Consider the following 114379-nt stretch of genomic DNA (forward strand, 5'->3'; position numbering starts at 1 on the left):
AGAACGTGAGCGTGTTCAGGACAAGAAAGAAAGTGCTTGCAAAGAATCCCATTTCAAAAAGTGAAAGGATAAAACCGATCGTGACCCCGCTGAAGTAAGTGCCGTTAGGCATTTTAAGGGGCATCATTTCAAAGACGATGACCATGACGGCGATAGGCAGCAAAATTTTCGGATCGTAAGCGTTTTGCGCGATAAAAGCCGTTGCGGTGATCAGGGTGAAGATTCCGAAAGCCGACAGCAGGGAAGTAAACGGGTTATGGTCCTTCATTCTTCCTCCTCTTCACCGAATTTCCGAGCATAAACCGGATGAGTCCGGCTCCGATCCCTATATCGCCGATGCTGATTACTCTTCGTACAAGCGGAATCCAATCGCCCATCCACCAGAAGGCGGACGCGGCCATGAGCTGATGGCGGGGTTCATTCTCCGGCAGGGACGCAAGTCCCGCCCATGCCAGCGCCGTATCGGATACGGGCATCAGTCCTCCGTGTATGACAAGAGCCGTCCAGTTCCAGAGAGCGCCCAGGAAAATAAGGGGGATGCCGGGAACTTTCCGGTTCAGCCACAAAAACAGAAGCACAGCCAAAATGGCCGCTTCCGTCCAATAGGAGTACGTCCGGTTTGTCCGGACCGTTACGGCGAAAATCACGATCTGGGCGGCAAAACTTCCGAGCAGGAGATACGGTAATTTGAAGTTCACTTTCTCTACCAGGGAGAGCGGGTTCCGTCCCGAAAGAAGGGTAATGACGACAGCCAGAACGATGAAGTAGATCATATTAACCTCCAAATAAAAAAAAGAACCAGGCTCAGCCCAGTTCCTCTAAGTGGCTCACGGACCCCAAGGAAAAGCCAGTCCGGATGAGTAAACCAATGCCGCAACCGTAAGAATAGCAAAAACCCAGCGTTTCATCGCGTTTACCTCCAATCCTTCAAAATATTAGGTACTAATTTCCATTATGTAATCTCATTATAGCTTCCGGGCTTTATTTGTACAAGGTATCCCATTTCGACAAAAATAGACACATTTGCGTTTGTTTTTTGTCGGCGCTATCCGGGATATCCGGTCTCTTGACGAACGCCGGATGCGTGGCTTATGGTGGAAGGAACCTTTATCTGGAACAGGATGAGACTTATGACCGTACTTGTGTGGCTTTTGCCTGCGGCAGCCTGCGCGTATCTCTTCTTGATCGTACCGACCATGTGGCTCAAAGTGGAGCGCGTGAGGGTACCGGCCGGGCTTGGCATTAAGATTTTGCAGATCAGCGATCTTCACGTCGAAAAGCTGAGGGTCCGTCCCGGCAGGCTTACTCGGCTGATTGACGCGGAAAAGCCGGATTATATCGCGCTAACCGGCGACTTCACCCGCAGAAGCAAGTATTTGCCGAAAGTTGAAAAGGTGCTGAAGGCGGTCGCTTCCCGCGGAATTCCGGCGTTTGCCGTTCTCGGCAATCACGATCACCGCCTGGATCCGGCCGGGATGAGGAAGCTGAACGCGATTCTGGACGAAGCGGGCGTTGCTCTGCTGAACAACCGGTCGGCCGATCTCGGGGCCTTCCAGTTCGTCGGCGTGGATGATCTTGGCACCGGACACAGCCGGATCGGAAAAGCGTTCCGGCATACCGCGGCGCACAAACCGGTCGTGGTGCTGACCCACGATCCGAACCTCGTCCTCCGTTTAAAGCGCCCGTTTACTTACTTGATGGCGGGGCATTTTCACGGCATGCAGTTTCATGTTCCGTTTCTGTTCCGTTTTATCCGGAAGGGGGAGCTCGCGGCGAGGGGAATTACGAAGGGCCTTCATGAAACCTCATACGGACCGTATTACATTTCCAAAGGGATCGGCCAGGCGGGTCCTAACGCCCGGTTTATGATCCGCAGCGAAGTTACCGTCCACGAGCTGTGACGGCGGGAGGAATGTTCGGCTGCCGGATGCGAACCCGTCACGCGGCCGGCAAATACCGAGCACCGGGAGCAGCGCCAGAGCAGTGGCAATTCTCGGCGGGACAGGGAACGAAGACGCCTGGATTTAAGACACGACAACGGAGGTACAACTAATGCAGGAGAAAAGCAGCTGCAAAATCCGGCGTTCCGGTCTCGTGCGAGAGCTGGACGGACCGTCGGCGGTTCTGGAGATCGAGGGCAGGACGGTACGTGTGCCCGCCGGTAAAATCACGGCCGGAACGGCCGCGGGAACGCCGGTGCAGTGGAATGGAACCTTGTGGATTCCGTTCAAGTGAATCCGCGTCCTCGTGTACACTGCCGTGACTCTTGCGGCTCCGATGACTTTCATGACTGCGACACGCCTATGGGTCTCCATGGAATCGCTTCTGTGACTTCCTATATACAAATATAAAAAGCCCGGCTATAGAAGCCGGGCTTTTGCATATGGAGCAACAGAAGTAGCGCTTATTTCGCGGAAACCGTCTCAAGGTCGCGTACTCCCTGATAGATCAGGTCGAAAAGCTCCTCGATGTTTTCTTCGTCGATACAGGAGAAAGCGACGCGAAGATCCGTTTCGCTGAGGGCGATCGTTCCGACGCCGTAAACTTCCAGCAGGCGCTGGCGGAGCGCTTCCGCATCGACGGTTTTCAGCTTCAGGCACATGAAGTAGCCGGAGTTGAACGGATAGTAATCCCAGGAGTCTCCGTACTTGCCGCTGTCGAGCAGAGCTTTCACTTTGTTCGCGCGGCCCTTCATGATTTCGAACTTCTCCTGCTTCTGAGCGTTGAATTCCGGAGAGTTCAAGGCGTGCAGGACAAACGTCTGCGAAGGATGCGAGCACGAGGAGATCGTGGCCCGGATAATCCCGAGCGTTTTCTGTTCCAGCGCACTGAGCAGCGCTTCATTCTTGCCGGCGTAAGTGATAAAACCTACGCGGAAGCCCCACACATACTCTTCTTTCGTAGCGCCGTCCACTTTAACCGCCAGTACGCGGTCGTGAAGTTCGGCAAGCTGGCCGAAAAGAGATTCCTGCAGGGAATCCTCGAAGAAGAGGGCGAAGTACGCATCGTCGGTAACGGCCACGACATTGATGCCCGCTTCCGCGGCTTCGCGGATTACGGAAACGATCTGGCGTCCTTCTTCCGGTCCCGGTGTATACCCCGTCGGATTGTTCGGGAAATTCAGAACGACGAACGCTTTGCCTTTGTCTTTCTGGGCAAGGAGCTGTTCGCGGAGTCCCGCGGAATTAAACGTGTTGTTTTCGTTGTAAAGCGGATACGTAACGATTTCGGCGCCCCGGCGGATTCCGAAGGTGAGCTCGTAGTTTTCCCAGTTTTTATCCGGAATAATGACGCGGTCCCCCGCTTCTACGAACAGGTCGGCCGCAATGCTCAGGCCGTGTGTAAGGGCGTTGGTCACGATCGGATTGCCGAACGTTTTGTTGCTTAAGGACGGATTCTCCTCCAGCATTTTTTTACGCCAGGCGGTGCGCAGACCGGGCTTGCCCGCAGGAGGCGCGTATTCGTAAAGATCTTTCGGATCATAGGCGGACAGCGTATCCTGAATGACCTTCAGGTGCATAGGCTGACCCTTCTCGATGGCAGTACCGATCGTGGCATTATATTTACCGGCTTTGGTTTTCGCCTCGGCCGATTGGCTCAAAATGCCGACTTTCGGGAAATAGATTTGCTTGCCCAACGACGATAACATCTCATACACATAGGCGTTTTCTTTTTCGATGGTTTCATTCAACTGCTTAGCAAGGGGGTTCATTCCGCTCCATCCTTCCGGGGTTATGGAAATTCATTTTAGCCATTATTATAGCACTTCTTACCGGAATGCGTCACTGCGTTACCTAAAAAAAACGGCTCCCGGTATCCGGAAGCCGTTTGAACCCGCAAGAACCGGTGATAAAGCTCCGGAAAAACGTGCGGAAAGCGCAAGAGAAACGTCGAGTGTATTGCCGAAGGAATAAGAAACCCGGGCAGAGAACAAGCGAATTTGCAGCTAGAGAGTAAGGAGACGCAGAGAGAGGAACGCTATCAAGTCCGGTATGCTAAGCTTCCATCCCGGCGTCGTACAGCAAAAGGATTTTGCGGATATGAGCGGCCAGCGATTCCCGCGGACAGACCAGATTCGTCTCATAGTATTCCATTTCGACAAGCTCGGGGTGCTCGAGCACGCGCTCGAACTGGATTTCACGGAACCCGATTCCCTGATTCGTTTCGCTCTCCAAGGCGGAGGCGACGGCTTGAAGCGCCGGGGGATCCAGGGCGTCTTCTTCCATATTCAAAATCATATAATGCCAGATATCATCGGCGTCGCTATCGACGGGGCGGTGAATCTGGGCCAGATGCCGCAGCAGCTCTATGTTGGCTTCCATGGTTGTCCTCCTTTCCGGACGTTCCGCATATCGCCTTTTTTCTTAGCGGCGGTACATGAGCCCGTGTACTTACGACAATGCGGTAAAATTTAGTCCTGATCCGCAGAAAGCCGGCGGAACGACACCGTCTGGCGGTGATTGTAAGGGAAATGGTCGATAATTTCCGTCAGATTGCCTTCGGCATCGGGGAGGACTCTTCCCTGAACTCCGATGATTTTTCCGTCGGGCCCAACCACTTCTTCTCTGAATGTGTATGCTTGAAGGCGGCCGCGATGGTCATTCTGCGATTGCAGCCGATTATGAAGAATAGCCTTGTTCAGCGCATCTTCCCCTAAACGATCGATCTCCGAATCGTTGTAGTGTTTGGGATAAAACGTTTTGCCGTATGTCAGGGAAGTGAACGTTTCCCCGGTAAGGGGGTCCGTTCCCTGCCGTCTGATGACGGCTCTGCGGATTCCGTTCTCCGGCAGTTCCTCGGTTCTCACCACGGTGAGTCGGTCCCGGCGGACGGCGTCGATCAAGCCGTTCCAGTTATGCAGCCCCCTGATCGTCCACCCGCCTCCATAGCGGGTTCCGGCAGGCAAATACGCCTGCTTCCCTTGGTGGACGGTCTGCCGCGTGCGCTCCGTTGTGAAACGGTGTCTGCGTTCCGGGACGGTTTCGGAACGCGCCGCGCCAGCCGCGCTGGCCGTATCGTCAGCGCCGAAGCCGGCGTCCGCCGCGCTTTCCCCGGCAGACAGGGCTTCGGCGGACTGGGCCGCACAAGGCTGTTCCTGCGCGCCGGAGGAAGCCTCGGGCGGCGCGCTTGGCGCGGAAGGCTTCTTCCCGGCTTCGAGACCCGCCAGGAGGTCGAGAAGCCGCCGCAGGCCGGCGGCCGCCGCCATACGCGGAGTGAACGCGCCGAACAGCGGCAAAATCTCTCCGGGCTGAAGCCGCCCGGCGTGTTTGCGGCGGGCTTTGAAGTCGCCCGCCAGCGTATCGCTTACCGCGCCCCACAGCGGGAAGAAAGAAGTGAAGAGAAAGGCGGTGCCGAGCAGGAGCACACCTTTCGCGGCCGCACTCTGCCCGCTCCACCAAGCCGCGGTGGGGGCGTACAGGCAGGAGACGCAGGCGCTGCCGCCAGGGCTTGATCCTGCGGCGGCTGCAAGTCCGCCGGTCCAGCCGGCGGCGCTCAGCAGAAGGAACCCCGCCGCAAGCAGGACGGGGACAGCCGCCTTGTTCAGCATCTTCATCTCATCCTGGAGATTTCCGAGGCTGCGCTTGGCGTCTTTTTTGCCGTACAGCAGGGTGAAGGCCAGGCGGCGCCGGATTCTGTAGAAACGGAGAAGGCTGACGTAGCGTTTGGCGCCTTCCGGCAGCATGCTCAAAGAACGGTAGAGCTCGCGGAACGGTTCGATCAAGTTTTCGGAGCGGAACAATGTCAGCCCCTTCCGCATGCGGTTCAGGTCGGCGTAGTCGTATGCGACCGCACCGATCAGCAGAACGATAAACAACGCCTTGGTATAAGCGCCGCCGCCTAGCGTCATATGAAACCCGTTCAGCCAGGTCGCCTGTGTCCCGTTATGCACCGCGTGATCCGCGGCGACCCAGACAAGCAGAAAGACGGGCAGCGCGTAAGCGGCTTTCCCGATGACCCGGCGCAGGCGGATGGCGATTCCGAGGCCGAGGGCGCAGAGGGCGGTGGCCGCCGTGTGCCCGGCCCAGGGCGAGGCGAGACCCTGCTCAAGGGACGGCAGGAAGTGAAACAGGTTCCAGCTCATCGCGCTATCCGGCGAAACCGCCGCGGAACCGGCCGGCTCCAGACTGGCATGCAGCCGCATCCAGTATTCCTCCAGGAACTGGAGTCCGGCTCCGGTAGCGCCGCCGATCAGGGCGAAGTCGGCCAGACTAAGCGAGGTCGCTTTGCGCGAGCCCCACAAAAACAGGAGCAGGGGAGCCAGCTTCATCAGTTCCTCCGTCAGCGGAGAAACGAGCGACGCATTCCAGACGGCATAAACCGCCGGATCAAACGGCAGGAAGACCAGCTGAATGAACAGCGTATTGAGCGGAGCTACGATCCAGGTGCCGATGATAAAAAAAGCGGCGTACGCGGACCAGCCGACGGTTTTGGAACGGCAGACGATCCACAATTGCCAGAGTACGTAAAAAGAGGCCAAAGCCTGCACCAGCAAAGTGCGGCTGTCTTTCATAAAAGGCAGGGACAGGCATAAGAAGGCCAGGCCGAGCCAAGATAAAATCGAATAGAAGGCGAACAAACGCGGAGCCTGCAAGGCTCTTTTTTTCCAATGGGTACGAAACCGGTCGAGAGCGGTCCGGATGGTTAAACGCAAACCAGGCAAAATCATATCATTTTCCTTTCTGTGCGCCGAAGGCAGACAACAAGCGTCTGTCCTGTTACCGGAGCTGCGGGTGGAGACGGGCAAAGAACCCATGCTTCGCTCCGCTGCCGGAAACAGCCCCCTTAAACAGGGCGGCGGCTTCAAATATTGCCTAAACGGAACAGGTGAAACGGCTTATAGAGCTTCCTTGATAGGGGATCAGGAAGTTCCTCAAGCTTGCTTCTCCCTTCACAAAAGTTCGTAGAGACCGCCTGAAATGGGACTCAGGTGAGCGGGGGCCGGAGTCGGCTGCAGCGCTGTTGATTTTGAACACGTCTCTGTGAGATGGTAAGAAGATAGAAACGATCAGACGGCTTTTTATTTTCACCGGAATTCGGCGGAGGTTTATGTGAAGATTTTAATCCCTTTTAATCACTATGCACAACTGTTTCCCCATAAAAATACCGCCCTCTACCGAGCGCTGCGGGAAAGTATAGTAGAAGGAAGACTGGAATCGGGCTCCAAACTCCCTTCCAGCCGGGAGCTGGCGGAGGTATACGGAATCTCCCGGGGACTCGTTACGCAAGTGTACGAGATGCTGATGTCCGAAGGATACATAGAAGGCAAACCGGGAAAAGGAACGTTCGTTGCCTACCGGAGCGATCAGACGGCGGGAACCGGCTCCTCTTCGGATGAACCCCTCCTTTTGTCAGCATGGGGACGCCTTTTGATGGAACCGGGAGGCGGCGCAGGCAGGCGGGGAGAAGGGAGGGGCGCCTCGGCAGGAAATAAGGACGATATCCGGGAGCAGGAGTACGGCGGAACAGAGCGGAGGCCGGACGGCGCAAACGCAGGTTATGCCGAAGCGAGAGGCGCAGAGCTGGCAGAGGCGAACGGGTTGAAAGCCGCGGATGCAGAGACTGCGGGGCAAGGGCAGGCAGACGGCATGAAGCAGGCAGGGATTGCCGGGCGAACCGCGGCCCTTGCAAGCCCGCCCGCGCGGGCGGACGAAACGCACTGCCGCAGTGCGGCCTCCTGGAGCGAACCGCAAACACCCGCGGGTCCGGGTTCCGTCGTCTTCGAGCTGTCCGGCACCGACAGCTCGGCCTTCCCGCGGCAGGCCTGGAACCGCTGCCTGCACGAGCAGGTGCGCAGCGCCGCCTTCCTTGAGAGTCCGCTTCGCGACCCTCAAGGCGACTATTCGCTGCGCTCGGCTATCGCGCTGCATCTGCGGCGCTCGCGAAGCATCGATGCGGACCCCGATTGCGTCGCAATCGTGAACGGGTCGATGCAGGCGATCGCGCTGACGATGCAGCTGCTGGTAGGTCCGGGCGACGAGGTAGTCGTCGAGTCGCCCGGTTACAGCGGCGCCGTGCGCGCTGCGGCCGCCGCAGGCGGCGTGCCCGTCGATGCGCCTGTCGACGGGCAGGGCATCATCCCGCAGCCATGGAATGCGCGGCTGCTGTTCGTCACCCCCGGACGGCAGTTTCCGACCGGGGCGGTTCTTCCGCTGAAGCGGAGGCAGGAGCTGCTCCGCTGGGCGAAGGAACGCGGCGCCGTCATCATCGAGGACGATTACGACACCGAGTTCCGCTACGCGGGCCGGCCCCTGGAGCCGCTTAAGGCGCTGGACCGCGAAGGCCGCGTCCTGTTCGTCGGCACGTTCTCGCGGACGATGTACGCGGGCCTGCGCCTCGGCTATGCGGTGCTGCCGCCGTCTCTCGTCGAACCTTTCCGGCGCGCCAAGCAGCATTACGAGCCTCTGACGACGGGGATGATGGAGCAGCGGGCCCTGGCGGCCTTTATGAACAGCGGCGCCTACGAGCGTCATCTGCGCAGGATGCAGCGGGTGTACGGGGAAAAATCCGCCTTGCTGCATTCGGGGCTGACCGCGCTGGATCCCGCATTTGAATGGATGCCGAGCGAAGCGGGACTCCATATTTTCGGCTGGTGGAAAGGCGGCGCGGAAGAGTACAGGCGATTTGCCGCCGAATGCGCCGAGCGGGGTGTCTTCTGGCGGGACGCCGGGCAGCATGTCCGCTGCGGAGGAAGACCCGCGGCATGTTTCGGCTTCGGACATCTGTCCCGGGAGGAGATCGGCCGCGGCATCGCCGTGATGACGGAAGTCCTGAGGGAAACTTTTTTGTAAGCATACAGGAATCTCCAAAAGGTTTGTGCTATGATGTGAATGAAGGACGAGCCCGGTTTGACTCGCCGAGGCTTTTCCGTACTAGAAATACCGTAGGAGTGATTGGATATGGCCGGATTTACCGGAGGTACAAGTATTATTTTGCGGCTTGAGATGATGAAAGAACGCACGAATTTCGGGCAGATCGCGACTACGATCGGCGACGCCGGCGGCGATGTCGTGGCAATTGACGTCAACCGTTCAACGAAAACCGTTACCGTCCGGGACATTACCGTCAAAGTCAGCGATCAGAATCAGACGGATGCCATCGTGAAGGCTCTAAACGAGCTGGATGGCGTAAAAGTCATTAACGTGTCTGACCAGACGTTCCTGCTTCACTTGGGCGGTAAAATCGAAACGACGGCGAAAATACCGATCAAGAACCGTGATGATTTGTCCCGCGTGTACACACCCGGGGTGGCAAACGTTTGTATGGCCATTCATGAAGATCCTTCGAAAGCGTTCTCATTGACGATTAAACGCAATACCGTCGCCGTTGTATCGGACGGTACGGCCGTTCTGGGGCTGGGCGATATCGGTCCGGAAGCGGCGATGCCAGTTATGGAAGGTAAAGCGATGCTGTTCAAGCAGTTTGCCGGCGTAGATGCTTTCCCGATCTGCCTCAATACACAGGACCCTGAAGAAATCATATCGATCGTAAAAGCGATTTCCCCGGCTTTCGGCGGAATCAACTTGGAAGATATTTCGTCCCCGCGCTGTTTTGAAATCGAGAACCGGCTTATCGAAGAGCTGGATATTCCCGTTTTCCACGATGACCAGCACGGCACGGCGGTCGTTCTGCTTGCCGGCATGCTGAATGCGGTCAAGGTTGCGGGCAAGAAGCTTGAAGACTGCAAGGTTATCGTCTGCGGCATCGGAGCTGCCGGTATCGCATGCACCAAGATTCTGCTTGCGGCAGGCGTTAAGAACGTAATCGGAGTCGACCGTCAGGGCGCTCTGGTCCGCGGCGAATCGTATCCGTACGATTCGTGGCAGTGGTATGCGGAGAATACGAATCCGAATGAGGAAAAAGGGCGTCTCTCCGACGTGATCGAGGGAGCCGATATTTTTGTCGGTCTGTCCGGACCGGGCGTGCTTAAAGTGGAGGACGTCAAGAAAATGGCGGCTGATCCGATTGTATTCGCCATGGCGAATCCGACACCGGAAATCTCGCCGGAAGAAGCGGAGCCTTACGTGCGCGTGATGGCGACGGGCCGTTCCGACTATCCGAACCAGATCAACAACGTCCTGTGCTTCCCGGGCCTGTTCCGCGGTCTTCTGGACTGCCGCGCTACGCGGGTCAACGAGCAGATGAAGCTGGCAGCCGCCAAAGCTATCGCGTCCGTCGTGACGGAAGAAGAGCTCAACGAGCTTTACATTATACCGAGCGTGTTCAACAAGCAGGTCGTGAAGAAAGTCCGCGAGGCCGTGATTGCGGCCGCTTATGAAACCGGCGTAGCCAGACGGAAAAGTGCGGATATCCGCAGTGACGAAGCCGCCCAGTCCGCAGACGGCGCGGGTATGCTATAATAAATTCCTGGTTACAGTTTTACTGGGAAAGCAGGCGATAACATGTTTCATACGGAAACTTACGGAGGAACCCGTGAAGAGCAGTACACCCTCGTCATTGCCCAGTTGAAGGCGCTGATTGAAGGGGAGACAAGCCGGATTGCCAATCTGGCGAACGCTTCGGCTCTGCTCGGCCAGTTTCTCCGGGATATAAATTGGGTCGGTTTTTACTTGCTCGAAGGAGAGCAGCTGGTGCTCGGGCCTTTCCAGGGGCTTCCGGCTTGCGTGCGCATTCCGCTCGGACGCGGAGTATGCGGTACCGCTGCGCAGAAGCGCGAGACGCTGGTTGTTGAGGATGTGGAGCAGTTTCCCGGGCATATTGCCTGCGACGCGGCCTCCCGCTCGGAGATCGTCGTACCGCTTGTTAAAGACGGCGAGCTGCTGGGCGTCCTGGATATCGACAGTCCGAACCTGGCCCGTTTTGACGAAACCGACCGCGTTATGCTGGAGCGTTTCGTGACGGAGCTGGCGGCTCAGCTGTAAACTCCCGATCGGGATACCCTATGCACGACGTGAATTTGTTTATGCAATGAACGGTTCTTAGCTTTGAGAAGCCCTCGTACCAGCCGGTGCGGGGGCTTTTTTAGCAGGCTCGCAAAACATTTTGTAATTTTGTATTTATTTTCCAAGATAGATTCGTTAGAGTAGAAGAAGAGAACACATTGGCGCTTTAGGCCGGAGGACGAAATATAGAGGATAAAGCTTGCTTGTAAAAAGAAACGCTCATTGCCGAGGAGGAGAGCTTATGAAGACGATTGAAATACGAAATCCGCTGCTGCCTCTGCTGGCCGGGTCGGTATTCAGCGCTTTTATGTTTGCCACGCTGATGATACAAAGTTGGGAACAGTCCGCCTTTCTTAAGCCGCTGACGGTTCTCGGCCTGCTTTTTGCGCTTTTTACCGCCGGATATGTCCTGTTCGATATGTTCGAATCCCGTCACATTGAATTTGAAGGCCGGGTAACGGACTATAACAACGGCAGGCTGTCGCTGAAGACGCGGGAGGGCAAGGTAAAGCACTACAAGCTGCCCTCCAGGGAAATACCGCCGGGGGAAAGCGGAGAGCTTCTGGAGCCGGGGAATCAGGTGAAGGCTACCGTGACGAAAAGAACCGGTCAGCTGCTGACCTTGGAGATCTTGTCCGGCTAACCGGGCGGACTTCCCGCAAGCGATAAACATCGCCGGAAGCAGGGACTGCGTTCCGAGGAGTTCCGATTCCGATATAGGCGGGAAAAGCTGAATCGGGCCTTATCGGGGCTCTTGATCCGGCTCTTTTTTCGGCCTGTCGGCCAAATTTTTCGGCCTGTCGGCCAAATATAGAATCAGATAAAAAAACGTCATGACCAGAGCCAAAACGGCGCAGGGGAAGCCTTTCGAAAACAAGTTCTCAAAGTGCTCCGCGTTTCCCAGAGGCCCGGTCCGCTGCTTGTAAACTTCCGGCATGCCACTGATAAATTGGACGGTGTATACGACCATCATTAGCAGGGACATACCTCCATAGAACAAATAAATCGGTCTTGTGCGCATGGTTTTCACCCCTTTCCCTTCCTTCCATTTTACGGCTTCCGTGTCTATAAAGTTGCGATAAATGGCCGATTCATTGACAGGCTCTGCCGTGACTCCTAAGATATGGGTACAATGAAATGTGCTTATGCGGGTATGAAGTTAAGCTGCCCGACAAAGAAAGCCCCGGCGAACGGGGAGAAAGAGGGCGAGAAAACGCATGCTGACAATTACGGAAAGCAACCTGCGAGTCGACCGGGAACCGCTGCTTCATCCTTTCGGATTTAAGGGAGGACAATTAACGGAGCTGTGGCAGCCGATTGTTACGCTAACTAGTGAAAGCGGTCACAAGGGTACGGGAGTGGGCGTCCAGAGTCCATTGTGGTCGGATGCGAATCTGATGGCGTCTCTCGGGGAACAGGGAGCTAACGAGCTCATGTACAAATTTGCGGAGGAGACCGTAAAGTCCCTGTCGGGAACCTCCTTCGGGCATCCGATGGAGCTGTTCGAAGAATTGTATGCGCGGCCTTCGCAGCCCTGGTTCGCCCGTCAGGGGCATCCGGATGTCCGGCCGACTTATGTTCTGAACGCGCTGGCGGCGGTCGATTTCGCGACCTGGGTCCTCTACGCGCGGGAGCGGGAGATTTACCGCTTCTCGGATCTGCTGCCGGGTGAATACCGCAGCCTAGGCGAGCAGAAGACGGAGGCGGTTGCAGCCGTTCCTGCTATCGCGTACGGTACGGACGACGGAGAAATCACCGGCTTGCTGGAGCAGGGCTGTACCGTGCTCAAAGTCAAGCTAGGATCCAGCGGCGACGATATGATCGACTGGGACAGCAGGCGCCTGCGGCATATTCATGAGCTGACCCAAGCTTATTTGCAGACCCGTCCGGCCCCGGCAGCGGTGTCTTATTATCTCGACCTGAACGGCCGTTACGCGGCAAAAGACGACCTCCTGCGGCTGCTGGAGGATGCGGACCGCAGCGGATCGCTGCCTTCTGTCATTCTGGTGGAAGAGCCGTTCCTAGACGGGCGTGAAATCTCCGTCGAGGATGTACCGGCCCGTATTGCCGGGGATGAGAGCATTCAGTCCGAAAGCGATGCCCGCTACTATATGGATCTCGGCTATGGAGCCCTTGCCCTTAAACCGGCGGCGAAGTCGATGAGCCTGAGCCTGAAAGTGGCCGCTCTGGCCGCCGAGCGGGGAGTGCCGTGCTTCTGCGCCGACCTTACGGCCAATCCACTGCTGGTGGAGTGGACCCGCGTGCTGGCCGCTCACCTCCGTCCTCTGCCCGGGATGGCTTACGGCCTGATCGAGTCCAACGGCGGGCAAAATTACCGCGGCTGGGACCGTCTCGTAAGCTATCATCCGGCGGCGGGAGCGGGCTGGACCCGCACGCGCGGCGGGTTGTTCGAGCTGGACGAGGCTTTCTACGCGGAAAGCGGCGGCGTATTCCGGCCGAGTTCCTACTACGAGAACCGCTAGGTATTGCCGCGGGCTGTATACCCGCGTCAGCGCCCTACGGCTTCGAGGCTGAGAATATCTTTCAAATAGCCCGGAAGGGCGTCGAGGTGGTTGCCGAGGAACGCGTCGCTTTCCCTGCCGACCCGCTGGGCGGCGGGCACCATGGAAAGCTGGGCCGCGAACACCGTTTTGCGGGGATGGTCTTCGATGGCATGGAACAGTCCTCTGGAAACCGCTTCGATATAATCGTTCTTCTTGCCCTGCATGACAAGCTGGAACGTATTTTCAAGAAGGACCGACTCCACCTGAATCTCCTGGCCGGCTGCGGCCGCAAACTTATGGAGCTGTTCCATCGTGCCTTCGACAGTCGAAGGATTGGTGAAAACGAGAACCGAAGGCCGGTTCAGCTGCAGGATTTTATGAAACAAAGGATCGTCGATCTTAATAATCGGCACCGGGCAGGAGAAATTTTCAGGCAGATGAGCCGTAAAATACGTACAGGTAATCAAAATGGCATCCACATGACAGCTGGCTAACCAGTCGAGTGTGGATTTTATTTTGTTCAGGGCCAGTTCCTCCGTAAAATCGCTGTCGTTCTTAATCCGGTCCAGACCGGGATCGACGAAATGCACCAGCTCGATGTCATAAGAGCCGAGGGCTTTCTCGATATGTTCGATATTGGAGTAGTGGGCATGATAGCAGCCAAGTTTTCTTTTCATTCGATAGACACCCCGTCCGAAGTTTTCTATGAAGTATAGCAAGGTTAACAATATTTGGCAATGGGAACACGGGGCCGAGCGGGTAAAAAAATGTCTTCTCACCCTGCGCCGGGAGTCGGCTGAACCGAATAACGAACCGGATGACTAGGAACCGGCGAACCGCATCAGCTCCCGGTTGAATTTGCCCATCTCACAGTAAAACAAGCCATGTCCGCTGTACGCGAACGGCACGAGCTCCGAGTCCTTGATGCCCGCTTGTGTCGCCTGGGCTAGCGGATAGGGACAGATCAGGTCCTGCGCCCCCTGGAAAATCACTGTGGGCACCGAGATTTTGGGCAGATCGGGACGCAGATCCTCGTCTCTCAAAAGAGCCGCTCCCATGGCGGTCGCGTGCCCGGAGGACGACAGGGCGATCCCGTGAAACCAGTTTTGAAGAGGGGCCGACACATACCGGGCAAAGAAACGGCCGCCGAGATCTTCGAGCATTTTAGGGCGGTCGGTATAGGTTCCTTCTATGAGATGGTTCAGTTCTTCGATTGAATTGCCGTACGGGAAGTCCGGACGTTTGGTAAATAGGGGAGCCGCCGGAGCGAACAGAGCCAGCCTGGAAACGCCAAACCCGCCGTGTCTGGCCATATACCGGATCGCGATGGCTCCTCCCATGGAAAATCCGGCCAGTATAATGCCTTCGAGCCTAAGCGTCTCGATCACACGGCGGATATCGTCCGCCATCCGGTCGTAGGAATAGCCTCCCCAAGGGCGGTCGGATTTGCCGAACCCTCTCAAATCGACGCCGATACAGCGGTATCCGGCTTTGGGAAGCTGATCGAACTGGTACTCGAACATCGTGTGGTTAAGCGGCCAGCCGTGAATGAACAGAATCGTTTTGCCGCCGCCCCCGGGGTTCAAATCCTCGACATAAAGGTTAACTCCCTGCTCTACGGGGATGTAGATGCCCATGCTGCGCCTCCTTTGGATGAAAAAATAAATAAGGGCGGTGACCGGGGATTGATTGCATGAAAGAGATCGCAATTCCTATGAACCAAACACCGGTCGGTATTGAAGAATATCCGCTTTTTCTAGTGTATGTGTGAAGGTTTGGACGATATTTCTACCCGCTTGAGTGATTGTGAAGGGAACGGACGTAGTTACATAGTGACAGAATAAAACGGATTTAGGGATGGGACATACGGGGGGCGCTATATGGAAAAATCGGAGGAGTGGCTGGCACGCGGGATGTCCGAACAGGATCCTGCCGCACTGGAAGCGCTTATGGATTTATACGCTTCGAATATATACGGTCTGGTGCATCGTATCCTTCAAGGAGCGGTATCGCGTGAGGATATCGAGGAATGTGTCAGCGATGTTTTTGCCGCCGCCTGGAACAGGACCGTAGAATATGAGCCTCGACGGGGGACTTATAAAACTTGGCTGCTTATTCTCGCCAAATACAAAGCGCTGGATTACCGCCGGCGATTGAGACCGGAAAACCGATTGGGTAAAATGCTCACGGAGACGGAACTCACGGCCGAAACGGATACCGAGCAGATCGTTCTTGACCGGGAAATGCAGGAAGAATTTTTAGCCTTGATCGACAGGCTGGAAGACAAAGACCGGATTATTTTCTATCGGCGATATTACTATTACGAGTCCGTGGAGGAGATTGCGGCTGCTGTGGGGTTGACGGCCAAGGCGGTTGAAAATCGGTTGTACCGAGCCAGGAAAAAGCTCAAGGAGCAGATGAAAACAGTTCGTAAGGAGGGGATCTCATGAAAAAACGCGAAGAAGAACTGGAATGGTTTGGGCTTCTGGATGAAATAACGGCCGACTTGGCAGAAAATCACATCCCTGACTTGGATACAGCGGAATTTCCATGGGAGAAAGACCCCGGCAGGCTGACAGCAATTAAGCAGCGGACTTTTGAGAAAATAGCCGTGATATCCCCTGGCACAAAGACAAAGACCGCGATTTGCCCTTCATCCGGCGGAGAGCTTGCACCGGCTGTTTCTCCGGTTAGGCGAACGGGAACAAATCGACCGAAGCTCCTGCGCAGATATGCTCTCCTGGCCGCGTTAGCGGCTTTGCTGCTTACCGGCGGGGTGCTTGCGGGCGCTCAGCCGGAAGTGGCTGCCCAAATGCGGCGTGTGCTTCAATACCTGCCTGGCTTTGCCGGAGTTGCCGATTCGGAGAAGACGGAGCAGCGGGTGGAGTACGTGCAGCCACTGCCGACTACTCATAAAATCGGAAAAGGGCAGCTTGAAATCAGAGGACTTTCCATCGGTGAGAAAAACTCGTCCGTTACGCTGGTCGGCACCGGCTTGCCCCGGGCCTCGGAGGTGACCCTGCGGAACGGCCTGGGAGAGAAGTACGTTTTCCGCCGGGCTACGCTGACGGGGGCGGAAGGAGGATGGACCGGGTTTTACGGCTACGAAGGCCGGATCAAGGTTACCGGCGATACGACCCTGATTGTGGAGGGGCAGCAGCTCCCTTTGAAGCTTGTCACTCCCCGGGAAGTGGAGCAAGTAGCGGATCTCGGTCCTACGGCTGAACATAGCGGGATCCGGTTGACCGCCGTGAGTGCGGCGGTGGATGAAGGGAAGATGAAACTAACGATTCTTCCTCAACTGCCGGGTGAAGTGAAAATCAATTCATACGGGTTTAATTCTTTTTATAAGGAAGTTCCGTCCGCTAAGCTCTTTAATCCCGGCACGGGTAAAGAAATTCCCTACACGCAGGACGAGACGTTCCCTAATCCGAGTGAAATTTACTGGGAGCGCGGCAACGAGAGGGAGGGCGGAGTCAAGCTGGTCATCCCCGCGATTGATCTGACGAGAAGCTATGACCAGCCGGCCGTCATCCGTCTCCCTGTTCCCGATAAGGGGAGTGTGGAAATTAACCGGACGTTTGACTTGTTCGGTTTTCCGGTCAAGGTGAGCCGGGTGGAGAGAATTCTCAAGGGGGAGAAAATTGACGGAGAAGGCGAAGCCGGGGAAGACAGCATCCGCATCTGGTTCGAGCTTCATAACGACGAGCAGGCGGCCGAGATCTTGTACGAATTTCCCCCAAGTCTGTTAAATGGCGGCGCGGTCTGGCACCGTAACGAGCAAACCAACAGGCTGGAATGGATGCTTCTGTCGGTTCAACCCGGTCAGAAGGAGTACGAGTTGAAGGTGTCATCCCTTCATACGCTGGTAAGAGGTCCGTGGGAATTTTCGGTGGATCAACCTTAGTCGAGGTCGTCACTGCAGCCTGATGAAGGAGGTAGAGAATGAAAAAAGTGCTGCTGGGTATAGCCAAAATAGCGGGAGCTGCCGCAGCCATTGCGATAGGAGCCTTTTATCTTTTGACGCTGGCGGCTTTCGTGATCTTGGCTTTAAACGAATGGATGGGTTGAAGGGTGAAACGTCGGCTGAGAAATGACCGCTTATAAAACAGTTACGGACAAGACCTAAAAAAACCGGTATTCCCCGCGGGGAATACCGGTTTGGCTTATGTTTATACTTCTGCGGACCATTCACGCAGCTTGCGGTCTGACGGAAGAAAGAGCGTCAAGATGCCGAGAATCGGCAGAAGACTGGACAGCTTCATGATGAGGCTGATCCCGTGCGCGTCGATCAGGTTGCCCAGAACGAGCGCTCCTATCCCGCCCATGCCGAACGCGAAGCCCGTAATCAGGCCGGATACCATGCCGACTTTCCCCGGAATCAGCGTCTGCGCATACACGACAGTGACGGAGAAGCTGGAGAACACGATGAATCCGGTCAGCACGAGCAGCACGGTTGCCCATCCCAGACCGACGTAGGGGATGAGGGCGGCCAGCGGAGCCGCGCCGCACATCGAGACGAAGATGACGGTTCTCTGTCCGAACCGGTCGGCGAGAGGTCCGCCGAAGAACGTTCCGAGCGCGCCTGCGGCCAGGAACAGGAAAATATAGATTTGCGCCTGGTCGATGGTCGTGCCGACGACATCGCGCAAATAGAAGGCGTAATAGCTCGTCATGGCCGCCGAGTACCACGAGCGGATAAAGACCAGGAACACCAGCACGACGATCGCGGTGGCGATCTTATTCCGCTTGGTGGGGTCCATCGCGCGCTGCACGGTCTTCTTCGCCGTCACGGCTCCGGCCTCGATCACACCCTTATACCAGCGGGCGATAAAGGTTTGCACAAGCATGGCGGCGCCCGCCACGAGGGTGAACCAGATCGAGCCGAACTGGCCCAGCGGGATGAAGATCCATTTCGTCAGCAGCGGAGCCAGCGATTGCCCCGCGTTGCCGCCGACCTGGAAGATCGACTGGGCGAGTCCCTTGCGGGAGCCTGCGGCCAGGTGGGCGACCTTCGAGCCCTGCGGATGGAAGGCCGCCGATCCCAGGCCCACCAGCGATACGGCCAGCAGCACGAACGCGTACGAAGGCGCGAACGCGAGCAGGAGCATGCCGAGGAAGGTGGAGGCCATGCCGAGCGGCAGCATGTAGGGCTTGGGCTTCCGGTCGGTATACATACCGATGACCGGCTGCATGATGGAAGCGGTCAGATTGAAGTAGAACGAGATCCATCCGATCTGGGCGTACGAAAGCGTCATGCTGTCTTTTAAAATCGGATAGATAGCCGGGATAACCGACTGAATCGAGTCATTGAACAGATGCACGAGACTGATGGCAAGGAGTACCTTATAGACCGTCGGTTTCGACGTAGGGATTCCTGCTGAGGGTCGTGCTGTGCCGGCATTGACTGTCGCCTGCGACGCCATAGGGCACGCACTCCTTTCGTGAAGCTAGTGTGTAGATTGCTTAAGCGTACCGATCCGTTCGCCCATGCGGACTTTGCTGCCCACCTGGAGATCGGAGCGCGGCGTCAGGATGCCGTTCTCAGTGACGAGCACAACGGTCGAGCCGAATTCGAAATAAGCGAGGTCGTCGCCCGCCTGCAGGTGAGACGGAAGGCCTTCCACATACTGAATGGAGCTGACGTTGAGCGCGCCGACTTTGACGACGGCAATCTCCCCGGCTTCATGTTCCATCACGGTGATGAGACGCTCGTTGCGGCTGAGCACGCGTGTCATGTGGCGCAGGCCGAATTCGTTCACGGGATAAACCTTACCCGGAACATGTTCTTTCTCCAATATCTCGCCGGTAACCGGAGAGTGGATACGGTGATAGTCCGTCGGGCTTAAATAAAGCACCATAAAAAAGCCCTTCTCGTAATTGATCGTACGCGGGGAGCGGTTGAGCAGCTCCTCGACGGTGTAATCCTGCCCCTTGACGCTGAGCATGCGGCCCGCCTCTACGGGACCGTAGCCGGTAATAACGGCGTCCACCGGGCTGACAAGCGCGGCCGGGTCCGTATCGACCGGACGGAGTCCGGGCTTCAGGCGGCGGGTGAAGAACTCGTTGAGTGTGGCGTATTCCCCGATTGCCTTCTCCGCTTCTTCTACCGGAATGCCGTAAGACTTGGCAAACCACGGAATAAGGGAGCGGCTGAGCGGAGATTTGGAAAACGAACCGGTCATCCGGGAAATCCATTTGCGGGATGAGAGTTCCGTCATAAGTCGAAACAATGGTTTCATGCTTAGTTCAATGCTCCTATCTGTACGTTGACTATAGTCTTCGTTTTATCTTGCCATAGAATGAACGTTTTGACAATTGCCGCGACCCAGCGTTTTCGGGCGCTCAACAGCCCCAAACGCGGCTTTTCGCCGGGACCGTGCCATTATCCTCGGGCAGACAGGTATGATTCTCATCAAGGCTGCGTAAGCTGGTTAAAAAAGGAGGATAACCTATGTCCGGTTTGGTGTGGGGAACGGTTGTTGTCGTTCCGTGGCTGCTCGTTTGGCTTCAAAATAAAGTGGTTGGGGCCAAATTTATTATAGATGCCTTGGCTTACGCGGCACTTGTGCTTTTTTCCGGCATTGCGGGGATAACCGTGGCGGAGATTCTCGTAAACAACACGGTTTTTATGACAAGCGTGCATAAGGTATTCCTGAATCCCCTCTTTCTGGGCAGCGGCGGGTGGCTCGGCCTGTATGCGCTTCAGCTGCTTATAGTAGAAGGAATTTTTTCAGGGAGAATAAAGAAGCGCTGAACCGGGGGAGCTAGCGAAAAAAATAACCGGTACAAAATGTAAAGGTTATCTGCAATAAGGTTGGATTTAATGAAAGCGCTTAACGATCACCAGAAAACAAATTTAGGAGGAGGAAGCTAATGAAAAAGCGAGCCAAGGAGCCCAATTACACGGAAATTGCGCAGTCCAGTCAGTTCCAAACTTTATTGAAACGAAAAAGACAATTCATTTTACCGCTTTCCCTGTTCTTCTTTGCCTTTTATTTTACGCTCCCGATTCTCACCTCTTACACCACCGTGCTTAATACACCTGCATTCGGTTCCGTCTCCTGGGCGTGGGTATTCGCCTTTGCGCAGTTTATCATGACCTGGGTGCTGTGCATTCTTTACTCGCGCCGGGCCGCTAAATTCGATGTGATGGTGCAGCAAATCCGGCAGCAAATGAAAGGCTGATCTCATTTCTCATAATTGGAGGGAAGTCAAGTGAATTTGACGGCATTCTGGTTATTTCTGGGCATCGTGGCGATCACGCTTCTGATTACCTATTTTGCGGCCAAAAAAACCAACTCCACCGATGAGTTCTATACGGCGGGCGGAGGCTTGACAGGCTGGCAGAACGGGCTGGCCATCGCCGGAGATTACATGTCCGCCGCTTCTTTCCTCGGAATCGCGGGCATGATCGCGCTGGCCGGCTTTGACGGGTTCTTTTACAGCATCGGGTTTCTGGTCGCGTATCTGGTCGTTCTCTACCTCGTAGCGGAGCCTCTCCGCAATCTCGGGAAATATACGGTGGCGGATATGATTGCGGCCCGTTTCAACGAAAAGAAAATCCGCGGTGTGGCGGCCTTGAATACGATCACGATCTCCACCTTCTATATGATCGCCCAGCTCGTGGGCGCGGGGGCGCTCATCAAGCTGCTGCTGGGACTCGATTTCACGACGTCCGTGCTGATTGTGGGCCTGCTGATGACCGTTTACGTCGTATTCGGCGGGATGACCGCCACTTCGTGGGTGCAGATCGTCAAAGCCGTGCTGCTGATGGGCGGAACTTTTATTCTTTCGATTGTCGTGTTCTCGAAGTTTAACTTCAGCGTCACCGAAATGTTCGATCAGCTGAAAGCCGTTACTCCTCTCAAAGAGAAGTTCCTGGACCCCGGCAATAAGTATAAAATTCCGCTCGACACGCTCTCGCTTAACCTGGCGCTTGTGCTGGGTACGGCCGGTCTGCCGCACATTCTGATCCGCTTCTTCACGGTGAAGGACGCTCCGACCGCGCGCAGCTCCGTCGTGTACGCAACCTGGATCATCGGCATTTTCTACGTGCTGACGCTGTTCCTGGGCTTCGGTGCGGCCGCGTTTGTCGGATACGACAACATCATCGCGGAAGACAAGGGCGGCAACATGGCGGCGCCTCTCCTGGCCCGGGCGCTAGGCGGCGATTTCTTCTTCGCCTTTATCGCGGCCGTCGCGTTCGCGACGATTCTGGCCGTGGTCACCGGTCTGGTTCTCTCCGCCGCTTCCGCGTTCGCGCATGACTTCTACAGCCACATCGTGCGCAAGGGAAAAGCTACGGAATCCGAGCAGATGAAGGTAGCCCGCTGGGCGTCCGTCGGCGTCTCCATCCTGTCGATCATCTTGTCGCTGGCCGCATCCAAGCTGAACGTCGCGTTCCTCGTGTCCGTCGCCTTCGCGATCGCGGCCAGCTCCAATCTGCCGGTCATTCTGTTCACCGTCTTCTGGCGGCGCTTCAACACGGCGGGTGCGGTAACGGGCATGCTCGTCGGCCTGATCTCTTCCCTGGTGCTTGTGGCCCTGAGCCCGAGCGTATGGAGTCCGGAAGCGGGCAAAGCCATCTTCGTGGGCACGCCGTTGTTCCCGCTGACGAACCCGGGCATCATCTCCATTCCCCTCGGATTCCTGGGCGCAATCCTCGGAACGGTCCTGTCGAAGAAAAAATCGTCCGACGCCAAATTCGACGAGATTGTCGTTAAAGCCAACGTCGGCAATATCAACATGTAAGCGGGCGACGAAATGCCTGACACAACAAAGAACCTCCCGGTCCTTAACGGACGGGGAGGTTCTTTGGCTATGCGCGCCGCCGCGCTTAATCGTCGAAACGGCATTCTTCGAGGCGGAGGACTTTCGTTTTCTTCTTGACTTTATAAGCGATCCAGACGATCAGGAAAAGCGGAATCCCGATGTAGGAGGCGGTCAGGCCGGCCCAGTCGACGCCGCTCTCCGAGATCGCCGAGTAGTTTTGGCCGAGGATCACGACGATACAGACGATCAGGGCGAAGATGGGGCCGAACGGGAACCATTTCGCCAGGTACGGCAGATCGCGCAGGTCGCGGCCTTGCGCCTTATAGGCGCGCCGGAAGCGGTAGTGGCTGACGGCGATGCCGAGCCAGGCGATGAACCCGCACATGCCGGAGGCGTTGAGCAGCCAGATGTACACGACCCCGTCGCCGAACATGGAGGCGAGGAAAGCGAACATGCCCACGGCTGCCGTCGCGATCAGAGCGACCACCGGCACGCCGCGCTTGTCGAGCCTCCCGAGGAAGCGCGGCGCTTTGCCTTCGCGGGCAAGCGTCCAGATCATCCGCGTGGACGCGTACATGCCGGAGTTGCCGGCGGACAGAACGGACGTCAGGATGACGGCGTTCATGACGGAGGCGGCGAACGCCAGACCGGCTTTCTCGAACACGAGGGTGAACGGGCTGATCGCGATATTTTCGACGTCGCCGCTGATCAGGTTGCCGCTCGTGTAAGGAATGAGCAGGCCGATGATGAAGATGGCGAGAATATAGAACAGCAGGATGCGCCAGAAAATGGTGCGGATCGCTTTGGGCACGTTCTCGCGCGGGTTCTCGCTTTCGCCGGCCGCCACGCCGACAAGCTCTGTCCCTTGGAACGAGAAGCCTGCGGCCATGAACACGCCGAGTACGGCCATAAATCCGCCGCTGACGGGAGCGTCTCCCAGCGTAAAGTTGCTGAACCCGACGGACTCGCCGCCGATAATGCCGAAAATCATCAGAATCCCGACGATGATGAATACGATGACGGTCACGATTTTGATCAGGGCGAACCAGTATTCGGACTCCCCGTATCCGCGGACAGACAAGTAATTCAGGGAGAACATCAGCACCAGGAACAGCAGACTCCATAGAATGGAGGGACTGTCGGGCAGCCAGAATTTCATAATGAGCGTGGCCGCGGAAAGCTCGGCGGCAATCGTAATGGCCCAGTTGAACCAGTAGTTCCAGCCGAGCGCGAATCCCAGCGCCGGATCGACGAAACGGGAAGCGTAAGTGGAGAAGGAGCCGGATACCGGCATGTAGGCCGACAGCTCCCCGAGACTGGTCATGAGAAAGTAAACCATGATGCCGATGGCCGCGTAAGCGATTAAAGCGCCGCCGGGACCTGCGGAATGAATCGCTCCGCCGCTGGCCAGGAAGAGTCCGGTTCCGATGGAACCGCCAAGCGAAATCATGGTTAAATGTCTGGCTTTAAGGCCGCGCTTAAGTTCCGTTGTCTCGGAACCGGAGTTCGGTTGTTTCATAAGGAACACCTCTGTGAATAAATTTGTTTCTTGCCGCTGCGCTAACCACCGGTTAATGTAAGAGGAAAACACAAAAAGCCCCGAAAAGGAGTTTTCGCGGCTGCTGCTTCTATCTTGCCTTTCCATGAAGATAGCGCAACACCGCTGCTTGGAAGGGCAGCAGTGACAGTTCCGCCCCTGTTCGGGAACGGACCCAATCCGGACGCAAGAGAATCGGCCCGAATTTCGGCGGCTGCTCCTTTCTCCCGGCTTCGCTGACGTCTCTCTCGTCTCCCCCGGCATACTCCTAGCACCCGCAACCTCTACCTCATCGAGAATGGATGAGGAACTTGCTATTAAGTTTTTGTAAAATGGTACATCGTTCAGTATAGATAAAAAGAGGAATAGTGGCAATAGGAGAAACTGGAAACGGATACAAATAAATTTCCAATGATTTTACAAGGGAAAAACATGCCGTTAATACTGGCGAAACAGGGCGGGGCTACGATAAAGGGGACGGAAGAAAGAAGGGTGACTATGGATAAGGGAATCGGCAATCTGGGACCGAGACGCATCATCGCGGCCGTCCGGCATTCGGAGGATTTGAAACTGGCGTGCGCAAGCGACCTGCCGGTTGTTTTTCTGCTGGTCGGTGATTTGTTCACCGTTCAGGATTATGTGAAGCAGGTGATCGACAGCGGCAAAAAGGTGTTTTTGCACGTCGATTTTATAGCCGGGCTCGGAAGCGATCCCATCATTATTAAATATTTGGCCGAGAAAGTCAGGCCGACCGGTATTATTTCCACGAAAACGCATCTGATCAAGCACGCGAAAAAGAATGGCCTGGCGGCCGTTCAGCGCTTGTTCCTGATCGATTCGGCGGCTCTGGAGAACGGTATCGCCAACGTCCAGCAGAGCGGACCCGACGCCGTGGAGATTATGCCGGGGCTGATACCGCGCGTTATTACGGAAGTCAGCGAAAGGCTGAGCGTGCCGGTCATAGCGGGAGGATTGATCCACCACCATGAAGAGATTGAAACGGCTTTACAGGCGGGGGCTGCGGCGGTTTCCATGGGCAGCCGGGCTCTGTGGGTGAAGGAAACGAAGCGGTCGCGTACGGATGAGGCGGTTGTCCGGTAAATCCGCAGGGGGCTCTGCAAGCCTTGCGGACGGCGTCCATTATCTTTACAAATCTTTAAAATCGCGTTCATACAGAGCTAACACTTCGCGGATAAAGTAGAAATAAAGAGAGAACCAACTGAATCGGTAAGGGTTGAGATGAGGAGAAAACCCTTTATGCAATATTCGCCGCAGGGCATGGCACGACGGAAGTTCCGTTAATTAACGGGCTCCGGTTGTGCGGTTGTTTCCTGTTCCGGGTGCGTATTGGATGAAGGGTTTTTTGGGTTGTCTTCTTCCCGGCCGGTGAGGTGTTCAAGGAGGAAAAACGCTTGCGGGGCCTGACAGAATGGAACGATGCAGAAGCTTATTTTTTTGATCTCGACGGGACGATCTTCCTCGGAGGACGCCTGCTTCCCGGAGCGGCGGAGCTGCTCCGCTCTCTGGAGGAAGCCGGCAAGACGGTCGGCTTCCTGACCAACACGACGACGCAGACGGCCGCGGACTGCGGCCGCCGCCTGCGGGGGCTGGGTCTTGCCGTCCGCGACGAGCAGGTCGTGACGGCAGCGGCGGCTGCCGCCGCCTACCTGGCGGAACAAGCCCCGCAGGCCCGGGTGCTCGCCGTCGGCGAGGAAGCGCTGATCGCGGAGCTGGACGCGCGGAACATCCGCGTCGTGCGGACGCCGCTGGAGGCGACGCACGTGGTCGTCGGCATGGACCGGCGCTTCGACTATGCGAAGCTTCACGCCGCGTCCAGGGCGCTCCGCTCCGGGGCGGAGCTCATCGGCTGCAACCCGGACACGTTCTGTCCGGTGGAAGGCGATGAGCTGCCCGACACCGGGGCCATGACCGCCGCGATTGAAGCGGCCTCGGGCGTCCGCGCGTCGGTCGTCGCGGGCAAGCCGTCGCTGCACTACGCGCAGGTCGCTCTCCGCAAGGCCGGCAAGACCGCAGACCGGTGCGTCATGGTCGGCGACCGTCTGGAGACGGACATCCGGCTCGGTCTTGCCAGCGGCATGCGCACCGCGCTCGTGCTGACGGGCGCGGCGACTTTGGAGGAGGTGAGAGCGGGGACGGTCATGCCGGACTGGATCGTACCGACACTGGAGGCGTTCACAAAGCCTTCCGACGAAGAAAGATTTAACATCCCCATTACATAACGTTAACGCAGCGGTGGAAATGGAGTGTTACATTGGGGACAAGCATGGCGAACTGCAAAAACCGAAATCATTTTATTTGGGGGAGACTATCCAATGCGGACAATCGCGAAAATGAGTGTGTTGACACTGCTTACGGCAAGTTTGATGGCGGGCTGCGCCAAGCCTCAAGCGGAAACGAGCGCAAGCACCACCCCGGGGGCGGGAACGGATAAGCCCAAAGAGAAAACCGAGCTGACGTTCTACTACCCGATCGCCGTAGGCGGCCCTCTGACGGCAACGATCGAAGCGATGGCGGCCGATTTTACAAAAGAAAACCCGGATATCACCGTGAAGCCGGTGTACACCGGAAGCTATGCGGATACGACCGTGAAAACACAGGCGGGCGTACAGGGTAAAACGCCTCCGGACGTAGCGGTTAACCTGTCGACGGAGCTTTACAGCCTGCTGGATATGAATGCGATCATTCCGCTGGACGAATTTATCGCGAAAGAAGACAAGAACTGGCTGTCGGATTTCTACCCGGCTTTCCTGGCCAACTCCCAGACGGGCGGCAAAACGTACAGCATCCCGTTCCAGCGCAGCACGATCGTGCTTTACTACAACAAGGACATGTTCAAGGAAGCGGGTCTCGATCCGAACAAGCCGCCGACAACATGGGAAGAGATGGCCGAATACGGCAAGAAGCTGAAGAAGGAAGGCCGCTGGGGGCTTGAAATTCCGGTATCGGGTTTCGCTTACTGGATGATGCAGACGTTCTCCCTGCAAAACGGCAAGAACCTGATGAGCGAAGACGGAAAGAAAGTCTTTTTCGATACAAAAGAAAATGCCGAAGGGCTTCAATTCTGGGCCGACATGGCCCGCAAGGACAAAATTATGCCGGAAGGCGTAACGGAGTGGGCAACGGTGCCGTCCGACTTTATCGCCGGTAAAACCGCAATGATGTACCACACGACAGGCAACCTGACGAATGTGAAGAAAAACGCGAAGTTCGATTTCGGCGTGACGTTCCTGCCGCAGAAGAAATCGTACGGCAGCCCGACGGGCGGCGGCAACTTCTACATTTTCAAAGACATTGACAAGAAGAAACAGGAAGCGGCTTGGAAGTTCGTCAAGTTTATGACGGAGCCTGAGCGTGCGGCCAAATGGAGCATCGAAACCGGCTACGTGGGCGTGCGCAAGTCCGCTTATGAAACCGACGTGATGAAAAAGTACGTAGCGGAGTTCCCGCCGGCGCTTGTCGCCCGCGATCAGCTCCAGTATGCGGCAGCCGAGCTGTCCACGCACAACAACGGTAAAGTGTCCAAGGCGCTGAGCGATCAGCTTCAGGCGGTGCTTACCGGTGCGGCGGAACCGGCGGCTGCGCTGAAAAAAGCTCAGGAAGAAGCGGACAAGGCGCTGGCGCCGTTCAACAAGTAAGCGGGCCGGAGCGGAAATGCGGTCGGCAGGGTCTCCTTGGCTCTGCCGATTCTTTATTCAACCGGCCGGAAACCGCAGGGAGGGAAGACAATGACCGGGAAAGTCGCGGTTTGGAAAGAAAACGGGTTTGCGTGGCTGCTTCTGCTGCCGTCGCTGGTGTTTCTTATTCTTTTTACGTTTTATCCGATGCTCAAGACGTTGATCTTAAGCTTCTATCAGGCTGATCTGGCTACGCCGCAGCCGATTTTCGCGGGTCTCGACAATTACAAGCACATGGCGGAAGATGCCGTCTTCTGGAAAGTACTCCGCAACAACGTCTGGTTTGCGCTGGGCACGGTGCCGACGGCCATTGCGCTCGCGCTGGTCATGGCGGCGTTCGCCAATAAAGCGCTCCGGGCGAAAGGTTTCGTCCGCACGGCTTTCTTTTACCCGAACATGATTCCGATGATCGCCATCGCCAATGTGTGGCTGTTCATTTATACGCCGCAGTACGGGCTGCTCAGCAGAGCGATGGGCTGGCTGGGGCAATCCCAGGCGGTCAATATTCTGGGAAGCCAGGACACGGTCATGTGGGCGATGATTGCGATGATCGTCTGGAAAGAAGCGGGATATCTGATGATTTTTTATCTCGCCGGCCTGCAGAATATTCCGAAGGACTTGTACGAATCCGCCGAAATGGACGGGGTCGGACGCTGGACCGTTTTTCGTAAAATTACGTTTCCGCTCCTTATGCCGACGACGCTGTTTGTCATGATCGTGGCTTTGACGAATTCGTTCAAGCTGGTCGATCACCTGTTCATCATGACCAAGGGCGGACCCGACAACGCAAGCAACCTTCTTCTTTTCTATATTTACGATACGGCTTTCAGCTTCTGGGATCAGGGGCTGGCCTCGGCTTTGACGATGGTGATGATCGTTCTGCTGATGGCGCTTGCGGCGCTCCAGTATTTCGGACTGGACAAGAACATTCATTACCGTTAATTTCGCGCTAAAAAAGGAGGGTGGAACTCATGACTTCCACAACCGCCGGGACAGCGGCACCCGAAGCTTCGCGCCGGGGCGGGGCGGCAAAGCCCGCATCCGCCAGACGCAGGCTGTTTGCACGCGGACCGCTGACCCTCGATTTCTGGCTGAATGCGCTTATGTTTCTCGTCGCGCTCGTCTGGATCGTACCACTGGTCTGGATGTTGTGGACCGCATTCCGGCCCAAAGATTCCGTGATCAATCCCACACTGTCGTGGGATTTTACGCTGGAGCATTTCCGGCATGTCTGGTCGGCCGCTCCGTTCGGGCTGTACTACGGCAACACGCTGCTCATTACCGGAGGCATTCTGGTCGTTCAACTGCTCACCGTTACGATGGCGGCCTTCGCGTTCGCCCGGCTGAATTTCAAAGGCAAAGAATTTGTATTCATGCTGTTTCTCGTGCAGATCATGATTCCGGCCGATGTGCTCGTTTTCCCGAACTATAACGTGCTCAAGGAGCTGAGCCTGCTCGATACGAAGCTGGGGATCATGCTTCCGTATTTCGCTTCGGCTTTCGGTATTTTTCTGCTGAGGCAGATGTTCAAGACGATACCTCCCGAGCTGGATGAAGCAGCCGTGATGGAGGGATGCTCGAAGTGGCAGATTCTGTGGCGCATCTATGTGCCGCTTGCCCGGCCGTCTTACGTGGCTTTTGCCCTGGTATCGGTCAGCTATCACTGGAACAACTTCCTCTGGCCGCTTATCGTGACGAACTCGGTAGAAAACCGTCCTCTGACGGTCGGTCTGGCTATTTTCGCCCAATCGTTCGAGACCGGAGCGCAGTGGGCCGAGGTGAGCGCGGCGACGCTGATCGTGATTGCGCCGCTTCTGGCCGGATTCCTGCTGTTCCAGCGCCAGTTTATGAACAGCTTTATGCAGTCGGGCATCAAGTAACCTCATGTGCGAGGAACCGGTATGTCAGCAAGGAACACGTCCGTTTCACCGGCATGCCGGTACGATCTTACGATAAAACAGGGCCGCTAACCCAATAGCGGCCCTGTTTTTTATTTCAGTTTTTGGCTGGCCGCAATCCAGCGTCCGTCGGTATCTTCGAAGACCGGCTCGCGGTTGTTGGAGTCCGTTACGGACAGAGGACGAACGATTTTGACGCCCAGCCCGCGAGCTCGGGTTCGATTTCTGACCTGCCGAACGATTTAAAAGATACCCTTCCCTCGGTTCGTACGGCCTATCGTTTGCAGGCGGACCCGGCTGCGGGTGTTTTTCTATTGGCAATTTACCCAACCAAGGCGAGTCCGGCCGTCATATCCTGTAGAAGGAGCGTTTTACAGCAGGTTTGAAGGTCTGGATGCCGTACCTAAGGAGGTCACAAGATGGCATATCGCATCGATATCAATACCTCGACATTCGTCCTGACGTTATCCGATGACGGCAATACCGTGAATACTTATCCGGTCGGTGTGGGGAAGGTGGGAACGAGTACTCCGGAAGGCACGTTCACCATCGTCAACAAGGAGCCGAATCCCGGCGGACCCTTCGGGGTTCTCTGGATGGGATTGTCGAAGAAGCATTACGGCATCCATGGAACCAACGATCCCTCTTCCATCGGCAAGCGTTCTTCCCACGGCTGTATAAGAATGCAAAACAAGGATGTGCAGGCGCTGTCCCGCGTCGTTCCGATAGGTACTGTCGTGCGGATTCACCCATAAGAGAGGAAGGTGAATGATGAACATCTCATCCATCGCTATTGTGTCGCCGGGATCGTTCGCTGTTCCTTCCGGTACCAGCAGTTCGGTCGAGCATGTGGTGGAGCGCCTGGCGGACCGGCTCAGTGAGGCGGCTCAGGTCACCGTATTGGGCAGAAGAACGAGACGCAGACCGGCAAGAGAGCAGATCGGAGGGGTCACTTATGTGCGGCCGAGCTACAAGAGCGGCCTTCCGTATATAGAGGCCGTTTACCGGAAGCTGAAACCGATGAACCCCGATCTTATTCAGGTGGAGAATCGTCCCCGGTTCGTTCGTTATTTACGGAAGCGGATGAAGCGGGCGACCATTTGCCTCGGGCTGCAGTCGATTACGTTCATATCGAAGCCTCACATCGGGCGCAAAGAGGTCGCCGAATGCCTCCGCTGCGCCGACCTTATTTTCGTCAACAGCGATTATTTGCGCCAGGAGGTTATCCGGCGCGCGCCTTCTGTTGCCAATAAGGTTGTGGTGAATCCGTTGGGAGCGGACCCGTCCATTTTCGCTCCCCGGATGTTTCACGAGGAAGCCCGGCAGGAAATGCTGGCGTCCCTGGGACTGTCGGGACGCAAAGTGATTGTCTTCGCCGGACGGCTTAAGCCGATGAAGGGCGTCGAGCAGCTTCTGCGCGCGATGCCCGCCGTGTTTGCCGCTCATCCGGATGCGGCGCTGCTCGTCATCGGCGGGGCGGGCTACGGCAGCACGAGACAGACCGCTTACGTCAGGAAGCTGAAAAGGCTGGCGGCCCCGTATCCGGACCGCATCCGCTTCATTCCTTACGTGTCGCACGATTCGATCCCGGCCTGGTTCCGTCTCGCCGATGTCGTCGCCGTTCCTTCGATGCGGATCGAAGCGTTCGGCCTCGTCAACGTGGAGGCCATGTCCTCGGGAGTTCCGGTTGTCGCCACGCGTGTCGGGGGGATTCCCGAAATTGTTGTTCACGAGGCGACGGGGCTGCTGGTGCCGCTTCAATCGGTGGAAGCGGAGCTGGCGCAGGCCATCTCCCGGCTTCTTGCCGACGACGAGCTGAGGCGGCAGATGGGCCAGCGCTGCCTGGAGCGGGTGGCTGAGCTTTACACGTGGGAGAAGATGGCGGAGAGACAGCGGGCTTTTTACGGCCTGCTGCCCTGAAAAAAAATAGGTGATCGGGGCCGGACCGCGTCCGCGCCCTTTTTTTTCATAAATAGGCATAAACACCGGAGCGGAACGCTGCATAGGATACAGGAGGGAGAAGAACCGGAAAGGGAGATGGGAATGAAAAAAAAGAAAAACCCGGCGGGAGGCGCGCAGCGTCCGGCCCCCAGTAAATACAATGCGAGCATGAATGAGTTGCGCTGGCTGGATGAGGAACCGAAGAAGAAGAAAGAGCGTGCCGATGCCGCCGTATCCAAGGCGGAAGCCGAAGCGGTCCGCAAAGCCGAGAGGCCGAAGCCTCAGGGCCTCCTCAGGGCGAAAGCCGAAGGAACTGCCGGCGGAGGAAAGCAGGCGGAATCGGACGGCAAAGGCTTGGTGAAGGAATCCGCATCCGCCGTTCGGGAAAAAAGCGAGATCAAGTCGGTTACCGCCGAGCTTGTGCAAGACGAGGATATCTATGCCGGCGAAGAAATGCCGGAGGATTTCGAAGAATCTTTGCTAGTGCACGATGAGGCCGAAGACCACTCGATAAATGAAGAGGACGACGATGAAGCAGTCGTGGCTTCCGATGTTCCGGAAGTTTTCGAAGCTCCGGCAGTCCCGGAAGCCCGAAAGGCTCCAGAAGTACCGAAAACTCCAGAAATACCAAAAGCTTCAGAAGCACAAAAAGCTCCGGATGATATCGGTAATTCAAACCGCCAAGCCCAGCCGGACACCGTCAAAACCGGCAAAAACGGTTCGCCGCTGCTGCTTTTGTCGGAGCGCAAAGAAGAACGCGGCAGCGAAGGTGTCGTGTATACCGACGATATTGTGGAAGCCGCCGTTACGGGTGAGAAAATCGCGAGCCGCGCCATCGACGAGTCGAAAATGAAGCCGAACAGTATCGGCACACGCTCCCTTCAGGACTTTTCGGTTGAGCGCTCGAAACTGGCCGACGGCAGTGTAACCAGCGAGAAACTCGCTCCCGGTGCCGTGCTCCGCGAGCATCTGGCTTATGGCATCGTGAACGGCGATCATATCCAGATCCGTTCGATCACCAGCGATAAGATCGCGGATAAAAGCATCACGGTCGAAAAGCTTGCCGACGGGACGATCGATGCGGCCAAGTTCGCTCCTTACTCGATCCAGTCTCATCATTTGGCTGAAGCCAGCATAACCCCCGAACTGCTTGAAGATCAGGCCGTGACTTCGGATAAAATCAAAAGCGGTGCCGTCCAGTCCCGCCATCTGGGCAACTATGTCATTAATTCGGCGAAGCTTGCCGAAGATGCGATAACTACCGAGAAGCTCCGGCATGAAGCGGTGACCGGGGAAAAAATAGCGCCGGCCAGCATTTCGGCATCCCATCTGGTGCCTGGAACGATATCGGGCGATAAACTTTCCACCGGAGCGGTGAATGGCGTCCACTTGGCGAAAGGTTCGGTGGGGGACCAACATATCGGAGCCGGTGTGATCGGGAGCGAGCATTTGAAACCGGGTTCCGTGACACGGGAAAAGCTGGCTCCTAGCGCCGTCGACTCCGCCCAGCTGGCGGAAGAAGCGGTGGGCTTCCGAGAGCTCGCGAGAAAATCGGTTCGTCCCGAACACTTGGCAGACGGTTCTGTTCTATCGGTTCATATCGCGGAGGGAGAAATCCGTTCCAGCCATATCGGTTCGGCTCAGATTACGGAGGAGCTGATTGAGAACGGAGCTGTAAAATCATTGAAAATCGGCCGGAGAGCTGTCGAAAGCCGTCATATCGACGAAAGTGCGGTTTTGACTACCCACTTGGCGAATCAGGCTGTCACCACATCCAAACTTGCAACGGAATCGGTATCTACGGATAAACTGACGGATTATGCGGTCAGTACAGCCAAACTGAACGACAGCAGTGTAACGAGCAAAAAGCTGGCCCGCGGAGCCGTAGAAAGCGAGCATATCCAACCGTTCAGCGTACAGTCCGTTCATATTGCGAACAACGCGATTACGGCGGCTAAAATAGCCGAGCAGAGCGTTAACGGAAGCCACTTGAAGGAAGGCGCGGTTAGCGGTATTCATCTCGCCTCAAGCGCTGTGGAAGGACGCCATCTGGCGGCGGGTTCTGTTAAGCAGCAGCATTTGGCGAAAGGCGTGGTGACGAGCGAGACGCTGGCGAGCGGAGCTGTGACGGGCGATGCATTGTCGGAGGGGGCTGTGACCAAGGAAACGCTGGCGGAAGGCGCCGTGACGACCGAAGCATTGGCGAGCGGAGCCGTGACGAGCAAGTCGCTGGCGAGCGGAGCCGTGACGAGTGAAGCACTTGCGAGTGGGGCGGTAACGAGGGAAGCGCTGGCGGCAGGTTCGGTGACGAACGAGAAACTGGCGGCAGACTCGGTGACAAGTAGAGCGCTGGCCGAAGGCGCTGTGACCAGCAAAGCGCTGGCGGCAGGCTCGGTGACGAGTGAGGCGCTGGCGGCAGGTTCGGTGACGAGCGAAGCGCTGACGACAGGCGCCGTAACGAGGGATGCTCTGGCGGAAGGTGCCGTGACGAGGGATGCTCTGGCGAGTGGCGCCGTGATGAGGGATGCGCTGGCTAATGGGTCGGTGACGAGCGAAGCGCTCGCGGAAGACGCCGTAACGAGCGAAACGCTGGCAAGCGGAGCCGTGACGAGTAAGGCCCTGGCGGAAGGCGCCGTAACGAGTGGAGCGCTAGGGAAAGGAGCGGTGACGAGTGAAGCGCTGGCGTACGGAGCGGTGACGAACGAAGCGCTGGCGTACGGAGCGGTGACAAGCGAAGCGCTCGCGGCAGGAGCGGTGACGAGCGAAGCGCTGGCGGAAGGTGCGGTGACAACCGAAGCGCTGGCAGAAGGTGCGGTGACAACCGAAGCGTTGGCGTACGGATCGGTGACAAGCGAAGTGCTGGCGTACAGAGCGGTGACGAGCGAAGCGCTGGCAGATGGTGCGGTGACAAGCGAAGCGTTGGCGGAAGGGTCGGTGACGAGCGAAGCGCTGGCGGACGGATCGGTGACGAGCGAAGCGTTGGCGTACGGATCGGTGACGAGCGAAGCGTTGGCGGAAGGTGCCGTGACCAGCGAAGCACTGGCGGCAGGCGCGGTGATGAGTGAAGCGCTGGCGGACGGATCGGTGACAAGCGAAGCGCTGGCGAGCGGATCGGTGACGAGTGAAGCGCTGGCGGACGGATCGGTGACAAGCGAAGCGTTGGCAGACGGATCGGTGACAAGCGAAGCGCTGGCGGACGGAGCTGTGACAAGCGAAGCGCTGGCGAGCGGATCGGTGACGAGTGAAGCGCTCGCGTATGGAGCGGTGACGAGTAAAGCGCTGGCGTACGGATCGGTGACGAGCAAAGGGCTGGCAAGCGGATCGGTGACGAGTAAAGCGCTGGCGAGCGGATCGGTGACGAGCGAAGCGCTGGCGAGCGGCGCGGTGACGAGCGAGGCGCTGGCGGAAGGCACGGTGACGAGCGAAGCGCTGGCGGCAGGCGCGGTGACAAGCGAAGCGCTGGCGAACGGGTCGGTGACCAGTGAAGCGCTGGCGTACGGAGCCGTGACGAGCGAAGCACTGGCGTACGGAGCCGTGACGAGCGGAGTACTGGCAAGTGGAGCCGTGACGAGTGAAGCGCTGGCGGACGGAGCCGTGACGAGCGAAGCACTGGCGGCAGGGTCGGTGACGAGCGGAGCGCTGGCGAACGGGTCGGTGACGAGCGAAGCGCTAGCGGAAGGCGCCGTGACGAGCGAAGCACTGGCGAACGGGTCGGTGACCAGTGAAGCGCTGGCGGTTGGCGCGGTGACGAGTGAGGCGCTGGCCGAAGGATCGGTGACGAACGAAGCGCTGGCGAACGGGTCGGTGACGAGCGAAGCACTGGTGGAAGGCGCGGTGACGAGCGAAGCGCTGGCGAACGGGTCGGTGACCAGTGAAGCGCTGGCGGTTGGCGCGGTGACGAGTGAGGCGCTGGCCGAAGGATCGGTGACGAACGAAGCGCTGGCGAACGGGTCGGTGACGAGCGAAGCACTGGCGGCAGGCGCGGTGACGAGCGAGACGCTGGCGAGCGGCGCCGTGACAAGCGAAGCGCTGGCGGAAGGTGCCGTGACGAGCGAAGCGTTAGCGGCAGGCGCGGTGACGAGTGAGGCGCTGGCGAAAGGAGCCGTGACGAGCGAAGCACTGGCGAGCGGCGCGGTGACGAATGAAGCGCTGGCGTACGGATCGGTGACGAGCAAAGCGCTGGTGTACGGATCGGTGACGAGTAAAGCGCTGGGGACCGGATCGGTGACGAGTAAAGCGCTGGCGTACGGATCGGTGACGAGCAAAGCGCTGGCGAGCGGATCGGTGACGAGCGAGGCGCTGGCGGCAGGCGCGGTGACGAGCGAGGCGTTAGCGGAAGGCTCTGTGACGAGTGAAGGGCTAGCGGCAGGAGCCGTAACGAGCGAAGCGCTGGCAAAAGGAGCCGTATCCGGCGATCACGTCCAACCGGGAACTATCACGCTGGCGCACCTTCATCCGGACGCGTTTTCGATCCCGGAGCTTGCCGATCAACACGGCGCCCACTTGGCTCCGAAGAGCATCACGGAAGATCACCTGGCGATGGGATCTGTGGCGAGCGGGCATTTGCAGGCTTCCTCGGTTCTGTCCCTCCTTATCGCGAACAGGGCGGTGACCGGTGAAAAGCTTGCGGACGAAGCGGTATCTTCCGCTAAACTGGCGCCATCGGCCGTGGGAAGCGTGCATTTGCAAGCCGATGTCGTGGACACGAATCATCTCGCAAACGGTTCTGTCACGGAAGACAAAATCGCTTCGGGTTCGATCGGGGCGGGGCATCTCCGGAGCCAATCCGTCGAGAACGGCCATTTGGCCGAGGGCAGCATTACTTTCAACAAAATTTCCACAGGCGCGGTCCAATCGATCCATCTGGCGGAAGCTTCCGTAACGGAAGCGAAGCTGGCCCCGGAATCGGTGCATGCCGAGCATCTGGCGGCAGGGGCCGTAGAAGAGAGCAAACTGGCCTTCCGGCCGGTGCAGGCTCCTTCGGGCAAAAAGGCCGTGCTTCAGCAGTTCGGTCTGGCGGACTTCCGTTTCCAGGAGCAGGACGACGTACTGGAAATCGGCATCTCCTTCGAGGAGCCTTTTGCGAATGCCTCTTACGTACTTGTGGCGACAGGCAGCCATCCGGCCTGCTATGCGGTATGCAAACAGAAAACGGTGAAGACGGCCGTCCTCTCGATTGTCCGGACGCAGCCGGGACTTGCGTTCGACGTTGTTCTAAACTGGATTGCGGTCGGCTCCAGGGGCTGATTGCGGCAGACGGAGCTTTTTAAATAGCGTCCATTGAAAACCTTCCTTTAACGGGAAGGTTTTTTCTTTTTCCACCGGGATAAATAGCCCCGTACAAAAGCCAATTTTGAGCAGAGTGGTTGGGAGTCCTTATTCGCGGAATGGGGAAAAGCATATGATTTACCATGTGATCTTCAGGTCTGAACTGGAAATTAAATCGTGAAGTTTGGCGGCGGCTTTCTTATTTTCCGGAAAGCATGCGGGAAAGGGGTGTGCCTGGTGAAAGGAGTTATACTGGCGGGTGGAACGGGAAGCAGACTGCGTCCCTTGACGAGCCTGATGAATAAGCATCTTCTGCCTGTCGGGAAATATCCGATGATTCATTATTCCGTGATGAAGCTGAAGGAAGCGGGCGTGAAAGAAATTTTGCTGGTCACGGGCAAGCAATCCGCCGGTCTGTATACGGAATATTTGGGGAGCGGCTCGCAGTGGGGCGTTTCCATTACGTACGCGGTCCAGGAACAGGCTGGGGGGATTGCCGAAGGGCTTAGCCTCGCGGAGCGTTTTATCGGGCGGGATAAGAAATTCGTGATGCTGCTCGGGGATAATCTTTTTCAGGATTCTCTGGAGCCTTTTCTTCGCGATTTCGAAAGCCAGTCTGAAGGAGCCATGGTGCTGCTGAAAGAAGTCCCCGACCCCGAACGGTACGGCGTGCCTGTTTTCACGGATGGAAGAATTGTCCATATTGATGAAAAACCGGCAAGGCCGAAATCCTCTTATAGTGTGACGGGGATTTATTTCTATGACGCCGAAGTGTTCCATGTTCTGAAAACGTGCCGTCCCTCCGAGCGGGGAGAGCTGGAAATTACGGACGTAAACAATGCGTATGCCCTCAAAGGACGGCTTGCCTACAGGATATTGAGCAATTGGTGGGTGGATGCGGGAACTCACGAATCCCTGTATGAAGCGATCCGCCACATGTGGAAGGAGGAGGAAGGATAATGGCCGTTCTCCTTGTAACAGGCGGTATGGGGTTTATCGGAAGTCATTTTATCCGGTTCTGGCACAACCGTCATCCGCAGGACTCACTGATTAATCTGGACCTGCTTACGTATGCGGGCAACCCGTATAACCTGACGGATCTTCAGGATTCGCCCCGTTACCGGTTTATTCGCGGAGATATCGCGGATGCCCCGTTTCTTGAGCGGCTGATGGGCGGAACCTCCATAGACGCTGTCGTTCATTTCGCCGCCGAATCTCACGTGGACCGGAGCATCCGGGACCCCGCCGCTTTCGTGCGGACGAATGTGCTGGGGACCCAGCAGCTGCTGGAAGCCGCGCGCCGTGAGGGTGTCCCGAAATTTGTCCATGTCTCCACGGACGAGGTATACGGGACGCTCGGGACCTCCGGCGTTTTTACCGAAGAGACTCCCCTTGCGCCCAACAGTCCCTATTCGGCCTCCAAAGCGGGCTCGGATCTGCTGGCGCGGGCTTACCACGAAACTTACGGATACCCGGTTGCCGTCACACGCTGCTCCAACAATTACGGGCCGATGCAGTTTCCGGAAAAACTGATCCCCACTCTCATCATCCGGGCGCTGCGGGATTTGCCGCTGCCTCTCTACGGAGACGGGGAGCATGTGCGCGACTGGCTTCATGTCGGAGATCATTGTGCGGCCATCGCCGCCGTGCTCGAATCCGGCAGGCCGGGTGAAGTTTACAACGTCGGGGGAGGCAGCGAGCGCACGAACCTGGAAGTCGCCAGGACCGTCCTGAAGGCGCTTGGCAAGTCCGACACCCTGATCTCCTTTGCGCCGGACCGGCCGGGTCATGACAGAAGATACGCGATCGATGCTTCCAAGCTGACCGGCGAGCTGGGTTGGAAGCCTGCTTATACGTTTGAGGAGGGACTGCGCTCTACAGTGGACTGGTATGTCCGGAACCGGACCTGGTGGGATCGGATTTTAAGCGGAGAATACCGGGGCCATCATCTCTTGAAAGGAGGCGGTCCCGCATGAAAATACTGATTACCGGAGCGGGCGGACAACTCGGGAGCGATCTTGTCCGGGTACTGTCCCCGCGGCATAAGCTTGCCGCATTGACCCGGCACGAGCTGGATGTGGGAGACGGAGAGGCCGTGGACGCGGCCGTATTCCGGGAACAGCCCGAGATTATAATCCATGCGGCGGCTTATACGGACGTGGACGGGGCGGAACGCGAGATCGACCGGGCCTACCGTGTAAATTCCGCAGGCACCTGGCATATGGCGGAGGCGGCTGAGCGCATCGGAGCGAAGTTCGTCTACGTCAGCACGGATTACGTGTTCGACGGCTGTAAAGGCGCTCCTTATATTGAACGGGATAAACCGAATCCGCTCAGTGTTTACGGGACCTCCAAGCTGCACGGGGAAAAATTCGCGTCGATGCTGTGCGAGCGTCATTTTATCGTCCGGACTTCCTGGCTGTACGGCCGCGGAGGCAACAATTTCGTCGCCAAAATCGTGGAGAAGGCGAGGAGGGGAGCCGAACTGAGCCTGGTGGACGATGTATTCGGATCGCCGACCTACAGCCACGATCTGGCCGTCTTTATCGGCTCGCTCATTGAAACGGAGGAATACGGGACTTATCACGGCTCGAACGGAGGCGTCTGCACCCGGTACGAATTCGCCCGCGAGATCATCCGGGTTCTTGGCATGGAAGGCGTGAAGCTGCGCCGGGCCAAGGCCGACATGTTTCCTCTCCCGGCGGCAAGACCGGCACACTCGGCGCTGGCCGATACGGCTGCCGGGGCGATCGGCGTCAAGCCGCTCCGGCCGTGGAAGGAAGCGCTCTGTCACTTTCTCCTGACGGACCTGGCGGACGGGAGAGAAGCCAGCCATGCTTGAACGGGTTAAACGCGGCCGGCATCCCGTGAAAACGCCGGAGAAAGCCCGGAGCGAAGGCTACATTCGAGGCTGGGAACAAGGCTGCCGCCACGGCAGCTGCCAGGCGGTTCTGAACCGGCTTCCCGCTCCGGACTTCGGCTTTATCGAGAAGCGGGTTCTGTTTGTCCTGCAGGGTTTCGAAGCGATTGATGCGGGAATCCAGCAGGGGCTGGCGGCTTTGACGCGGGAGCTTATCGTGTGCGCGCCGGAGCATATGCTGCAGACGGCAGCCTCCTCCAGGCCGGATATGATGCTGGTGCTGAACGGACTCCATGTGTTCCCGGAGGATCATCTGGTCCAGGCGGACGGAGTCCGGAGGCTCGGGATCCAGACGGCTGTCTGGTTCGCGGACGATCCGTATTTTATGGATCTCACGCCGGCGATTGTGCCTCATTACGACTACATTTTTACCCATGAGCGCAACGCGGTCGCGTACTACCGGTCCCTGGGGTGCGAGCGTGTGTTCCATCTGCCTCTGGCCGCGGCCGGGCATATTTATTACCCGCAGCCGGTGGAACCGTCCTATCTCAGCGATGTGTGCTTTATCGGGAACGCTTTTCCGAACCGCATTGATTTTATCGACGCGCTGGCTCCTGCCCTGGCAGGGAGAAAAGTGGTGCTGATCGGGGCGCTCTGGGACCGGCTGGAGCATTATAAGCAGCTGCGCGGGGGCATTCACCTGGGATGGAAGCCGATGGACGAGGCGGCGAAGTATTATAACGGCGCCAGAATCGTATTAAACCTGCACCGGGCTCCCCTCGATCCCGTGTACAGCAAAAATAAAATCGGGCTGCCGGCGGGTTCCATCAACCCGCGCACCTATGAAATAGCGGCCTGCGGCGCGTTTCAATTAACGGACCTGCGTGGGGATCTCGCGGAATTTTATACCCCGGGTGCGGAAATAGAGACGTTCCAGTCGCCGGAGGACTGCGCAGGCAAGCTGCTGTATTATCTTCGGAACGAGGAAAGAAGAAGAGAGATAGCCGTCCGGGGAATGATGAGGACGCGCGCAAGCCACAGCTTCGAAGCAAGGCTTAACCAACTGCTTCAAATCGTTTTCGGCTAGACGGAATTTGTAGAAGGAGGTGGAGCAGATGGCTGCTCTGTCCAAAGGAGGCCGTTCTCTCGCGGTAAAACAAGCGAAAAGTTGGCAGAACGGGTACGCCCTGGGCGCCCAGGCCGGTTACCGGTTGGGTCGGTGCGAATCGATTATGCACCGGATTTCTCTTGCGCCCACGGCTTTTTGGGATAAAAAAGTGCTCTATGTAACGTCCGGGAAGGGACTTCCTTATTCCCCTCTGGATACGGGGATTATCGAAACCATACGGCCGATGGTGCGGGAACTCGTTTTTGCCCAGCCCGCTCACGATCTGGCTTTGACGGCTGCCCGGGAAATGCCCGACTTTGTTCTGGTGCTCGATGGGATGATGCTGCCCATGGACCAGCTGGAGCTGATCCGCAAATGGGGGATCAAAACCGCCGTCTGGCTGCTGGACGATCCGTATTATACGGACGTGACGCTGAATCTGGCGCTGTCTTTCGACTACGTGTTCACGATAGAGCTGAACTGCGTCAGCTTTTATTCCGAAAGCGGGTGTCCGAACGTTCATTATCTGCCCCTTGCCACGGACCCCTCCGTGTACCGTCCCAAAGCCGTTGCGGCAGGGAACAACAGGGGAGCGTGTTTCGTAGGATCGGGGTATTGGAACCGGGCCCAGATTTTTAATTCCATAACGCCCACGCTGCTTAGACACGACGTTCACTTTACGGGCTTATGGTGGGATCGGCTCGCCGCCTATTCCAAACTGTCGGGGAGAATCAATCTCAACAAATGGATGGGTCCTGAGGAAACGGCCGATTACTACAACGGTTCGAAAATCGTTATCAATCTGCATCGGGCCTACGATGATGAACAGTTTAATAACAACAGCCGCGGAATCCAAGCCGTGTCTCCCAACCCGCGCACGTTCGAAATTTCGGCCTGCGGTGTGCTTCAACTGACCGATATCCGGAACGATCTGTCCCGTTTTTACGAGCCCGGCACGGAAATCGTGACCTACGGATCGGCGGAAGAGCTCCGCGATAAGCTGGAATATTACCTGACCCATGAGGAAGAAGGCAGGGAAATTGCCCTGCGCGGACTGAGCAGGACGATGAGGGAGCATACATTTACGAACCGGCTGACGGACTTGTTCCGGGTCGTATTCGGTTGATTTTTCCCGGGATTCCTGGCGAGCAATAGGGGCGCGAGCGGAAAGCGGCGGGGACGGCAGCGGCATATAGTGAAGGAAGCGCGTAGGCGCGGCAGCCGCCTGCCCGTATCACTTACGGGGAAGGGACGAAAACTACCATGAACAAGAAGACAAGAGCCAAACCGGCACGGGTAAAAAAAAGGCGGACGGCCGGAACGGCCGCCGCAAAATCCGCTAAAAAGCGGCTGATTACGGCCGCTGCAGCTTCATCGGGACCGCCGGTAAAACGGAAAGCCAGGCTAAAGAAAGTGTCCGGGACGGCCGCCGCGAAAAGCAGGAAAGCGAGAGTTGTTTCCCCGAAGGGGACCGGCGGCAAGAAGAAAAGCGCGAAAGCCGGCCGGTGGAAAAGGCTGAGGAAAAAACGCCTCCTGTCCGCTTCCGGGAGACGCAGAACCGCGGTCGATACCGCTTATAAGCAGGCATTTAACGAAGGGTACGATTCCGGTTTCCAGGCCGGCTTCTCTCAGGGCGTCACGGACGGGGAGCATATTCTGGCAGAGGCGGCGGCCGGGTAGCGTTCCGGTGCGGATACCCGCCAGGGACTTCCTTAGGGGAAGTCCTTTTTTTTGCGGCCGGATTTCGTCGAACCGCTCCGTTTCCGCGCAGCCGCGGGATGTCCGACGGGGTACTTGGGATGAGGAAGGCCGGTTTTTCGCGAAAACGTCCTGTGTTTTTCCAAATTGTACGAATGCTAGGGGTTCAACTGTCGTGCCTTGTAGAATGTCCCGCTAATATATTGTACTACCCACACAGATAAGGAGGTGAACACCATATCCGATCCGCAGGTATGTATCCGATGAATGCACGAAGGATCATGCTGTTCTCGCATTTGTGCTCCAGACAGCATATAACCGGAGCCGAGAAGCTGCTGCTTTTCATGGCCCGGGAACTGAAAGAACGGCATGACTGCATCCTGGTCGTACCGGGCGAAGGTGTTCTTTCCCGGGAGGCGCGGGCGGCCGGCATTTATACCCTGGTTGTACCGTTCCCGCTCGTGTGGGAGGTGTACACCCCGGATGCCGGTCTTACGGGACAGCTGGATAGGCTGCCGGTCACGGAGCCGGGAGCTTTGGTGAAATTGCTGCGCGTGCTCGGTCAATATCGGCCTGATCTGGTCATCTCTAATACATGTGTCAACGTGCTGCCCCCTGTGGCGGCCAAGGCTCTGGGGATTCCGGTGCTCTGGATGATTACGGAAAAAATGACGAACACGGCCTTCACGCCGGTTTCGACGGAGTTTATCCACCGGCATGCGGATCTGGTAGCGGGCATCTCGGAAGCGACTTTAGTCCCTTTCGGCGTCAAGGAAGCGGAATCGCAGATCGTGATGTATCCGTCCTGGCATGCGGAAACAATGGAGAACGGTGACTGGAGCGTGCTGCGCGAGCGGCGCAGAGCCGGGTCCGGCATCGGCAGCGGCGAAGTGCTGGCGGGCTATATCGCTTCGGACATTTATCCGCTCAAGGGATTGGATCACTTTATCGGGGCCGCGCTGGAGCTTTGTCCCGCTTACCCTCACGTTCATTACCTGATTTCGGGCAAACCGACGGACGCCGCTTTTTACCGGCAGTGCCGTGATTTGACGGTCCAATCGGGATACGGCGGAAGATTTCATTGGACCGCTTTTGAAAAAGAAGTGGCCTCGCTATACACGGCCATGGATTTCGTTGTCGTTCCGAGCTTGACGGAAGAAGGCTTCGGCATGACCGCACTGGAAGGCATGATGTTCGGCAAGCCGGTGATCGCTTTCGATTCCGGCGGACTGCGGGAAATTCTTGGGCATACCGGGAATGCCCGTTTTCTTGTGCCGAAAGGAGATACCCGGACTCTAGCGGCACGGATGAGAGAGCTGGTCGAGGACCCGCTTCTGCGGATGCAGACCGGGGAAGCGAACCTCTCCGCAGTCCGGAGCGTCTTCGGCATCGGGGCTTACCGGTCCAGACAGGAGCAGCTTCTGGCAAGGCTGGAAAACAAGCTGGCGGCCCGTCAAAACAATCCGCAGCCGCAGGTCCCGCCCGTTCTTGGCGGCGTGCCCGGGCCCCTGGTCATCGTCAGGGGCGTGCGGCCGGGCTTCTACCTGCTGCGGGACGGCATCCGTTACCCGGTGACCAAAGCGCAGCGGCTGCGGCTCGGGGCGGGCGTGGTGCGGGTTCCGGAGGGGCTCTTGGCTTCCCGGCCTGTCGGCACGGTCCTGAGCTTCTCGGAGGAAGCTGCACCGCCGCCTTGGACCGGCGCCAAGCCAGCCCGCCGCAAGAGCGTGCGTGCGGCGCGCAAGAGGCGACCCGGCGGCGCCAAGCCAGCCCGCCGCAAGAGCGTGCGTGCGGCCCGCAAGAGGCGCCCCGGCGCTAAGCCGGCCCGCCGCAAGAGCGTGCGTGCGGCGCGCAAGAGGCGCCCCGGCACCAAGCCGGCCCGCCGCAAGAGCGTGCGTGCGGCGGGCAAGAGGCGCCCCGGCGCCAAGCCGGCCCGCCGCAAGAGCGTGCGTGCGGCGCGCAAAAGGCGCCCCGGCGCCAAGCCGGCCCGCCGCAAGAGCGTGCGTGCGGCGGCCTGACAGCCCGTCCGCAGCCGGTCTGCGGTTCAAGGACTGAAGGCAATCAGCCTATCACGGAAGGAAGGTGGCACCGTTGAAAATCGTGACGTTGCTCGGCACACGGCCGGAAATTATCCGGCTGAGCCTGATCATGCGCAAGCTTGACGAATTGGCGGAGAAACATGTCGTGGTGCACACGGGCCAGAACTTTACGTATACGCTCAGCGACGTGTTCTTCCGGGAACTCGGATTGCGGCAGCCTGATCATGTGCTCCAGGACCGGCAGCAGTCTCTGGGTGCGCAGCTTGCGACGATGTTCGGCGAGCTGGAGACGATCCTGAACACGGAGCGGCCCGACCGTGTCCTGCTGCTGGGCGATACGAACAGCGCCCTGGGCGCTGTGCTGGCCGAGAGAATGGGCATTCCCGTCATTCATATGGAGGCGGGCAACCGCTGCTACGATCTGACCGTACCTGAGGAGAAAAACCGCCGCATTATCGATGCGGTGTCCACGATAAACATGCCGTACACGAAGCAGAGCAAAGAACATCTTGTCAGGGAGGGCGTGCCGAGCCAGCGCATCGTCCGTACCGGCAATCCGATCTACGAGGTGCTGCGGCACTACAGCGGCCAAATCGAGCAAAGCGACGTGCTGGAGCGTCTGAGCCTGACGCCGGGCGGGTATTTCGCGGCAACCATCCACCGGGCGGAGAATGTGGATCATCCCGTTCATCTGCGCGAAATCATGAACGGCCTGAGCGGGGTGGCGGAACGCTTCGGCAAACGCATCCTGTGCAGCCTGCATCCCCGTACCAAGTCCCGCCTGGAGGCGGAAGACAGCCTGAGCATTCATCCGCTGGTCGAGTTTCACGAGCCTTTCGGATTTTTCGATTTCGTGAAGCTGGAGAAGAATGCGGACTGCGTCCTGACGGACAGCGGGACGGTTCAGGAAGAATGCTGCATTTTCCACGTGCCTACCGTTACCGTGCGCCGGACGACCGAACGGCCTGAGACGATTGACTGCGGCAGCAATGTGGTGTCGGGACTGGATGCGAAACGGATTGTATCCGCCGCCGGCCTGATGACGCATATGCCCCGGGACTGGGAATGCCCGGAAGGTTATCTGGACACGGACGTATCGGCAAAAGTCGTGAAATATGTACTGGGAGGGAATCTTCATGTTTCGTAATACGAGGATATTGGTAACCGGAGGAACCGGTTCTTGGGGCTATGAATTGATCCGGCAGCTTCTTCCTCAAGAGCCCAAGGAAATCATTGTGTTTTCCCGGAACGAATCGACTCAGGTGGCGATGCAGCGCTCTTTTGAAGATAACCGCCTCAGTTTCTGCATCGGGGATATCCGCGACCGCGAAGCTTTGATCCGCGCGACGGAGGAGGTGGATTATGTGTTCCATCTGGCCGCCCTCAAGCACGTTCCCGTTTGCGAGGAACAGCCCTACGAAGCGCTCAAAACCAACGTAGTCGGCACCCAGTATGTTATCGAGGCGGCTATCGAGAACAAGGTCAAGAAAGTCATCTACATCTCGACGGACAAAGCGGCGAATCCTTCCAACTTCTACGGCATGACCAAAGCGATCGGGGAGAAGTTGATCGTGCAAGCCAACCTTTTGCGGACGGATACGAAGTTTGTCTGTGTCCGGGGCGGCAACGTGCTGGGAACCAACGGCAGCGTGATTCACTTGTTCCACAAGCAGATCCACGAGAAAAATCAGATTTCGATTACGGATAAGGCCATGACCCGCTTTTTCCTGACGCTCGAAGAGGCGATTTCCCTGCTTTTCAAAGCCTCGGAAGAAAGTGTGGGCGGCGAGATATTCGTCATGACGATGCCGACCTGCAAAATTCTCGATCTGGCTGACGTGCTTATCGAAGCTTCCGGCAAGACGGGAGTGGCGATCGTGGAAACCGGAACGAGACCTGGCGAGAAGATCCACGAGATTTTGCTTACGGAATTCGAAAGCCAGACGACGGTGCTGTACGACGAGGTATATCTGGTCATTCTGCCGACTCTGGAAATTCCCGGGCTCAAGGATCACTACGCCCCGTATCCCAAGGCGGAAATCAGCAGCTTTTCGTCCAAAGACAATGTGATGGAAAAAGAGGCGATCCGCGCCCTGCTCGTTAAAGGAGGTTTTCTTGCATGAAGCTGCTCGTCACCGGTGGGCAGGGGATGGCGGGACATGTGATGGTCCGGTATCTGCGCCGTCTGCCCGGATTTCAGGTCGCTTATACAACACGGGACGGGGGCGACCGGGAAGGGCTGTTTGCCGATGCCAGGGATACGGCCCGGATCCGGGGCATTATCGAAACGTTCCGTCCCGATGCCGTCATTAACTGTATCGGTGTGCTAAACCAATTTGCCGAAGCGGACCCCGTTAACGCCTATCGCGTCAACGGGATTTTCCCGCACGATCTGGCGGAAGCGGCCCTCGGGGCCGGGGGCCGGCTTATTCATATCAGCACGGACTGTGTCTTCTCGGGCCGCCACGGGGACCATACGGAGGATGACGTGCCGGACGGCACCAGTGTATACGGGCGGTCCAAGGCGCTTGGGGAGGTCCGGGAGGCCCCGCACCTGACGGTCCGCACGTCGATCATCGGCCCTGAAATCCGAGAATCGGGCATCGGGCTGCTCCATTGGTTCCTGAGTCGGGAGGGGGAAGCGGAAGTGGGCGGCTACACGAGAGCTTACTGGAACGGCGTCACCACGCTGGAGCTTGCCAAGTTTGTCGAGCACGCGCTGCAGCGTCCGGAGCTAACGGGTCTCGTACATTTGACGGCACCCGTCAAGGTGAGCAAATACGAGCTGCTGAATCTGTTCCGCAAGCAGTTCGGGCGCACGGATATAGAGGTGCGCAAGAACGCTTCCGTCCGCTTGAACCGGACGCTTAAAAATACGCGCGGCGATCTGAACTACGCCATTCCGGGGTATGAAACGATGTTGAAGGAACTGGATGAATGGATGTGTGCGCAATGCCTCGAATCCTGATCACCGGGGCGGGCGGCTTTACGGGCCGCACCGCCTGTGATTATTTTGTCTCCAAGGGCTACGAGGTCGCCGCCGTGGTCCGGAACGCGGGACCGGCGCACGTCAAGCCCGGAAACGGGGAGGCGCCGGTCGTGCCGCATCGCGGGGATGCTTCGGACGTCCCGCCCGTGTCAAACGGGCCAAGTGCGGTGCAAGAGTCCGAGTCCGCTAAGCCCGGCACCGGCATGCCTGCCGGAAAGCTCTATGCCTGCGATTTGACCCGGCAGGAGGACGTGAAGGCGCTGGTCGCGGAAACCGGCCCGGACTGGGTGCTCCACCTGGCCGGACGCAATTCCGTCGCCGAATCGTGGAAGGACCCGGCTGCGTTCCTGCAGGCGAACGTGATGGCTTCCGTGTATCTGCTGGAAGCGCTGCGTATGCAGCCCGGCACGCGGATTCTCGTCGCGGGCTCCATGCTCGGCGCGGCCGAACCCGGCGAGCCGCTCCCGCATCCGTACGGCTTCAGCAAAATGCTGCTGCTGTACGCCGCCCGCTCCTGGCACCGGTGGTTCTCGCAGCAGATCATGGTGGCGCTGCCGTCCAACCTGGTCGGCCCGGGTCCTTCCGGCGGCATCTGCGGGCTGCTCGCCCGCAAAATCGCGGCCCTGGAGAAGGGCGGTCCGCCGGAACCGTTCCGGCTGTCGTCCCTCGGCGAGGAGCGCGATTATCTCGATGTGCGGGACGCGGTCTCGGCCTACGAAACCATTCTCGGCCACGGAGAGCCGGGGGCGGTCTACCGCATCGGATCGGAGTGGCTGCGTCCGCTCGGCGAGATCGTCTCGGTCTTCCGCTCGCTGACTCCGGCGGCGCTGCCTCTGGAGGTCGAGAACAAGCCGCGTCCGGAGCCTGCCAGGCCGATGGATGTCTCGGCCCTGAAGGCGCTGGGCTGGTCGGCGCGGATTCCGTTCGAAACGTCCCTGTCGGATGCGCTGGATTATTACAGGCGGAACTGACGACCGCTCCCACCTTTGAAGGAAAAGAGGTGAATGCATGCTGCCGAAAGTAACGGTCGTGATTCCCTTCTACAACTGTCCGTACGTGGATCAGGCGGTTTCCAGCGTGCTGAACCAGACCTATACCAACATCGAGCTGATTGTAGTGGATGACGGCTCCACGCTGCACAAAGAAAAACTGGAGCCCTATATGGACCGGCTGATTTATATCGGAAAAGAAAACGGGGGAGCCGCATCCGCTCTGAATATGGGCTTTGCTCTCGCCACGGGGGACTATGTAGCCTGGCTGAGCTCCGACGATCTTTTTTACCCGGATAAAATCGGGCATCAGGTGCAGTTCATGCTGGGACGAAACTCGATCTTCAGCCATACGGCCTTCGACCAGATCGACGAGGCGGGAGCCGTCACGCTGGAGAATGTGGCGTCCAGATACCGGTATCCCCATGAATTTACGCGCGCCTTCCTGTCGATCTGCCCCGTCAACGGCTGCACGGTCATGATGCGCCGGGATCTGTTCAGGGCGGTCGGATATTTTGACGAGACACTCCGGTATACCCAGGATTACGAGTTCTGGATCCGCGTGCTGCTGACCGGTTTCTCGCTGGATTTCCTGGATGCCCCGCTTACGCTGTACCGCCTTCACGGCGGCATGGGAACCATGCTCTACCAGCCTGCCATCTGGGAGGAAGTATTAAGCGTCCGCAGCCGTTACCGGCCGTATTTGCTGCGGCATTCGCGAAGCCAGAGGCGGCTTCTGTCCGGAAGAAGGGGTCCGGCATTGCGGCCTCGCAAACGCCCGGCTAACGCGGTCAAATCCCGCAAGGGGAAGGCCGGCAAAGGGGTTAAAAAGCGCAGATAACGGGCAGGCGACTGCGGGAAGGAGGTGGGAAATGCCGCCCCGGGTGAGCATCATAATCCCTTTTTACAATTGCGCTTATGTGGACCAGGCGATCGTCAGCGCGCTAAGCCAGACGTATATCGACCGAGAAATCATCGTGGTGGACGACGGTTCGACCCTGCATCAGGATAAAATAACGCCGTACTTGCCGTGGATCCACTATTTGGGGAAAGCAAACGGAGGAACGGCCTCGGCGCTCAACCACGGAATCCGCCACGCTTCGGGCGATTATATCGCCTGGCTCAGTTCGGACGACCGTTTTCACCCGCATAAACTGGCGGTTCAGCTTAACGGGCTGGCTTCGGCGAATGCGGACATCAGCTTTACGAACTACGAGATTGTCGATGAGCTCGGGCGCATCCTGTACGCGCCTAATTTTCCTACCGATCCGGGAAATACGAAGTATTTCAATACGTCCACGAAGCTGTACACCTACTTGCTCCAGTACAACCCGATCAACGGCTGCACCGTCCTGATGCACAAAAATCTGTTCCGTCACTACGGGTTTTTCGACGAGACGTGCAAGTACACGCAGGACCTGGAGATGTGGCTCCGCCTTGCCGCATCCGGGGTCCGGATCGAGTTCCTGAACGAGAAACTGACCCAGTACCGGCTCCACGGGGAGATGGGCAGCCGGAATCACCAGCCGGCAATCCAGCACGAGGTGGATATGCTGCGAGCCCGTTACAACCCGCTGTTGGCCGCCAAAATCGCTTCCTTGGAAGCCGGGGGATAGGGGCCCGCCCAGTCTCTTGCATCAGCTTGAAAGAAGGTGTGCCATGAAGCTTTTATTCGTGTTCTATATCCCGAGCGGAGGGATGGAGACTCTGAACCGCCAGCGGGTTATCGCGCTGAAGAAGATCGGCATCTCGTGCAGCCTGCTGTATTTGCATGAAGGAACGGGGATGCAGAACCTGGACGGGGTGCCCGTTTACGTGACGAAAGATGAGAAAGAGATTACGGCGCTCGTCAACCGGGAACGGTTTGAGGCGGTTATCATCTCTACGGTGGCCGAACTGATTCTACCCCTGCGGTCAAGCGGCTACACGGGCAAAATCATTTACGAGGCGCAGGGACTGGGGAGCGTGGAGGAAGCGGAGTTTATTCTGAAACGGGTTATCCCGCTGCTCACCCTGCACGCCGATGCCGTGCTGTATCCCCGCACCCCGCACCTGATCCGGATTTTCGAGACGTACTACGCCCGGATGAAAAAGTTCAGCTTTCATAATTGTATCGATATGGAAAGCTTCCGATTTGAAAGGCATCCCGTCGCTCCGGTTCCCATCATCGGGTGGGTAGGAAGGATCGAGCCGAATAAGAACTGGCGGAGTCTTCTGGAGGTCGGACGCTTGTTCAAAACGCGGGGCCGTCCGGTCGAAATCCGCATGTATGTGGATAATACGCTCGGATCGGAAGAGGGGGAGTTCCGTAAGCTGATTGCGGATTACGAGCTGGGTTCCCGCCTGACGGTGCTGGCGAACCTTCCGCACAAAGAAATGGCACGGCAGTATTCCGTCATCGGCGATTCCGGCGGCGTGCTGCTCTCGACCTCGCGCGTGGAAGGATTCGGCTATGCGGTGCTGGAAGCCATGTGCTGCCGGTGTCCCGTCGTCTCGACGGATTCGGACGGAGTCAGGAGCTTTATCGCGGACCGTGTAACGGGAAGGTTCTATCCCCACGACGACCATGAAGAGGCGTTCCGGCAAATTTCGGAGCTCATGGACAACGTCCCGCTGCGGGAGGAAATCCGCTTCAGAGCGAGCCGGCATGCGGCGGAACAGTTTTCTCCGGACCTGTACGGCCGGCAGTTTTCCTGTATGCTGGGCGTGCTTGGAATCGGGCTCATGAAGCAGCATGGTTAAAAACGCTTGGCGGACTCCGCCAAGCGTTTTTTCGCGTACGCGCACGATAGAGAAAGAGGCGCATGGAGACTGCGACCGTCTACCGGAGCAAAAGCTCCTTCAGCTTCGCTGAACGAAACAGTTCGGTTGAGGGCATGCCCGCACGAGGATCGAAGCGGTACGCGAGATCGCTCCGGTCGCCGTTGTAGCAAACGGAATAAGCGCCTTCGGGAGCGCTGCGCAGGGCGGCCGTTAAGACTTGCAGATCCATGTATTCAAAATCCCGCTCCCGGTATGCGATTGCGGCGAACGGGGTCGCAAGCTCTTTCAGGCAGGCATGAACGGCTTCGATAGGCGGCATGCCGGGCAAGAAACGGGTGCTCAGCAGAGGGTCCCGTATCTCGTGAAGTAAACCCTTGGACGCTTTGCCGGGGGTTACGTCGACCACGATCACCTTAAAGTTGCTATAGTATTGGTCCAGGAGGCGGTCGAGCCGGTCGGGGAGACTCCCGGACGCATCGGTCACCGGTAAGTAAACGGTCGTTTCCAGAGGAATGCTTTGTCTTTCCCTGGCTTGCTTTTTGGTCAATCGGAATGCGTGACGCCAGCGCCTGTGCTGCTCGACAGACCCTTTGAGCTTGGCGGAAATGCTGAAATCCGAGTCGACCCGGTATTCCACGAGTTCTACGGGAATATAGCGCAGCTCGCACAGATGAGATAATCTCAGCCAATATTCGTAGTCTTCGACGGGTTCCATGTGGTATCCGCCGATTTTCCGGGCGTAGCACGATTTGTACATAAAAGATACGCCGACAATGCATACGTCGAGAAGTTCTTCTTTCGGCTTATTCTGATACCGGCGGAATTCCTCCTGAAAGGCCTCGTCGCGAAGCGGCAGTCCATCCGCGTCTATCTCACGGAAACAGCTGTAGACCAGCCCGACTTCCTCAGGCGCATGCGCAAGCTCATGCCGCAGAAGCTCGATAAAGTAGGGATGGGTGCGGTTGTCGCTCGACACCCAGGTCACATACCGGATGCGGGGATCTTCAAAAAGCCGCCGGAATCCCCGGTTCAATGAAGCGGATACGCCTACATTCCGCTCGTTCTCCAAAATCTCAACGCGCGGATCGTGGGCCGTCAACTGCCGGATTTGCGGTCCCATTTGTTCCGATACGCCGTCGATCACAATGATAAAGCGGAAATCCGCATACGTTTGGTTAAGGATGGTTTCGATCGCTTCTTGCAAATAAGACGGCCTCTGCAAATACACCGGCATAACAATGCCGACATCACTCATGTAAAGATCCCTTCTTTCCTGGCTGATTGCTCGGACAGACAAACGTACCGCCGTCGCGCCGGATGTTTACATCAGTTTATTCCGCCGCATTTGACGGGTGTGGACATTGGCAGGGGAGGCGGATAATTTCCGAATCGTCCATTGCCGAGGCCAATCTCCGGCATACATTGGAGTACAAGATTATTCGCATTCGACAGGAGGCCCCTATGCCTAACTTTCAAGTGAACGCGGCTTACGGGTTTCCGAATCTGTTCCCGATCGTGGCCCATGTTTTCCCCGGCAACTCCAGCGGTACGATCGCGGCTTACAGGTCCACGGACAACGGGCCCAGTTTCTTGGCGCCGATTATCGTGAATCCGGGATACGGCACGTTCATTAACAACGATTGGACCAAAGTGTTCTTCCGGGATGAAGTTGGTTCGGGAAGTGACTCGAACGCTTGAAACAGCCGTTTCGCAACAGCAAGCCGCAAAAGCAGACAACCCTAAAAGGCCGCTTCCGAAAGAAGGGCCTCTTTTTTACGGGCAAATCCCGGCACTCCCAGTCAGAGCGGATCGATGACCGTCAATTCATTCGTCGTGAAGGTCGCGACAAGAACCCCTTCGTTTTTAGCGTACATAGTCATCGTCAGGGGATAAGGATTGTTCAGATTCGTGTGAATGTGGAGCGTAAAGGGCTGGTTGTGATTATATACCGTCGGCAGATGGGCAATCGAACCGGGCAGCGGAGCGGGGTCGAGATGATGGAGCCCCAGGAGAAAACGGTTCTGGCCTTGATAGCCCTGTATAAGAACGTCGAAATGCCGCTGGTCGATGTTTTGAAAGACAAGATCGAAACACTGGATATAACGCGAGTCGTAAAGTCCGAACTCGTAGGCGTCAAAAAGGTAAATAGACATGGTCACCTTCCCTTCCGTTCAATCGGGCATAGTTCAGTATATGAAATTGCCGCGCAGACGTATGGACACGTACACATTTTGAGCCCGGTGAGGCAAACGACCCGTGAAGGAGGAGAATAGCCGCATATAGTGTAGGGATAAAGGCATGGCGGTGCTGAATGCAGCTTTGTGAGTCTCACGCAGAAAAGAGGGGGCATTCTTGAAGATACTGCTTGCTACCTACTGGCGGTTACCGCATTTGGGCGGAGTATGGCCGCTTATGGTCAAAATGAAAGAAAAGCTGGAGGCGCTCGGCCACGAGGTCGATGTATTCGGCAACAGTGAAGATGAAAGTGTGTTTCATATGCCGTTCAGCGGCCGTGTTTTTTATAAAGAGGCGGTAAGGCCTTTTCTGGAAAAGAAAATAAGCCCCGAGCTGTACCCGGTCCTTCACTCCAGCTCCTGGCTTTCGCATTTTGAAATGAACACCTTGTGCATGGAGCTGGCCGCAGCCTATTTCGGACTGGAGCAATATGACGTGATTCATACGCAGGACGTCCTGGCCACGCGTTCTTTCCGGCGGATCAAATCTCCACGAACGGGACTCGTCGCCAGCCTGCACGGCTCGGTGGCCCACGAGATCAAGCTGCATCTAATGGAAAATAACGTCAACCTGGGGGAGTCCGTCATCTGGCGGTTCCAGTCGGCTATCGAGCACCTCGGCGCCACGAGCAGCGATATTACAATCGCCTCCTCCCAGTGGCTGAAACGCCTGCTGACCATGGAATACTCCGTTCCCGAGCATCAGGTCGAGGTGTTTCAGTACGGGTACGCTACGGGCGATTTCTATGCGCAGATGGCAAGCTCCGCCACCCCGATCTATAAGCCGCCGGGGAAAAAAGCCATTATTTTCACCGGCCGCCTCATCCCGATCAAGGGCGTGTCGCTGCTTATCGAAGCGGTCGGCCTGCTTAGGACGGTGCGGGACGACTTCGTCTGCTGGATCGTGGGAGAAGGCGACCTGGAGGCGGAGCTTAACCGGCAGTGCACGGAGCTGGGACTGCTGGATACGGTCCAGTTTCTGGGCAGGCGGAGTGACGTGCCTTATCTGCTTGCCCAGTCCGATATCTTCGTGCAGCCGAGTTATGTAGACAATCAGCCGCTGTCGCTGATTGAAGCGCAGCTCGCAGGGAAGCCGTCGGTCGTCAGCGACGCCACGGGCGTGCCCGAAATGGTCGAGCACGGCCGTACGGGCCTCATCTTCCCGTCAGGCAACAGCCAGCAGCTGTTCACCCACTTGTACACGCTGCTGGAGAACACGGCTATGCGGGAAGCGATGGGCAGGGAAGCCGGGCAGTGGGGGGCCGTCCACTGGTCCATGGATCTGATGGTTCAGCGGCTTCTCGATGTATACGGCAGGGCGATCGCCAAAGCCGCTCAAGCCTGATTTTCCCTGCGGGGACAGAAAGGAGAAGGAACATGAGCGAGAAAGTGTATGTGATGGGGGACCTGTACAATTCGCTTTTTTCCGTACAAGTGTCCAACCCCGAGTATCTCGTCGATTACAAGCTGTGGAACCAGATCAGAGCCGGACTCCCGGACAACTACCGGATGCCGGACCCGGTTATCCAGCATATTTTGAACAGCCACCCGAACGGGTAGGCGCCGGTTCGCAGAGAACCGGTGCGGCTGGCGTGTCCATGAAAGGAGGAAAAGCATGAGGCTGGTATTTCCTATCCTTACCTTGAATTTCGGCGGCGCCCAGCGGATGTTGGCGGAAATTACGAACGGATTGGCGGACCGCGGTTATGACGTTACCATCGTGATGCCCGCTCATGCCGAAGTCAAGTTCGATATCCGGGCCCGGATTGTCCGTGGCCGTCACAGCATTACGCTGGACGCGGATGATATCCCGCCCGGAGACGTGGTGATCTCCAACTTCTACACGACCGTGCCCGCATGCGTGGAAGCGAGCGCGCGAGACCGGAGTGTTCATGCCCGGTTCAGTCTTTGCTACGAACCGACTTTTCTGCCGGACGATCATATCACGTTCCCCACCTATCATACGACGCCGCATCTTATCGTACTGTCCGAGTGGCAGCAGAAGCTGATCGAGCTCAATCACGGCATCCGCGGACATATTGTTCCGATCGGACTCGGACCGTTCATGCAAAATCTGAACCTCCGGGAATCCACCCCGCCCGCTGTCAAAATTTCCGCTGTCGTCCGCAATTCGGAGGGAGGGATTGCCTGGCACCGCGACCAGGATTATCTGGTCAGCCAGCTCTCGTTCGTCAAACACCATTATCCCGATACGGAAATCAATCTGATCTGCCCGCCCGACGAATTTCATACCGCACCGAGTCTGCAGCGCCTTCGCGATACGGGCAGTTTTCAATTCTGCCTGCCCAATAACGACGAGGAGCTGCGCTACCTCTACAACAAAACCGATATCTACGTCAGCTCTTCGCTCTACGATTCCGGTTCGCTGCCCGGCCTGGAGGCCATGAGATGCGGGGCGGCGCTCGTCACGACGTATTCGGGCGGGAATGCGGATTATGCGCGGCACGAGCACAACTGCCTCCTTTCCTACCGGTACCAGAACCGGCTGGCGGCAGACATCGTCCGGCTTATCCACGATAAGGAGCTGCGGGCCCGTCTGGCTCTCCAGGGCCAGTATGATTCTTATCTATGGCCGTGGACCAGAAGTGTGGATGCGTTCGCCCAAGCTATCCACGATATCTGGAACAGCCGCTGACTGTTTCGCAAAAAAAGCAAGCCCCGGTATTCCGGATTATCCGGAATAGACCGGGGCTTTTTTTCGGGCAACGACGCGGTATCGGCACCGGACCGAGACGGCATGGCACCGGTACGGGACCCGCGAGACATGGCAGGCACCAAGGGGACCCACGAGGCATGACGGGCATCAGTACGGGACCTGCGAGGCATGGCAGGCATCGGTACGGGAACGACGCGACATGGCGCAGACACGGCGTCGGCTTCCGTCCGGTGCCTGCAAACCCCGGCCGGCTTAGGGCAGGAACGCGGCGCAGGTTTCCCGCAGCCCGTCGGCGATGCGGTACCGGGGGCTCCAGCCCAGTTCTTCCCGTACCCGGCGGTTGTCCAGACAACTGTGCCGGATATCGCCGGGCCGGGCTTCGCCGAACAGGATCGGAACAGGCGCTGCCCGGGTCTCGCGGATGAGCTCGGCCAGCTGCCGGATGGTCGTGCTCCGGCCCGTGCTGACATGGTAGAGCCCGTAGCCCGTAAATGCGGCGGCCGCCAGATTGGCCTCCACCACGTCCCGGACATAGACGAAGTCCCGGGTCTGCCCGCCGTCTCCGTGAATCGTGATGGGCTGCCCCCGGCGCAGCTGCTGCAGGAACACGGCGACTACGCCACCCTCCCCTTTGGGCATCTGCCTCGGGCCGTACACGTTTCCGTAACGAAGAATCGTATAGGGCAGTCCGTACAGCTTGTGAAAAATCCGGATATACCCTTCCGCCGCAAGCTTCGACTGACCGTAATACGAAATGGGCGCGGCCGGGATATCCTCCGTTAATTTTTCGTGCACGCTGTCTCCGTACACCCCGGACGTCGAAGCGAAGACGAACCGCCGCACAGCCGACTTCCGGCAAGCATCAAGGAGCGACACCGTTCCGGTAATGTTGACCTGCGCATCAAAAGCCGGATCGGCTATGGATCTCTGAACGTCGGCTTGAGCGGCCAAATGGAACACGACTTCGGGGCGGATACGTTCGACAAGCTCGTGAAGCTCCGGGCTGTTTAGTTCCAGGACATGAAGAACGGCTTGGCCGGGGACCCATTCGGCCCTTCCGCTCGACAAGTTGTCGAGCACATGGACTTCATGGCCCCCGTCCGCGAGCGCTTGCGCCAAGTGCGAGCCGATAAAGCCCGCCCCTCCGGTGACTAGGGCTTTCATAACGCACCTCTTTTCTCTGTGCTTGTATCCTCCATATCGTATGAAAGCAGAGGGGCGAAGGTCCGGGCGCAAGCGGACGAATCGGCCGGTCCGGCACGTTTCCGCCGCCTTTTTTATAGGATAGAGGCCATTCTCCATGTCAATCCCGTTATCCCGTCCATATGATAAAAGAAGATGCTTGTTCTCCGCGCAAACGGTGCGGGCTGCAGGGACGCCGGTAAGGAAGGAAACAGAGGCGAAACGGGGGGAAGGCTCTTGAAAATATTGCTCGCGACCTATTGGCCGATTCCCCATATCGGCGGGGTATGGCCGTTCATGCTTCAGCTCAAGGACCGGCTGGAAGATTGGGGGCATCAGGTCGATCTGATGGGAAACGGACCCGACGAACCCAAATATTACATCTACGGAACCGGCCAAAAGGTGATGAAAGACGACCTGATGCACATGCTTCAGGCAAAATTAAACCGGAACACGCTGCCGGTCCTTCATCAGGACCCGCTCGTGCGCCGGGTGGAAATGGACCGCTACTGCATGGAATTGGCCGCAGCTTCGTTCGGACTTCAGCAGTACGATGTTATCCATGCCCAGGACGTGATCGCCTCGCTCGCATTAAACCGGGTAAGGCCTCCAAGCACCGGTCTGGTGGCGAGCCTTCACGGATCTCTGGCAAGGGAGATTAAAATCTTGCTCGACGAGGACGGCAGACTGGATTCCGAGACGCTGCGGCCGCTTGCGCACCTTTATTACCGCACGCTCGAATATCACGGCGCCATGGCGGCGGAGAAGGCGGTAACGGCCTCCAACTGGCTGAAAAACGTCCTCTCCCGGGAATACGGCGTCCCCGCCGGGCATATCGAAGTATCGCCCTACGGATTCGATATGGAGCCGTTCGCGCGCAAGCTCGCTGCCGGTACGCCCCTGGTCCGTCCGGAAGGGAAAAAACTGATTGTGTGCCCGGCGCGTCTGGAAACGATCAAGGGTATTCACTTTCTGATCGGTGCCCTGGCCAACTTGAAACAAAGACGCTCCGACTGGCTCTGCTGGCTGGTCGGCGACGGCGACAAACGCGATGAACTGATCGCTCAGGTGAGGGATGCCGGGCTTGAGGATGACGTCCAGTTTCTCGGGTACCGGGAAGATGTGCCGGCCATTCTGGCGCTCTCGGATATCTTCGCGCACCCGAGCGTGCAGGATAACCAGCCCTTTGCCGTCATGGAAGCGCAGACGGCAGGCAAGCCGGCCGTCGTCTCCAATGCGGGCGGGCTGCCGGAAATGGTCGCGCACGGCGAGACGGGGTTTGTCTCTACGGTAGGCGACACCGATACGCTGGCCTACCACCTGGAGCTGCTGCTTGCCGACGACGAACTCCGGCTGAAGATGGGCGAAGCCGCCCGCCTCTCGGGCTGTGAGCGCTGGTCCCTGGACCGGATGACGAGGCATTTCGTAGAGACCTATCTGGCGGCCGGACACAGCCGGGGACGATTTTACGGCCGCGGGTAATCGCCGATTGTCGCCGATAAACGCCGATAACAGCGATAAATGCCAACAAACGCCAACAAACGCCGATAACGGGGTAAATGCCCAAAAAACCTCGCGTTAGATGTGAGGTTTTTTTGTGAGCCGCAGCGCTAGATACAAAAAAGGGCAGACAGAGTAGCATCCCGCCTGCCTTTGCCGCAAAAGATCCCGTTACGGAGCGATAACGAATGCCCCGAAGTGAACGGGTCCGCGAATCGATATGCTGCCCAGCCCGCGTACGGCAACGGTCAGGAAGTAGGGCTGAAAACCGGCCGGAACGACCGAAGCTTGAATCGAATGCTGGAACGAAACCGTCAAAATGTTGTCCGTGATAGTCGTCAGAACGCCGGTACCGATCAGAGCCGAATCGTCCGTCTCGTAAATGACGGTTCCCGTCGGGCTGCCTACGCGGATTCTGACCTGCAGAACCGGGAGCAGCGGAGTGGCGAGAAGAAGGTCGGGCTGCCAGCCGATCGTTCCCTCGAAACGGAGAATGTCGGTCGTGGCGGAAGGCGACAGGCTGATGGTCGCGATGCCGACTTCGACGCCGCCCAGCAGCGGATTCGTCACAGGAAAAGGCAGGGAACCTCCGCCTATGAGAGCATCATTAGTCTGATAGTCCAAGATGGTAGCCGTGGTAGTTCATCCCCTTCTGAAAAAAAATATACTTACAAGATTAGTAAATTCACTCACCGGCTCTTTCGAAACGGACAAGTAGTCCGGTAAAAACAACCAATTCAAGGGAGTCAGTTCTCTTCCAGAACAAATCCCTCGAACACAATCGGGCCTTCGATCAGCGCTTTGCCTCCGGGCGAACGCACGGTCAGGTAATAAACCGCGATTTCGGCCGCGCCCCCTTCGTCTTCCCCTTCCATCTTGGCCGTCCCCCCGCGGAAGCGCGAATCTTCGCTGCTCTCGACAACGGGTCCGCCCGGATGGTCGCGCCGTATTTTGATTTCCAGCTCACCGATGTCGTAAGTGACGGGGTTGCTCCAGGCGATGCTCACATTAAAAAGAATCCGGATGCCCGGCGTAATTCCGTACAAATAGAGGGGGCACAGGAACACTTCCTGATCGCCCGCTTGAAGCGGCAGCGCATGGGTATGCGGATCTATTTCCACCTTCTGATAGTACTTGTACATGACGTTTACCTCCGTGTTCCGGATGCTCGCGGCTCACATCCTTTCTAACAGAGTATGCCGGGACGCGGCGGGGGATTGGATGTGCGCGTCCATTTTTCCGGGCAAGGACGGGGGTCCACGCTGAACGACCCCATTGCGCATTGTATACAAGAGGATGCCAAAAGGAGGGAGTACAATGCGTTTACAAGACTTGGCGGGGAGCTACGACTCCGTATTCAGCCTTGGACAAAACTGCCTGCCGGCGATTCAAATGGAAAAGCACGGCCTGCGCTCTACCGCAGGGGTGCTGGATTGGATGATGTCGGATTCGCTCGTGGACGTGAACCGGCTGCTGGGCAGACGGTTTGACGGATTCATGGAGCTTGCCCATATGAGCGTGGTGGAGCCGGTTACCCTTCAGCCTAATTATCAAGTGAAGGATTCCGCATACGGCGTCATATCCGTCCACGATTTCCCGGTGAACCGGAATTCGCCGGAACAGCTTTTCACCTACGGAGAATTCAAGGAAAAGCTGAACCGCCGGATTAACCGGTTTTTAAAAAAATTAAGCGAGGAAAAGCGTATCCTGTTCATTCGCATGCATGGAACGTACGAGGAGACGGCTGAACTGGAGCAGGTGCTGAACGGGCTTGTCGCGCATGAATACAAGATCCTGCTGGTGGAATATGAACAGGTACCGGGCCTGGTCGAGCTAGACTGGCCGCTGCCGCATACGTGCGCCGTCCAGGTTCCCTATGCGGATATCTGGAATTTTAACAGCGACCGCTGGTGGGATACTTTTTTTGCCGATATCAGCTTGAAATAAGTTGCGGTAGAAGGGAGACGGGGCGTCCATGGACTTAAGCGGAATAGCCGGAAAGTACGATTTGATTTACAGCCTGGGGGAGAACTGCACCCCTTCCATTCAATTAAAAAGAATGAACTTGCGTTCGTTTTCGGGTGTATTCGATTGGATGGTTTCCGAACTGGAAGATGTGAGCGGAGTATTGGAAAACAGATTCCAGGGATTTATGGAGCCGGGCAATTTGAAGGCGGTCGGGGTCGATTACGGAGGCGGCAATTTTCTGATAATGGATAGAAAATCCCGGATTATTTCGGCGCATGATTTCCCACAAAATCAGAACCATATCTTCCACCTGGCTTCTTATCCGGAATTCAGGAGCAGGCTCGACCGCCGCATTTACCGGACCCTGCATCACCTGATGTACGGCAAACGGCTGCTGTTTGTCCGAACGAACGCGTATTACGAGGAGGCGCGCGAGCTGGAGCGGGTGCTGAACGGGCTGGTGAATTACGATTACCGGGTATTGGTGATCAATCACAGCAACGCCGACGGCATCACAGACCTGCAGTGGTCCCTCCCCCAGACGTGCGCGGTCGGCTGCTACAGCATCAACCCGGATTGTTGGGATACGCTTTTCAAAGACGTCAGCCTGGGCTGAACCCGGGGACCGGCGGTCCCTAAAGAGCCGTCCGCTCTCCGGGGGTTGTGCCGGCAGTTCGCTGCCGGTTCCGCAAGGTGGGTGTCCAGGCTCATTTCAAAGGGCATGGTCCCGCTTACTCCGGCGGAAAAGACAGCCTTTTTTTGCGCGTCTCCACATCCGCCCTCCCGATCCGGCGATCCGGCCCATACGATATGACAGAAGATGCCGCAGAGAAGGGGACGGAGGTGAGCGGCAGGTGAAGAAGAGGCGGAAGACATCGCTTGCGCAAAGCAGGGACGGAAGAAACCTGCACACGTACCGCAACGATCCCGCTCCGAAAGTGTCCGTGGTGATTCCGGTCTATAACGAGCGGCGGTCTCTTGCGGCTGTCATAAGGGAAGCGTACCGCGTTCATCCGAGCGTGGAGGTAATAGCCGTAGTGAACGGCTCTACGGACGGTTCCCGCCGCATTGTGGAGAAAATGGGGCCGAGGATGATCGCGTTCGATACGGCGCTCGGCCATGATGTCGGCAGGGCCGTCGGAGCGCGGGCGGCCCGAGGAGATATTGTGCTTTTTACAGATGGGGATATCGTGATTCCCGCCGCAAAGCTCTCCGCTTTCGTCAAAGCCGTGGAGAACGGGGCCGATGTGGCCATGAACACCTACATCGGCCCGGTCAAGCGCGACAGCGTCCACTGCGTTGTCCTTGCCAAGCATGCGCTGACCGCCATGCTGGACCGGCCGGACCTGGCGGGAACGTCGCTGACGACGATTCCGCACGCGTTAAGCCGCAGGGCGATAAGCGAGATCGGGGCGGAGGCGCTCGCCGTCCCGCCCAAGGCGCTTGCGCTTGCGCTGCGTAAGGGGCTGAACGTTAAGGCCGCGGTATATGCGGCCGTGGGAGCCAAGAATCCCAGGAGGAGAAACAGCGCCGGAAGCGATCCCGTAGGGGATTTGATCATAGGCGATCACCTGGAAGCGCTGCATGCCTGGATCGAGGCCGTAGCGTTTTCGGAAGGGACCGCGGAGCCTCTCCGGACAGAGACGGGGAAGGAAGGAGCGGATGAAGCGGATGAAGCGGATGACGACTAAGAAGAAGCTGTCCGGCACAGCGAGAGGGCAGAAGCCGCGAAGCCTGATGCGGACCCGCAGCGGAAATCCCGGGAAAACCGGCGGGAAAGCGAAGGCGGGAACGTCCCTGAAGGGACGGCGAATGGCCGAGCTTGCGGCAGCCGGACGGAGACTGGGAGGTCTGCTGGCCGCAGGCTTCCCGGTCCGGTCCGCTTCCGTAGACGGAGACGAAGCGGGCTCCTGCCGGACGGATGAAGCGGCGGCGCGCAGACAGATGAACGATCTCTGGGCCCGCCACGGCGGAGTGCTGAGCGCTCTGAATCCCGCGGGACCGGAATATGCGGCTGCCGCTTCGGCTTTTGCCCAGGGCTATTGCGAGAGGGCGGGGCTGCCGGACAAGGGCTGGTTTCCGTTTCCTTCGGATCAGCGGGTTTCCGCCGTCATTCTTTTACACGGCGCGGGACCGGAAGCCTTCGATGTGCAGGATTCGCCCTTGCTGAGACTGCTCGGGGAGCTGGAGAGGCTGGCTCTGCACGAGGTTATCCTCGCTTCGCGTGACGAGGCGGTTACCCCGCAGCTGGTTCAAGTTTTTGCGGCTCCGCGCCTTGGAGCGGAAGTGAAGCTTGTTGGCGCGGGAGACGTGTCCGCCGGGACCGTATCCGGGGGCGGAGAAGAAAGGCAGGCGGCAGCGGAAGCGGCGGAAGGAGATATCCTGGTATTCCTGGATGCGTCCGTGTCTTCTGCAGCGGAGGAGATAGCGGCGCTTGCCGGTGTGATCGCCAGAGGGAGCGATGCCGCCTTGTGCGGCGTTACCGCGGAGCTGCCTCTCTTTCACAAGCGCTCGCCCGAAGTCATGGCGAAGCAGTTCGTCAACTACGCGCTGGGCCGACGGGATTTGCAGGCGGACAGCTTGACCGTGCTGCCCCACGCTCTGTCCCGCCAGGCGGTGACGAAGCTCGGCGCGGAGCTTGCCCATCCCGCCAAGGCGCATGGAGCCGCACTGATCGAAGGCCTCGCGGTTTCTTCCGTGCGGCTTTCCGGCGGGGATACGCGGTCCGCGAGCGGCTTCCGGCCTTTCGCCTGGCTGGACCGGAGCCGGGCGTCCGATCACCTGGAAGCGCTCGGGCTCGCCATGGAAAGGCTCGGTCCGCGGCTTTTCTATCCGGACAACTGGCGCCGCCGGGAATACGCTGCGGATGCGGACTCTCCGGGTATAGCGGAGGAGCCGTCCGTTTCGGGAGATTTTTCAGGGGAAAGTATCTGAGCGGGAATTAAGGAAGCGGGGTCCGCCGAGTCCGGTCCGACTGCAAGTGCCGTCGCTTGTCCGCGGACACCGGCGGTTCACCGTGCATATACTTTTGAATAAAGAAATCCGGACGGTACAGGAAAGGAGGTACGGGATGGAGCGCGAAAAAGACACGCTGGTGCGGCATATTTCCAGATCCCATCTGGAGCTCGCCAAAATCCTTCACTATAAAAGCGAGGTAGCCGCGCATATGGCGGGATTGATCGGTCAAATTCCGGATAAGAACCCGGCGTTTGAGGATACGCTTCTGAATCAATCGGTTAACGTCACACGGAATGTGACGAGTTACTTGTCCTCGCTCGCGGATCTGGAGGAAGCGCTGGCGACCAACCTCGGGCTCGCCGTGAAGGAATTGGAAAGCGGCGAAGCGAACGAATAGCCTCTGGAAGACGGGAGCCGTAAGCTGAAAGACGGACGTCGGAAGCATGCCGAAAGCCGAAGCGGAAAGAAGCGGAGGGCGGATACGGCAGAGTACGCAAGGCATGAAAAAGAAAGGCGGGCGGAGCTTGTGAGCAGGGAAGTCTCCTATGTACGGATTCTCCAGTCCGTGGCGCAAATGCAGGTGAGCATCGCGTCGATACTGGAAGCGAAGGCGGCGGAAGCCGAGAAATCGAAAGCGTGGATATGCAGTCACCTGACGGCTGAGCAGTTTGCCACGCATCAGGATCAGGTGCAGCAGCCGCTGGAAGTTCACGACGGTTTGATCGAGCTGATCGAGGCGATGACGAGAATGGAACAGTCGCTTGGCAGGCATCTGCAGATTGTAATCGGGGAACAGGAAAATCAGGGCGGTGGTATGGGCGATTACTCCGATTTGCTCGGAGGCGGGAACAAATGAACGCGCGCCTGACGGAGGATGCCTGGAAGCTCGAGATGCTGCAGGCTCTGGCCCGCAGCCAGCGGGCGATGATGCGCGTAACCGAGGCGGCCGCCGCACTGCCGGGAGCCGCTGTGCCGGACGCGGACTCCTCTTGCGGAGAAGCGGCTACGGCGGGCGGCAATCAGCCCGCCGATCTGCTGCTTCCGCCGGAGGAGTTTCCCGGCGGCCGGCGGCCCGGTTCCGCGGCCAGCGGGCTTCTTCATACGCTGGCCGCCTATCATTTCGTGCTGCAGCGCAAAATCGACCTGCTGCTGCAGCCGCGCCGCCGCCGGTCGAAGACCGTCGCGAAGCCGTGGCTGAACACGCGGGAGCAGGTCCGTTCGGGCACGCGGGCGCTTGTCTGCCCCGGCGCGGAAGAGCCCGGGGCAAACGCTGAAGGAGCGGCGGCTTCCGCGCCGTCCGGTTGAGCCCGGCGGGAGCGGGAGCCGCCGCTTGCGTCGGCATATGCGCGCCGGTGTGAGCGGGAAAGCGGGGGCAAGAGCAGGAGCAAGCGTAAGCGGACGCGCAAGCAAAAGCGCTAGAGCTTGAGCTGGTGCGGAAACAGGCGCTGTGCCGGTCTGGCGGCAGATGAGAATGCAGAATCGGCAGATGCGGCAGATGCGGCAGGCAGCGGGTTTCTCATCCCCAGCGCACGAGCAGCCCGCCATGTACCAGTCCGCCGCCGAAGCCATAAAGAAGCAGCAGATCGCCCGGTTTGATTTTGCCTTCTTTCAACCCCATATGGAGCGACAGCGGAATGGTGGCCGCCGAGGTATTGCCGTAATACTCCAGGCTGTACAGCGTTTTCTCGACAGGGAAATCCATGCGCTCGCAGACGGATTCGATAATGCGCAGATTAGCGCTGTGCGGGATAAACCAGTCTACTTCGGACATCGCCATACCGGCCGAATCCAGCAGTGCGCTTACCCCCTTGGGAACCGTGCCGGCGGCGAATTTGTACACTTCCCGGCCGTTTTGGACAAGCTTCCCGGCACCCTCCAAGTTCTTCTCCCCGAGACGGTCCGCCAGTCCGGAGCGGTACAAATGCACGCCGCCCGTACCGTCCGATCCCAGATGGTGCCCAAGGAAAGCGCCGGGAGTCCCGCCCTCCGCTGCCTCAACGAGAGCGGCCCCTGCACCGTCGCCGAGCAGAATGCACGTGGTACGGTCTGTATAGTCGGTAATGGCCGACATGTGATCGGCGCCGAGCACGAGAATTTTGCGGTGCAGGCCCGCCGTAATAAAAGCGTTCGCCGTATGAAGCGCGTAAACGAAGCCCGCGCAGGTCGCGTTCAGGTCGAGAGCGCCCGTCGACGGGATGCCGAAGTGAGCCTGTACGAGACAGGATACCGTCGGAAAAGGAAGATCCGGCGTATTGGTCGCCGTCAGGATCAGATCCACATCCTCCAGAGAAACCCCATATTCGGCGATCATGTTATCGATGGCGGAGATGCACATATGACTCGTATATTCTCCGGGAGCGGCAATCCGTCTTTCCCGCATGCCGGTTCTCTGGACGATCCATTCGTCGTTCGTTTCCACCAGGCGCCCCAAGTCGGAGTTCGTCAATCTTTTCTCGGGAACATAGCTGCCGACCGCGGAAATTCTTGCTTTCGAGTTCATCCGATCACCTCATCAAGAATATAGTAGTTGATATTAGTACCAGGTACTAAAGTTAATGTACACTAAAAAAGACCCCTCTGTCAATCGGCTAACTTCCCGTGAAATTTCTATTTCAAATGCGGACGGATTCGTCTATGACCCGGCAAAAAGTTTTTTCCCGATTTCTTGCCAAACTTTGTCCGGGTGGGATATGATTATTTTTTTAACATACCTTAAGACTGTAAAGATTTGTTTATAGTCGAGCCCGACAAGGAGTCTTGTTCCGATGAAATTGTTTTTTTCTACGATTCAGTGGCTGGCCTTTATTCTGGCCGGGAGCCTGGTCGCTCCGCTTGCCGTAGGCAATGCGCTGCACCTGCCGCCCGCGGATATCGCGACGTTTATGCAAAGGACTTTTCTGCTGATCGGCGTCTCCGCCCTTCTGCAAACGCTTTTCGGCCACAAACTGCCGATGATGGAAGGCCCCGCCGGCCTGTGGTGGGGTATTTTCGTTGTGTACGCGGGCCTGATCTCTTCGGGTGCCCTGGCGCTCGCGGACGGTCTTCGCCAGCTTGAAATGGGCATGCTTCTGACGGGGGCGCTGTTCCTGCTGCTCGGTGCCTTGAGGTGGATCGGAAAAATCCGCAAGCTGTTCACGCCTCTCGTTACAGGCACGTACCTGCTGATACTGGTCGCCCAGCTCAGCGGCTCTTTTATGAAAGGACTGCTTGGAATCGGCTATCTGCAGGATGCCGTGGATTCCCGGGTTGCCCTGCCGGCTTTCGCCGTGCTTCTGCTTTCGATGCTCCTGCCGCGGACCCGCAGCCGCTTTCTCCGGAATTACTCGATTCTGCTTTCGCTGCTGACGGGCTGGGTCCTGTTTATGCTGCTGGGTATCGCGCCGGACGTGCCGGCTTCGGATGCGGCGTTCGCCCTGCCGGGAATTTTCGAGTGGGGACTTCCCCAGTGGGATGCGGGCATTCTGCCGACGTCCGTCCTGATCGGTCTGCTGCTGCTCGCGAACCTCATTGCAAGCATTCAGGTCGTGGAAAAAGTATCCGCCGACAAAAACGCGGCCGCAGCCCCCGTGAACTACAACCGCACCAGCCTGATGATGGGCGTCTCGACGGCGCTCGGAGGCTTGTTTTCCGCGATGGGCTGCGTGCCCATTTCCGGAACCGCGGGTTTCATCCTGACGACGGGGCTGGTTCAGCGGCTGCCGTTTGTGCTGGCCTCCGTCTGCATGGTGCTGATCAGCCTGTTCCCGCCGGTCACGGCCATTTTCACTTCGCTGCCGATGCCGGTTGGCTATGCGGTCATCTTCGTGCCGTTCGCTTCGATGATCGGCCTAGCGCTGCGCGAATATCATTCGCTCAAGGGCGGCGACCGCGATTATTTTATTATCGGGGTGTCGCTTATGATCGGCATCGGCAGCTTGTTCGTCCCCGCTTCGGCGATTGCTCAGCTTCCGGGTCTGGTCCGCACAGTAGCCAACAACGGGCTTGTGCTGGGTATGCTCGTTTGTATCGTCCTGGAGCAGTTTTTTCTTTACCGGGAACGTTCCGCACGTAAAAAAGACGCCACCGCAATGTAAGCCGTGCGTATGTAAAAAAGCCCCTGACAGGCCGATGCGTTGTATGCACATCTCCTTAGTCAGCGGCTTTTTTGCTTGCCGCGCGGTAGGGGCGGTTGCGCAGCAGCGTCAACGGCTGCGGCTCGCGCGGCCGCCCCCCTGCGTACCATCGCCGACGCGAGAGCCGCAGGGGGCCCCTGCGGCGGCGCTCGGCAGACACTCCCGCGGCGTCGCGTCCTGCATCGTGGTCCTGCGCCGCCCGCCTGCGCCGCTGTCGCGGCCCCGCGGAGCCCGGCGTGTAACTCCCGCCGGCTGGCGCTCCTACAGCGTCACCGTTACGGCCGTTCCCCGTCCCGGCTCGCTTTCTGCCGCAATGGAGCCGCCGAGCCGCAAAGCCAGCTGCCTGGCGATCGCCATGCCGAGGCCGGTCCCGCGGGTGGTGCCTTCCGTGTTCGTCCCGCGGTAATAGCGGTCGAACAGCTTACCCAGGGTCTGCTTATCCATGCCAATTCCGTTATCTTCGACCCGAAGGGTGAACCCTCCTGGCGAGGAGGCGCCTCCCTCCGGCGCTTCCCGGAGGATTACCCGGATCTGCGTGGACGGAGGGTTATGACGGACGGCATTGGCAACGAGATTGTCGAGGATGCGGCGGAGCGCCTGCCGGTCAACGGAACGGACAAGCGCTTCTTTTTCCGGCTCGAACGACACGTTGGCGTGGGCGAACTCCGCATCGTTCACAACCCCGAGAATACAGCGGCGCACGAATTCGTTGAGTTCGGTTTGTTCCGCGGCCTGGGGCCTCTCGTCGTTGCTGAGACGGAAAGTCAGACTGAGATCGCCGATCAGCTCATCCATAAAATCCGCCTTATCTTTGATGATAGCCGCAAATTCCCGGATTTCCCGTTCCGTCCACGTGTAGTGGGGCGTTTCAAGCATATGGGCATACCCCTTGATGGAAGCCAGAGGTGTCTTTAAATCGTGCGAGATGCCGGAGATCCACTCGTCCCGCGTCCGCTCCAGATGCTCGCGGGCTTCCTCGGCGGAGCTTAAAGCGCCGGACAGATGCTCCATTGACTGCATCACATCGCCGTAAAGGCGGTAGCGCCGCTTCAGGCGTCCGTCCCTGCGCCGGCTCCCCGATCTTCCTTTCGCCGCGCCCGGCTCCGTATATTCTCCCCGGCTGAGCCGGTGCAGCCAAGCGAGGATATGCACGATCGGCGTGCCGAAGCGGTGACCGTACCAGAACGCCGCTCCGACGAGCAGCACAAGCAGCCCGGCGGCCAGGCCGACGAATGCCGTGAGCATGACCTGCGCTTCCGTAGCCGGGAAGACGTTCTGCTCCGCGCCGCGCGCGGGGGCATGGACGATCCAGATGCGGCCGTCCTCCAGGCTGCGCGAAGCGGAGGCGAACCCGTAACGCTCGCTGTATTGGCGGCGGAGCGCCAGATCCTGCAGCGTATAGACCGCGGGGATCGAATCCGGCCGGTTGTACGAAGCGAGCTCCTTGCCGCTGCGGTCGAGAAGCTGGAGAACGGCGCCGGACCGGTCCAGCCGCTCCCGGATGGAAGCGGGTATCTCCGGCTGCTTGTCCCCGGGCGGTCCTGCGGCGAGAATCTCGTCCAGCAGAACGTTTTCGGTGCTGCGCTTTCCGTAGAGCAGGGTATAGGTCCGGCCGTCTTTTTCTTCGATCCAGAGAAAAAGAGAATAGGGGAACGGCTTATTTCCCGTCCAGTAATCGATAAATTGCCCGGGCTCGTAGTGTGCCGGAACGTCGGCAGGCGTCCCGTAGGACTGGATAACCGCCCCGGATTCGTCCACCGCCTGCAGCCAGCCGCCGGACCGGAGCGTTTTGTCCAGCAGAGCCTCGTCGAAGATCAGCTTCCCGTTCTCTGTCCGGACCGATTGGACGAGCATGGACATGCCGGCTTTGCTGAAATCACGGTTCATTTCGAGCTTCGCCATGCCGGTGAGCATATAGGCGACGGCTCCGCCGATCAGCAGCAGAATAAAACCGCTCACGGTCACAAGCTGGATGACAAAACGGAGAATCAGCCGTTTTCGGACCGTCACGGTACGCGTACCTCCTGCGGGGCCATCGGGCGTACAAGCTTGTAGCCGAGTCCGCGCACAGTCACGAGAAAGCGGGGATCGCCGGGATTTTCCTCGATTCTTTCGCGTATGCGGTGAATATGCACCATCACGGTATTGTCGTCCCCGTAGCTGTCCGTTCCCCATACCTGCTCATACAGCTGCTGCTTGCTGAAAATCCGGTTCGGATGGCGGCACAGAAATACTAGCAGCTGAAACACGAGCGCCGGACACGACAGGCTTTGATCCTGCACCCGGAGTTCCCCGGCCTGCACGTGAACTTGGAAACGTCCGTAGTCATAGTGTTCGGGAGTTTCTTCCACCGACGAATAGGCAGCTCTCGGACCCCCGGCTTCCGGCGCGGTTCGGACATTTCGTCTCAAGCGGGCTTTGACGCGTGCCGCTACTTCCAGAGGGTTGAACGGCTTCGTCACATAATCGTCTCCCCCCAGGGCGAAACCGGTCAGTTTATCGAGATCCGAGCCCCTGGCGGTCAGAAAAAGAATCGGCGCATCCGTTTCGGCCCGCAGCAGCGGGCAAATATCGAAACCGCTTTTTCCGGGGAGCATGACATCCAGAACAATCAGATCATAAGTCTGCCGCTTGCAGGCTTCCAGAGCCTCCTCGGCGGTTGAGACGGTATTAATCCGCGTAAAACCTTCTTTGGCAAGAACTTTCTCCAGCATATGCAAGAGAGCCGGTTCGTCGTCGACGATCAACAGCCGGGCTTCTTTCATACAAAACCGCTCCTTTATTCCATTCTTGTTCCCATCATATCACGATCGGGTGAACCCGTCTGAAACAACACCTTAACGGAACCTTAACGAAAGAGGAGGAGGAAGGCTTTGGAAATAAGCTTCCGGTAATACGGCATTTCGGCTGAGGTAATGTCCGCATGGTACGCTAAACGTGCCGGAGCAGACAGATGAGACAGAGGCTCCGGGTCCTTAAAGAAATCGTAAAGGAGAGGGAGAAATGAAACGAACAACGACGATCTGGGGGATGGCAGCGGTACTGCTGCTGCTTCCGGGACTTGCCGGCTGCGGCAGGACGGAGCCGTCCTCGGCCGTTTCGCCTGCACCCCCGGCAGCTTCGCCGGATGCGGAGACAGAGGCGAAGTTTGAGCCGGGGAACCTTGCGGCCCTATTTTTGCAGGGGAAAATCAAAGAGATTTACAGCCGCTTCAGCCCTGAATTCAAGAAGGACGTGAGTCTGGAGCAGTTAAGGGAACTGGCCGGGGACTTCAATAAAGACGTCCGCGCGTATAAGCTGCAGAGCAAATTGCCTCTCGGGGAGGGGGATCGTTACGTATGGACGGACGAGTCCGGGCAAAAAGGGCTGACGGCCGCTATCGACGGCAAGGGGATCATCCGGGGGCTTCAATTCGTGCCTCTCAAGACGTATCCGGCTTCGGACGAAGCATTCAGCCGCACGGAATTTTCCCTTCCTTTCCGGGGGGAGTGGACCGTGTTCTGGGGCGGAACGAACGTGCTTCTGAATTATCATTATGAGCATGAATCCCAGCGGTACGCCTACGACCTTGTGCAAATCAAGGGAACTTCCAGCTACACGGGCGATCCGGGCAAGCTGGAGAGTTATTACGCGTACAACCAGGAAGTAACGGCTCCGGCTCCTGGAATCGTGAAGGCGGTGGAGAACGGCAAACCGGATAACGAAATCGGCAAGACCGACGAGAACAATCCCGCCGGCAATCACGTGGTCATCGATCATGGCAGCGGTGAGTACAGCTTTCTGGCCCATTTCAAAAAAGGCACGATCACGGTAAAACCCGGGGACAAAATCGAACGGGGCCAGCTTCTCGGGCGTGTCGGGAACTCGGGCAATACGAGCGAGCCCCACATCCATTTTCACGTTGCGGACGGAGCGGATTTGTCCGGGTCGAAGTCGGTCCGCATCCGTTTCGAGGGGGGAGCTGCGCCCAAGCAGGGCGACGTTATAAAGGGAGTCCGTTAAGAGCCGGATGTCCTCCATTCTTTTTGTCGAAAGCCGCTCCTTTATCTATAGAAGGAATTTATGAAATCGGTTAAAATAGGTAAAAGAGATGCAACATATCGCATGAACGGCTCGTCAGAAAGAGTGGAGGTGAACATTATGAAAAAAATGACGAATATCGTCCTGTTGGCCTCGTTGCTCGTGTTCTCGCTCGGTTCCTCGGCCTTCGCGTTTTCCGATTTGAAGGGCAGTCCCGATGAGGCGGCCATTCAATCTCTGCAAGAGAAAGGAATCGTAGAAGGAATGGACGGCGACCGATTTGCACCGAATACATCGATGACGGCGGCTCAGGGCGTACAATTGATCGTTAAAGCACTTGATTTGAATCTGGGAAAAATCCGTTTCGTCCGCGCGCCCAAAGCGAGCGACAGCTTCACGAAAGCCAAGGATGACGTCTGGTATTCAGATTCGTTCATCATTGCCGCTATGAACAGTCTTCCGATCGGCCGGGATATCGATCCCCAGCAGACGCTGACAAGGGAGCAGTTTGCCGAATGGCTTCATGCCGCGGTGGAGAAAACAGGACCTTATCCGGTTGTGAACATGTTCGTGAACATCGCGGATCAGGCAGAAGTAACGCCAGGCAGCATGAACGCGATTCAGGTTCTGCTCCTGACCAAGATCGCCAAGCTGGACGATGCGTCGAAATTCAATCCGAAGAAGCCCGTTACCCGCGCCGAAGCGGCTGTAATGGCTTATAACGCGATGGAATTCGTTGCCAAGCACAGCAAAGCGGAGGAGCTTGCGACAGCTCCTTCCGAGGAAGAAGGCGTTAAGATCATCGTGGAGAAACAGAGCGATGAGCTTAACAAGGTAACCCTTTCCCGCGGTCTTCAGCCTAACCCGGGCTACAGCATTACCATTGACCGGGTTGACTACGTGTCGGATTCGGAAGCCGTAGCCTACTACACGCTGCGCAAGCCCGACCCGGACAAAATGTATCCGGCCGTCATGACCGAAGCGAAAGCTTCCGTCACGGTCAAAGCCGGTTATAAGGTAACGGCTAAGCCGTCGAAGTAAACGGCCGCGGCATAAAGTCCCGCAGGTCCGGCAGAAGGGGAGTGAAGCTCCTCCGCTGCCTCGGACTTAGGGCGATGCCTGGCATCCCGAACACCTCCCTGAAATCGCGGAATCCGATTTCAGGGAGGTGTTCGGCGTTTATAAGCAGGGCGTGGCCAGCGGCGGCAATAGGCGATAATAGAAAGGCCGCTTGGGCGGAAGCTGCGGCGACTCTATGACGGATGAGAAACGGGAATTGATTTCGCCTGGATCGAACAAGAAAACCGGCCGATTTTTTCGCTGGCGCAGCCGGACACACCAAAAAGGACGCGCATCATCAGATCGCGTCCTTTTTGATGTTTATTGGTGCAAGGGAGGGGCACTCTTGTCAGGAGTAGATAGAGGGATTGCACCGGCCACCGGGAATCGGAGAGAGCATTCGTCAAGCTTCCCGTATCGTTGTTTCGCATCCGGCACCGCTGCCGGGCATCCTCACCTGGAGAGTCGTGCGTCAGTCGGGAGCGAAAGTGCAAACCTGCAAACCAGTAAGCTTGCAAACCCGAAACCGGTAACCCGAAACCCGAAACCGTAACCCCGTAACCCCGTAACCCCGAACCCCGTTTAAACCTAGCCCACCACTGCTACGGCCACCGGCTTGCTCGGCAGATGGTGAATCGAGCGGACATACCGGATCGTCCGCGTTTTAGCGCGCATGACGATGGAGTGCGTCTCGGCCCGCTCGGCGGAGAGAAAACGCACGCCGCCCAGGAAATCACCCGGCGTAATGCCCGTTGCGGCGAAGATGACATCGTCGTCGCCGATCATATCCGGCAGGCGCAGCAGCTTCGCCGGATCGTCGATGCCCATCGCGCGGCAGCGCGCCGCGTCTTCTTCGCCGGACGGCATGAGGCGGCCCTGCAGCTCGCCGCCCAGACAGTGCAGCGCGGCCGCGGCCAGCACGCCTTCCGGCGCACCGCCGGAGCCGATGTAGAGATCGACGCCGGATTCCGGGAACGCCGGCGCCATCGCCCCGGCCACATCGCCGTCGCTGAGCAGCTTGAGCCGGACGCCGACGCGGCGCAGCACGGCGATATGCTCCGCATGGCGTTCGCGGTCGAGAATCGACACCGTCAGATCGGCGATGTTCTTGTCGAGCAGGCGGGCCGCCGATCGCAGCGTCTTCTCCAGCGGCTCGTCCAGACTCAGCTTTCCGCAGAGCGCGGGGCCGACGGCCAGCTTCTCCATATACATATCGGGCGCGTGCAGGAGTTTGCCTTTATCTGCGGCCGCGATAACCGCGAGGGCATTGTTGAGCGCCTTGGAAACGAGTTCCGTGCCTTCGACGGGGTCTACGGCAATGTCGACTTCCGGTCCGTCCCCGCTGCCTACGCTCTCTCCGATATAGAGCATGGGCGCCTCGTCCATCTCGCCTTCGCCGATCACGACGGTTCCTTTCATGGAAACGGAACGGAAGGACTCCCTCATAGCGGCGGTTGCGGCACCGTCCGCCTCGTTTTTATCCCCGCGTCCCATCCAGCGGGCGGCCGCAAGAGCGGCGGCTTCCGTCACACGTACGATTTCCAAAGACAGTTCTCTCTGCATTTTCTGTTTTCCCTCCACACGTTTAATATGACTCATATTTAAATTTATATGTTGTACTATATAATAATATATGATATAAAATAAGTGAAATCAATCCTTGTTTGAGGATTATTTTGAAATGTGCAGCCCAAATGCTGCATGCTATGTTCATGAAGGGACGAACTTTCCTCTTTTTAAAAAGAATGAAAGGGATTTCATCATGAACGGGATTATGACGTCATATATCTTCATTAAGAACCAACAACAACAACCAATCACAGAGGAGCGATGAAAACAATGAGCAAGGCGAAATCGGACGTCATGCTGGGAACTCTGCTCTGCAAATGGTGCAACGAGATCGTCGGGGAATTGGATACGGAGAAAGTGACCTTGTACTACACGCAATGTAAAGATGGCGCCTGCCGGGCAGCCGTAGACAAAGAGGGAGTGGGACACAATGAGCAAGCAATGGCTGATGCATTTTTATGAGGGAAATCAATCACTAGCGGGACTTCTTGGCGGCAAGGGCGCCAATTTGGCCGAAATGACCCGGGCGGGGCTTGCCGTTCCCCCGGGGTTCACTCTGACTACGGAAGCTTGCAGAGCTTACTATATAGAAAGCCGGCTGCCGGACGGTCTGCTCGCGGAAGTGCGCGAAGCGATGGCGGAGCTTGAACAGCGCAAAGGACAGCGTTTCGGGGATGCGGCTTCGCCGCTCCTCGTCTCGGTCCGTTCGGGTTCGGTCACGTCCATGCCGGGCATGATGGATACGATACTAAACCTTGGCCTTAACGACGACACGGTGGAAGGCTTGGCCGCCGCCACCCAAAACCCGCGTTTCGCCTATGACTGCTACCGCCGCCTGATCCAGATGTTCGGCAGCGTCGTTTTCGGAATCGAGGGAGCCTGGTTCGAGAAAAAACTTCACGCGCTGAAACAGGCCGCCGGGACGGAATCCGACCAGGATATCCGGGCAGAGGACTGGCAGGAGCTGATCGGCACGTATAAAGCGCTTATTTTGAAAAGAGCGGGCGTTCCGTTTCCGCAGGACGTTTACGAGCAGCTCCGGCTGGCCGTCGAAGCGGTTTTCCGCTCCTGGAACAACCAGCGCGCGCAAATTTACCGCCGGTTGAACGGAATCCCGGACGAACAGGGAACCGCCGTCAACATTCAGGCGATGGTGTTCGGCAATCTTAATGAAGAAAGCGGCACGGGCGTTGTGTTTACACGCAATCCGAGCACGGGAGAGAGAGTCCTGTTCGGCGAATATTTGACGAATGCGCAGGGGGAAGACGTCGTCGCGGGCGTACGCACGCCGCAGCCGATCGCCAAGCTGGCGGGGGACATGCCCGCCGTTTACGAGAAGCTTGTTGGGATGGCGGAGCTGCTGGAGCGGCATTACTCGGATATGCAGGACATCGAATTCACCGTTGAAAACGGGACGCTTTACATGCTCCAGACGCGCAACGGCAAAAGAACGGCTCAAGCGGCCATGAGAATCGCCGTGGAGCTCGTCCAGGCGGGCATCCTGACGAAGGAAGAGGCGCTGCTCCGCGTAGAGCCTTCGCACCTGGATCAGCTCCTTCATCCGAGCCTGGATGAAAGCGAAGCTCCGGCCGCGCTGGCGACGGGCCTTCCGGCATCGCCGGGGGCGGCCTGCGGACAGGCCGTCTTCACGGCGGACGAAGCCGACACCTGGGCCCGTGCGGGCAAAGCCGTCATTCTCGTCCGGACGGAAACGACGCCGGAAGATATCCACGGCGTGCTCGCCGCGCGCGGCGTGCTGACGTCCCGCGGCGGCATGACGAGCCATGCGGCGGTCGTGGCGCGCGGCATGGGCAAGCCGTGCGTATGCGGCTGCGAGCTGCTGGCCATCGACAGCGAGGAGAAGCAGGCCTTCATCGGCGGGGTAGCGATCCGCGAAGGCGACTGGCTCACGATCGACGGCGCCACCGGGCGCGTCATGATCGGCGAAGTGCCGCTCAAGGAAGCGGATATGTCCGCCGAGCTTCAGCTGATGCTGCAGTGGGCGGACGACGTGCGGCAGATGAAGGTGTATGCCAACGCGGACAATCCCGAAGACGCGGCGAAAGCGCGCAGCTTCGGAGCGGAAGGCGTCGGCCTGTGCCGCACGGAGCACATGTTCCTCTCCCCGCAGCGGCTGCCGATCGTCCAGGAGATGATTCTGGCCGACTCGGATGCGGCCCGCGGAGCCGCGCTGGAGAAGCTGCTGCCGATGCAGCAGGGCGATTTCGACGCCATCTTCCGCGCGATGGCCGGCCTGCCCGTGACGATCCGGCTGCTGGACCCTCCGCTGCATGAGTTTCTCCCGAACCTGGAGGAGCTTGTGGCGCGTCATGCGCAGTTGACGGCCGCTCGCGCCGGGACTTCGGTTCCGGATGCCGAGCTGCAGAAGCTGGAGTTCCTGATCCGCAAAGTCCGCGGCCTGCACGAAGTGAACCCGATGCTGGGGCAGCGGGGCTGCCGGCTGGGCATTCTGTTCCCCGAAATTTACAGCATGCAGATCGAAGCGATTTTCGGGGCGGCCCTGGCCTGCCTGAAAGACGGCGTCGACGTATCGCCGGAAATTATGATCCCGCTCGTGGGTCACGCCAACGAGCTGCGCATTATGCGCGGGCTGGTCGACGAGGTCGCGGACCGCATGCTCGGCGACCTGCGCGACCAGGTCAGCTACCGCGTCGGCACGATGATCGAAGTGCCGCGCGCCGCGCTGACCGCGCCGCAGATCGTGCAGCACGCCGACTTCTTCTCGTTCGGCACGAACGATCTGACGCAGATGACGTTCGGATACAGCCGCGACGACGCGGAGGGCAAGTTCCTCACGCATTACGTCGACAGCAAGCTGCTGCCGGACAATCCGTTCCAGGTGCTCGACCGCGACGGCGTCGGCCAACTAATCGAACTGGCCGTTACCCGCGCGCGCGCCGCGAAGCCGAAGCTCAAAACCGGGGTCTGCGGCGAGCACGGCGGCGATCCGAAGTCGATCCGGTTCTGCCGGGAAACCGGGCTCGATTACGTGTCCTGCTCCCCTTACCGCGTGCCGCTCGCGCGCATTGCGGCCGCGCAGGCCGAAATCGAGATAGCCGCGGAAAAAGCCGCCTCCGGGCAGCAAAGGATTGTATCCTGACCGCATTTTATATATCATGGAGATATACCCGATTCACCTGCGGGAATCCGCCCGTGAGGAGTGAGAGTCATACAGCTGTCTCAGCGCCAGATGGAAATTCTGGAACTCATTCATAAGCAAGCGCCCATAACCGGGGAGCAGATTGCCGAACAGCTTGGCGTAAGCCGTCCGACGATCCGTTCGGATCTGTCTCTTCTGGTGATGCTCGGCCATATCAACGCGAAGCCGAAGGTCGGTTATTTTCCGAACCAGTCGTTTCGCGAAGTACAGGCGGGCGGGCTGAAACTGAAAGTCAAACAGGTGCAGTCCATGCCTGTCATCGTACGCAAAACCGCTACCGTGGGCGACGCCGTCGTCGCCCTTTTTGTAGATAACGTGGGCGGTCTGGTCGTAGCGGATGAGGAAGGCATGCTGCTCGGCGTGATTTCGCCGAAAGACCTGCTGAAAGTGACACTGGGCAACCCTGCGGCCGCCTCCATGCCGGTTTCGCTGGTCATGACGCGCAAGCCGCAGCTCGTTACGGTGACTCCCGATGACGACGTCATCGAAGCCGCCCGTAAAATGGCGGAGAACCAGGTCGATATGCTGCCTGTGGTCGTGCCGCATGAGAACGGCAGCGATACGCCGTCTCTGGAAGTGGTAGGGCGCATCTCCAAAACAACAATGACCAAAGTGCTGCTCGACGCAGCCAGGAAGTGGTAAGGAAGGGGAACACATACCGGATGGTTCAGGATGCACATGAGGCGCAACAAACGATCACAATCTGCTCCGATTCTGTCGGAGAGACGGCGGAGACGGTCGTACGCGCCACAATCCGCCAGTTTAACGGCCACAACGTCAAGATGCGGCGCATCGGACACATTAAGCATGAAGATGAAATCCGCGAGATTATGGAGGAAGTGCATCGCGAAGGCGGCTTCGTCGCTTATACGCTCGTCCAGCCTGAACTGCGGGAAATGATGAAAGAAGAGGCGATCCGCCTGGGCGTCCGCGCCATCGACATCATGGGGCCCATGATGCAGGCGTACATCGACACGTTCGACGGGGCACCGAGCCGTAAGCCCGGGCTCATGCACGAACTCGACGACGCCTATTTCCGGCGGGTCGAGGCCATTGAATTCGCCGTCAAATGCGACGACGGGCGCGATACCACCTCGATGATGAAAGCCGACATCGTGCTGATCGGCGTGTCCCGCACCTCGAAAACGCCTCTCAGCATCTTCCTGGCGCATAAGGGCTACAAAGTCGCGAACTTTCCGCTCGTGCCCGAAGTGAAGCTTCCGAAGGAGCTGTTCGAGTTCCCCGGCAGCCGTATCGTGGCCCTCACCATGAACGCGGAGAAGCTGTTCAAGATCCGGATCGAGCGGCTGAAGACGCTGGGTCTGCCGTTCGGCTCCCAGTATGCCACCATGAATCGGATCAACGAGGAGCTGGAGCATGCCAGCAGCATTGCGAAGCGGCTCCGTTGCCCGGTCATTGACGTGACGGACAAAGCCATCGAGGAGACGGCGGGTCTGATCATTGAGTTTTTGCAGGCGTAAAGCCAACCGCGTGAACGGTTAGGTGAAGCTCCCCGGTTATGACCGGGGGGCTTTTTTTGGTTGGATTTTTTTTATAGGCAGCAAGTAGAAGGGGGAATAATGGGTTATCCAATATTTGACATTACTTAGTTGTACCATTAGCATGAAATTATCTTGACCTGGCCCTATTGGGCGAAAAGGAGCGGAATTCATGCCTTCTGTCCGAATCAAAAAGTCCTCCTTGATCATCGGGACCGCTATCCTGCTACTTGCGCTTTCCCCCTTTGTTTATTCCCGGTATACCCTTTATAAACTCGAAAGAGGAATTCTGGCTTACTTAACCGACACGAAACACTACCAAGAGAAGGAAATCCTCAGCATTGAGGCGAAAATCAGCAAGACGCCGAAATATCCGATCTATGTAAAATTCGCGGACGAACCCGATGTCACGTATCTCTACATATACAGGGACGATAAGTACATTCAATCTCCTCCCACCAGGGATGCTCGCGGGAACCTGATTCTTCACAAACATACCGAAAAAGAGACGTTATGATCGTTTTAAGCAGCCGCTTGCATAAAAACTGGAATCAACTAGAAGGGGCTCGTGATCAATATGGAAATTTGCCTAAATTCAAACACGATGAAAACCCGAATATTATAAAATAACAAAGCAATCGGAATTAACAAAGCTGCACGGCATCACCGGGAGCAAGAGCGCGCATGCTTGACTGAAGAAAGGCTAACATGGAGGAGATGAACTAAACTGCCATGGTCGTGTTTACTATAGATATTAGAAAAGTATATGTGTACACCCATCGTCTTCAAAAGAACAGCACATTTAAAGAGGTCAATCAAAACCTGTCCATACAAGAGGGGGATGCGGTGTTTGGGGATTATGAACTTGCCGAACAATGGATGAAGAAAAATCCCGTGGTTTACGTGGATGATGAAAAAATTTATAAGGAGTCTGAATCCTATTCGTTTGGATCTCCGGCTTTCACCATAAGGCAGCATCGCACGTCCCTTCCCCAAAATATTTTCTTCACGAAAGAGGAAGTCGCGAACGTTCTGGAAAATGGCGATGACGAAGTTAACAATGTTCTGGTTGTGGATTACGACGGAATTGTACATTTACTACCGGAATGCAACAATTTGCGCGGATACGCTGTAAGGTTCGAGACTTTCCCATCCGGTAATGGTTATGCGGGTCCCAAAAGCAATCTCCATCATCTGGATGAAACTTACCGGGCTTTGTTAGATGCCTGGGTCGAGCATTTGCATCACGGAGATGAGGCTTACAGGGATTATGACATAGGGAAGATCACGGTAGAGGAATTGCAAAAAGAGGCTGGAGCTTTAGTTGCTAAGATGAGGACCCCTGGGTTCTGAGAATGAGAGTTGATTAACTTTTGACCTATTTTATTACTTTCATACTTAACTTTATAGTAGCTTACTTTATTTATGACGATGCCAATTTTCTTAAACCTTTCATCCATTCTATTTTTATACTGATTTTGGTGGCTGGGATGGATTTAATTTCTAAAAGCAAAAAGAAAAGACCATTCAAGTGAAAGCGCAAATAAGAAATAATAACAGAGGATGGGCTGATTAATTCGATTATCACCAGGAGGTGTTCTTGTATGAAAGACATAATATATAGTGTGCTAATCGCCATCCTCATAACAATAGCCGCCTCTTACGTCGAAAGACCTGTTAGTTTTTATTTTTTCGTGATTTGCCTAGTTATCTGTTTCGGTGTGGGCTGGGTCGTTGAAAAGATAAGTAAATATATTTCGAAAAATAAAAAGAGTAAGCAATTTAAAGATTAATGGAGGATGACGGATTAAATTCAGGGAATTTATCATCCGGTCACTTTTGTAATTGACAAATGGAGAACTCGCCTTCGTAAATAGAAACATTCAATAAGGTTCCGTCTGATTTCTTAAAAATGTAAGTTGCGCCCATACTTAGATCCCCTGCATAAGTCCAGCCATGTTTTTCAATTTGTCTCTTGTAGCTGCTTTTCAAGCCATCTGTCTGATGAATGCCCGGAGCTGTATAAACATAGATTGTGCCTACTGATTCCGAACTGGTTTTTTTGAGAATGGCGTTACGTGGGACGGGATACCCTTCTGGTGAAATCGTGTATTGAGCAATTCCAGACCCAAAAAGGTAACCAACACACAAAATAACCAAAAGTAAAGCTGATATAAAAAATTTTCTCATTATTTACCGCCTTCTTAATCTTGTTACTATTTTTAATGCTTGTGGACTATGCAACTAAAAAGAACTCAGGTAAGAAGACTCTTACAAACCATACTCCTTTAACAGCAGAAAGTTACGATTTCCATGTTTTTTTGAACAATCTATTTTGGGATGCTGATCCTGAACTACTGCATTTGGATGGAGCACTAGTTGGTCTCTTGTTGACGATTTTCAAGCATATTGGAATTCCAGAGGGCAATCCGTGTACAGTGCTTCCCATAGCAATTTGAATACTATGATCTCAAATGCTGAATTAGGTGATATCGTGCAATATAACCGTTGTACAAAAAACACCCCCACAAAAAAAGACCTTCCGTTATCCCCAAAGGATGATCGGAAGGTTTTCTGTGCCCTGGCAAGGGTGGCTGCGTCAGATTTTTAGCTCCCCGAGCTTGATTAGCTCGACTACCGCCTGTGAACGACCTTTTACATTCAACTTTTGCATGACATTCGTAATATGTTTTGTAACACGCATAGTTAAAACCCAGTAACGGCGCGGTTTTGACGGTTTCAGCGTGTCCCCCGCCCGCTTCCCTACAACGTGACTTTCCTATAACGTTAACAATTCTTCACTTCATTCGTCACACAACGCATTCCCCCGGCGACATATTGATTTGCGCAAGACAAGCGCAACGAAACTACATTCAATGGGGGACAATCAAATGAACACTAATGAACTACAAAACAAACGGCACGACGAGCAGCGTATTTTCTTCAAGGTTGATGTATTGGCGGTTCGCGGCGGCATAATCGCCAAGATCGGGGCAGACGGTTTTGCAACGCTTGCAACGATCGCTTCGTTTATGGACGAAGACGGCGTATGCTATCCGACGCAAGAAACACTTGCCGAAATGATGGGTGTTACCCGCTTCACCGTAATTAAGCGTATCCGCACGTTGTTAGAAACGAAGCTTGACGACGGTACACCTGTCCTTGAACGAGCGTGGAGAAATCGCACAGGCGGTGGCGTTGGGAAACAGTCTGTATATAAAGTCAACATGGCTTGCGGCGTATCAATGGGGCGCGATTCTAAAGACGTTAAAAGTATTGACGTTAAAGAATCGCACGTTAGCGAAATACACGTTGAAGAAAAGCACGCGCTAATGTTGAAAAACGGTACGAATAATGTGAACAATTTCAACGTCTCGGATGTTGTCGCAGCTTCATACAAAGAAGAACCAGTATTTAAGAAGAACCAAGAAGAAGAACCAATAAAAGAAGAAAGAAAGGACAAGCTTTCTTATCTATCTATTCCTTCGGAAAATGCCAACGACAACAATATACACTTACCCCAGGTCGTTGAGGAAGACGTCGAGCATAAATCCTTTAATTGGGGTGAGGAATGGGAAAAGGATTTCGGCGATGCAGACCGAGAACGTAGACGTAAATCCGAACGCCCATTAACCGCAAAAGAAAAGGCGGATATTGAAGAAATTCAGAATAGCCGAACGGTGACTTATTCGCTATCAGACGAAATGTTCGAAGCAGCATTCGGGGTTAAAAATAATACTTCGACTTCTTGTTAAAGTCACAATTAGTATAACTGTATATATGACAAGACGTGTACTCCTACGGGTTCGGGGTTCACGTCTTTTTATTTACCCGTAGCGTCACAAATTGTATAACGCGAGGTGACATAATGAATGCAATTGAACAATGATACAGCCCGCCTTATCCGGGCGAACACGCAAATGAACCAAGTACAACTTGCTAAAATCGTCGGGATTTCACGCGCACTACTTGCAAAGATCGAAACGAATGCGAAGCCGATTTCGAATAGCGTCGAAAGGCGTATTCGTACCGCATTCGGGCTAGACGACGAGAAAATAAGTCAACTACTTAACAATGCGCTTTACAGCGTACCGGGGAGGAATTAACCAATATTACCAGACTGCCCCCCGCCAATATGAAGAACATTTTGAATGACTTTATGTAGGACTGCAATGAAACTTAATGAATTTTTTTTGGAATCGGAGTTAACTATTTACTTATTACGCCGATATATTACAAATAACATATACTTCAATGAAGAGAGAGGTCCGCGATGCAAACGAATGGTATTTACGCATTATCAACTCCAAGCACTATAGTAGCAAAGAATAACCAGCTTGCTACTAAAGTGCTTGTCCCTGCAAGTAACAATGCTTCTGATGCAGTAGAGATGTACACCCCGAGTGTGATTGATGAAGGACAACAAGAGCTTCGTGCATTGGGAGGCCAGTGGATTGTTGGAAGGGAATTTACATCAGTTCAAGGTACGGACTACTCAAAGAATTTTCTGGATGATGTAAGCGGGTTTCTGGTAAAAAGCGCATATGAGCGTGATCTACTGCTTCAGCGTTACACAGGAGACGAATTGAGTCAGCATCTTGAGCAATACGATAAGCAAGTTCAACTCAAAATAGAGGATATCGCGCAGACAACAGCGAGCACTTTGTCTCAATATTTGAATTTTGAAAATGATTCTATTTTTGGAGGTAGCAAGGAGACACAAGGAGAGTTCCTCTCCACCTATAAGCCGATCTTCGACAAGGATGAGTTGACCGATCGTATTAAGAATATGCTACAGGAACAGTCCCGGCTTCTGAGCAAGTTACAGGAGGAGCAGGGGGACCAGTGGAAGCAGATCATGGAACAAGGCGGCAAGGGGATTACAGACTTTCGGGATTTACTGAAGGAGGAGGCAAGTAAAGCCTCTGTAGGAGAATCTACCTCTTTTCAAGATATTAGTTACCGTGATGTAGCAGGAGTATTCGATGCACTGGTACACACAACAGCTAAAGCTATGAACACGTTTACTTTTGATACGGAATGGATGGCTAACAATTTAGGGACCGCACGTCTCAAGCTGGATCTTTATTTGCAACAATCGCCTATGTCGTCAGCGATTAAGGAGCAGCTCACGCAGTCCGTAGATAAGGCAATGAGTACCAAGATGGGAATCGCAGAATATGACGACTATAAATTCTCTCTTATCTCAACGCCTTCCTTCCGCAAACAATTTGCTTCACATCAAGAAATGTCATTGGAAATAAAGCGAAAGTACAGCGCCCATCTACAAGACCTTAATGCCAAGAAGTCTGTAGGAACGATCATGTGGGAGAGCATGAAGGGATTATTGAATCAGAAGCCGGAAGATCTTCTCAGTGGCCTGATGAACGCCTTCAATAGTCTGCATCACAGCCTCATATCAGCACCGAGTATGCAAGGGGATGTAGGTCCAAAGGCCAAGCTTGAATTTGCAAACCAGGTAAGAGATGCGAATCTAGAGGACTGGAACAGCTTCATTTCTTCTCTGAATATGGGTCAACAGCAGAAGAGCGCGCTTACGATACCCAAGAATAGTATTGATATTAAAGTATAGTCGTGAATAACGTAGAGCTTCTGTCCGGAATTCAGCCGGGTAGAGGCTCTTCATATGTGTTCTAGTTCGCAGCTTCAATTCCCGATAAGGGGAATATCAAGCCGAATATTGCGAATGAACCTGAAAATGGGTAAGAGCTAACCGTCATCAGCAGTGGACCGTGGGCATTGGCGCCATTTTCAAAAGTGAGTACGGTCTCGAGAAAATAGGGGAAACAATATATGTCCCAACTCCTCTGTCGAAGAAAAATGCACAAATGTAAGGACATTGTACACAAACGACACAAATCAGAAGACATTATCGCGAAGCGGTCAAGGCGGTCTCTGCGTTCAGCATTATATCTTCATAATTTTTTGCTTGACTTTGTGGTTATTTTTCTTTATCAAGACTAAAGCAAAGGATAGGGAGGAAACATCATGAATACAACAGGTTTGGAAAAATTCTACAAGTTAGTAATTGGTATTGAAGAAAAAATCGAATATGATCCAGATGCGAGCCCAGAAACATTTGAGCATTACAAGAAAATTTATCCTGAGTTTGAAAAAATCTTTGATTATAGAAAACCTCAAATTTCTAAAAATGAAGTGTGGCGTTTATGCTTTAATCTTAATGATGCTTTCAGAAAAGGCGATCAAACAAATTCAAATGTATTTCAGGATGATTTTTACATGTCTGGAGATACAGACTTTAATTTTAATGAGAAAAAAGAACCTATTTTTGAAAAAAAATTAAAAAAAGACTTAAAAGGGAAGTCTTTAGAAAATGCAAAAGAAAAGCTTGAATTCTGTAAAAAATCCCATCATGCATTGGTTAATTTCTCATTCATGCCGAGGACAGGAAATTTGCAGGGTTTTAAGGGGGCAAAATGTCAGCATGATAGACTGGATATTTTTTTGTACCACTTATCTAAATTTTATAAAGCGAAAGATGAGTATGTTTTGTCAAAGGCAGTTCCTTAAGTTCACGAACGCTTGAAAACTTTCTTAGGTTTCTTCAATGATGTCTATCATTATTGCAATAAAGTCTATTATATAGAAAATAAGGGCTTTGTTGATCGGCTAATTGAAAATGGCGAAAAATCTATAGAAACAGCGGATGATGTTATTCGTTATATGGACTTAGCAATAGAGTATTGGCATATGAGAGCAGTTAACTACGCAACAATTTATTATATCCAAGAAAAAGAAAACGATAACAAAAGACAAGAACGGAGCCTGTAGCAAGAACGGAGCCTGAGCGCTACATTTGTGTATGTGCGCGAACAATTCATTACGCAGAAAGAAGCGTTCCAAAACGAAGTACACACGATCAAAAACGAATTAGCAGCGCTAAACGTTCGAGTGGAAACGGCGCTATCTTCAATACAATGTTATGGATTCCGAATAGCTTTGCATGACGACATTCGAATCCCTAAGAGCCAAAAAGGTAATACTGGAACGTACATATCATCTTATGCACATCCGTATGTTAATTCTTTACTTCGTGCCATACTCGGTATACTGAGCATTACATGGCCTGATTATGTTGGTGATGAGTATAATCTCAGACACACATTTGAAATTGGAAAATAAGAAAAGGAGCGCTCACGAATTAGTGAGCGCTTTTTATTTTTATATAGCTTTTATTTCGTGAAAAAAAGGTTTGCGTAATAAGTTTTCATAAATCACAACAAAGTATTTGTTACCTATGTTTATAGAATTGATTTCTTGTTTATTAGTATTTACTTTTTTTTCTGAGCCATCTTCAAATTTTACAATAACGTATTCATTGTTTTTTTCAGTTATACTTACTTCAGCTACTGTTTTACTAAAAACATCTTGATAGTAAAATCCAAAAAATAATAATACTAATATTAAGAGAATTATAGTAATTTTTTTTCTATTCAAGAAATGTCCTCCTTTTTGTTTTTTACAAAAATAATATGCACATATAACCAAACTATACCATTTGAACAATAAAGGATGGGAATCATAAATATTTCGATAAATCGATTTAAACGACATAATCGGATAAGAATAGATCATAAAATCCAAATTTCAACGAAGGAATCGACAAGCACACTTGACGAATAGATTGGTCATGGAGGTGCTTGTACGTGATTTAGTTGTTTATGTCCGCTGTATGGCAATGATCTTAAAATCATATAAAATGTGCAACAAGATTGGCAGCAGCAGAGTGTCTGTTATAAAGTAGAGCTAGGCCATTACCAGACCGAATATAAACAATGTAATAATATTGGAAGGTCCCTGTACGAAGTGACTGAGACCAATTGCGACGCCCACAATAATCGCGCTTGCTAGTCCAGATGAACCCCATTGCTCAACACCAAAGTTATACAAAAAAGCCTTGATACAAGACTTCTTCTGTAATCCCTACCGTTATCGGCACCCAAACAAATTGCGCTGGTTGTAAAGAGATATTATATCAGACGAACGAATGACAACAGATGAAGAATTGATCAAACTCTATCTGGAGACTCACCAATTTTATAGGCGGTTTCAAGCTGACGTGAAAAACTCCAAGCTCATGTACGAGTAACGAATAAAGCAGGGGCCACAAAATTTGATGAAAACCCCCCTGTCAATTGAGCTTACTAGTACTGTTTAAACGCTTAATAACCTGCTAAAATTCCTAAAACATTCAGTCAAATCGAGCCACGGGCTTCAGACAGCGAGAAGCTTAACGGTCCGAATAAGCATCCTAGCATTTTGACGAGATCCACGATTTTAAGGATTCCAAGTCTATCAATGTTAACAAAAACTCATTGGGTTCCTGACAGCAACCCTTAATCGGGTTTAAAAACTAACCCCAAAAAACCACCCCAAACAAGAAAAGACCTTCCGTTATCCCCAAAGGATGACCGGAAGGTTTTCTGTGCCCTGGCAAGGGTGGCTGCGTCAGATTTTTAGCTCCCCGAGCTTGATTAGCTCGACTACCGCCTGTGAACGACCTTTTACATTCAATTTTTGCATGACATTCGAGATATGGTTACGCACGGTCTTCTCGCTGATAAAAAGCTGCTGTGCGATATCCTTCGTCGTTTTGTCCTGTACGAGTAATTCAAAGACTTCGCGTTCACGATTTGTGAGTAAGAATTTGTTTTTATGGTCGTTGCCCTTCAAGTTGTCATCCCTCCTTGCTCGGGTTTTGGAGTAATTACAAGGGTAAGGGATACAGTCAACTTAGTGTATGAAGGGCGCTTACCAATGGTGCGATGGCGGGGGAAAAATAGGCGGGAACAGGGCTGTTTTAATACCGGTGATTCCGCATCCCGATTTTGATAATCGTTTGTAACAAATCCCGGCCGTCCCTGTTGTAAACTGTTCTGGAGGGCATTTAGGGAGGGAGATTCAAGCCATGCGGAAAAGATGGATGGCAGCGGGAATGACGGCGGCGCTGCTGGTCGGCGTCACGGCCGGCGCTTACGCGACAAGCAATCTGAAGGAGATCAAAGCTTTTTTAAACCCGGATTTACAGGTGGACTTGAACGGCTCAACCTTTACGCTGAAAGATGAGCAGGGGAACGATCTGGTCCCCATCACGTACGAAGGCAATACTTACCTGCCTCTCCGCGATCTTGCGCAGCGGTTTGATTTGAGTGTGACTTGGGACGGCACGAACAATAAGGTCATTTTGAAAGACAAACCTTACGTGGAATTTTCCGGGGAGGACGAGGCCCTGCTTGAGAAATACGGATACGGATTCCGGTTTCCGAGATGGCTGGAGAACATGGTGGCGAGCGTCATACCGGAGGAAAACGTGAAAACGTCCATCGCAGAAGGGCGTCTGGATAAACGGGCCCAGTCGCTGACGCTGATCCACTATATGGTTCAGGATGAGAATCTGCACCGTCTGCACGACGTGGTGGCCCGCATCGAAGTGTACAAGAAAGAAGACTGGCCCGAAGTGAAGAAAACGGCAGCGGGCGCGGAAGTTCTCGGCGAGAACGACCGGTACGTTTATATCGCGAAGAAGGCCGCGGAGAATCCCTACCAGCCCGGAACGCTGGATGCGGAAGGCTTCGGGGATCTGCGGGACTGGCTGGATCTGCACGACTATTACTTTACTTTGAGCGGCAAATAAGCGGGCAAGCACTTATTTTATAGGCGAAAAACGAAACGTCTCCGGGAGGGGGCGTTTTTCTGGTACACTTGATTAAAAAAGGGGGAGTATCCATGATCGGCATATTGGCGGGAATGGGACCTAAATCAACCGGTCCGTTTGTGGACAAGGTAGTTGAGCAATGCCAGCAGATGTATGGAGCGGAGCGGGACACTGACTTTCCGCATATGATGATCTATTCTTGCCCTACGCCGTTTTATGTGGACAAACCCATCTGCCACACGGATATGGAAAAAGCAATCCTCAAAGGAGCGAAGAAGCTTGAAAGCACAGGCGTCGATTTTATCGCCATGCCCTGCAATACGGCACATCTCTACTATGCTTCCATAAAAAGTAAGCTCTCCGTGCCTCTATTGAACATGGTAGGCGAGACGATAAAAGAAATTCCGCGGGGAGCAAACAGAACGGCTCTTTTGGCTACGGCGGCCACGATCGAGTCCGGGATTTATCAGGAGGCTCTGGCGTCAGCGGGGTTGGAGTGCGTGGGCAGAGAAAGTTGGCAGACGTGTATAAATGAACTTTTGTCCCTCATCAAAAAAGGTCAAAAGAACGAAGCCGTCGCCTTATGGAACCGGTTGTGCTCCGAATTGGCCGAGTCGGTTGATACCGTCCTCATCGCTTGTACGGATTTGAATGTCGTTTCGGACCTGAACGAGAATGCGTCCCGGGGGCTTCATTTTGTGGATTCGTCGGCATGCCTGGCAAGGGCCGTTGTGCGGGAATATATGAATTTGGGGAAAATAGGTTTGGATGTGTGTATGTGGAGGGAGAACGATATTGCTCATGAAAAAATTTAACTTTTGGTAACTAGCTTTTATAAAAGTATTTTTCCGGGGGAGGCTCATATTCTTAGTTGACTTGCCAGAAATATGAGTGAACTTTACCTCTTGTTTAAGAACGCATTGTTCAACGAAAAAAGATTATATCACCTATTTATATATACTTTTTCCTTGAAAAACGTTTGTGAATAAAAAAGAAAATGAATGTAATATTGGGAAATAATTGAATTTGTTTTTAAAATTTGGTATATTTGAAATTGTTAAAATAATTAATTTATACCAAAGGAGAAATGTAAATTGAAAAAATTTATACTGGGTTTAGCCGCCTATTCTAGCGCCTCTCTCAACCTCTACATCAGCCGCCTCTCCTAATGACAAGGAACAAATAAACAAAATAAAACCAGGTTTGGTCGATTTAAATACCCTTAGTACAGAAGAACGTACAAGGGTTGAACAAAGAATTGCACAAATTGATAAACTTATCGTAGAAGAAGCAAAAATAAGAGGGGCACAAGTAGCAGCAGTTAAAAGCAATGATAATTTAAAGGCTGCTAATGCAGTGAATGAACTAGAAAATATAGATAAAAAATTCGAGGAACTAGGAATAATAAAGAAAGCAACTAAGATTAAATCGGATAATAATATTAGCATAACTTCCTCATCGGGAAACGATTTTGCTTTTGATTCTCTAAAATTATTTTATGATACACAAGAGGGAAAATGGATATTTGATGCACAAGGGCAATATCTAAATGAAAACTGGACGAATGATTTTAGTTGTTTTGGTGGGTGCACCTATTTTAGGACATATAATATTGGTGGGAATGATGGATTTGCGTTAACGTCGCTGCATCGAGACATAGCGATATTTGGTAAAAGTTTTTATACACTAAAAAGTACCTTGAATGAATCTATTAATTGGACTAATTACCAAGGTGGAACAGGCCCACGAGGATATGGATGGAAGTGGCAAGACAGTGTTTACAAAGGAGCATTAGGGAAAGAGACGTACGATTCTCATAGGAGATTTGGATGGATGTACTTCACTTTTACCGATGGAAATCCAAGCTCGGGCACTACTGTATCGTTTAGAGGGGATACTTCTCATACTTGGGATGAGACAGAGGTTAACGGGATATCGTTCGGACCATGGTCTTTTGGTTACCAATATGCAAAATCTGGAAGTCAATGGGAAAAAGATGGAGTTTTAAATTATAAATTTTAAGGGAATTAGGAAGAGCATTATGCTCTTCCTAATTCAGTTTAATTTTGCATCTAGAGGTGATTACTATAAAAAAAATGATTGTTATTTTTAGTGTTTTTTGCATAGGTATATTAACATACTTTCTATACGAAAACAGTATTTACAGAATCGTATCAAGAAGCACAGATGCAGTTTTATTAAAGGAATCTTTAGTTATTATTGATGAAAGTAATACGAGGTTTGTCCTTGCAACAGATGAAAATGGAGACACACATGCATTTCTTGTACAAAATGGAAAGGTAATTCAAAGAGGGGAGATGCCGAAAGGGAGAGTCGTGGATGAGCAGCAGGTAGTTTGGCAAATGATGGGAAACGAAACAAAGATTGTTTTCGGCACAATTTTTAATCCACAGATTGAGTTTGTGGAAGTGAAGGGAATAAATAAGGTTTCTTACTTAAACTACGTGGATAAAAGATTGTTTTATAGTTTTTCAAATACTTTAGATGTTCCTATATTTATTACTGGTATTAATAAAGATCATAAAATTATCTATTCTAATATACCTAAATAATTATAAGAGCCAAGACATATAATGAATTCAAACTAAGTGGCCATTTAGGAAATGGAGGGGACAGCACAAGCTGTCCTTTTTTTTGTAAAATTATAGAGCAAGCAAAGCAATTTTGATAGTGGGATGTTGGATATCGCCAGCGTGTACAGACCGCCTCCCGTAGGAAGCGGTCTGTAACCGGCGCCGCCGTTACAGGAACGGCGCCATGATCGGCTGGATCAGCCCCAGCGAGAACAGCGCGGCGAGGATCATCGCGACGCTGGCGATGGCCCCCTCCTCGCTGCCGAGCTCGTGGGCCTTGCTCGTGCCGGCGCCGTGGGCACCCATGCCGAGCAGCAGGCCCCGCGAGATGCCGCTGCGGATGCGCAGCGAGCGGATGACCAGCGGCCCGATCACCGAGCCGCAGATCCCCGTCACGACCACGAACACGGCCGTGATCGAAGGAATGCCGCCGAGCGAACGCGACACCTCCATGGCAATGGGAGTCGTGATGGAGCGCGGCGCCACGCTCTCGATCATCTGCGGGCTCGCGTGAATCCAGCCCGCAGGCAGCACCGACGTGAGCACGGCGACGACGGAGCCGCACAGCACGCCTGCCACAAGCACCATGGCATGCTTGCGGAGCAGCTTGAACTGCCGGTACAGCGGGATCGCGAACGCTACGGTAGCGGGCTGAAGCAGGTCCGTCAGCGGCTTCGTGCCGGCGTTGTAGGCTTCAACCGGCGTACCGGTGAAGAACAGACCGGCGATAAGCAGAACCGGAGCGACGACGAGCGGCGACAGGTAGGCTTTGCCTGTCTTCCGGTACAGCCGGTTGGCCGCCCAGAAGACGACGATGGTAATCAGCAGGTACAGAAGTCCGGTTCCGGTCATGAGGCCGCTTCCTCCTTCTTGTCTTTGCCGGCGCGTCTACGCCCCAGAAATTCCGCTACGAGCCCCGTGCTGGCCATGACGAAGAACGTGCTGATAATAATGATGAGCAGGTACCGGCTCCCCGATACCGAGAACATTTCCTTATATTCCAAAATGCCGACGGCAGGCGGGACGAAGAAGAGCAGCAGCTTCGACAGCAGAAAATCGGCGCCCTTCTCGACCCATTCCAGGCGGACCCAGCCGAAGTGGAGCGCGGCGAAGACGATGAGAATGCCGACGATGCTTCCCGGCACCGGCAGGTGCAGCCGCTCGGACACGAGACGTCCCAGATAGGCGAACGCGATCAGCAGGACGATCTGGCCGCAGGTGACGAGCGCTCGCCGGACGTGAACCGGAGCAAACCGGTCCGGCGGCCAAACGAAACGTTGTTTTTTATGTGGACCGCTTAAAGGTGGTGCGGGTTGTTTGTTCATCCGAATGATCCCCTTCCATAATTTCGAGTATACGCAGGGGACAAGGATAGGTAAAATACATATAACGAATGGTTTTCATTCCTTTTCTCTATGGAAGGGGAACCAATGCAGTCGCATAAAGGAGACGATGACTTGGACGTTAGGCATCTGCAATATTTTCTGGAGACGGCTAAGCGCAGAAGCTTCACCAAAGCGGCGGAAGCCCTGCACGTCACTCAGCCCACGATCAGCAAAATGATCCGCATCCTGGAGGAGGAGCTCGGCGTCGAGCTGTTTGACCGCACGGCCCGTCAGATTGTATTGACGGATGCGGGCGAAGCCGTAATGATCCAGGCGCAGCAGATTGTCCGTTCTCTGGAAAATCTATCCATCGATCTCGAGGACGTGACTTCCATGCGCAAGGGGCAGATCCGGATCGGCCTGCCGCCGATGACCGGAGCGCCTTTCTTCCCGGAGCTGATCGCCGCTTTCCATAAGCTGTATCCCGGGATCGGGATCCGGCTGATCGAGGAAGGGGCCCGCACGGTCGAACGCGAGGTGGAGAGCGGGAGCCTCGATCTGGGCGTCGCGGTGCTTCCCGTCGATGTTGAACGCTTCGAGATGTTCGCCTTCGTCAAGGAAGAGCTCCGGCTTGTCGTGCATCACGGGCACCGGCTCGCGCGCAGGCAGACCGTCCGCCTTGCGGAGCTCAGCGGCGAGAAGTTCCTTATGTTCCGCGAAGGCTTCACCCTGCACGAGAGCATTCCCGAAGCCTGCATCCAGGCGGGATTCAAGCCCGACATCATCTACGAAAGCTCCCAGTGGGATTTTCTGAGCGGGATGGCGGAAGCGGGCCTCGGCGTCGCTCTGCTGCCCGAAACGATCTGCCGCAAGCTGAGTCCGGACAAAGTGGCCACGATTACCCTGGTATCTCCGCGGATTCCGTGGCATCTTGTTATGATTTGGCGCAAAGAGGGTTACTTATCTTATGCCGCCCGCGAATGGCTGCGGTTTTCGAAGGAGTGGCTGTCCCGGCCGAACCGCTAAGGAGTCAAGGAGGCCGGCTCCAATCGCTTCCGCACCGGGCACCGTTTTGTTTCCAGGCAAAACATGGTACGATATACCCAACGCTTTCACCCCGATCACGGACGAAATGAGGACCTTTATGATTCGCACGGTCGCCGTTACCCGCAGCGGAGAACTGGTCTTGGACCTGCCTTTGCAGGAGCTGGACGGAGATTCTATCGACTGGTACTGGGTAGACTTTAACAATCCGACTCACGAAGAGGCTTTGCTGCTCGACACCCATTTTCATTTTCATCCGCTTGCGGTTGAAGACTGCTTTCATCTGCTGCAGAGGCCGAAGCTGGACCACTATGAGGATGTCCATTTTTTCGTGCTGCACGCCATTCATCCACAGACGCTGGAAGCCGATGAGGTCGATCTTTTCGTCGCGCCCCGCTTTCTCGTTTCTTTCCACTTCACCGAGCTCAAAGAGATCAACGACGCCTGGCAGAAGCTTCAAGCCGAACCGGACAACTGGAAAAGAGGCTCTTCCTTCGGCGCTTATCTCGTCATGGACAAGCTCGTGGATGAATATTTTCCTTGTATACATATGCTGGAAGACGAAATGAACGATTTCGATTCCGACCAGAAAGGCACGTCCATTCACGCGCTTATGCGCGGCGTGTTCGACATCCGCTCCAAGCTGGCACATCTGAGGCGGTCGATCATTCCCATGCGCGACCTGCTCTACCGGGTCGTCAATTCGGACAAGCTGCCGAACGTGCGTGAGCAGCAGATTTATTATGCGGACATTTACGATCATCTGCTGAAGCTGGCGGAAATGATCGACTCGATCCGGGACACGACCGCGGACATGCGGGAAAATTTCATTTCATTGAATTCTTACCGGATGAATACCATTATGAAAACGCTGACTGTCATCACGACGATTTTTATGCCGCTGACGTTTCTCGCGGGAATTTACGGAATGAACTTTGACAACATGCCCGAACTTCATTGGCCCTACGGTTATTTTATTGTTCTTTTGATTATGTTCGGAATCGGGTTTGCCATGTATGTCTGGTTTAAGCGCAAAGGCTGGTTCGATTGAGAAACCGGCCGCTTATTTATAATCCGTACTAAAAAAAGATCGGGAGGATGCGGGCATGAAAGTTAAAAGCGCGTGGTACCGGGAAAGCTTCGGAAAAGACTATCTGCTGGTGTACAAACACCGCAATTTCGAAGGAGCTTACGCCGAGGTCAAACGGATGATGAACTGGCTTCATCTACCCGAAGGCGCCCGTGTGCTGGACCTGTGCTGCGGCATGGGCCGTCATTCGCTGGCGCTCGCCGATTTCGGCTATACGGTGACGGGTATCGACTTGTCGGATACCCTGCTTGAGGAGGCGCGGAAGCAGGACCCGGAGGACCGGGTAACCTGGCTGCACGGAGATATGCGGCGGGTTCCGAGTGAGGAATCTTTTCACGCCGTGGTCAATTTGTTCACTTCCTTCGGATACTTCGAGCAGGAGGAAGAAAACCGCCTGGTGTTGTCGGAAATCGAACGGCTTCTGCAGCCGGACGGGAAATTTATTATTGACTATTTAAATCCCGCTTATGTCAAAACGAACCTCGTTCCCCATTCAAGCCGCGAGGAGAACGGCCTTTTTATAGAAGAGACACGCTCCATAGAGAACGGGTATGTCCGCAAACAAATTTGCATCACGGATGAACAGGACGGCCCGCGGCATTATTCGGAACAGGTGCGCCTGTACAGCTGCGAGGCTTTTGTCGATATGCTGTACACGGCAGGCTTGCGGGTCGACCGGATCTACGGCAGCTATGACGGAAAGGATTATGACCGGGAGTCGTCTCCCCGGATGATTTTTGTCGGAGGAAGGGAAGGAGAAAGCCTGCAATGAGTCATTCAACAACGGTCATCGCTTTACGGGAGGGGCTTTGGCAGATCAAAGTCCCTCTGCCTTTTCCCCTGCGATGGGTCAACAGCTATCTGCTTCGGGAGCCGGACGGGAGCCTGACGGTGATCGATCCGGGCCTGCGCACGGAAGCCGCGGAGGCGCTGTGGAACGAAGCGCTGGAGGGGCTCGGCTTCGGGTACGACCGCATTTCGCAGGTCGTACTGACTCACCACCATCCCGACCACTACGGGATGGCGGGCTGGTTCCAGGAGCGCACGGGCGCGCCGGTTTACCTGTCGGAAACCGGCATCGGTCAGGTGCGGCTCCTGTGGGGTCCCGGTCAGCCGATGACTTCGCTGCTGACCGGGCTTTTCGCGCGGCACGGCATGAATGCCGCGCTGTGCGGGGAGCTGGCGAAGCATATGGACAGCTTCGTCCCGCACGTTTCGCCGCAGCCGCAGCTGACCGCGCTGCGGGCGGGAGACCGCGTGCGTCTGGGCGGCGCGGCGTACGAAGCGATCGAGACGCCCGGACATGCGGCCGGGCATCTGTGCTTCTACGACGCGCAGACGCGGGAGATATTCTGCGGCGATCATGTGCTGCCGCAAATTTCGCCGAACGTGAGCTTTATGCCGGGCGTCGAAGACGACCCGCTCGGCGCGTACATGGCCAGCCTGCGCGACATCGCCCCGCTGCCCGTCGAAATGGCGTACCCGGGCCACCGGTCGCCCTTCGCCGCCTTTGGCCAGCGGGCGGAAGAGCTTGTCCGCCATCACGAGGAGAGGCTTGCCCTCATGGCGGACAAGCTTCATGAGCCGATGACGGCGTATGAGCTGTGCCGCGACACGTTCGGCGACCGGCTCACGCTGCATCAGCTCCGCTTCGCCATGGCGGAGACGATTGCGCATACGGTGCGCCTCGCGGTTGAAGGCCAAGTGACCGAGAGCGAGAGGGAAGGGCTGATCGTGTACGAGGCGCGGGATTAAAGGTAGACGCGGATGCCGAACAAACAAACAAACAAACAACCATACAGCGGACTCTCCGGTAAGGGGGTCCGTTTTTTATGCACGGCTGTACATGCTTTATGTAAAAAATATTTGACATTTCCAACGCTTCTTTTTACAATCAAGATGTAAAAACATTTTGACATTGGAGTCTGCTATGGAAAATCGGATTCATGAGCTGCGCAAACGAATCAGGCTGTCTCAGGAAGATCTCGCCAAAGCGTGCGGCGTGTCCAGACAGACTATTAACGCCATTGAAAACAACAAGTACGATCCGAGCCTCCAACTGGCTTTTCATCTGGCCCGTACGCTGGGCGTCACGGTAGATGACTTGTTCCAGGCAGACAAAGACACGTAAAACGGCAGTATACAAGGAGGCGGAAACTGTGACCGGACGGAAAACATCGAAGCAGCGGCTCATTGCTGCGGGTTTCGGACTTACCTCACTGGTTGTCATCGGATTTACGCTTAAAAAGTACGCGTCCGGAGAACCGGTCGGAACGAGCGAATTAACGAGCATAGCGGCTGCCCTGGCAGCGATGTTCGGCGCTCTGACCTGGGGGAACAAGGAGGACGGGGAAGGCATTACGCAGGAGGAAGAGATGGGCAGGCACATTACTTTCGTAAGCGCTAAAGCGGCCTATTTTATTATGCTTGCCGCTTCCCTGATCGTCTGTATAGTGGAAAAACTGGCTTTCGGCCGGGATAATATGGCTGTGCTGATTTTACTGGGACTGGGCATCGTGCTCCTTCCGGCGGCGGAATATATCGTGGCCCGGAAGTACCGGTGACCGGACAGGAAGCTGCATGCTGCCTATGTAAGGGGAACGGGCAAGAGGGAAGCCTCAGCAATCTTGGGATGAAAAAGGAAAAGGGAACCGCCGTCATGGGGGTTCCCTTTTTGTGTCAGCTCCTCTATTCGAAGCGTCCTTGACGACAGCCGGAAAACAACTTTCCTGACGGACTGTTCGTCCGCTCTACTCCGTTTCCTCCTAAGCGGTTCGTCTTCTCACACTGCTCGCAGCTCCTCGCAGCGCACGGTGTTTGGCGCCGTATAACGGGGGAACACACCCCGGTTTAAGAAAAGGCCTCTCAGCTTCCGGGAGCGTCGTCTTTCTTTTCGGCTTCCGACTGCTTGCGGTGGGCAATGCGGGAGCTTGCGGCAGCGGCGATGGCGCCGACGATATCGTCGAGAAACGTATGCTTTTCGTAGGTGCTTTTATCGTTGAGCTTTTTCAGGATGCCCGGTTTCAGCTTGTCGATATAGCCGAAATTCGTGAATCCGATGCTCCCGTAGACGTTCACGATCGACAGGGCAAGGATCTCGTCGCAGCCGTACAAGCCTTCGTCATGCTGAATCATCTCCTGCAGAGGGGAAATCAACTTGCCTTCTTCCGCAAGCATGTCCAGCTGAATGCCGGTCAGGACGGCGTTTTGTACTTCCCTTTTGGCCAGGACGGATTCTACGCTCGCCAGGCACTGCTCCAGGGTCAGGGACTCGTAATAATCTTTTTGCAGAAAATAGGTCAGTTCGGCGATTTGAGACGTTTGAACGCCTCTTTTTTCAAGCAGCTCGCGGGTAGCCGAAGCTACTTTTTCACTATCCAGGGAATATTTCACGATGGGCTTCTCCTCCGTTGTCAAATGAAAGCAGATACCCTAGTATACCCTTTTTTTAGGAAAGAGTATCGCTTTGGAACGGAATTGTCCTCCGAAAAGGAGGACGGAAAGGGAACAAGCCCGGAAATTGTCCCGTTTTTTCGGACAACTCGGGCATAAAGCAGGCAGGCCCCCTGTATACATAGGAGTACGAAGGACAAACGTCATCCGGACCGGCAGGAAACTCCCGAAAAAAGGCGCTGCCGGCGGCGGGCCCCAGGCCATGTCGAACCTTTGCGCAAGGCACATACGAACAGGAGGGGATGGAAATGAGAAAGGTACGCTGGCTTCAGGCGGCAGCCATGACAGGAGCGATCGCGATTCTCGGAACGGGATGCGGTATATGGGGGTCGGAGTCCAAACCGATTGACGCTCCGCCGCCCGGTACCGAAACCGCGATGGAGACGGGAACCGGTACGGGGGGAACGGGAGCGAAAGCAGGCGCCAAAACGTCGCAAACCGCCAAAATGACCGTCTATGCGAAAGACCCGAAAGGCTTCGTCGTTCCGGTCAGTCTGGATTTGCCGAAGACACAGTCGGTGGCGAAAACCACGCTGGAATATATGGTGGCCAAAGGCCCGGGCGAAAGCCAGCTTCCCGCCGGGTTTGCCTCTCTGCTGCCCGAAGGGACTACGCTGACGGTGGACATAAAGGATAAACTGGCCACGGTCAATTTTAACCAGGCCTTCAAAAAATACGACGCCAAGGAAGAACGCAAAATCATGGAGGGGATCACCTGGGCCATGACCGGTTTTTCAACCGTCGAGCAGGTGAAGATCAAAATAAACGGGCAGCAGCTTAAGGAAATGCCGGTGGCCCGCACGCCGTTGGACGAACCGCTTTCGCGCAAAATCGGCATCAACCTGGAGAAGCAGGAAGGAGTCGATTACGGCCAGTCCACGCCGGTGACGTTGTACTTTACGAATGCAACGGCGCAAAACGGCAAATATTATGTACCGGTTACACGCCTGGTAAAAAGGACCGATGACGTCGCCAAGGCGGTTATGGACGAACTTTTGAAAGGCCCCAACACATCGAAGGGCCTCCAGCCGGTATTGAACGCTTCCGCCAAGGTGCTGGATGTGAAGAAGACGTCGGACACGGTGCTGACGGTAAACTTCTCCGATCAGCTTCTGGACGAGAACAAAAAAGCGCCCGCGGACGGGCTCCAGTCGGTTATTTTGTCTCTGACGGAAAATACGAATGCCGCCAAAGTTCAAATAACGGTAAACGGCAGCCCGAAGGTGGAAACCTCCGATTCCCAAACCTACAGCCAGCCCGTCTCCCGGCCGCTTCATTTGAACCCGAACCCGGAAAAGCTGTAAAAGGTTTAGCCGAGGGGGAGTCCGCCGCGTGACGGGGCTCGTGGAGCCCGAGCGTAAACGGAGGGGCAAGCGGTGTGGCCTGCCGTTATGCGACGCCTTAACCGCACATCGGGAGATCCTGGGGCAAGCGCCGTTATGCGGCCCTTAACCCCGCTAGGGGGAAATCTTCCGGGCAAAGCGGGGGGACGTTTTTAAAATTTGGCTTTCGGTCCTTAGGTCGGAAAAGCCGCATTGTCGGACCTTACGGAGGTTTGAGGGGAGAGAAGAGCTCTCCCTTTTTTCGTCGAAACCCGCGGTGCTTTTGCTCGGCTCCTTTGTTTGCTACAATAGGAAGGATAGAAATGGATGCTATGATCGTACAGGAGGATACAGAATGCGAGCCGATGGAAGACAGAATGACCAGCTAAGACCGATGAAAATTACGCCGCACTATATCAAACATGCCGAAGGTTCGGTTCTAATAGAAGTCGGGGAGACGAAAGTCATTTGTACCGCAACCGTGGAAGAACGTGTTCCTCCCTTTATGAAAGGCCAGGGCAAAGGCTGGGTAACCGCCGAATATTCGATGCTCCCGCGCGCCACCCAGGTCCGCAACCAGAGAGAAGCGGCCAGAGGAAAGCTCGGCGGCCGCACGATGGAAATCCAGCGGCTGATCGGACGCGCGCTGCGCTCCGTCGTTAACTTGGAAGCGCTCGGAGAGCGTTCCGTGACGCTCGACTGCGATGTGATCCAGGCGGACGGCGGGACGAGAACGACTTCCATCACGGGAGCCTTCGTAGCGATGGCGCTTGCCATGGAGAAGCTGGTGGCGAATGGCAAGCTGAGCAAGCTGCCGATTACGGATTACCTTGCCTCCGTTAGCGTCGGGATCGTGAACGGCAAGCCTCTGCTGGACCTGATGTACACGGAGGATTCCCAGGCGCACGTCGATATGAACGTGGTCATGACCGGAACCGGGAAGTTCGTGGAAGTACAGGGGACGGGAGAAGAGGCGCCTTTCTCGCGCGAGGAGCTGAACACCCTGCTGGCCTTGGCCGAAGGCGGCGTTTACACAATGGTCGAGGAGCAGAAAAAAGCGCTCGGACGCGTAAGCGGCCTGATCGGAGCGGGTGTCCGTGCCTGATCTTTCCGCTTCCGGCGTCGTGGTGATCGCCACGCGCAACAAGGGCAAAGTGCGCGAGTTTGCCCACTATTTCGCCCGCTTCGGCAAGGAAGTGCGCAGCCTCGACGATTTCGACGATATGCCCGACATCGTCGAGGACGGCGCGACCTTCGCGGCGAATGCCCGGATCAAGGCGTCGGCGATTGCAGGCAGGCTGAACCTGCCGGTACTGGCCGACGACTCCGGGCTGTGCGTCGACGCGCTCGGCGGCGATCCGGGCGTATACTCCGCCCGGTATGCGGGCGAGCACGCCGCCGACGAGGCGAACAACGCCAAGCTGCTGCGCGAGCTTGGCGCGGTCTCGGCCGCGGCCGGCCGGCCCGGGTCTGGCGCTGCCGGGCAGGCGGCGTCCGCCGGCGAGCCGTCCGCGGCGGACCGCGGCGCCGCACGGGCGCCGGGCCTCACGGACGGCCCGGAGGCCGCGGACGCGGCTGCGCCGCGGGTGCTCAGCACCGCGCGCTTCGTATGCGCGCTGGCGCTGGTCGACCCGCTCCGCGGGGACACGCTCGAGGCGGAGGGGACCTGCGAGGGTGTCATTATCGCGGAGCCGCGCGGCACGGACGGGTTCGGCTACGACCCGCTGTTTTATCTGCCGGCGCGGGGCGTGACGATGGCGGAGCTGCCGCTCGAAGAGAAAAACGCGATCAGCCACCGGGCTGCGGCGCTCGAGCAGTTTTTCGAGCGCCATTCCGGCCGCTTGACTTAACCGAATAAACAACGTGCCGCTTGGCGGGCACGAACCAAACCGGTTTCCGATTCGTTTCGGAACCGGTTTTTTCGTTGTTTCACGTGTCATGGCGGGTCCGGCGGGCGAAGGTGACAATTGTCATCCGGAAAAGGTTACGGTTGTGGGTAGGGAGGAAAAGCGCCGCGCGGTATGATGGATTCAGGTTAAAGAGCTTAACGAAACGCTGAACGATGAACGATGAAACGGAAAGCCCACATAACAGAAGGAGCTGAATCCCTGTGACAACAGCTATCGAATTGATGCAGGTTACGAAACAATTTAAAGGCAAAAAGGCGGTTGACGGGTTAACGCTGACCGTGGAACAAGGAACGGTGCTCGCACTGCTCGGTCCGAACGGGGCAGGCAAGACGACCACGATTTCGATGATTCTCGGCCTTCAGGAGCCTACGAGCGGAACCGTCAAGCTGCTGGGAGGCCATCCGAAAGACCAGCGGGTTAGGGACCGGATCGGAGCCATGCTTCAGGATGTCAGCGTGATCGACAATCTGAAAGTAGCCGAGACGATCGATCTGTTCCGCCATTATTACGCGAATCCGCTCTCACTGGAGCAGCTTCTGCTCATCTCCGGCCTGGAAGCCGAGCGGAATAAGATGGCCTCGGCTCTCTCCGGCGGGCAGCAGCGCAGATTGGGCTTCGCGATGGCCGCGGCGGGAGACCCGGAAATTATTTTCCTGGACGAACCGACCGTCGGCATGGACGTGACCTCCCGGCAGTTGTTCTGGGATACGATCCGCGCCATGGCCGCGAGAGGAAAAACCGTCGTGCTGACGACTCATTATCTGGAGGAAGCGGATCAGTTGGCCGACAGAGTCGTCGTGATCAATAACGGCAAGCTGGTTGCGGACGGGACGCCGAGCGAGATTAAAGCGGAAACGACGGGGAGAGTCATTTCTTTTACAGCGGGCTCGGGGGTTACGGCTGATCTGCTGAGGGCTTTCCCGGGAGTCAGCGATATCAAGTGGAACGGGCGGCGCGTCGAAATGTTCGGACCGGACACGGACCGGCTGCTTACCGCGCTGATCGACAAACGCATCGATATGAAAGATATCGAAGTTCGAAGCGGCGGACTGGAAGACGCCTTCCAGACTTTAATTCAAAATACGAATGCAGGCTGAAGGGGAGATAACGAATATGAATGCGACGATTCTGAAAGCGACTATGGCCCAGTGCCGCGCGGAGCTGCTGCGCACCTTCCGTAACAAACGATTTATTTTCTTTTCGATCGTTATGCCGGTGGCCTTTTATTTTCTGTTTACGAGTACGATGGGAAGCGATACGAAGATCGGCAGTGTGGACTGGACATCCTACTATCTCATGTCTATGACGGTATATGGCGTTATCGGCGCCAGCCTGACTTCCTTCGCCCAGCGGATTTCGAGGGAACGCACCCAGGGCTGGGTCCGCCTGCTCAGCATTACGCCGCTGCCTTCCTGGTCTTACATGGTATCGAAGGTAGCCGCCCAAGGCGTTATTAATTTATTTATCATTCTGATGATGTTTATTATCGGAGGGCTCGGCAAACAGGTTGATCTGCCGGTTTCCGTATGGATCGAAAGCTTCCTCTGGATTTGGATCGGCGGTTTCTCGTTCATGGCTCTCGGTACGCTGCTCGGTTCCATGCGCAACCCCGATGTGGTTCAGGTGCTGACGATGATTTTGTATATGGGCCTATCCATTCTGGGAGGGTTATGGTTCCCGACCGCGTCCATGTCCGGGACTCTTCAGACGATCGCCAAGTTCACGCCGACCTACCGGTTGGGGCAGGGAGCCTGGAATTTGATCGGAGGCGGTTCGATCGACTGGACGGGCGTGCTTATTCTGGCTGTGTACGTCGTCGTATTTGTGATATTATCTTCCTATATCATCAAGAGACAGGAAGCGGTTTAAATGTTTCGTCGGCAACCGGCAAGGCCCCGCGAGGGGCCCCCTTTTATTTTTACGATCATCTGGCTGGTGTATCTGATCTTCCCGGTCGTTTCGGTTCTGCAGCTTCCTTTTCCGGAAAAAATACTGGGTTCGGGACTGCTTATCGCCTTTGTGGCGGCTTATTTGACTTCTTTTAACCGCGCGGGGGGAAGGTACTGGTTCATTCTGTTTCAGACTATCGTTATCGGTATTCTGGCGATCCGGTACAACGAGAACTTTATTTACTTGGCGTTTTATCCGTCACCGGTGATCGGGATGCTGCGGAGCGTCAGGCAAATGGCCGCCGCGATAGCGGGTTTGTTTCTGATGTTCGTGGCGGTAGGCTGGCACTACAAGTTAATGAACGATGTCGATTTGTTTTTGCAGCTTCTTCCGGCTCTTATCATTATCCTGATCATGCCGGTTGCGATGCGCATCGGACGCAGGTCGAAGGAGCTCCGGGGCAAACTTCAACTGGCTAACGAAGAAATTGCCCGTCTGTCCAAAATCGAGGAACGCCAGCGGATATCCCGCGATTTGCACGATACGCTCGGGCATACTTTGTCTCTCATCACGCTCAAGGGCGAACTGGCGGAGAAAATGATTCCGAAAAATCCGGAGAAAGCGGTCCGGGAAGTTCAGGATATCCAGGCGACCTCGCGGGCGGCGCTCAAACAGGTGCGCGAGCTTGTATCGGATATGAACATGGTCACGATCCGGGAGGAATTCGACCGGGCCAAGCAGATTCTTGCGGCGGGCGGCATTGTGCTGGAATTGAAAGCCGGAGAAGGCGCCGAAGACGAAGCTCCCCCGCTGATCGGCAACATTCTCGGCATGTGCCTGCGGGAAGCGGTGACGAACGTCGTCAAGCACAGCAAAGCGAAGGTGTGTATCGTGGAATGGGCCTCCGATGAGGAGGGGTACAGGCTGATCGTGTCGGATAACGGAGTCGGCTTCGAGAGGGACGAAAGGCAGCCGAACTTGGGTACGAACGGGCTCAGAGGCATGAAAGAGCGGCTTAAGCTGGTGGACGGGCACTGCACGTTCGAATCGGCGGGCGGCCGGGGCACCCGGGTCGTTTTTACGATCCCTAAAGTGACCAAAAAGGGAGAAAAGGAGGCGGGCGGCGAATGAAGGTCATTGTCGCGGAAGATCAGGGCATGCTCCGGGGAGCGCTGAGCGCCCTGCTGGATTTGGAGGACGATATCGAAGTGATCGGCCAAGCGGCGGACGGCGCGGAAGCGCTGGAGATGATCCGTACGCTCCGGCCGGATCTTTGCATCATGGATATTGAGATGCCGAAAATGTCGGGCCTCGATGTGGCCGAAGCGCTCCAGAAAAGCAAGGATCCGTGCGGAGTCGTCATATTGACGACCTTTTCCCGATCCGGCTATTTTCAGCGGGCCATGCGTGCGGGAGCACGCGGCTTCCTGCTCAAAGATTCGCCGGTAAGCGAGCTTGCGGCCGCGCTCCGTGATGTGCAGGCGGGCAGGCGCGCGGTCAGCCCGGAGCTGGCGCTCACGTTCTGGGAAGCCGAGAATCCGCTGACGGAACGGGAGCGCGAGGTGCTTAAGCTTGCCAGAGAGGGGCTTTCGTCCGGCGAGATTGCGTCGCGTCTGTTCCTTTCGGGCGGCACGGTCCGCAATTACTTGTCGGAGGCGATCCAGAAGCTGGAGGCCAAGAACCGGATCGACGCCATTGCCGCGGCGGAGAAGAACGGCTGGCTCGATTAGGCCGGAGATTTGGCGCTGGCACCGGGAATACGGACTCTGAATACGGACACGAAGGCGTGGTCCGGCAACGGCTGCGGCAGAGGAAGAGGAAGAGGAAGAGGTACAGGTACAGAAACCCCCGAGCTTCGGGTGAAAAGGACAAAAACCTCCAGTGCCATTGAGATGGCGGCTGGAGGTTTTTTGAAGTTCCCGGTACCGCTCGGAAACCGGTGTACGTTTAAACAGATGTAAGTTTAGACGCGCATAGACAGACGTGCGGTAAGATCCTTAACGGATCGATACCTTATATTCGCGCAGCCACGTGTCCACCTGGATCAGATACGCGAACATTTGCGGACCGGACATGAGCTGGCCGAACCAGGGGAACTCGGTCGATTCGGCTCCCGGTGCCGCCATGGCGCGCAGCGTATTGGCATCCACAAAAGGAAGAAGCGGCGACGAGGGATCGCTTAAAATTTCAAGCGCTTGCTGTTTGACCGCGGTTGCATAATTCGGGTTGTGCGTTTTGGGATAAGGGCTTTTTTTGCGGGCCAGCACATCTTCCGGAAGCACGCCTGCGAGCGCCTTCCGCAGGATGCCCTTTTCACGCTCACCCGCCGTCTTGATGTCCCACGGGATGTTCCACACGTATTCTACGAGCCGGTGGTCGCAGAAGGGAACCCGGACTTCGAGTCCGACAGCCATGCTCATCCGGTCTTTACGGTCAAGCAGGGTCGGCATGAAGCGGGTGATGTTCAGGTAAGACATCTCCCGCATCCGGTTCTGCTCCCGCGTTTCCCCCGCCTGACGGGGCACTTCGGCCAGCGCCTGCTCGTAGCGGCCGTGGACGTATGCCTCAGGCTTGATCCAGTCGGCGAAATCGCGCGACAGAATGCCGACCCGCTGAGGCAGCGAAAGCGACCACGGGAACGTGTTCGCGTTAAGGGCGTCTTCCCGGTGGAACCAGGGGTAGCCGCCGAAGATCTCGTCGGCCGCTTCGCCGGAAAGCGCCACGGTGGCGCCTTTCTTGATTTCGCGGCAGAACAGGTACAGAGAGCCGTCGATGTCGGCCATTCCGGGCGTGTCGCGGGCGAGTACGACGGTGCGGAGCGATTCGACGAGTTCAGGCGTGTCGAACTCGATGTAATGATGCTCCGTACCGAGGTACTCCGTCATCCGCTTGATCCACGGGGCGTCGGAGTTGGGCTGGAACGCGTTCTCCTTGAAGTTCTTGTCGTTGTCGGCATAATCGACGGAGTACGTATTCAATACGCCGCTGCCGCTGTCCCGGTAATGATGGGCGGCGAGTGTCGTCAGCGCGCTGGAATCCAGCCCGCCCGAAAGCAGGGTGCAGACCGGGACGTCCGAGACGAGCTGGCGCCGGGCGGTGTCGGCCAGGAGCTCGCGGATATGCAGCGCCGTTTCCTCCACATTTTCCGTATGGGGCCGGTTTTCCAGCTTCCAGTAAGGACGGACCGTCAGCCCGCTGCGGTCGTAAACCATAAAATGGCCCGGCTTCAGTTCGGCCAGGTTGCGGTAAATGCCGTGACCGGGCGTGCGCGCGGGTCCGACGGCGAAAATCTCGGCAAGGCCTTCGGCGCCTACCTCGGTTTTGATATCCGGATGGGCGAGGATAGCCTTCGGCTCCGAGCCGAACAGGAAGGCGCCGTCCGTGTGGCTGTAGAATAGAGGCTTGACGCCAAGACGGTCCCGGGCCAGTAACAAGGTCTGCTCCTGTTCGTTCCAGGCCGCGAACGCGAAGATGCCGTTCAGCCGCTCCACGCAGCTCCGGCCCCATTCGACGAAAGCGGCCAGCAGAACTTCGGTGTCGCAGGAGGTCCCGAACCGGTGGCCCCGGTGTTCCAGCTCGCTGCGCAGCTCGGGAGCGTTATACAATTCCCCGTTATATACGATGGAGTACGTCCGGTCCCCGTCCTTGCGGATCATGGGCTGAGCGCCGTTAAGCGGGTCCATGACACTCAGCCGTCTGTGCCCCAGGGCGCAGTGGCCGGATATCCACGTGCCGGAAGCGTCAGGACCGCGGTGGACCAAGGTTTCCGTCATATTTTCGAGAATGGATGAAGATGTGGTCAGATCTTTGCGCCAGTCTATCCATCCTGTAATTCCGCACATGATATTCACCCTTTCGAAATACGTTCTAAGCGAGCCTTTCGAGAAGACTGCCGAATGCGATGATTAAAGGGTATGCGGCGCCGGCAGCGAAAATGTCTGTCCACCCCGGAAGGTCCGGAAGAACTGGAAGGGCGAAATCGGTTTTGTTTCCAGAAAAATTTTGTTACAATAGAATCTGGTAGAAGAAAACTCCCCCTGCAAGCGCTATCGGGGAAATCATGCTAAAGGTGGACTGTTATTGATGAAACGTAAATACGCCAGGGCGCAAATCGATTATTTGGCGGCCAAAGAACAATTTCTCGCAGCCAGCCAGCAGGCTGACAAGAAACTGAACGAAATGAGACAAAACGGTGCGGAAATCGGTCAGAAAGAAATGGAAGATGCGATTGAACGCAGCGGTTTCCATAAAGCTTTCAATGAGCTTCGCCAGGCGGAGAACCGTCTGATCGAGTGGAGCCATTTCACGATCAAGAACGAAGGCGAGTTCAAAGAAAACAAAGCGGCTTTCGAGAAGCTTTACAGCGAAGTGAAAACGAAGCCGGAAGCGCGCGCGGTTCTGGTTGACATGGCCATGAGACTGGAAGCGGAAGCTTAAGATCTTTCCTGAACGGACAAGCACTTATACGTATAGAGAACCGAGGAGCGCCGGCAGGTGCTCTTTTTCTTTTTTTCGCGGGACCCGGCATGCTTCCCCCTAAAGCCCGGACATACTAAGACGGCTTCACGAAACTTATTTCTCGGGGAGGCTTGCGGAGATGGATAGTCATTTCATCAGCAAACTGCATGACACTCAGCGTAAAGACGAACGCAACCGGAGGACACAAGGCAAAAACCGCCCGGAAAAACGGCTCCCGAACAAACAGCACTGAGCAGTGCCGCTTTGAGTATTCCGTTCACCGTCCGTTTGCGGCGGAGGCCGGAATAAAGGAAATCGACAACCGGGCGGGGGGTGATGAACATGGCGAAGGTTTCGAAAGCGACCAAAGGCAAAAAGTACGAAGTAAACGCGGAATTTGCCGAGGAGATGGAGGCCAAAAACGTCAAGCATACGGCCCAGAACAACCTCAGTCACGGGACAGAGAAGTAAGCGTAAGGAAGACGAAAGCCCGCTGCGGCTGCAGCGGGCTTTTTGACGCGGACGCATAAGGAAGCGGAAAAGGAAATAAACTGAAGAGAAGAATAAACGCTTTTTAAGGATGAAAAGGATTGAAAATATATGAAATTATTAATAATAATGCGATTAATATTATTTTCTATGACTAATTTCACTTTTTATATTGACATCATGTAAACGTATACATATACTTGATTTAATTAGTTTGTTAGTCATTTTAACTAAGTAAGGTGGTGATTGGGCTTGTGATCGGCAAGGGGAAAACGGGAAATACGAAATTAGTAAAGCAAATGAACCGGGAAGGCATTCTGTACCAACTGCGCCAGCATCCCCGCTTGTCGAGAGCCGAATTGTCGGTCCGGACCAAGCTGAGCAGACCCTGCGTCTCCTCTCTCGTGGACGAAATGATCCATGAAGGGCTTATTCATGAAGTGGGAACCGGGGAGTCGAAGGGCGGGCGCAAGCCGATTCTCCTTGAATACAACGTTCAGGCGTATACGGTCGTCGGGGCCGTTTTTGAAGGCAGTGAGCTGGAAATGGCCATTGCCGATATGAAAGGCGAGCTGCTGCATCATGTGCATACCCGCCTGGAGCAGCCGGTTGACGGCGATTCCGCTCTGGAAGCGCTCAAGACCAACCTGGATACGCTGCTTGAGAAAAGCGGGTTCGGCCGCGACCGCGTTATCGGGATCGGCGTCGGCCTGCCGGGTATTACACAGAAGCGCAGCGGCACCGTCAGCTACGCGCCGAGCACGGGTTGGATGAATCTGCCGGTCGGGAAGGAAATCGAAGAACGGCTCGGCATTCCCGTTATTCTCGACAACGACGTCAATATGATGACGATGGGCGAATTTTACGAGGGCGCCGGCTCGGGGGTTTCCAGCCTGGTCTACATGTATGTGGGTACCGGGATCGGGGCAGGGATTATCATCGACAAGCAGTTTTACAGAGGCAGCAAAGAGGCTGCCGGCGAAATCGGCTACATGCTTATCGGCGGCGACCGGCTCCGCAGACAAGGCGAATTCGGCGTGTTCGAGAAGAACTACTCCGTTACCGGCATCGGCGACAAAGCGAAGGCTGCCGGCTTGACCGTCGATCCGGGGCGCAGCATCCTGCGGCAGTTGGGCGAACAGGCGGATCAGGGAAGCCGCCAAGCCCGGACACTGCTCGAAGATGTTTACATCCATTGGGCGTCCGGGATCGCCAATACCGTCAGCGTGCTGGACCCGGAGCTGCTCATCCTGAGCGGCGAAATGGTCCATCTGAGCGAAAGCGGCCTGGCCCGCATCCGCGAGCTGCTTGCGCAGTGGGTTCCGGTGCTGCCGGACATCCAGCTCGCGGGGCTGAGGGAGCGGGCAGGTTTGCTGGGGGCCGTCCACAGTGTACTGGAAGCGTTTCCGTCCGCCCAGCCGGCCAGATCCTCCGGATCTGCCGGCGCGGATTAAACGATACAATCTAGAACTAGGGGGAGTACAAGTGAAAATGAAGATGACCAAATGGACCAGTTTGACTCTTATCGCGGCAATGGCTGTCGGCCTGTCGGCCTGCGGCAGCGGTGACGACGGTGCGAAGAAGGGTGCCGAAGGCGCCGGCGGCGGAGCCGCTTCCGGTTCCCAGAAGCTCGTGATTTACACGGCCCGCGACAAGAACGTGGTCGACGAGATTTTGCCGAGATTCAAAGAGAAAAATCCGGGCATTGACGTGGAAGTCATGACGATGGGCGCCCAGCAGGTTCTGGAGCGTATCCGCGGCGAAAAATCGAATCCCCAGGCGGACTTCTGGTGGGGAGGCACGCAGTCCTCTTTCATAACCGGGGCCGAGGAAGGCCTTCTTGAGCCGTATAAGCCGACCTTCGCGGATAACGTCGCGGCCGAGAACAAGGACGCCCAGGACCGCTGGTACGGCGAAATGCTCCTGCCCGAAGTGATCATGTACAACTCCGAGGCGCTGAAGAAAGAAGATGCTCCGAAGGACTGGGATGAGCTGCTGGACGCGAAATATAAAGATAAGCTTCTGATCCGCGGCGTTATGGCGTCCGGTACGATGCGCACGATCTATTCCTCGATGATTTACCGCCAGGACGCTGCGGATCCGCAGAAGGGCTACGACTGGCTCAAGAAGCTGGACGCGAACACGAAGGAATACACGCAGGATCCGACCAACCTGTATCTGAAAATGGCTCGTCAGGAAGGCACGCTTTCCCTCTGGAACCTCCAGGATATCCTGATTCAGAAGGAAATGAAAAAGCAGCCGTTCGATTTCATTTATCCGGCCAGCGGCGCTCCGATCCTCGTAGACGGAGTGGGTATTGTCAAAGGCGCCAAAAACATGGACGCCGCCAAGAAATTTTACGAGTTCCTTTTCGATAAAGAAGAACTGAAGAAGAAAGCGGAAAAGCTGTTCCAGATCCCGACCCGGACGGACATCAACAAGGATGAATTCCCGGCTTGGCTGAAAGGAATCGAAACGAAACCGCTGCAGCTCGACTGGAAAGTACTGGCCTCCAAAGAAAAAGAGTGGATGCAGTACTGGGATGAAAACATTAAGGGCAAAGGCAAGAAATAAAGCCCGAAGCCTGACAGATCCGGGTGGGGGAAGCCCCATCCGGGCCCGTTTAGGCCGGGCACATCATACGATTTGTGCCTTTGTGCCGGCGGGAGAGACGTACGGATAGGTAGGGAAGTTTTACTTTCTAGGAGGGATTCCACTTGATAGAAGTCAAGCTCGATAAAGTAAGCAAGCAGTTTAACGGCGCACGCGGCGTTGAAAACGTCGACATCCACATTCAGCCGGGCGAATTCTTCACGTTTCTCGGACCCAGCGGCTGCGGCAAAACGACAACGCTCCGCATGATCGCCGGTTTCTATTACCCGACGGAGGGACGGATCATGTTCGGCGAGAACAACGTGACGTATACGCCTCCGAACAAACGCAACACCGGGATGGTGTTTCAGAACTACGCCTTGTTTCCGCACATGACCGTGTTCGAGAATATTGCTTTCGGTCTCCAAGTCCGCAAACAGTCCAAGGCGGAAATTATGGATAAGGTGACGCGCGCCCAGAAGCTCGTCCACCTGGACGGATACGGCGACCGCAGAATCGACCAGCTGTCCGGCGGGCAGCAGCAGCGGGTGGCACTGGCCCGCGCCTTGGTGATCGAACCGAATATTCTCCTGCTTGACGAGCCGTTGTCCAACCTCGACGCGAAGCTGAGGGAAGAGACGCGGCTGGAAATTAAGCGCTTGCAGCTAGAGCTCGGCATTACGACGATTTATGTCACGCACGACCAGGCCGAGGCCATGTCCATGTCCGACCGGATCATGGTCATGAAAGACGGCGTCGTGCAGCAGATCGGCACTCCGCACGACATTTACAACCGTCCCGTCAACCGGTTCGTCGCTTCCTTTATCGGGGAGTCGAATCTATGGGAAGGGACCGTGGAGCGCCTGGAAGGCGACACGGTGTATGTCCGTACCTCGTCCGACACGCTTATCACGGGATTTGCCGCCAACGCTTCGCCCGAGTGCCGGTTGGCACAGGGCAGCAAGGTGACGGTTTCGGTCCGTCCGGAATCGATTCGCGAAGCCGCGGCTTCGGAGAGAGGCCTGGAGAACATTCTGGCCGGCAAAGTGCTGATGTCGGAATTTACGGGCGTGAGCGTCAACTACGTCGCGCAGGTCGGCACGCTGCCGGTTAAAGCGATGTTTATCGGCCCCGGCCAGCGCATGCGTCACCGTGATGAGGATATCGCTTTTGCCGTCCCTAAGGAAAGCGTCTATTTCGTAGAATAAGGAGGGTGCGCCCGTGCAGACGAACAAACCGCAAGCCAAGCAGCAGCCGGCCATCCGTCCGAACAGCCGATGGACCACGATCACGACGTCGCCTTACTTCGTCTATGTGCTCATCGCGCCGTTGTTTCTGATTTTGCTTGCCTATGTCATTTATCCGTTTTTTCAGACGTTTTTACAGAGTGTGAAGCTGGAAGGGGCTTTTTCGTTCAAAAATTATGCCCGCTTCTTCAGTCTTGATCATACATCGAATCTGGAAGCGCTGTGGAACAGCGTTTACATCTCCGTACTCAGCGTGATCACCTGCGGTATCGTCGGTGTCGCGATGGCGTTCCTGCTGGAGCGCTACGAGTTTCCGGGACGCAAAATTTTGTCCGTCCTCGCGATCGTGCCGATGGCTCTTCCGCCCCTGATCGGGGTGCTGTCCTTCTCGTTCCTGTACGGGGACAGCGGCATTATCCCGCGTGCGCTGCAGAAGCTTTTTGACCTGGATCACGCGCCGCTTGCGCTAAAGGGCATCTGGGGGGTCATCGTCGTCCATACGTTCACGATGTACACCTATTTCTATATGACGGCGTCCACCGCTATCAGAGGCCTGGACCCGTCGCTGGAAGAAGCGGCGGCCAATCTGGGCGCCGGACGCCTGCTCATCTGGCGCAGAGTCATTCTGCCGATGCTCACGCCGGCCATTATCGCGGCTTCGCTGCTCGTCTTCATGATTTCGATGGCGTCCTATACGGCGCCGCTCGTGTTCGGGATCGACCGGACGCTCACCATGCAGATTTACTTGTCCCGCACGAACGGGGACCTGGACATGGCGGCGACTCAATCGACCCTGCTGTCGATCGTGTCGATCCTGTTTCTGATCATGATGCGCTGGTACCAGAACGCGCGGAACTATCAGAACATGAGCAAAGGCGTCAGCGTCCACCGGACCGAAGTGAAAAGCAAGGCGGGCAAGTACACGGCGATGGTGCTGTCCTTTATCGCCACTCTTGTGCTGATGCTGCCGATTCTCGTCATCGTCCTGCTTTCCTTCTCCGAAGACAGTACATGGACGGTCCAGGTCCTTCCGCCGGAGTATACGCTCCAGCACTTTAAAGACCTGTTTACCGATCCGAAAACATGGCGCCCGATCGCCAACAGCTTCAAGATGAGCTTCGTGGCGACCATCGGCAACCTGCTCTTCGGCGTTGCGGCGGCTTACGCTATCGTCCGGATGAAATTCAAGGGCAAAACGCTGCTTGACATCCTGATCATGCTGCCATGGGCGCTGCCGGGTACGGTCGTAGCCGTCAACCTGATCACGGCCTTCAGCGAGCCGAACGCATTCTCGTTCAACCAGGTTCTGATCGGCAGCTTCTGGATTTTACCGCTCGCTTATTTCGTCCGCCACCTGCCGCTGATCTTCCGGTCGACATCCTCGACTCTGATGCAGATGGACAGCTCGGTAGAGGAAGCGGCGCGCAACCTTGGAGCTTCCTGGTGGTACAGCTTCCGGCGGGTTGTCTTCCCGATGGCCCTGAGCGGTATTCTCGCGGGAACGCTGCTGGCTATGGTGGAGGGCCTCGGCGAGTTCGTAGCGTCGATCCTTCTGTACACGAATAACACGACACCTATGTCGGTTGAAATTTTCCAGCGTATGTACGCGTTCGAATTCGGTACGGCATGCGCCTACGGAGTCTTGCAGATTGTTATGATCATTCTCGTTCTTTTCGTTTCCAGGAAGTTGACCGGCGGCAACGCCGGGTCCGCTATCTGACCCGAGTTACGGTTCATTATCGTATGGACGCGGCCGTTCCCCCGCGGAACGCCGCGTCCGCCGCGATTTTGATAAAGGCAGGGAGTCATGCAGGATTCCTGCCGCCACTTTTACGCCTGAGGAGGAGAAGCGATTGAGTCAAGCAAGTGCAAACAGATGGATGAAAAAGTGGGTGGCAGCCGCCGTCTCGCTGACGGTTGTCGGAACCGTCGCCTTACCGGCGGCGCCGCAGACAGCGTCGGCCGACAGAGGGGTTGTCGATCTCTGGAAATCGATCAAGCCGCTCACCACAATCGCCAGTGCCATGAATACGGGGGCTCACCCCGACGATGAGCACAGTGCTACACTCGCGTATGTATCTCTCGGTCAAGGGGTCGATACCTCCAGTGTCATCGCCAACCGCGGAGAAGGCGGACAGAACGAAATCGGCAGCGAGCTCGGCAATGCCCTCGGCATTATCCGGACCCGGGAACTGCAGGAAGCTTCCAAAATCACGAACATTACGCTGGCGAACCTTAGCGTGAAGCTCGACGATCCGATCTACGATTTCGGCTTTTCCAAAAGCCCGGACGAAACGCTGGAGAAGTGGGGCGAATCCGTCGCCTACGAACGGCTGATCCGCCAAAT

General features: G+C 56.0%; 113 protein-coding genes, 1 pseudogene and 1 riboswitch (2 of these 115 running past the window's edge). Of the genes and pseudogenes, 86 read left to right on the forward strand and 28 right to left on the reverse strand.

The window, feature by feature from the left end; translation table 11 throughout:
• Nucleotides 1–268, reverse strand: the beginning of a protein-coding gene (locus AC2TF6_RS06500) for a putative bifunctional diguanylate cyclase/phosphodiesterase (protein WP_491310383.1). The gene continues 1745 nt to the left of window position 1, outside the view; only the first 268 of its 2013 coding nucleotides appear in the window; it begins with the start codon at nt 266–268; the stop codon falls past the left edge of the window.
• Nucleotides 255–773, reverse strand: a complete 519-nt coding sequence (locus AC2TF6_RS06505) for a DUF5317 domain-containing protein (protein ID WP_491310384.1) — start codon at nt 771–773, stop codon at nt 255–257. Before AC2TF6_RS06505 ends, AC2TF6_RS06500 begins: the two co-directional genes overlap by 14 nt.
• Nucleotides 774–1130: 357 nt before the next feature.
• Between AC2TF6_RS06505 and AC2TF6_RS06510 the strand changes: the two genes are divergently transcribed.
• The gene (locus AC2TF6_RS06510; RefSeq protein ID WP_491310385.1) at nt 1131–1901 is read left to right on the forward strand and encodes a metallophosphoesterase; all 771 of its coding nucleotides are present in this window, start codon (nt 1131–1133) and stop codon (nt 1899–1901) included.
• 151 nt (nt 1902–2052) lie between these two features.
• Nucleotides 2053–2235: a hypothetical protein gene (locus AC2TF6_RS06515; protein WP_491310386.1), complete on the forward strand. Its 183-nt coding sequence runs from the start codon at nt 2053–2055 to the stop codon at nt 2233–2235.
• A gap of 169 nt (nt 2236–2404) precedes the next feature.
• On the opposite strand, the gene AC2TF6_RS06520 is transcribed toward AC2TF6_RS06515, so the two are convergent.
• The 3 genes from AC2TF6_RS06520 to AC2TF6_RS06530 form a co-directional block, all read right to left on the reverse strand.
• On the reverse strand, nt 2405–3712 hold the full coding sequence (locus AC2TF6_RS06520) for an aminotransferase class I/II-fold pyridoxal phosphate-dependent enzyme (protein WP_491310387.1): 1308 nt from the start codon (nt 3710–3712) through the stop codon (nt 2405–2407).
• 283 nt (nt 3713–3995) lie between these two features.
• Nucleotides 3996–4322, reverse strand: a complete 327-nt coding sequence (locus AC2TF6_RS06525) for a hypothetical protein (protein ID WP_009676401.1) — start codon at nt 4320–4322, stop codon at nt 3996–3998.
• 89 nt (nt 4323–4411) lie between these two features.
• Nucleotides 4412–6667, reverse strand: a complete 2256-nt coding sequence (locus AC2TF6_RS06530; protein WP_491310388.1) for a PrsW family glutamic-type intramembrane protease — start codon at nt 6665–6667, stop codon at nt 4412–4414.
• A 382-nt stretch (nt 6668–7049) separates the two neighbouring features.
• Here AC2TF6_RS06530 and AC2TF6_RS06535 point away from each other — a divergent pair, with 382 nt between their 5' ends.
• The 4 genes from AC2TF6_RS06535 to AC2TF6_RS06550 all read left to right on the forward strand — a co-directional run bounded on the left by AC2TF6_RS06535 (nt 7050) and on the right by AC2TF6_RS06550 (nt 11544).
• Entirely contained in the window at nt 7050–8789 is a 1740-nt protein-coding gene (locus AC2TF6_RS06535) for an aminotransferase-like domain-containing protein (RefSeq protein ID WP_491310389.1), read from the forward strand.
• 108 nt (nt 8790–8897) lie between these two features.
• The gene (locus AC2TF6_RS06540; RefSeq protein ID WP_491310390.1) at nt 8898–10358 is read left to right on the forward strand and encodes an NAD-dependent malic enzyme; all 1461 of its coding nucleotides are present in this window, start codon (nt 8898–8900) and stop codon (nt 10356–10358) included.
• Nucleotides 10359–10400: 42 nt separating this feature from the next.
• Nucleotides 10401–10880, forward strand: a complete 480-nt coding sequence (locus AC2TF6_RS06545; RefSeq protein WP_491310391.1) for a GAF domain-containing protein — start codon at nt 10401–10403, stop codon at nt 10878–10880.
• A gap of 262 nt (nt 10881–11142) precedes the next feature.
• Nucleotides 11143–11544, forward strand: a complete 402-nt coding sequence (locus AC2TF6_RS06550; protein WP_491310392.1) for a hypothetical protein — start codon at nt 11143–11145, stop codon at nt 11542–11544.
• 99 nt (nt 11545–11643) lie between these two features.
• On the opposite strand, the gene AC2TF6_RS06555 is transcribed toward AC2TF6_RS06550, so the two are convergent.
• Nucleotides 11644–11922 (reverse strand): hypothetical protein, encoded by a 279-nt coding sequence (locus tag AC2TF6_RS06555; RefSeq protein WP_491310393.1) that lies wholly within the window; start codon nt 11920–11922, stop codon nt 11644–11646.
• A gap of 196 nt (nt 11923–12118) precedes the next feature.
• Here AC2TF6_RS06555 and AC2TF6_RS06560 point away from each other — a divergent pair, with 196 nt between their 5' ends.
• A complete protein-coding gene (locus AC2TF6_RS06560; RefSeq protein ID WP_491310394.1) occupies nt 12119–13384 on the forward strand; it encodes an enolase C-terminal domain-like protein in 1266 nt (421 codons plus the stop codon).
• 26 nt (nt 13385–13410) lie between these two features.
• On the opposite strand, the gene AC2TF6_RS06565 is transcribed toward AC2TF6_RS06560, so the two are convergent.
• Complete coding sequence (locus AC2TF6_RS06565; protein ID WP_491310395.1) at nt 13411–14082, reverse strand: hypothetical protein; 672 nt, start codon at nt 14080–14082, stop codon at nt 13411–13413.
• A 144-nt stretch (nt 14083–14226) separates the two neighbouring features.
• Complete coding sequence (locus AC2TF6_RS06570) at nt 14227–15042, reverse strand: alpha/beta fold hydrolase (protein WP_491310396.1); 816 nt, start codon at nt 15040–15042, stop codon at nt 14227–14229.
• A gap of 243 nt (nt 15043–15285) precedes the next feature.
• On the opposite strand from AC2TF6_RS06570, the gene AC2TF6_RS06575 reads away from it, so the two are divergent.
• Genes AC2TF6_RS06575 through AC2TF6_RS06585 form a run of 3 tightly spaced genes read left to right on the forward strand, consistent with a single transcriptional unit; the run spans nt 15286 to nt 17476 of the window.
• Nucleotides 15286–15855: a sigma-70 family RNA polymerase sigma factor gene (locus AC2TF6_RS06575; protein WP_491310397.1), complete on the forward strand. Its 570-nt coding sequence runs from the start codon at nt 15286–15288 to the stop codon at nt 15853–15855.
• Nucleotides 15852–17312 carry a Tat pathway signal protein gene (locus AC2TF6_RS06580; RefSeq protein ID WP_491310398.1) on the forward strand — a complete coding sequence of 487 codons (1461 nt, stop codon included), beginning with the start codon at nt 15852–15854 and terminating at the stop codon, nt 17310–17312. The genes AC2TF6_RS06575 and AC2TF6_RS06580 overlap by 4 nt, the downstream gene beginning before the upstream one ends.
• A 38-nt stretch (nt 17313–17350) precedes the next feature.
• Nucleotides 17351–17476 (forward strand): hypothetical protein, encoded by a 126-nt coding sequence (locus AC2TF6_RS06585; RefSeq protein WP_491310399.1) that lies wholly within the window; start codon nt 17351–17353, stop codon nt 17474–17476.
• 101 nt (nt 17477–17577) lie between these two features.
• Here the strand turns inward: AC2TF6_RS06585 and AC2TF6_RS06590 are convergent, their stop codons facing one another.
• A complete protein-coding gene (locus tag AC2TF6_RS06590; protein WP_009676412.1) occupies nt 17578–18831 on the reverse strand; it encodes an MFS transporter in 1254 nt (417 codons plus the stop codon).
• Between the two features lie 24 nt (nt 18832–18855).
• Nucleotides 18856–19647, reverse strand: a complete 792-nt coding sequence (gene asd, locus AC2TF6_RS06595) for an archaetidylserine decarboxylase (protein WP_009676406.1) — start codon at nt 19645–19647, stop codon at nt 18856–18858.
• A 212-nt stretch (nt 19648–19859) separates the two neighbouring features.
• On the opposite strand from asd, the gene AC2TF6_RS06600 reads away from it, so the two are divergent.
• The 3 genes from AC2TF6_RS06600 to AC2TF6_RS06610 all read left to right on the forward strand — a co-directional run bounded on the left by AC2TF6_RS06600 (nt 19860) and on the right by AC2TF6_RS06610 (nt 22159).
• Nucleotides 19860–20162, forward strand: coding sequence for a hypothetical protein (locus AC2TF6_RS06600; RefSeq protein ID WP_491310400.1), 303 nt, complete (start codon nt 19860–19862; stop codon nt 20160–20162).
• 119 nt (nt 20163–20281) lie between these two features.
• Complete coding sequence (locus AC2TF6_RS06605) at nt 20282–20593, forward strand: DUF485 domain-containing protein (RefSeq protein WP_491310401.1); 312 nt, start codon at nt 20282–20284, stop codon at nt 20591–20593.
• A 30-nt stretch (nt 20594–20623) separates the two neighbouring features.
• Nucleotides 20624–22159 carry a solute symporter family protein gene (locus tag AC2TF6_RS06610; protein WP_491310402.1) on the forward strand — a complete coding sequence of 512 codons (1536 nt, stop codon included), beginning with the start codon at nt 20624–20626 and terminating at the stop codon, nt 22157–22159.
• An 85-nt stretch (nt 22160–22244) separates the two neighbouring features.
• Here the strand turns inward: AC2TF6_RS06610 and AC2TF6_RS06615 are convergent, their stop codons facing one another.
• Entirely contained in the window at nt 22245–23699 is a 1455-nt protein-coding gene (locus tag AC2TF6_RS06615) for an amino acid permease (protein WP_491310403.1), read from the reverse strand.
• A gap of 123 nt (nt 23700–23822) precedes the next feature.
• Nucleotides 23823–24012: riboswitch (Lysine riboswitch) on the reverse strand.
• Between the two features lie 203 nt (nt 24013–24215).
• Here AC2TF6_RS06615 and AC2TF6_RS06620 point away from each other — a divergent pair.
• From AC2TF6_RS06620 to AC2TF6_RS06725, 22 genes are all read left to right on the forward strand, one after another.
• On the forward strand, nt 24216–24818 hold the full coding sequence (locus tag AC2TF6_RS06620; RefSeq protein WP_491311600.1) for a glycerol-3-phosphate responsive antiterminator: 603 nt from the start codon (nt 24216–24218) through the stop codon (nt 24816–24818).
• 311 nt (nt 24819–25129) lie between these two features.
• The gene (locus AC2TF6_RS06625) at nt 25130–25957 is read left to right on the forward strand and encodes an HAD-IIA family hydrolase (RefSeq protein ID WP_491310404.1); all 828 of its coding nucleotides are present in this window, start codon (nt 25130–25132) and stop codon (nt 25955–25957) included.
• 93 nt (nt 25958–26050) lie between these two features.
• Entirely contained in the window at nt 26051–27373 is a 1323-nt protein-coding gene (locus AC2TF6_RS06630) for an ABC transporter substrate-binding protein (protein ID WP_491310405.1), read from the forward strand.
• Nucleotides 27374–27463: 90 nt separating this feature from the next.
• Nucleotides 27464–28354 carry a carbohydrate ABC transporter permease gene (locus AC2TF6_RS06635; protein ID WP_016423545.1) on the forward strand — a complete coding sequence of 297 codons (891 nt, stop codon included), beginning with the start codon at nt 27464–27466 and terminating at the stop codon, nt 28352–28354.
• Between the two features lie 161 nt (nt 28355–28515).
• Nucleotides 28516–29292, forward strand: a complete 777-nt coding sequence (locus AC2TF6_RS06640) for a carbohydrate ABC transporter permease (RefSeq protein ID WP_491311601.1) — start codon at nt 28516–28518, stop codon at nt 29290–29292.
• A gap of 437 nt (nt 29293–29729) precedes the next feature.
• Nucleotides 29730–30065: a L,D-transpeptidase gene (locus AC2TF6_RS06645; protein ID WP_491310406.1), complete on the forward strand. Its 336-nt coding sequence runs from the start codon at nt 29730–29732 to the stop codon at nt 30063–30065.
• Nucleotides 30066–30078: 13 nt separating this feature from the next.
• Entirely contained in the window at nt 30079–31230 is a 1152-nt protein-coding gene (locus tag AC2TF6_RS06650; RefSeq protein WP_491310407.1) for a glycosyltransferase family 4 protein, read from the forward strand.
• A 123-nt stretch (nt 31231–31353) separates the two neighbouring features.
• Nucleotides 31354–36498 (forward strand): WIAG-tail domain, encoded by a 5145-nt coding sequence (locus AC2TF6_RS06655; RefSeq protein WP_491310408.1) that lies wholly within the window; start codon nt 31354–31356, stop codon nt 36496–36498.
• 258 nt (nt 36499–36756) lie between these two features.
• Entirely contained in the window at nt 36757–37479 is a 723-nt protein-coding gene (locus AC2TF6_RS06660) for a sugar phosphate nucleotidyltransferase (RefSeq protein WP_491310409.1), read from the forward strand.
• Nucleotides 37479–38495, forward strand: a complete 1017-nt coding sequence (gene rfbB, locus AC2TF6_RS06665) for a dTDP-glucose 4,6-dehydratase (RefSeq protein WP_491310410.1) — start codon at nt 37479–37481, stop codon at nt 38493–38495. Before AC2TF6_RS06660 ends, rfbB begins: the two co-directional genes overlap by 1 nt.
• Nucleotides 38492–39361, forward strand: coding sequence for a dTDP-4-dehydrorhamnose reductase (gene rfbD, locus AC2TF6_RS06670; protein WP_491310411.1), 870 nt, complete (start codon nt 38492–38494; stop codon nt 39359–39361). The genes rfbB and rfbD overlap by 4 nt, the downstream gene beginning before the upstream one ends.
• On the forward strand, nt 39354–40466 hold the full coding sequence (locus tag AC2TF6_RS06675; protein ID WP_491310412.1) for a CgeB family protein: 1113 nt from the start codon (nt 39354–39356) through the stop codon (nt 40464–40466). The genes rfbD and AC2TF6_RS06675 overlap by 8 nt, the downstream gene beginning before the upstream one ends.
• Before the next feature lie 28 nt (nt 40467–40494).
• A complete protein-coding gene (locus AC2TF6_RS06680; RefSeq protein ID WP_491310413.1) occupies nt 40495–41613 on the forward strand; it encodes a CgeB family protein in 1119 nt (372 codons plus the stop codon).
• Nucleotides 41614–41750: 137 nt separating this feature from the next.
• A complete protein-coding gene (locus AC2TF6_RS06685; RefSeq protein ID WP_491310414.1) occupies nt 41751–42167 on the forward strand; it encodes a hypothetical protein in 417 nt (138 codons plus the stop codon).
• A gap of 281 nt (nt 42168–42448) precedes the next feature.
• Nucleotides 42449–44200 (forward strand): glycosyltransferase, encoded by a 1752-nt coding sequence (locus AC2TF6_RS06690; protein WP_491310415.1) that lies wholly within the window; start codon nt 42449–42451, stop codon nt 44198–44200.
• Between the two features lie 73 nt (nt 44201–44273).
• Nucleotides 44274–45368, forward strand: coding sequence for a non-hydrolyzing UDP-N-acetylglucosamine 2-epimerase (gene wecB, locus AC2TF6_RS06695; RefSeq protein ID WP_491310416.1), 1095 nt, complete (start codon nt 44274–44276; stop codon nt 45366–45368).
• The gene (locus AC2TF6_RS06700; RefSeq protein ID WP_009676948.1) at nt 45358–46344 is read left to right on the forward strand and encodes a polysaccharide biosynthesis protein; all 987 of its coding nucleotides are present in this window, start codon (nt 45358–45360) and stop codon (nt 46342–46344) included. The genes wecB and AC2TF6_RS06700 overlap by 11 nt, the downstream gene beginning before the upstream one ends.
• Nucleotides 46341–47189, forward strand: coding sequence for an SDR family oxidoreductase (locus AC2TF6_RS06705; protein WP_491310417.1), 849 nt, complete (start codon nt 46341–46343; stop codon nt 47187–47189). Before AC2TF6_RS06700 ends, AC2TF6_RS06705 begins: the two co-directional genes overlap by 4 nt.
• Nucleotides 47174–48181, forward strand: a complete 1008-nt coding sequence (locus AC2TF6_RS06710) for an NAD-dependent epimerase/dehydratase family protein (RefSeq protein WP_491310418.1) — start codon at nt 47174–47176, stop codon at nt 48179–48181. The genes AC2TF6_RS06705 and AC2TF6_RS06710 overlap by 16 nt, the downstream gene beginning before the upstream one ends.
• Before the next feature lie 37 nt (nt 48182–48218).
• Nucleotides 48219–49040 (forward strand): glycosyltransferase, encoded by an 822-nt coding sequence (locus AC2TF6_RS06715; protein ID WP_491310419.1) that lies wholly within the window; start codon nt 48219–48221, stop codon nt 49038–49040.
• 31 nt (nt 49041–49071) lie between these two features.
• Nucleotides 49072–49815, forward strand: a complete 744-nt coding sequence (locus AC2TF6_RS06720) for a glycosyltransferase (RefSeq protein WP_491310420.1) — start codon at nt 49072–49074, stop codon at nt 49813–49815.
• A 43-nt stretch (nt 49816–49858) separates the two neighbouring features.
• Nucleotides 49859–50941, forward strand: coding sequence for a glycosyltransferase family 4 protein (locus AC2TF6_RS06725; RefSeq protein ID WP_491310421.1), 1083 nt, complete (start codon nt 49859–49861; stop codon nt 50939–50941).
• Between the two features lie 79 nt (nt 50942–51020).
• On the opposite strand, the gene AC2TF6_RS06730 is transcribed toward AC2TF6_RS06725, so the two are convergent.
• Nucleotides 51021–52217: a glycosyltransferase family 2 protein gene (locus tag AC2TF6_RS06730; protein WP_491310422.1), complete on the reverse strand. Its 1197-nt coding sequence runs from the start codon at nt 52215–52217 to the stop codon at nt 51021–51023.
• Between the two features lie 206 nt (nt 52218–52423).
• On the opposite strand from AC2TF6_RS06730, the gene AC2TF6_RS06735 reads away from it, so the two are divergent.
• Nucleotides 52424–52660, forward strand: coding sequence for a hypothetical protein (locus AC2TF6_RS06735; protein ID WP_491310423.1), 237 nt, complete (start codon nt 52424–52426; stop codon nt 52658–52660).
• A 101-nt stretch (nt 52661–52761) separates the two neighbouring features.
• On the opposite strand, the gene AC2TF6_RS06740 is transcribed toward AC2TF6_RS06735, so the two are convergent.
• Nucleotides 52762–53115: a hypothetical protein gene (locus AC2TF6_RS06740; protein ID WP_491310424.1), complete on the reverse strand. Its 354-nt coding sequence runs from the start codon at nt 53113–53115 to the stop codon at nt 52762–52764.
• Nucleotides 53116–53314: 199 nt separating this feature from the next.
• On the opposite strand from AC2TF6_RS06740, the gene AC2TF6_RS06745 reads away from it, so the two are divergent.
• From AC2TF6_RS06745 to AC2TF6_RS06755, 3 genes are read left to right on the forward strand one after another with little or no spacing between them, the layout of a single operon-like run.
• Nucleotides 53315–54541, forward strand: coding sequence for a glycosyltransferase family 4 protein (locus AC2TF6_RS06745; protein ID WP_491310425.1), 1227 nt, complete (start codon nt 53315–53317; stop codon nt 54539–54541).
• 32 nt (nt 54542–54573) lie between these two features.
• A complete protein-coding gene (locus AC2TF6_RS06750; protein WP_009676939.1) occupies nt 54574–54756 on the forward strand; it encodes a hypothetical protein in 183 nt (60 codons plus the stop codon).
• A gap of 55 nt (nt 54757–54811) precedes the next feature.
• Nucleotides 54812–55852, forward strand: a complete 1041-nt coding sequence (locus AC2TF6_RS06755) for a glycosyltransferase family 4 protein (protein WP_491310426.1) — start codon at nt 54812–54814, stop codon at nt 55850–55852.
• 273 nt (nt 55853–56125) lie between these two features.
• Here AC2TF6_RS06755 and AC2TF6_RS06760 read toward each other — a convergent pair whose 3' ends face one another.
• Nucleotides 56126–57037 (reverse strand): NAD-dependent epimerase/dehydratase family protein, encoded by a 912-nt coding sequence (locus AC2TF6_RS06760; protein WP_491310427.1) that lies wholly within the window; start codon nt 57035–57037, stop codon nt 56126–56128.
• Between the two features lie 255 nt (nt 57038–57292).
• Between AC2TF6_RS06760 and AC2TF6_RS06765 the strand changes: the two genes are divergently transcribed.
• Complete coding sequence (locus AC2TF6_RS06765; protein ID WP_491310428.1) at nt 57293–58537, forward strand: glycosyltransferase family 4 protein; 1245 nt, start codon at nt 57293–57295, stop codon at nt 58535–58537.
• Between the two features lie 189 nt (nt 58538–58726).
• Here the strand turns inward: AC2TF6_RS06765 and AC2TF6_RS06770 are convergent, their stop codons facing one another.
• The gene (locus AC2TF6_RS06770; protein WP_491310429.1) at nt 58727–59179 is read right to left on the reverse strand and encodes a hypothetical protein; all 453 of its coding nucleotides are present in this window, start codon (nt 59177–59179) and stop codon (nt 58727–58729) included.
• A 122-nt stretch (nt 59180–59301) separates the two neighbouring features.
• Nucleotides 59302–59697, reverse strand: a complete 396-nt coding sequence (locus tag AC2TF6_RS06775) for a hypothetical protein (protein WP_326054269.1) — start codon at nt 59695–59697, stop codon at nt 59302–59304.
• Between the two features lie 175 nt (nt 59698–59872).
• Here AC2TF6_RS06775 and AC2TF6_RS06780 point away from each other — a divergent pair, with 175 nt between their 5' ends.
• The 7 genes from AC2TF6_RS06780 (at nt 59873) to AC2TF6_RS06810 (ending at nt 64786) form a co-directional block, all read left to right on the forward strand.
• Nucleotides 59873–60502, forward strand: coding sequence for a DUF1796 family putative cysteine peptidase (locus AC2TF6_RS06780; protein ID WP_491310430.1), 630 nt, complete (start codon nt 59873–59875; stop codon nt 60500–60502).
• A 28-nt stretch (nt 60503–60530) separates the two neighbouring features.
• Nucleotides 60531–61139, forward strand: coding sequence for a DUF1796 family putative cysteine peptidase (locus AC2TF6_RS06785; protein ID WP_491310431.1), 609 nt, complete (start codon nt 60531–60533; stop codon nt 61137–61139).
• A 238-nt stretch (nt 61140–61377) separates the two neighbouring features.
• Nucleotides 61378–62214, forward strand: a complete 837-nt coding sequence (locus tag AC2TF6_RS06790; RefSeq protein ID WP_491310432.1) for a glycosyltransferase family 2 protein — start codon at nt 61378–61380, stop codon at nt 62212–62214.
• Nucleotides 62186–63457, forward strand: coding sequence for a hypothetical protein (locus AC2TF6_RS06795; RefSeq protein ID WP_491310433.1), 1272 nt, complete (start codon nt 62186–62188; stop codon nt 63455–63457). Before AC2TF6_RS06790 ends, AC2TF6_RS06795 begins: the two co-directional genes overlap by 29 nt.
• A gap of 136 nt (nt 63458–63593) precedes the next feature.
• Nucleotides 63594–63878 (forward strand): hypothetical protein, encoded by a 285-nt coding sequence (locus AC2TF6_RS06800; protein ID WP_491310434.1) that lies wholly within the window; start codon nt 63594–63596, stop codon nt 63876–63878.
• Between the two features lie 129 nt (nt 63879–64007).
• Nucleotides 64008–64337, forward strand: coding sequence for an alpha-helical endospore appendage domain-containing protein (locus AC2TF6_RS06805; RefSeq protein WP_491310435.1), 330 nt, complete (start codon nt 64008–64010; stop codon nt 64335–64337).
• A complete protein-coding gene (locus AC2TF6_RS06810; protein WP_491310436.1) occupies nt 64334–64786 on the forward strand; it encodes a hypothetical protein in 453 nt (150 codons plus the stop codon). The genes AC2TF6_RS06805 and AC2TF6_RS06810 overlap by 4 nt, the downstream gene beginning before the upstream one ends.
• A gap of 211 nt (nt 64787–64997) precedes the next feature.
• Here AC2TF6_RS06810 and AC2TF6_RS06815 read toward each other — a convergent pair whose 3' ends face one another.
• Nucleotides 64998–65981 carry a ketoacyl-ACP synthase III gene (locus AC2TF6_RS06815; RefSeq protein ID WP_491310437.1) on the reverse strand — a complete coding sequence of 328 codons (984 nt, stop codon included), beginning with the start codon at nt 65979–65981 and terminating at the stop codon, nt 64998–65000.
• A 265-nt stretch (nt 65982–66246) separates the two neighbouring features.
• Here AC2TF6_RS06815 and AC2TF6_RS06820 point away from each other — a divergent pair, with 265 nt between their 5' ends.
• A complete protein-coding gene (locus AC2TF6_RS06820) occupies nt 66247–67554 on the forward strand; it encodes a purine/pyrimidine permease (protein ID WP_491310438.1) in 1308 nt (435 codons plus the stop codon).
• Between the two features lie 300 nt (nt 67555–67854).
• Here the strand turns inward: AC2TF6_RS06820 and AC2TF6_RS06825 are convergent, their stop codons facing one another.
• A complete protein-coding gene (locus AC2TF6_RS06825; RefSeq protein WP_491310439.1) occupies nt 67855–69603 on the reverse strand; it encodes a sensor histidine kinase in 1749 nt (582 codons plus the stop codon).
• A complete protein-coding gene (locus AC2TF6_RS06830; RefSeq protein ID WP_491310440.1) occupies nt 69600–70358 on the reverse strand; it encodes a response regulator transcription factor in 759 nt (252 codons plus the stop codon). Before AC2TF6_RS06830 ends, AC2TF6_RS06825 begins: the two co-directional genes overlap by 4 nt.
• Nucleotides 70359–70596: 238 nt before the next feature.
• Here AC2TF6_RS06830 and AC2TF6_RS06835 point away from each other — a divergent pair, with 238 nt between their 5' ends.
• Both AC2TF6_RS06835 and AC2TF6_RS06840 read left to right on the forward strand, forming a co-directional pair.
• Nucleotides 70597–71595, forward strand: a complete 999-nt coding sequence (locus tag AC2TF6_RS06835) for a M23 family metallopeptidase (protein WP_491310441.1) — start codon at nt 70597–70599, stop codon at nt 71593–71595.
• Nucleotides 71596–71733: 138 nt separating this feature from the next.
• Nucleotides 71734–72654: an S-layer homology domain-containing protein gene (locus AC2TF6_RS06840; RefSeq protein WP_231392021.1), complete on the forward strand. Its 921-nt coding sequence runs from the start codon at nt 71734–71736 to the stop codon at nt 72652–72654.
• 606 nt (nt 72655–73260) lie between these two features.
• Here the strand turns inward: AC2TF6_RS06840 and glpX are convergent.
• Nucleotides 73261–74235 carry a class II fructose-bisphosphatase gene (glpX, locus tag AC2TF6_RS06845; protein WP_009675444.1) on the reverse strand — a complete coding sequence of 325 codons (975 nt, stop codon included), beginning with the start codon at nt 74233–74235 and terminating at the stop codon, nt 73261–73263.
• Between the two features lie 276 nt (nt 74236–74511).
• Here glpX and AC2TF6_RS06850 point away from each other — a divergent pair, with 276 nt between their 5' ends.
• The 7 genes from AC2TF6_RS06850 to AC2TF6_RS06880 all read left to right on the forward strand — a co-directional run bounded on the left by AC2TF6_RS06850 (nt 74512) and on the right by AC2TF6_RS06880 (nt 80714).
• On the forward strand, nt 74512–74703 hold the full coding sequence (locus AC2TF6_RS06850) for a GapA-binding peptide SR1P (RefSeq protein WP_009675441.1): 192 nt from the start codon (nt 74512–74514) through the stop codon (nt 74701–74703).
• The gene (ppdK, locus tag AC2TF6_RS06855) at nt 74672–77362 is read left to right on the forward strand and encodes a pyruvate, phosphate dikinase (RefSeq protein WP_491310442.1); all 2691 of its coding nucleotides are present in this window, start codon (nt 74672–74674) and stop codon (nt 77360–77362) included. The genes AC2TF6_RS06850 and ppdK overlap by 32 nt, the downstream gene beginning before the upstream one ends.
• Nucleotides 77363–77452: 90 nt before the next feature.
• Entirely contained in the window at nt 77453–78064 is a 612-nt protein-coding gene (locus tag AC2TF6_RS06860) for a helix-turn-helix transcriptional regulator (RefSeq protein WP_491311602.1), read from the forward strand.
• A 20-nt stretch (nt 78065–78084) separates the two neighbouring features.
• Nucleotides 78085–78903 (forward strand): pyruvate, water dikinase regulatory protein, encoded by an 819-nt coding sequence (locus AC2TF6_RS06865; RefSeq protein ID WP_009675440.1) that lies wholly within the window; start codon nt 78085–78087, stop codon nt 78901–78903.
• A gap of 190 nt (nt 78904–79093) precedes the next feature.
• A complete protein-coding gene (locus AC2TF6_RS06870; RefSeq protein WP_491310443.1) occupies nt 79094–79438 on the forward strand; it encodes a DUF3139 domain-containing protein in 345 nt (114 codons plus the stop codon).
• A gap of 215 nt (nt 79439–79653) precedes the next feature.
• The gene (locus AC2TF6_RS06875; protein ID WP_491310444.1) at nt 79654–80274 is read left to right on the forward strand and encodes a hypothetical protein; all 621 of its coding nucleotides are present in this window, start codon (nt 79654–79656) and stop codon (nt 80272–80274) included.
• A gap of 251 nt (nt 80275–80525) precedes the next feature.
• Nucleotides 80526–80714 carry a hypothetical protein gene (locus AC2TF6_RS06880; protein WP_491310445.1) on the forward strand — a complete coding sequence of 63 codons (189 nt, stop codon included), beginning with the start codon at nt 80526–80528 and terminating at the stop codon, nt 80712–80714.
• Nucleotides 80715–80754: 40 nt separating this feature from the next.
• Here the strand turns inward: AC2TF6_RS06880 and AC2TF6_RS06885 are convergent, their stop codons facing one another.
• Entirely contained in the window at nt 80755–81111 is a 357-nt protein-coding gene (locus AC2TF6_RS06885) for a hypothetical protein (RefSeq protein ID WP_491310446.1), read from the reverse strand.
• A gap of 409 nt (nt 81112–81520) precedes the next feature.
• Nucleotides 81521–81619, reverse strand: a pseudogene (locus AC2TF6_RS06890) (LuxR C-terminal-related transcriptional regulator); the annotation flags it as partial.
• Nucleotides 81620–81812: 193 nt separating this feature from the next.
• On the opposite strand from AC2TF6_RS06890, the gene AC2TF6_RS06895 reads away from it, so the two are divergent.
• The 4 genes from AC2TF6_RS06895 (at nt 81813) to AC2TF6_RS06910 (ending at nt 85734) form a co-directional block, all read left to right on the forward strand.
• Complete coding sequence (locus AC2TF6_RS06895) at nt 81813–82676, forward strand: helix-turn-helix domain-containing protein (protein WP_491310447.1); 864 nt, start codon at nt 81813–81815, stop codon at nt 82674–82676.
• Nucleotides 82677–83194: 518 nt separating this feature from the next.
• On the forward strand, nt 83195–84514 hold the full coding sequence (locus tag AC2TF6_RS06900; RefSeq protein WP_491310448.1) for a hypothetical protein: 1320 nt from the start codon (nt 83195–83197) through the stop codon (nt 84512–84514).
• A gap of 416 nt (nt 84515–84930) precedes the next feature.
• The gene (locus AC2TF6_RS06905) at nt 84931–85473 is read left to right on the forward strand and encodes a hypothetical protein (RefSeq protein WP_491310449.1); all 543 of its coding nucleotides are present in this window, start codon (nt 84931–84933) and stop codon (nt 85471–85473) included.
• 12 nt (nt 85474–85485) lie between these two features.
• Nucleotides 85486–85734 carry a hypothetical protein gene (locus tag AC2TF6_RS06910; protein ID WP_491310450.1) on the forward strand — a complete coding sequence of 83 codons (249 nt, stop codon included), beginning with the start codon at nt 85486–85488 and terminating at the stop codon, nt 85732–85734.
• Between the two features lie 390 nt (nt 85735–86124).
• On the opposite strand, the gene AC2TF6_RS06915 is transcribed toward AC2TF6_RS06910, so the two are convergent.
• On the reverse strand, nt 86125–86400 hold the full coding sequence (locus AC2TF6_RS06915; protein ID WP_491310451.1) for a hypothetical protein: 276 nt from the start codon (nt 86398–86400) through the stop codon (nt 86125–86127).
• A gap of 1011 nt (nt 86401–87411) precedes the next feature.
• Nucleotides 87412–87636 (reverse strand): helix-turn-helix domain-containing protein, encoded by a 225-nt coding sequence (locus tag AC2TF6_RS06920; protein ID WP_491310452.1) that lies wholly within the window; start codon nt 87634–87636, stop codon nt 87412–87414.
• Between the two features lie 235 nt (nt 87637–87871).
• On the opposite strand from AC2TF6_RS06920, the gene AC2TF6_RS06925 reads away from it, so the two are divergent.
• The 4 genes from AC2TF6_RS06925 to AC2TF6_RS06940 all read left to right on the forward strand — a co-directional run bounded on the left by AC2TF6_RS06925 (nt 87872) and on the right by AC2TF6_RS06940 (nt 91191).
• Nucleotides 87872–88597: a stalk domain-containing protein gene (locus AC2TF6_RS06925; protein WP_491310453.1), complete on the forward strand. Its 726-nt coding sequence runs from the start codon at nt 87872–87874 to the stop codon at nt 88595–88597.
• A 92-nt stretch (nt 88598–88689) separates the two neighbouring features.
• Nucleotides 88690–89433 carry an aspartate/glutamate racemase family protein gene (locus AC2TF6_RS06930; RefSeq protein ID WP_491310454.1) on the forward strand — a complete coding sequence of 248 codons (744 nt, stop codon included), beginning with the start codon at nt 88690–88692 and terminating at the stop codon, nt 89431–89433.
• A 388-nt stretch (nt 89434–89821) separates the two neighbouring features.
• A complete protein-coding gene (locus tag AC2TF6_RS06935; RefSeq protein ID WP_491310455.1) occupies nt 89822–90640 on the forward strand; it encodes a hypothetical protein in 819 nt (272 codons plus the stop codon).
• A 74-nt stretch (nt 90641–90714) separates the two neighbouring features.
• Nucleotides 90715–91191 carry a hypothetical protein gene (locus tag AC2TF6_RS06940; protein ID WP_491310456.1) on the forward strand — a complete coding sequence of 159 codons (477 nt, stop codon included), beginning with the start codon at nt 90715–90717 and terminating at the stop codon, nt 91189–91191.
• A 189-nt stretch (nt 91192–91380) separates the two neighbouring features.
• Here AC2TF6_RS06940 and AC2TF6_RS06945 read toward each other — a convergent pair whose 3' ends face one another.
• Both AC2TF6_RS06945 and AC2TF6_RS06950 read right to left on the reverse strand, forming a co-directional pair.
• Nucleotides 91381–92064, reverse strand: coding sequence for an LrgB family protein (locus AC2TF6_RS06945; protein WP_491310457.1), 684 nt, complete (start codon nt 92062–92064; stop codon nt 91381–91383).
• Entirely contained in the window at nt 92061–92537 is a 477-nt protein-coding gene (locus AC2TF6_RS06950; protein ID WP_491310458.1) for a CidA/LrgA family protein, read from the reverse strand. The genes AC2TF6_RS06945 and AC2TF6_RS06950 overlap by 4 nt, the downstream gene beginning before the upstream one ends.
• 132 nt (nt 92538–92669) lie before the next feature.
• Between AC2TF6_RS06950 and AC2TF6_RS06955 the strand changes: the two genes are divergently transcribed.
• From AC2TF6_RS06955 to AC2TF6_RS06980, 6 genes are all read left to right on the forward strand, one after another.
• Nucleotides 92670–93563, forward strand: coding sequence for a LysR family transcriptional regulator (locus AC2TF6_RS06955; protein WP_491310459.1), 894 nt, complete (start codon nt 92670–92672; stop codon nt 93561–93563).
• Between the two features lie 118 nt (nt 93564–93681).
• Complete coding sequence (gene corA, locus AC2TF6_RS06960; protein ID WP_218228188.1) at nt 93682–94632, forward strand: magnesium/cobalt transporter CorA; 951 nt, start codon at nt 93682–93684, stop codon at nt 94630–94632.
• 55 nt (nt 94633–94687) lie between these two features.
• Nucleotides 94688–95443: a class I SAM-dependent methyltransferase gene (locus AC2TF6_RS06965; RefSeq protein ID WP_491310460.1), complete on the forward strand. Its 756-nt coding sequence runs from the start codon at nt 94688–94690 to the stop codon at nt 95441–95443.
• Nucleotides 95440–96426 (forward strand): MBL fold metallo-hydrolase, encoded by a 987-nt coding sequence (locus tag AC2TF6_RS06970; RefSeq protein WP_491310461.1) that lies wholly within the window; start codon nt 95440–95442, stop codon nt 96424–96426. Before AC2TF6_RS06965 ends, AC2TF6_RS06970 begins: the two co-directional genes overlap by 4 nt.
• Before the next feature lie 175 nt (nt 96427–96601).
• On the forward strand, nt 96602–96802 hold the full coding sequence (locus AC2TF6_RS06975) for a helix-turn-helix transcriptional regulator (RefSeq protein ID WP_009672314.1): 201 nt from the start codon (nt 96602–96604) through the stop codon (nt 96800–96802).
• Nucleotides 96803–96830: 28 nt separating this feature from the next.
• Nucleotides 96831–97235, forward strand: coding sequence for a hypothetical protein (locus AC2TF6_RS06980; RefSeq protein WP_218228190.1), 405 nt, complete (start codon nt 96831–96833; stop codon nt 97233–97235).
• A gap of 301 nt (nt 97236–97536) precedes the next feature.
• On the opposite strand, the gene AC2TF6_RS06985 is transcribed toward AC2TF6_RS06980, so the two are convergent.
• Entirely contained in the window at nt 97537–98064 is a 528-nt protein-coding gene (locus tag AC2TF6_RS06985; RefSeq protein WP_491310462.1) for a phosphatidylglycerophosphatase A family protein, read from the reverse strand.
• Nucleotides 98065–98372: 308 nt separating this feature from the next.
• Between AC2TF6_RS06985 and AC2TF6_RS06990 the strand changes: the two genes are divergently transcribed.
• The 7 genes from AC2TF6_RS06990 to AC2TF6_RS07020 all read left to right on the forward strand — a co-directional run bounded on the left by AC2TF6_RS06990 (nt 98373) and on the right by AC2TF6_RS07020 (nt 104976).
• A complete protein-coding gene (locus AC2TF6_RS06990; protein WP_491310463.1) occupies nt 98373–99428 on the forward strand; it encodes a GerMN domain-containing protein in 1056 nt (351 codons plus the stop codon).
• 373 nt (nt 99429–99801) lie between these two features.
• On the forward strand, nt 99802–100551 hold the full coding sequence (gene rph / locus AC2TF6_RS06995; RefSeq protein ID WP_326050914.1) for a ribonuclease PH: 750 nt from the start codon (nt 99802–99804) through the stop codon (nt 100549–100551).
• Nucleotides 100544–101296, forward strand: a complete 753-nt coding sequence (locus tag AC2TF6_RS07000) for a non-canonical purine NTP pyrophosphatase (RefSeq protein ID WP_491310464.1) — start codon at nt 100544–100546, stop codon at nt 101294–101296. The genes rph and AC2TF6_RS07000 overlap by 8 nt, the downstream gene beginning before the upstream one ends.
• A gap of 260 nt (nt 101297–101556) precedes the next feature.
• Nucleotides 101557–102453 (forward strand): ABC transporter ATP-binding protein, encoded by an 897-nt coding sequence (locus tag AC2TF6_RS07005; RefSeq protein ID WP_491310465.1) that lies wholly within the window; start codon nt 101557–101559, stop codon nt 102451–102453.
• Between the two features lie 16 nt (nt 102454–102469).
• Nucleotides 102470–103225, forward strand: coding sequence for an ABC transporter permease (locus AC2TF6_RS07010; protein WP_009674210.1), 756 nt, complete (start codon nt 102470–102472; stop codon nt 103223–103225).
• Nucleotides 103226–104377 (forward strand): sensor histidine kinase, encoded by a 1152-nt coding sequence (locus AC2TF6_RS07015; protein WP_491310466.1) that lies wholly within the window; start codon nt 103226–103228, stop codon nt 104375–104377.
• On the forward strand, nt 104374–104976 hold the full coding sequence (locus AC2TF6_RS07020; protein ID WP_009674235.1) for a response regulator transcription factor: 603 nt from the start codon (nt 104374–104376) through the stop codon (nt 104974–104976). The genes AC2TF6_RS07015 and AC2TF6_RS07020 overlap by 4 nt, the downstream gene beginning before the upstream one ends.
• A gap of 267 nt (nt 104977–105243) precedes the next feature.
• Here the strand turns inward: AC2TF6_RS07020 and asnB are convergent, their stop codons facing one another.
• On the reverse strand, nt 105244–107088 hold the full coding sequence (gene asnB / locus AC2TF6_RS07025) for an asparagine synthase (glutamine-hydrolyzing) (RefSeq protein ID WP_491310467.1): 1845 nt from the start codon (nt 107086–107088) through the stop codon (nt 105244–105246).
• 241 nt (nt 107089–107329) lie between these two features.
• On the opposite strand from asnB, the gene AC2TF6_RS07030 reads away from it, so the two are divergent.
• The 8 genes from AC2TF6_RS07030 to AC2TF6_RS07065 all read left to right on the forward strand — a co-directional run.
• On the forward strand, nt 107330–107683 hold the full coding sequence (locus AC2TF6_RS07030; RefSeq protein ID WP_491311603.1) for a hypothetical protein: 354 nt from the start codon (nt 107330–107332) through the stop codon (nt 107681–107683).
• A 160-nt stretch (nt 107684–107843) separates the two neighbouring features.
• Nucleotides 107844–107957, forward strand: coding sequence for a DUF4023 domain-containing protein (locus tag AC2TF6_RS07035; protein WP_016423522.1), 114 nt, complete (start codon nt 107844–107846; stop codon nt 107955–107957).
• Between the two features lie 89 nt (nt 107958–108046).
• Nucleotides 108047–108175 (forward strand): hypothetical protein, encoded by a 129-nt coding sequence (locus AC2TF6_RS07040; protein ID WP_256123684.1) that lies wholly within the window; start codon nt 108047–108049, stop codon nt 108173–108175.
• Between the two features lie 272 nt (nt 108176–108447).
• On the forward strand, nt 108448–109647 hold the full coding sequence (locus AC2TF6_RS07045; RefSeq protein WP_405082171.1) for an ROK family transcriptional regulator: 1200 nt from the start codon (nt 108448–108450) through the stop codon (nt 109645–109647).
• Nucleotides 109648–109684: 37 nt separating this feature from the next.
• Nucleotides 109685–110767, forward strand: a complete 1083-nt coding sequence (locus tag AC2TF6_RS07050) for an extracellular solute-binding protein (RefSeq protein ID WP_491311604.1) — start codon at nt 109685–109687, stop codon at nt 110765–110767.
• 143 nt (nt 110768–110910) lie between these two features.
• A complete protein-coding gene (locus tag AC2TF6_RS07055; protein WP_326051097.1) occupies nt 110911–111993 on the forward strand; it encodes an ABC transporter ATP-binding protein in 1083 nt (360 codons plus the stop codon).
• Between the two features lie 52 nt (nt 111994–112045).
• The gene (locus tag AC2TF6_RS07060; RefSeq protein WP_491311605.1) at nt 112046–113752 is read left to right on the forward strand and encodes an ABC transporter permease; all 1707 of its coding nucleotides are present in this window, start codon (nt 112046–112048) and stop codon (nt 113750–113752) included.
• A gap of 160 nt (nt 113753–113912) precedes the next feature.
• Nucleotides 113913–114379: the 5' portion of an NEW3 domain-containing protein gene (locus AC2TF6_RS07065; RefSeq protein WP_491311606.1), read on the forward strand. The gene runs 2059 nt beyond the window's last position; 467 of the gene's 2526 nt are visible here — the first part of the coding sequence; the start codon lies at nt 113913–113915; its stop codon lies off the right edge, out of view.

The organism is Paenibacillus sp. JNUCC 35 (assembly GCF_058269095.1).

Coding starts and splice junctions, on each gene's coding strand:
- AC2TF6_RS06505 (WP_491310384.1), bottom strand. CDS start 773: ATGATCTACTTCATCGTTCTGGCTGTCGTCATTACCCTTCTTTCGGGA.
- AC2TF6_RS06510 (WP_491310385.1), top strand. CDS start 1,131: ATGACCGTACTTGTGTGGCTTTTGCCTGCGGCAGCCTGCGCGTATCTC.
- AC2TF6_RS06515 (WP_491310386.1), top strand. CDS start 2,053: ATGCAGGAGAAAAGCAGCTGCAAAATCCGGCGTTCCGGTCTCGTGCGA.
- AC2TF6_RS06520 (WP_491310387.1), bottom strand. CDS start 3,712: ATGAACCCCCTTGCTAAGCAGTTGAATGAAACCATCGAAAAAGAAAAC.
- AC2TF6_RS06525 (WP_009676401.1), bottom strand. CDS start 4,322: ATGGAAGCCAACATAGAGCTGCTGCGGCATCTGGCCCAGATTCACCGC.
- AC2TF6_RS06530 (WP_491310388.1), bottom strand. CDS start 6,667: ATGATTTTGCCTGGTTTGCGTTTAACCATCCGGACCGCTCTCGACCGG.
- AC2TF6_RS06540 (WP_491310390.1), top strand. CDS start 8,898: ATGGCCGGATTTACCGGAGGTACAAGTATTATTTTGCGGCTTGAGATG.
- AC2TF6_RS06545 (WP_491310391.1), top strand. CDS start 10,401: ATGTTTCATACGGAAACTTACGGAGGAACCCGTGAAGAGCAGTACACC.
- AC2TF6_RS06550 (WP_491310392.1), top strand. CDS start 11,143: ATGAAGACGATTGAAATACGAAATCCGCTGCTGCCTCTGCTGGCCGGG.
- AC2TF6_RS06555 (WP_491310393.1), bottom strand. CDS start 11,922: ATGCGCACAAGACCGATTTATTTGTTCTATGGAGGTATGTCCCTGCTA.
- AC2TF6_RS06560 (WP_491310394.1), top strand. CDS start 12,119: ATGCTGACAATTACGGAAAGCAACCTGCGAGTCGACCGGGAACCGCTG.
- AC2TF6_RS06565 (WP_491310395.1), bottom strand. CDS start 14,082: ATGAAAAGAAAACTTGGCTGCTATCATGCCCACTACTCCAATATCGAA.
- AC2TF6_RS06570 (WP_491310396.1), bottom strand. CDS start 15,042: ATGGGCATCTACATCCCCGTAGAGCAGGGAGTTAACCTTTATGTCGAG.
- AC2TF6_RS06575 (WP_491310397.1), top strand. CDS start 15,286: ATGGAAAAATCGGAGGAGTGGCTGGCACGCGGGATGTCCGAACAGGAT.
- AC2TF6_RS06580 (WP_491310398.1), top strand. CDS start 15,852: ATGAAAAAACGCGAAGAAGAACTGGAATGGTTTGGGCTTCTGGATGAA.
- AC2TF6_RS06585 (WP_491310399.1), top strand. CDS start 17,351: ATGAAAAAAGTGCTGCTGGGTATAGCCAAAATAGCGGGAGCTGCCGCA.
- AC2TF6_RS06590 (WP_009676412.1), bottom strand. CDS start 18,831: ATGGCGTCGCAGGCGACAGTCAATGCCGGCACAGCACGACCCTCAGCA.
- asd (WP_009676406.1), bottom strand. CDS start 19,647: ATGAAACCATTGTTTCGACTTATGACGGAACTCTCATCCCGCAAATGG.
- AC2TF6_RS06600 (WP_491310400.1), top strand. CDS start 19,860: ATGTCCGGTTTGGTGTGGGGAACGGTTGTTGTCGTTCCGTGGCTGCTC.
- AC2TF6_RS06605 (WP_491310401.1), top strand. CDS start 20,282: ATGAAAAAGCGAGCCAAGGAGCCCAATTACACGGAAATTGCGCAGTCC.
- AC2TF6_RS06615 (WP_491310403.1), bottom strand. CDS start 23,699: ATGAAACAACCGAACTCCGGTTCCGAGACAACGGAACTTAAGCGCGGC.
- AC2TF6_RS06620 (WP_491311600.1), top strand. CDS start 24,216: ATGGATAAGGGAATCGGCAATCTGGGACCGAGACGCATCATCGCGGCC.
- AC2TF6_RS06630 (WP_491310405.1), top strand. CDS start 26,051: ATGCGGACAATCGCGAAAATGAGTGTGTTGACACTGCTTACGGCAAGT.
- AC2TF6_RS06635 (WP_016423545.1), top strand. CDS start 27,464: ATGACCGGGAAAGTCGCGGTTTGGAAAGAAAACGGGTTTGCGTGGCTG.
- AC2TF6_RS06640 (WP_491311601.1), top strand. CDS start 28,516: ATGTTTCTCGTCGCGCTCGTCTGGATCGTACCACTGGTCTGGATGTTG.
- AC2TF6_RS06645 (WP_491310406.1), top strand. CDS start 29,730: ATGGCATATCGCATCGATATCAATACCTCGACATTCGTCCTGACGTTA.
- AC2TF6_RS06650 (WP_491310407.1), top strand. CDS start 30,079: ATGATGAACATCTCATCCATCGCTATTGTGTCGCCGGGATCGTTCGCT.
- AC2TF6_RS06655 (WP_491310408.1), top strand. CDS start 31,354: ATGAAAAAAAAGAAAAACCCGGCGGGAGGCGCGCAGCGTCCGGCCCCC.
- rfbB (WP_491310410.1), top strand. CDS start 37,479: ATGGCCGTTCTCCTTGTAACAGGCGGTATGGGGTTTATCGGAAGTCAT.
- rfbD (WP_491310411.1), top strand. CDS start 38,492: ATGAAAATACTGATTACCGGAGCGGGCGGACAACTCGGGAGCGATCTT.
- AC2TF6_RS06675 (WP_491310412.1), top strand. CDS start 39,354: ATGCTTGAACGGGTTAAACGCGGCCGGCATCCCGTGAAAACGCCGGAG.
- AC2TF6_RS06680 (WP_491310413.1), top strand. CDS start 40,495: ATGGCTGCTCTGTCCAAAGGAGGCCGTTCTCTCGCGGTAAAACAAGCG.
- AC2TF6_RS06685 (WP_491310414.1), top strand. CDS start 41,751: ATGAACAAGAAGACAAGAGCCAAACCGGCACGGGTAAAAAAAAGGCGG.
- AC2TF6_RS06690 (WP_491310415.1), top strand. CDS start 42,449: ATGAATGCACGAAGGATCATGCTGTTCTCGCATTTGTGCTCCAGACAG.
- AC2TF6_RS06700 (WP_009676948.1), top strand. CDS start 45,358: ATGTTTCGTAATACGAGGATATTGGTAACCGGAGGAACCGGTTCTTGG.
- AC2TF6_RS06705 (WP_491310417.1), top strand. CDS start 46,341: ATGAAGCTGCTCGTCACCGGTGGGCAGGGGATGGCGGGACATGTGATG.
- AC2TF6_RS06710 (WP_491310418.1), top strand. CDS start 47,174: ATGCCTCGAATCCTGATCACCGGGGCGGGCGGCTTTACGGGCCGCACC.
- AC2TF6_RS06715 (WP_491310419.1), top strand. CDS start 48,219: ATGCTGCCGAAAGTAACGGTCGTGATTCCCTTCTACAACTGTCCGTAC.
- AC2TF6_RS06720 (WP_491310420.1), top strand. CDS start 49,072: ATGCCGCCCCGGGTGAGCATCATAATCCCTTTTTACAATTGCGCTTAT.
- AC2TF6_RS06725 (WP_491310421.1), top strand. CDS start 49,859: ATGAAGCTTTTATTCGTGTTCTATATCCCGAGCGGAGGGATGGAGACT.
- AC2TF6_RS06730 (WP_491310422.1), bottom strand. CDS start 52,217: ATGAGTGATGTCGGCATTGTTATGCCGGTGTATTTGCAGAGGCCGTCT.
- AC2TF6_RS06735 (WP_491310423.1), top strand. CDS start 52,424: ATGCCTAACTTTCAAGTGAACGCGGCTTACGGGTTTCCGAATCTGTTC.
- AC2TF6_RS06740 (WP_491310424.1), bottom strand. CDS start 53,115: ATGTCTATTTACCTTTTTGACGCCTACGAGTTCGGACTTTACGACTCG.
- AC2TF6_RS06750 (WP_009676939.1), top strand. CDS start 54,574: ATGAGCGAGAAAGTGTATGTGATGGGGGACCTGTACAATTCGCTTTTT.
- AC2TF6_RS06755 (WP_491310426.1), top strand. CDS start 54,812: ATGAGGCTGGTATTTCCTATCCTTACCTTGAATTTCGGCGGCGCCCAG.
- AC2TF6_RS06760 (WP_491310427.1), bottom strand. CDS start 57,037: ATGAAAGCCCTAGTCACCGGAGGGGCGGGCTTTATCGGCTCGCACTTG.
- AC2TF6_RS06775 (WP_326054269.1), bottom strand. CDS start 59,697: ATGTACAAGTACTATCAGAAGGTGGAAATAGATCCGCATACCCATGCG.
- AC2TF6_RS06780 (WP_491310430.1), top strand. CDS start 59,873: ATGCGTTTACAAGACTTGGCGGGGAGCTACGACTCCGTATTCAGCCTT.
- AC2TF6_RS06785 (WP_491310431.1), top strand. CDS start 60,531: ATGGACTTAAGCGGAATAGCCGGAAAGTACGATTTGATTTACAGCCTG.
- AC2TF6_RS06795 (WP_491310433.1), top strand. CDS start 62,186: ATGAAGCGGATGAAGCGGATGACGACTAAGAAGAAGCTGTCCGGCACA.
- AC2TF6_RS06800 (WP_491310434.1), top strand. CDS start 63,594: ATGGAGCGCGAAAAAGACACGCTGGTGCGGCATATTTCCAGATCCCAT.
- AC2TF6_RS06810 (WP_491310436.1), top strand. CDS start 64,334: ATGAACGCGCGCCTGACGGAGGATGCCTGGAAGCTCGAGATGCTGCAG.
- AC2TF6_RS06815 (WP_491310437.1), bottom strand. CDS start 65,981: ATGAACTCGAAAGCAAGAATTTCCGCGGTCGGCAGCTATGTTCCCGAG.
- AC2TF6_RS06820 (WP_491310438.1), top strand. CDS start 66,247: ATGAAATTGTTTTTTTCTACGATTCAGTGGCTGGCCTTTATTCTGGCC.
- AC2TF6_RS06830 (WP_491310440.1), bottom strand. CDS start 70,358: ATGAAAGAAGCCCGGCTGTTGATCGTCGACGACGAACCGGCTCTCTTG.
- AC2TF6_RS06835 (WP_491310441.1), top strand. CDS start 70,597: ATGAAACGAACAACGACGATCTGGGGGATGGCAGCGGTACTGCTGCTG.
- AC2TF6_RS06840 (WP_231392021.1), top strand. CDS start 71,734: ATGAAAAAAATGACGAATATCGTCCTGTTGGCCTCGTTGCTCGTGTTC.
- glpX (WP_009675444.1), bottom strand. CDS start 74,235: ATGCAGAGAGAACTGTCTTTGGAAATCGTACGTGTGACGGAAGCCGCC.
- AC2TF6_RS06850 (WP_009675441.1), top strand. CDS start 74,512: ATGAGCAAGGCGAAATCGGACGTCATGCTGGGAACTCTGCTCTGCAAA.
- ppdK (WP_491310442.1), top strand. CDS start 74,672: ATGAGCAAGCAATGGCTGATGCATTTTTATGAGGGAAATCAATCACTA.
- AC2TF6_RS06860 (WP_491311602.1), top strand. CDS start 77,453: ATGGAAATTCTGGAACTCATTCATAAGCAAGCGCCCATAACCGGGGAG.
- AC2TF6_RS06865 (WP_009675440.1), top strand. CDS start 78,085: ATGGTTCAGGATGCACATGAGGCGCAACAAACGATCACAATCTGCTCC.
- AC2TF6_RS06870 (WP_491310443.1), top strand. CDS start 79,094: ATGCCTTCTGTCCGAATCAAAAAGTCCTCCTTGATCATCGGGACCGCT.
- AC2TF6_RS06875 (WP_491310444.1), top strand. CDS start 79,654: ATGGTCGTGTTTACTATAGATATTAGAAAAGTATATGTGTACACCCAT.
- AC2TF6_RS06880 (WP_491310445.1), top strand. CDS start 80,526: ATGAAAGACATAATATATAGTGTGCTAATCGCCATCCTCATAACAATA.
- AC2TF6_RS06885 (WP_491310446.1), bottom strand. CDS start 81,111: ATGAGAAAATTTTTTATATCAGCTTTACTTTTGGTTATTTTGTGTGTT.
- AC2TF6_RS06895 (WP_491310447.1), top strand. CDS start 81,813: ATGAACACTAATGAACTACAAAACAAACGGCACGACGAGCAGCGTATT.
- AC2TF6_RS06900 (WP_491310448.1), top strand. CDS start 83,195: ATGCAAACGAATGGTATTTACGCATTATCAACTCCAAGCACTATAGTA.
- AC2TF6_RS06905 (WP_491310449.1), top strand. CDS start 84,931: ATGAATACAACAGGTTTGGAAAAATTCTACAAGTTAGTAATTGGTATT.
- AC2TF6_RS06925 (WP_491310453.1), top strand. CDS start 87,872: ATGCGGAAAAGATGGATGGCAGCGGGAATGACGGCGGCGCTGCTGGTC.
- AC2TF6_RS06930 (WP_491310454.1), top strand. CDS start 88,690: ATGATCGGCATATTGGCGGGAATGGGACCTAAATCAACCGGTCCGTTT.
- AC2TF6_RS06940 (WP_491310456.1), top strand. CDS start 90,715: ATGATTGTTATTTTTAGTGTTTTTTGCATAGGTATATTAACATACTTT.
- AC2TF6_RS06945 (WP_491310457.1), bottom strand. CDS start 92,064: ATGACCGGAACCGGACTTCTGTACCTGCTGATTACCATCGTCGTCTTC.
- AC2TF6_RS06950 (WP_491310458.1), bottom strand. CDS start 92,537: ATGAACAAACAACCCGCACCACCTTTAAGCGGTCCACATAAAAAACAA.
- corA (WP_218228188.1), top strand. CDS start 93,682: ATGATTCGCACGGTCGCCGTTACCCGCAGCGGAGAACTGGTCTTGGAC.
- AC2TF6_RS06965 (WP_491310460.1), top strand. CDS start 94,688: ATGAAAGTTAAAAGCGCGTGGTACCGGGAAAGCTTCGGAAAAGACTAT.
- AC2TF6_RS06970 (WP_491310461.1), top strand. CDS start 95,440: ATGAGTCATTCAACAACGGTCATCGCTTTACGGGAGGGGCTTTGGCAG.
- AC2TF6_RS06975 (WP_009672314.1), top strand. CDS start 96,602: ATGGAAAATCGGATTCATGAGCTGCGCAAACGAATCAGGCTGTCTCAG.
- AC2TF6_RS06990 (WP_491310463.1), top strand. CDS start 98,373: ATGAGAAAGGTACGCTGGCTTCAGGCGGCAGCCATGACAGGAGCGATC.
- rph (WP_326050914.1), top strand. CDS start 99,802: ATGCGAGCCGATGGAAGACAGAATGACCAGCTAAGACCGATGAAAATT.
- AC2TF6_RS07010 (WP_009674210.1), top strand. CDS start 102,470: ATGAATGCGACGATTCTGAAAGCGACTATGGCCCAGTGCCGCGCGGAG.
- AC2TF6_RS07015 (WP_491310466.1), top strand. CDS start 103,226: ATGTTTCGTCGGCAACCGGCAAGGCCCCGCGAGGGGCCCCCTTTTATT.
- AC2TF6_RS07020 (WP_009674235.1), top strand. CDS start 104,374: ATGAAGGTCATTGTCGCGGAAGATCAGGGCATGCTCCGGGGAGCGCTG.
- asnB (WP_491310467.1), bottom strand. CDS start 107,088: ATGTGCGGAATTACAGGATGGATAGACTGGCGCAAAGATCTGACCACA.
- AC2TF6_RS07030 (WP_491311603.1), top strand. CDS start 107,330: ATGAAACGTAAATACGCCAGGGCGCAAATCGATTATTTGGCGGCCAAA.
- AC2TF6_RS07035 (WP_016423522.1), top strand. CDS start 107,844: ATGGATAGTCATTTCATCAGCAAACTGCATGACACTCAGCGTAAAGAC.
- AC2TF6_RS07040 (WP_256123684.1), top strand. CDS start 108,047: ATGGCGAAGGTTTCGAAAGCGACCAAAGGCAAAAAGTACGAAGTAAAC.
- AC2TF6_RS07050 (WP_491311604.1), top strand. CDS start 109,685: ATGAAGATGACCAAATGGACCAGTTTGACTCTTATCGCGGCAATGGCT.